Raw genomic sequence first — 115,343 nt, 5'->3', positions numbered from 1 at the left:
CAAAATTAGTAATACCTCCATGCAGCAAGGATTCCATTACCTTGAAATTTTCCTCATACTCGAGGCCCCGTAGTATTGCGACAATTTTTTTATCCAATATACTTTGCAGAACTTTTTCTTTCATATTTGTTTCATTCTCCTTTCAAAGGTATTTACCATACCTTTTCAATCAACTGACAAGTCGTTTCACATTATGATACGTCGTTCCCGTTTTTCGAGAATAGATTAGAAATAGCTTTGCTATTTCCCTTAAATATAGATGTTGTTTCATATTGCGAAACACCGTTCCCGTATTTTCGGTTTAAAAAAGAAATAAAAAATTATTTCTTAAAAGCATGATCGTATATCTATGAAAACGTTTTGCCTAATAATACTATTCTACCTTTTTTTCTAAAATCCTTCTTAATATTTAAATTTTTTTTAATTTTATCACAAACTATAACTTCCAATACGATTTTTATAAATTACAATCAACCTTTAGTTGACATAACCTAACTGATAGGAGATATCCTTTGCCGTTTTAGTAATTTGTTCAATAAGTTCCGGTAGCCGTTCCTTTGTTATATAAATGGTCGGTCCAGCGATACTTATAGACGCGATCACTTTGCTGTGTCTATCATAAATGGGTGCCGCCACACACCTTATGCCTTCTTCGTGCTCAATTTCATCAAATCCATAACCTCGTTCTCTTATTCTGTTTAATTCTATTTCAAAATCCTTGTAGTTGTCTATGGTATTAGGAGTGTACTTGGTCATATCTTCCTCTTTTACAAGTTCTTTAACTCGTCTAAAGTCCATGTCGCATAATAATGCCTTTCCAACTCCCGTACAGTGAAGTGGTACTCTTTTACCTATTTGGGAATACATTCTTATACTATAATTCCTTCCACTTTCAACCTTATCTATATAAACTGCCTCTTCACCATCTAATATAGCCAAATGAACAATCTCATTTGTTTTATTCGCAAGTTCTTGTATATAAGGCCTGGCAATTGTTCTTAAATCCAGTGTATCTAATAATGCACCCGCTAATAGAAGCAGTTTTGTACCTAATCTATAATTATCCGTCCCAATGTCTTTTTTTACATATCCTCTAAGCATTAAAGTGGTAAGCAGTCTATGGGTAGTACTCTTGTGAAGCCCTACTATGTTGGCCAGGGTCGTTACGCCACAACCATTTTTGAATTTCGCCAATTCCTCTAATATGGTTATCGTACGGTCGACAGATTGAACTGTACCTTCATTATTCTCCTTCATTTTCAGTCTCCCTTTCAAATGATTTCATCTACTGATTTCATTATATAGTTTGATACTCTATAGCGTCAAGACGAAGGAACATCTTTCTATACGGATCAATCTATCTTCTCCTCTCAGAAAACCCGGAAAAATTGTTCACTAAAACACATTATCATCATATTATTGTAATAAATTAACAGATGGTATCATATACATGTTTTGTTATGCTATTTTCGTTACCACAGGAGGTTGTACAATGAGAGGACGCAGGAGCATTATTATAAGTATCCTAGGAATTAGTCTATTGGAACTGATCCTTCAGTTTAAAAAGTAACTGGCGAGATTATTCTAGTCTATTCCCTATGAGATCTTAGAAATAAACAAACACATCTATTATTGAAAAAGAGACTGCTTCATTTTAGGCAGCCTCTTTTTCGTCACACTTTATTAAATTATACTACTGAGTGATTCCTTATAACTTCATTCTAATTCAGGATCTAAATTCTCCATGCTTTCTATCACTGTCTGAAAATGTCCATGCATTGCCTTTGCTGCTCTTTCTGGGTCCTTTGCAATAATTGCAGCGCAGATTTCCTGATGCTGCTGCAGCAATAAATTCCTTTCCTTTTGCCAATTGATAATTCTGACTCTTGCCTCTTTTATAAAAGATTCCATCAGCGTAGAAATAGCATTTAACACGCTTAGAATAAGATAGTTTCCTGTAATTTCTGCGATTTTATAATGTATCTCTTTATCAATGATCACACTTTCATTCTCATTCTTTGCATCTGCAAGTGCTTGTATCAATTGCTCTAAAATTACCATATCTTCTTTTTCAATTCTCCGGGCTGCCAATTTGACAGCTTCCGTTTCAATAATAATTCTAAGCTCTAAAATATCTTGAGAACTACCGTGATTGAGTTTAAACATCACTGATAAAGGTTCAAAAAGGCTTCGCTCCATACTGGTTGAAATAAAATTCCCTTCACCCTGTCTGCTTTCTATGGTCCCAATAATTTCCAATGCTCTTAATGCTTCTCTTACTGATGTTCTACTCACGCCTAATGTTTCTGCTAATTCTCTCTCTGCCGGCAATTGATCCCCCTTCTTTAAGGTTCCATCCATGACCATCTGTTGTATCTGTTCGATCACATGCTGATAAACTTTTTTATTTTTTATAGGTGTAAACATTCAAGTCACCTCTTTCGCTGTATATAAAATTACTTTTGAACACTTTGAACTGGTTTATATTTTATACTCTGGATTTGAGAAACTGAATTAACGGGGTGAAAAAACCCATAGGGTATATGCAGTAATCCCATAAGCAAATCCTATTGCCATTGAATCTCTCATCTTCTCATTATCATTCACCGTCTTATCACTCCATATCAGGGAATATAACAAATTTTTATTATGATTATACCATTTATTGTGAATAAAAATAAGACCCAATCCAAGATAGCTGCAAACAGTTTTGCTTTCTGTCATGCTATAGGCGAATTTTCACCAAAAGATTTTAAAAAGCAAAAAAGAACACCGAAATTTATGTCGATGTTCTCCCCTATGATTTCATGGGCTTCTGGTTATTGTCATGCTTGCGAACCGAATACAGATACAACCTGTTGAATTTGTGTAAACTGTCTTTTATCCCATTTTAATGTAGTTTCAACGTTTCCCAGAGAATCTGCATTATACCGGCCTGCAATTCTCTGATATGCAAGCAGCTCATAGACACCGTTCGAATCAAAATCTACTGGATAAAGTCCACTCAAGGGATTTACAAATCCTCTTATAGGCTGCTTCAATCTGCCATTCCTATTATAGATTTCACTCAAATATTCCCTACCCCGTTGAGAAATATCAATGATATATTTCTGCTGATTCGTACGGTCTATTACTTCTACTTTGTAATAATCTCTATAGATCACATCATACTGGTAGGTTTCGTTAAACACATTGTAATCAAATATCAGTTGCGGCTTGTTCATCATATAAGAATAGATATAATAATACATCATTCCTCCGCTTCCTCCAGAGGCAATACTGATCATTATATCCTGTACACCGTTACCCGTGAAATCTCCCAAAAATAGTGTCGGATTGTATCCCGCATCAGATGATAAAGGAATACGGGCAAACTGCCCTGTCCTACCATCTTGAATCACCAGTGTAATATTTTGTATAAATGGACTGTCCGGTGTCCTTATCCCCGTGAGATATACATTATCAGGGATTTTATCTCCATTTACATCGCCTCTAGCAGCGTATACGATTAATGGATTTGTCTGATTTAGATTATAATATAAATGATCCATTCCATTTCCCCCCTTAATCACCTTTAATCACCCTTAACGCTATAATATTATGATATGAGGGGGACGCTACTATTGTTACGCTTCCTATGCACTTTCGTTCTTTTACTCTGCTCTTGCGCCTGTAGCGCCTTGACTTTTCATTATTTTCTCCATACCATCTGTTGCCTCTACCGTTCCATCAGGCATAACCCATATAGCTTCAATGCCATCAAAACTGTCTACAAGCTTTCTACTCTGTTCATAAGGCAGTAAAAATACTTCTGTTGAAAAAAAATCCGCAAGACCTGAGTCCTCGGCTACTACCGTTACAGCACGATAATATTCTCCCGGCATAAGTGTCTGAGGGTCTATAAGATGGTGCACTGCTTTACCATCTACAATATAGTACCGCTGATAATCCCCACTGCTTACAACGGAGGCATTATTGATAAATATAGTATCCAGCATATTCTCTTCATCTGATACAATTAATTTATCGGGGTTTTGTATACCGATTCCCCAACGTTCGCGGACACCGTCGAGGGGTTTTCCAAGCACCCGTATATTGCCACCGGCACTAATGATCCCAGAGGTAAAACCCTCTGCCACAATCTCCTTTGCTACAATTTCTGTTGCATACCCCTTTGCAATCGCACCAACATTTAACCGCATCCGTTGATCTGCTAAAAATACGGTATTGTTTTCCGTATCCACAATAATTTTGTCTATGTCTGTGTGATTTGCAGCATCCTGCAGCACTTCCATAGGCGGCAGTTTGGCATTTTGAGGCTCGTCCATTCCCGCTTCCCGGTACTCATGCCATATTTCCAATACGGCACCCATAGCAATATTGGTCTTGCCATCCGTTCGTTTATACCACTCTTTGGCAAAGAGAATAAGGTCTATAATCTCCTGATCCACGTGAACTGGTTTGACTCCTGCATTGTCATTGATTGTTTTTACATTGTTGAGGCCTTCATAGGTATTATAGATGTCATAGTATCTATGGAGTTCTTGAAAACGAACACGGATTTTTTCAACATAGGTTTTAAACTCCTGCTCACTTTTAGTATATCCCACCACTTGGGTCAGCGTATCGAAGGTATCATAAAAACTCTCATTAAATTTGCTATATTCATCTTTTTGCGCGGTCTGGCAACCAGATAAAAATAACATCATCAGAAGGATTATCAAAAACTTGGTTGTGTTTTGTCTCATTTTCATCACCTTTATCTATCATAACAAAAGACCTATACATATACAAGAATTCTGTTTATATAAAACTCCCCCACCTTTGGTGGGGGAGCGCATAAACATTCTGCTTATTTTTACCTATTTTGCGTTATCAAAAGCCTCAGCAACTGCCTCAATGTAGTGTTCAACACTTACTGTTACAAGAGATGTAAGTTCAGGAACATCTGGTACTGCCGGATGTGAAGCATCCTTTTCTACAGTTTTCATGGCCTTGATCTCATCTACAGATTTACCTACCATCCACTTGCTTAATTCAGCAATCTGTTGGTACCACTCCTTTTTAATGCTGGAAGCATTGATCATGCCGTATGCATCGCCAAGCTCAACCTTTGTTTTGAACTCGCCTTTTCTATCAGTCGTTACTTTACCTTCTTTGTCAAAGTTTACCTTCGTTTGTGCATTGTCAATCAAAGTACCAACTACTTTTCCATCCTTATCGAATGCAGTAGCTGTCATTACTGTATCAACCTGTGCAAGCGGCAAAACTTCTTGACCATCTTTTGCACTATAACCTTTAGATTTGTCAATTGCTATGTTGTGTCCAAGACCTAGGCTTACAGCACCCGGTTGAACCTCAACAGCAGTTTTGAATGCTTCTTCAACAGCTGCAATATAGCCCTCAACACTTACTGTTACAAGAGATGTGAGTTCAGGAACATCTGGTACTGCCGGATGTGAAGCGTCCTTTTCTACCGTTTTCATTGCTTTGATTTCATCTACAGTCTTGCCGATCATCCATTTTTCAAGCTCAGCAATCTGTTGGTACCACTCTTTTTTAATGCTGGAAGCATTGATCATGCCGTATGCATCGCCAAGCTCAACCTTTGTTTTGTACTCAGCTTTTAAATCCGAAGTAACTTGAAGGTCTTTGTCAAAGTTTACCTTCGTCTGTGCGTTGTCAATAGTCACTTTAACTACTTTTCCATCTTTATCGAAAGCTACAGCAGCAATGATGGTATCTACCTGTCCTAACGGCAGAACATCTTTGCCATCTTTGTCTACGCCAAGATCTTTAGACTTATCAATTGTTGTGATATGTCCTAATCCAATCTTTACAATGCCAGTATCATCTGAAGGTGCTTCTGGTGCAGGTGCCGGCTCCGGCGTAGTTGCAGGTGCACTCGGTGAAGAACAACCCGCTAATAAAGCAAACGTTAACATAAGTACTAGAACTACTGATAAAGTTTTTTTCATGTTTCCCCCTCCATTTTTTGTTGAGATATAATCTAACCATTTATAGAATATCATATTGTCCATTAATTGACAATATTACAGGAAAAAAAATGCTATCCTAGTATTTATTGTAGATAATATACATTATCCACTATGTATTCTGTCTTTATTTGTTATAAAAAACACATAAAAGAAGTTCTTTACGTGCTTTCGCTGATCTAATTCCATCTCTATCAACCTTCATATAATTAAACCTAAATCCATACAATTTATCATTGTTCAGAATGATTTATTGCCAGTTCTGCCATTTTCGTCACACCTTTTAGGGTTTTGGCTACTGCGATAAATCTTTCTGTATGGCAAAACACTGCACCCCTAACCCCCGTAACTGCTGCAAGCTCTTTTTCTGTCTTGCCTGCCCAAGATTCAGGTAAAAGCTTTTTTTCTTTTCCACCTTTTCCTCTAACAGCTTGAAGGGCATAATTTTCTTTGTCAGGATAAATAACAAAGACTACCTCCTGTTTTTTATCTACAAGTTCTAATGCTTCTTCCCATGCACAATAGGTATCCAACGCTAAAATTTCCGCTGCATATCTGTCCTTATAGGCTTTCGATATAATCTCTTTTGACTTTAATACTGAAAAACTGTGTTCTATCGTATTCTTTAAAATAATTGATGCAATATTTACTGCCTCATCAAATGCTTTCTCCTCTGATTTTTCCGAATACCAAGGAGGATTAAATCCTGAAATGATTGATGCGATATTCATTACGGATATGCTTTTATTATTTATTCTAACGCCGTTATCAAGGGCATCAATCCCCTTGATTAAGAGGCTATCTACGCGATTGAAGCTATACTGAATTTCATCCTCGTCCAGCATTGGACAGATAAACCGGATCACATCTCTTCCGAATCTTCGCCATATCAATCCGCTGGCTGCGAAAGGGATCCCATCCTCCCTATACACTTTGTCAATCCCATGATGGTCAAACTCTCCGCCGCCTACATCATAGACAATGTCTAGCGTGTCGAGCACTTCTTGATCTCGTGTTCTAATCAATTGTATTTCAAAAATTTCCTTTAGAATCGCGGTTGCCATTACTTCGTCCGCATGAAATCTTCCGTGATGCGTGCCTACCTTTTTAAAAGGTTTCTGCATATTGATTATAGCACCCCCATTAAAAATAATTTTTTGAATATTCTTAAAGGCAGATGGTCATTTTCTTATACCAAATAGCCACAAAATTATTTATCTAATATAGTATCACTATTACTTTAATAGTATACTTATTACAGATACTTGAATTATTCTAGGAGGTCTGTTGATGAAACAGGTAGACGAAAGAGATACGATGTTTTCTAGGAGATATTTGGGCACCGACTGTGGCATGTGCATTTCCAGCTGTCCATTTAGTCAAAATATGGAGACTATAAAAAATATTGATACCTTTGCGGGTAATGAGTCTCTAATTGCCGCCGTACTTGGCGAGTTTAGGAAAAAGTATGGAAAAAGACCTTTCGTACCAGGAAATCCTGATTGGCTTCGTTAGGTTTTAAGATAAACAAAAAGGGGGAAGTTCAAATGAGATTATTTATTTGTGCAGACATTGAGGGAACAACGGGCATAGCCCATTGGGATGAGACGGATAAACCAAAATCCGATTATTATCCATTTGCCGACCAAATGACAAAAGAAGTAAATGCTGCCTGTGAAGGTGCACTGGATGCAGGTTTTGAGAAAATCACTGTTAAAGATGCCCATGATTCCGCAAGAAACATAGACTTCACTCAGCTTCCAGAAAAGGTTAGATTGATTCGTGACTGGACTAAAAATCCATTGAGTATGATGGCCGGAATTGACGAAGGCTTTGATGCCTGTGTATTTACCGGATTTCATGTTGGTGCCCATTCAAGCGGTAATCCACTGGCGCATACGATGAACACCACTATCTATTCAGTGAAAATTAATGGAATAGAAGCCAGCGAATTACATTTAAACGCCTATGCTGCAGCATATTACGGAGTTCCATTAGTGTGTGTTACAGGTGATGAAGCGGTATGTGAAGAAGCCAAACAATTAAACCCAAATATAAAAACGGTTCCTGTATTTGAAGGTATGGGGGACGCTACAAAATCTATTCATCCAAATCTAGCTCTCCGGAAAATAAGAGAGACTGTTACTGCTGCTTTGAAAGAAGATTTGAGCAAATACGTGATTCCCCTGCCTGAAAGCTTTGAGATTGAAATAAGCTTTAAACAGCATCACTTGGCTTATCATGCATCCTACTATCCAGGTGTTGAGAGAATCAATGCAACAACGGTAAAATATACAGCAAAGGACTATTATGAAGTGCTAAGAACCTTTTATTTTATTCATTAGGTCCAGCCTCCTTTCAACACCTATATCCTTATCTTTTTTTCTAAAGGTACATATCGGCTATCCGTTAAAAAAGTAGGGGAGTATCCTTTCAAATCCCCTACTTTTTAACAAGACAATCCTATCGCCTAAAGATTTGCCTTCAAATCCTTTAATCTCTCCAGTATCTCATGATACTCTTTATCCAGTGCAGCAGGATCATCCTTCTTAGATGACATGGAGAGTTTACCCAGGACTTCAGAGAGGCGGTTTTCCAGCAGGAAGACCTGTTTTTCAATATCCCCTCTGCCTTGATCCACACTCCTGTTTCTTTTTTCCAAATATTCTTCGTAGGTCCCCTCAAACATTTTTATTTGCTGATTTTCGATTGTCATAATATGATCTGCAATGGCACTTACAAATCTCCTGTCATGGGAAACAAACAACAAAGTTCTATCATACTCCCTGAGGGCTTCCTCAACAACTTCAAGTGCATCTATATCCATATAATTCGTCGGCTCATCCAATATTAAAAGATTAAAGTCCTGCAGTAATATTTTAGCGAAAGACACCTTGACCCGCTCTCCTCCGCTCAATATGCCGACTTTTTTTAATATATCCTCTCTTTTAAACAGAAGTCTTGCCAATAAAATCCTTGCAAAGGTTTCAGCATATATGCTGCTTTCCATAACGTTTTCTATAATGCTTTTGTTTTCATTCAATATGCGCATATCCTGGGTAAAATATCCAATTTTTGCACCTCGAGCGATTTTTATCCGATCGTCAAGCTCCATGATCATTTTGACCAACGTACTTTTTCCACATCCATTAGGTCCTATCAGTGCGACCTTGGAACCATTATAAATACTAAAAGAAGCATCTCGGAATATCATCTTCCGGTCAAATGCTTTATGAATATTGTCCCCTTCTATAATAATTTTGCTGTAGAGCTTATTGGAAGCTGTGACTTCCAGTTTTATACCCTCCGGTTCTTTAGGTCTTTCTTTCACCTCAAGATGCATAACCCTGGATTCAATACTTTTCACTGCCCTATCGAGGTTCGCCTTCGCCTTCTGGTTTCCCATCTTGTGCAGTCTGGCCTCGGAATTCCCCATGCGTTTAGGGGTTTTTCTCATGGTTTTTACCTTTTCTCTTGTCGCCTCCATCGCTGCTTCCAGCCGTTTCTTTTCCTTTATATATTGCTCATACTCAAATAATGCACGTTCCTTTTCTTTCGCCTTCTGCATACGATAATCGCTGTAGTTTCCATTATATATTTTTATCTTACCCTGCTCGATTTCCATAATCTTATTGCACAGCTTATCTAAGAAATTTCTATCATGGGATATAACAAGCAGTGCCCCTTTATAATCATCAAACATCTTTTCCATGAGCTCAATACCTTCCATATCTACATTGCTGGTAGGCTCATCAGCAAATATTATAGGACTGTTCTCGTCAAAGCTTTCCGCTAGTTTAAATCTAGTTTTCTCACCGCCGCTCATATTAACATTCCAAATACTTGGAATCCCAAATTTAGAAGCCATCTCACTGCTAATCTTTCTATTCTTTGAATCTTCCAGCTGTGTTATATATGCATATTTGCTATATAGCTCAATCCAACCTTCATCTGGTTCTGTCCTTTTACTTAAAATATTCATTAAAGTCGTTTTACCTACCCCATTCACACCCACAATGCCAATTCTATCTTCAGAGTAGACTTTTAAGTCTTCCACCTCTAGGATCATCCGATCACCGAAATATTTTTTAATCTTGCTGCATTCAATTAATAACATAAAAAAACCCCTCCTTGTAACCCGGAGAGGATAGCATCATAACCATATCGTAACCTTAATCCATTTTTACATAATCATCATATGAGACAAAAATATCCCAAACGCACAATGACATGAAATCGGCAATTAAAGTTAAAATATACCTTATCTACAAGCTATCAACAGTTACAAAAATACTATCCACTCGCAAGTTTAGATAAAATGCACGACAATAAAGCCTTTAGTCAGACTTTATTCAAATGCTCATTTTACATAAATTCTTGAAGTAAATTATATTTTCATTTCTACCAATACCTTGCCCTTTCATAATAATAAATTAATGCACATACAACATTATTATATTCGTTATGCATCCTGCTGTCAACTTAAGAATAATTATTCTCTTTTAATGACAGGATTATACTTGCTGCCGGTGATTCTTCCTCTTCCACCTTACGGGGACCTCCCTCTCTTTCTTTCAGCCTTTTAAGTAAATTCATGATAAATGCTGATTTCGCTATTTTGGAGATTTTCCTGGTTTGCTTTCGGTTCCTCCACCTTTCCGCATCGTGATACAGCAAATAAGCTTATCAATAGAAGTATGATGAGTCTTTTTATCATGACTTTTTTCTTCATTCATCATTACTAAAGAAAATCCGGCTTTTTTCTGGAGCAGATACTCCCTTTTCCGGTAAATATCGAATCAGACTCTACTATATATTCGTTTTCATTCCAACAGCAAAAACTTTTAATCCAAAATGTTCATAATAGGGTACCAATTTTTCTTCGCAAAATAGCTGCGGATGCAATTTGTTTTCTTCACATTTTTCTAATAGCCTGCGGGTTATTTCTCTCCCGATTCCCTGGCTTCTATAGGATGGATGGACACCTAATCCGCACAAATAGCCATTGATTACCCCATCTGAAATAACCCTGCCGGTACCAATCAGCATCCCGTCTAGATAGGCATATACTACATAAAAACTTTGCTTCATGGCTTTATTCAATTCATAGCTGCTTAATTGAAGATAATGATTCCACCCTGATATCTCATATAATTCATATAAATCTTCATTATGTAATAATTCAGTAGTATATTTAATGTTCATGAAAACTCCCACCCCTAAACTTTTTATTCATGTATAATCATCTTACCATATTGTCCGTCTGCTGTGATACTGGAAAATCGTTAGAAGAATCAATGCTAATTTGGTTAAACGTTGAAAAATTATTGATTTTTTTTAAAAACAGTATTTAAATAGTACTTATAGGAGAAATTTGTAATTGTTTCTTTTGATAATTTCACTCTACATTAATGAAGAAAATTATTTATCATTTTCCCAAAACCGATAGATTTATAAATTTTCTTTAGAGAAGCATTATCTTGAGATTTGATTTCTCTTTTGAGGTTACCAACCTTTATGGTCTTAATTCTGTTTACATGATATATTTCATCATACTACTTTTTATTTGTAGGAGGGATGTTCATGAAAATTACTCTTGGAAAGGGTGCTTTTTTCAGTTTTATTATATTTTTCATAATAGCATATTTTTTCATTTCTATCTTGCTTAAAACACCAGTAATTTTGCTAAAGTTGAGCAGTCATAGCGGCTTGATGAATTTTGCAATAAATATGTTTTGTTTTATGTTATTCACTTTTATAATATGCTACATCTTTTCTCTGTTTATTAATGGCAAAGAAAAATTTTTAAAAGAGTGTATTTGGGGTATATTGATTGCAGTCATTTTGTCGTACTTATTAGTGACTATAATTTTAGTCAAACAGTATAGATTGGTAAATCCTAAACATGTAATATAACCTGAATAAATTGCAAAATGATTAGGAAGTTATCTACTGTCAGATTTGTGATTAAAGAAATAACATATAAATTAATCAAAACTACCCGCGCAGCGGGTAGTTTGTTCAGCCCTAAAAGGGCATGTTACTCGCTTGAGCCTTAATTGAACGGGTTCGCCAACCGCTTTAATTTACAGGCTGCTGCTAAAGCAGCTTTTTATTTTACTAGAAACTAATGTTTGACCAATCTACAGGAATAGTGCGATCTAAAAATACTGTTACTATATCCCCATGATATAATTTTCCAACTATGGAGGTACTTGTCGACGGTTCAGATCTAAACTTCAGTTTTCTATTTTTATTTTCTAGACTTCTACTCCCTGGCCAGTTCGTTTTGCCCTACACTAGATAAGAAGAAAAAAAAGAAGAATCCACATGAATAATATCATAATGATTCTTCTCTTTTTTGAATATAAAATTTTGCTATCATTGGAATATCGGCTCTTCAGTAGCCTTACCTGTCCCCTTGTCTTAAATTTTTCTGGCGATATAATCAATAAATCCCTGGCGAATTCTGTTACCCTCATAGATTCTTTCTAAAACACGGTCTTCCTTGTATAATACCTCCATATCCGCAAAGAAAAAATCTGTCTCATGTTCTTCAAAGTATGAATGGATTACAGGAATATCATCGTCCATTTGCTCATATTCGTTTTGGCCGACAGTTTTGCCTTCTCCACACCGGAAATCTTTTGTAGTAAGAAAGTTGATGAATAATAGTCCATTTGGTTTTAAAACACGCTTCATTTCATGGATCGATTTGCGTACATCTGCCTTTTTCATATGAAAAACAGAGTTATAGGAATACACATAGCTGATTGAAGCACTATCTAAATCTAAATATCGCATATCCCCTTGAACAATGTTTAAATCCAGGCCTTTTTCCTTTCCATATTGATTTGCTTTTTCGACCTGCTGCATATCATATTCTATGCCTAAGGTTCTATATCCATATTCGGCAAATAATCCTAAAGGAGGCTGATCTCCTCCTGCGCCGCAGTCTAAAACCACCTTTTCTAAGTTTTCATTATTGCAAAACATTAGAAACCTATACAGTGATATTTGTCTAAATATCTCCTTCACAAAACCCTCTCCCCTTAACTTGTTTTTTACGTACAGCTTGTATAGATTTTATTTACAAGAAAGGATTCGATAAATTCTATTGGATTCCTTCTTAACGCCATCACCGCACAGAAATATACGGGCAGACACAAGGCCTGCCCCTAAGATTCCAGATGGATAAATAAGCTTTCCCAATCACATCTATAAAGAAATTTATATAAGCATTACTCTTCCATTGATTAAGAAGCTTTAACTCATTTTAATATATTTTTATGAAACGGACAGGCAAACAGAATTCTTTGCGGCAAGCATGGATTCAACCAAATCAATCAGGCTCTTCAATACCGCTAGATTCTCCGCCAGACTTAATCCATCAACGGTTAAGGTTCTTTTCTTGGTACATCCGTCTACAGCGCCTGATTGAACAATGCTTTTTAAGAGAGCCCTTTCCGTATTTAGGTCATGCAGCAGCATTCTTTGTGCCTCCAGAGAAAGGGCTGCGGCCAATGCATGACCACCCCAGTTGGACACGCCAGCGATGATCAGAATATCCGTTTCAAATGCAGCGCATATTTGATCCCCCTTGTGTACCGCATCTACTATATAGGGACGTATTTTTCCCATACCAATTTCATTTCCCCCATCCCCCACGGCAATCGTTATAATTCCTTGTTTCTTTGATTCTTCAAATAAAATATCTGTATTTGGAACCAAATCACTTAAGTCTTCCCCCCGCATCGAATAGATTCTTCCATCTATTGCTCTTCCAGGCCTTTCTATCGCAACTACATGGGAAGGGCGGTATTTTTCTATGAGTTTTTTAGAAAGTTCCAATTCTTTTTCATGATATATGATTTCTACAAGGGTGTTCATTCCTTTTGTCTTTAAACCCCGGTACAATAGATCGCCTGAATATTGGTCCGTAACCAGCACTACTTCTTTACCCATTTGTTCCAATGCACTGGCTAAAGAGATGGCACCGATGGGCCCATCAGTTTCCCCTGTAAGGGTCTGTTTTATCACAAACCCTGTAACAATGAAGATTCTATTCCCGTGGAAAAGTTCTCTCACTGCTTTTTCGAGCTGTCCATCCAGCTTTATTTTATCCATGCCTCTACGTTCTAAGTTTTTTCCTATAATATTTTCTATCTGTTGAAAGTACGTAGTTTCCATTTTGCCGCTCCTTGTCTGTATGATTTTTATCCGCGCTTTTCACTTCAAGTGGATATATAAGCCGCCACCCTACTCTGCTAATTGATGATTCCTTATATCGGTTATAAACATATGACCTGGAGAATGGGTGATGATTATTTCAGGTTTTGTTTTCATTGCTACAGCCTGTGGTGTAACCCCACATGCCCAAAATACCGGTACTTCATTTGGCCTGATCTCTACAGGATCTCCAAAGTCAGGCTTATGGATATCTTTTATTCCTATATCGCCGGGATTTCCTATGTGAATCGGGGCCCCATGAACGCTGGGATATTTCGATGTAATCTGTACAGCCTGAACGATTTTATCGTTCGAAATGGGTCTCATGCTTACTACTGTTGGCCCGGCAAATACGCCTGCCGGCCTGCACGCTATATTTGTGATATACATCGGAACATTGCTACCGGCTTGTATATGACGCACCTCAATTCCAGCTTCCATCAATGCAGATTCAAAAGTAAAACTACAGCCTAATAAGAAAGAAACAAAATCTTCCCTCCAAAAAGATTGAATCTCCCTGTACTCCCCTAAGAGCTCTCCTTTCTTATATACTCTATATTTTGGGATGTCCTTTGCAATATCAGATCCGGGGGCAACCTGTCTAAATTCTCTATCCCCCATGTCCGTAACTTCAAGTACCGGACATGCTTTTCTATTCCGATAGGTAAACAGCAAGAAATCATATGCCAGATTCTTAGGTAAAATAACCAGGTTGCCTTGTGCATATCCCCTGCACATTCCTGCTGTAGGTCTTTCCAGTTCGCCCTTTCTGATCATTTGTCTCACTTCATGCGGCTTCGTATAAGATAAGTCTTTCATACTACTTCTCTCCCTTCCTTTTGTTCGTATTAAGTTATAGCTATAGTGCATAAATTGAATACCTGTCGCTGCCAAAAACAAAAAAACCCAGCATAACAAATCGTTATCTGGGTCTTATTTACAGTTGTACGTAGAGGCAAATCCACATACGAGCAAACAAAACATGTATGTAATTTTTCACTGTCCCTAATCTTAGTATAAATGGTTACTCAGTTTTTTTCAATTACTTTTTTAGCATCATATATTTATTGCGGGCATCTTTTACTGCAGCAATTACTGCCTTTTGCGCAATTCCATGAAACCGGTCCTTAATTTCTTCAACAATTTGATCAATATCCTCAAGGAGATTATAGTCAATCAGCATAGATTTAATAAAATCCGCTGTTACAGCTCTGACCATATTGCATGTTAGATCAACAATTTTCCCACTATCTCTTTCTAAGATAATACCAATAAAAAACATATCAAACATAGCAGAGATCGGGTCATTGCTGCTGATTTTTGCTGTTCCTATCACATAAATCGTATTTTTAGGATAAATCAATCAAATTCCTCCTCTTCGATCATTTAGACTAACACAGCGTATTCGTTATTTAGGATCATATTTAACACGATTTCTCCTGTTTCAACCTGCAATTCTTCATTTATTGGCACAAATCCCATTTTCTCATAGAACGCTCTTGCGTTTATATTTTTAACATATACACCGACCGTCAGAACCCCTTTCTCAGTTTTTGCCATTTCTATCAAAGCGGTTCCAATACCATTTCCTTGGTATTGCAGGTTTATAAACAACCCTCCAACATAATGATCGATCAGTGAAATAAATCCGCATATTATTTTATTTTCCTCTGCTACCCAAGTTTCAGCAATTGGCAGATATTTATTCCGTATTTCCTTTTGCTGTTCCACAAGCATTTCCTCTGAAATAAATGAATGGGCTATTTTACTGGCATCATACCACACTTTTAAGATTTCTTCTGTATCTTTACAATCTGCTTTTCTTATAATCATATATTTATTCCCCCCTGTATCATAAACCAGATGATGGCAGACAAGAGAGAAAAATCCTGCTGCCCTATCCAAAATTCAAATATACACGCCTTTAGTACATCCCATTTAGATAAATAAGGTCTGCATGTGCATATAATTCATTCTAACATATTTTCCCAACCATTTGCCATTCTAAAATTACTCCGTAAAATACCCGATAGGAAACCCCCTCGTCGAGGGGGTCTTGAAATCCGTCATGTTATTCAAATTTTTTATATTACATCACTAATACTGAATAGATTACACCAGCGATGCCAATTGCACCTAATAGATATACAATCTTAGCAGGCATTTTTCCATCATTTTCAACGGCCTTACCAAACATACCAAAAACAAATGGGTGTATCAGGAAAGGCATTGCAAATATGAAGGCAATCATGTCAGCGGCTTGTGTTCCAAACATCCCACCTTGTACAGCTGCAAACAGCCCGAAGTGTGAAATGGCTGATGAAGTAGCCATAGCTGCATCGTTTATGGGCATGCCTCCCATACTCAACAGTAAAAAGCTTCCAAATACTGCAACCAACTGCCATCCAAAAGAAAACTGCATTAACCCTTTTACTTCAGCAGCTTCCTTCCCTTTTGCATTTCTTAGGGTTTTTAAGGCCCATAGAGTTAGTCCCATACCAATCAAAACAATCGGCAGCGCCCATCCAGTCATCAAAGAACCACGGGCAGCACTGGCTGCCAGTATAGAAAACACGAATACATGTCCAAAGAATGGAATATTGATCATAATCGGCGCTCTAGAGGCGGCATCAGAACCTAAGTCCCCTGCTGTACAAGCACCTGTCAATCCGGAGTGAGACAATGCCCCTGCCATTCCTGGTGCCAGATTTCTTACATGATTGGATGAACCGAATAATATCAATAGGGATAACCCGCCAAACATCCAAAACACTTGTCCAAAAAGACCATAGGTCATAACGGCTTTCATTTCCGTCAGCTTAAATGCTTCAAGAATTCTTGATCCTCCTACCATAAAATTCGCTGCCAAAACAACTGGAATCCCAGCAAACAACAAGGCTCTAACCGTTGGACCAAACTTCCATTCTGACAGCAATCCACCTAAAGCCGCAGATATAATCATAGCAAAGAAAATTTGAGGAAGTCCGATAATCGGCTTGATCCATTGTGCAATGTTCGCTGAGACAACGGATATTAGTAAAATGACAACGATTTCAAACAGACCTCGTCTGAGGTACTGGGGCTTATCCTTAATCGTTGCCTTGTGGTCGATTAAAATCAAGGCTCCAACAATTCCCAGATAAGCAATAATAGGATAAAACTTGCCAAGGGGGTCTCCTGATGGAAATCCTAAAACCAAGCGCTTAACCCCTTCAATACCAATTAATATAAAGAAAGATCTAATGATAAAAACAAGCTGTGTCCGCTTCGTTCCGAGGATGATTTCCTCCTCTGATGGCACAATTAAGTCTTCACTTTCCAGTTTCTGCCGCATGAGTATTTTTTTAATTTCCTGTCCTCCAACAAAGAAGGATACAATTAATGCCGTTACTGTTACTTTACTCATTAAATCGATAATTGGAAATTCAGGTAAACCTGGTGTAGCCACACTACTTTTTACGAGGATCAAGCCCATTGCCAATCCAAAGATTACAATGATCAGAATAGGTGAATATCTCGTTCCCGCTACAACTGTACGGGCAATTAGAATAATTGGAATGAGTAATAATAGCGTTAACCAAAACTGGTTCAATATTTGTACATTTGCTATTTGATCAATTAACTGTTCCATGGCGCCTCCTTTAAATAGAATTGTTGATATTTCCCGAGCAATATAAAAGTGCTTATAGAATTGGCTTTCCCTGCAAAAAATTCTTCTGGTACTACTGCCTTCTTTTTTGCAATAGTACTAATCATAATATCACAAAAAATGATTTTTGTCTAATTTTGTCGATATTTGTCTTTGCGTCAAGTGGAAATGCGGCTGCGCCAGTCTGGAATAAAGAATATATCCGATGTAAAAACTGCAACCATAGAGCCTAATGGACAACTGGGTTATGAGCTTATTGAAGATGCACAACCCCTTACCGTAGGCCAGTTTAGAAATATGATCAATGAATTGGCATGGTTGAATGTAAATAAGGTTAGCAGTGCCGACGAAAACAAACCCTCTGTGCAGGTCAGCGAGACAGATAATCTGTTTTCAGAGGTTGTAAATAACCAGCATCAGACTGAAATCCCCAAACAACTGCAAACATATAAATGGGCAGACACAAGGCCTGCCCCTAAAAAAGAAAATCTATTCTATTTTCATATATCTATATAATAAACAATCAAAATTTCTGCGTTCTCTATTTTCTAAATATTATACGGTTCCAACGTTCTAATATATTCTGCCGGTTCAAACCAGCCCACTCGTGATCGTATTCAACTACATTTAATTCTGAAAGCGGGAAGGCCTCTGCCGGAGAAACGGCTTCCCGATTGGTTAGCAAATGATAGTTTCCTACTTGTTTTCCTAACTCTTGTGCCTGCTTTGTCAATATCCAGTCGATAAATTTTTGAGCCTCTTCTGTTTCAGGCCCATTATGAATCATAGCTACGGCTCCGATTTCATAACCAGTTCCTTCTTTTGGAAATGAAATTACAATTTGATTAAAGCCTTCCTTAAAAAATTTCACAGCATCTTGGGCAAATAAAATAGCAACACCCATATCGCCCGCTCCTACCAATCGTCCAGATGTACTTCCGGAAGTGGTATACCAGCCAATCTGTTCATGTAGTTTTCTGAAATAATCAAAAGCCTCTTCTTCACCATAAAGCTGGATTAAAGTAGCTAAAATGGTATAACCTGTTCCTGAGGTGTTTGGATTTGGCATAGCAATCATCCATTTAAACTCAGACTGAAGCAGTTCTTCCCACGACTTTGGAACAGATAATCCATTTTGCTGTAACCACAATCGATTGCTTACAATTGCAAGAGGTCCTGCATAAATCCCTGTCCAATAACCCTCTTCATCTTTGAACATGTCATCAATTTTTTGTCGGTTTGGAGATAGATAGGGTGTCAACAATCCTTCTTGTTTTGCTTGGATAAATGTGTCTACAGGTCCGCCAAACCAAATACTTGCCCGGGGATTATCTTTTTCTTTTTGCAATCGCTGCAATATTTCACCTGCAGATAATCTCACATATTTTACTTTAATCCCTGTTTCTTTCTCAAATGCCTCTATGGCTTTAATAGCATGATCTTCATATAAACCTGCATAAATGTGAAGAACTTTGGATTCTTCTACAGAAGAACAGCCATTGATAGAACTAGTCATTAGCAAAACTGCGAAAACAATCAGGATATATTGTCTGCCCATCTCGTCTCCCCCCTTTTAATTCTATTCTAACGATTTTTTAAAATTATTCAAGAAATAAACCGCAAGAGCAATCGTCCATTTCACCTGCTCTTCATAAAGATAGAACTAAAAGCATCATTTGCTTTTATACACTATAGGCGATTCTGTCATCATTCCATATTACCTGTTCTACTCCATTAATCTTATTTATATCTTCAAAAAAATCATTTTTTCTAAAATCATTGCATAATTTAACAGCGAAATGTATCTCAATTAAATTTGCTGTATCAATTATATCCAGCAGTTCATCCTTTTCGCAATCATCGTCATCTGTATTTCTTAATATCTGAATATCTTTAATGATAATATTATATCTCCCAAATACCTGACCTATATCTCCAATCAAACCAAATCTTTCTTTGCATTGTACAACCAGCACTTTGTGTTTTTTAATAAATATTTTCTTCTCAAATACGCCAAGGCTCATTAAAGAGAAAAGAACGATTGCTGCAGTCGTTAGGCCTCCTACATAATATCCGCCGCCAATCGCAAGACCGATCCCACCGCATACCCATATACTTGCTGCCGTTGTTAATCCTCTGATACTATTCCCTGTTCTTAAAATTGTGCCGGCACCTAAAAAGCCAATTCCACTGACAACCTGTGCTGCCAATCGGGCAGGGTCACCTGTCGATGCTAAATTGTTAAATCCATGGGTTGATATTAGCATGATTAGAGCTGAGCCCAACGTTACCAATATGTGTGTCCGAAGTCCCGCTGGTCTGTTATTGGCTTCTCTTTCGATTCCAATCAATCCACCAATAATTGCTGAAAGTACTAATCTTAATATAAGTTCATAAGTACTGATCATCTCAAGCTCCCCCTTTCCCATACGCCCATATTCCAGTTTCATAATTTTTAAAAGTAAATTGAATGCAGCTAATTTCCTTATATGTCTTAATCCTCTCTAGGCAAAGCTCAATGAATAGCTCACATCTTTATTAAAGGATATGCAGCGCACGTTCCTCAAATCCGATCCCCATTTGCTCACCAATTCTATAGATGGTCTTACCTGTCGGATTGTTCTCGCTGATCTCTATATTCGTTCCAAAAAAGTCTACCCCATATTCATGGTTTTGCCCCATAAACACGCTTTTTTCAACTTTTACAGTAAAATCCTGCTTTCCTACAATAACCCCCTCCGGTCTGATCACCACATGAACCTTTTGGCCAGTTTCAAATCTTCTATTGGCTTTTGCCCTATACTTCACATCGTAAATATTTACTATAACATCACTTCCATCAAAACTTTCTATCTGACCATCCAATATATTTGCTCTTCCTATAAAATTAGCTACAAATTCATTAATCGGCCGTTGGTAAATTTCTTGAGGCGTTCCTTGCTGTTCAATCACGCCGTTATTCATAATAATTACCTTGTCAGACATGGCCATAGCTTCCTCTTGATCATGGGTAACATAAATAGAAGTAATTCCTACATTCTGCTGAATTTTTCGTATTTCATCTCTCATGTGAATTCTAAGTTTTGCATCTAGATTAGATAATGGTTCATCGAAAAGCAATACACCCGGCTCCATGACTAAGGCTCTTGCCAATGAAACCCGCTGCTGCTGTCCTCCAGACATTTGAGCAGGTACCCGTTCTGAGAAATCTTCCATTTTCATCATCTTTAGTATTCGTTCTACCCGTTCCTTGATCTCTGTTTTCGGCCGTTTAAGTATTTTTAGACCATAAGCAATATTGTCAAATACATTCATATGAGGGAACAGGGCATAATTTTGAAAAACCATGGCCGTATCTCTTTTATCTGGTGTTTTATTTGCAACATTTTCTTCTCCAATGAAAACATTGCCTTTGGTTGGCATTTCAAAACCTGCAATCATTCTCAAGGTAGTGGTTTTACCACAACCGGAAGGCCCCAGCATTGTCGCGAATTCACCGGGTTCAATTTTTAAATTAATATCATTCACAGCAACAACTTTATCCTTACCAGCGGTTATAAATGTCTTGTTTAAATCTTCAAGATAAACTTTCTTTGGTGATTTCATTCGATCATCTCCTATCCTTCTATATCACTCGTATCAATGCCTAGTTTAGATAATATAAACTGCATTGTCCATACAACAACTGCCACAATCAAGATCAGGATTGTTGAGTAAGCCGAAGCAACGCCGATTTTCCCTACATCGATTTGATTCATGATTGCAGCTGTCAACAGATTATACCTTGCTGAGACAAGGAAAATAACAGTACTGACCAATGTCATACTTCTGACAAAGGTATATACAAGACCGCTGAAAAATGCGGGTCGAATCATAGGTATTGTAACAGAAGTAAAAACTTTAGAACTGGATGCCCCTAGTACATTTGCTGCTTCTTCTATCGATGGGTCAATCTGCTGCAAAGCAGCAATCCCTGCCCGGATACCAATTGGCATACTTCTCATAACAAAAGCAATAATTAGAATTGTAGCTGTACCTGTTAACACTAATGGTTTTGTATTATATGAAAGTACATAGCCTAAACCTATAACTGTTCCGGGAATAGCCAATGCAAGCATAGTAGTCATCTCGACAAAGCTTTTTCCAATGAATTTTTTTCTCACAATTAAAAAAGCAATAATCATCGCTAAAATACCGCTTATTGGCGTTGCAATCATTGATAAGAACGTAGTATCTTTTATAGGTTTCATACCTAAATTGATGACATATTTAAAATGGTTGAGAGAGAAAGAATAATCTGCTCCCCATAATTTAATAAAGGCACCAATAGGTACTAAGATGTACATTAACCCTACAAAGACACTTAAAGCAAGTACAATTAAATAGATTGGTCTTGTTATCTCAGGACTATCAATCAGCTCTCTGCTACGAGAGGCTTTACCCGTAACAGTAATATAAGATTTCTTACCCACATAATATTTTTGTATCATAAATAGGGTTGTAGAGATCATCAACAAAATGATTGCTAGTGCTGTTCCGCCACCCATATCATAATTACCAATTCCCTGTAGGTAAATCTGTACTGCCAGCGTGGTATAATTCCCTCCAATAACCATCGGGTTACTAAAATCTGCGATGGATTGAATAAATACCAATAAGAAGGCATTAGCCAGGCCCGGTACCATTAATGGCAGCGTAATGGACCTAAAAACTTCGCCACGGGAAGCACCTAGATCTCTTGCGGCCTCTTCGACAGAAGGATCAATGCTTTTCAATAAACCTACTAAAAGAAGATAAGCTACCGGAAAAAAGGTCAATGTCTGAACCAAAATTAGACCATTCAGCCCATATACATTCGCTTCTCGCATACCCAAAATACCTCTTGTAATAAATCCATTCCGTCCAAACAACAGAATAGTAGATAGTGCAATCACAAAGGGTGGAGATACCATAGGCAAGATGGCTATCGCATTAAATATTTTTTTACTGCGTATTTTTAGATAGGCTGATGCATAAGCAAACAAAAATCCGATTGCTGTAGAAATAACACTAACAATAAATCCAAGATAAATGGTATTCCACAGAATTTCTTTGGTAGACGATAATCTGAATATCTCTTTATAATGATATAGAGATAATACGTTTTTATAATATAGACTTTCCTTTAATATGATGATTAAAGGATATAGAATAAATAAAAATACGATAGCTATAATCCCTAAAATTGTTATCATTAAAACAGGATCTCGCATGTTCTTTTTTATATTGTCAACTTCGGTTTTTATCTTCAGTTTATTATTGGATGTCTTTAAAACCATCTCTATCCTCCTTCTTCTATTCCGCTTGATTATTAAAGAATCCATGCAGAAACTACATGGATTCTTTAATACTTAATAGACGCATCTGTCCTATATTATTCTGTAGGTGGTTGTGTTTTCGTTATTTCATTGAATTTTTCAACTAACTCTTTTCTGTTTTTACCTGCCCAATCAAAATCATAATCAATCAATTTCGTATCTTTTAAGATCATTGCCTCTTCTGGCAGCACTGCATCTGGATTTGTTAAGAACTGGAATGAACCAACCGTACTTCCCAACTCTTGTGCTTCTTTTGTCAGTGCCCAATCTACAAACATTTGTGCTGCTTCTTGATCTGGGCCATTTGCCAATATAGCAACGCCACCAATCTCATAACCGGTACCTTCAGATGGGGCCGAAATCACGATATCTTTAAAGCCTTCCAGTCGATATTTAATTGCATCATGTAAGAAAGTAATCCCAATTGGAATCTCTTTTAATCCAACCATTCTGCCAGGTGCTGTACCAGACTTTGTATATTGACGAATTTGGCCATTCAGTTTTTGCATATACTCAAAACCGGCTTCTTCGCCCTTTAATTGCGTAATGGTTGCTAACATGGTATAAGCAGTTCCAGAAGAACCTGGATGCGCCGTTACGATTTGTCCTTTGAATTCCGGTTTTAATAAATCATCCCAAGATGTTGGGATCTCATAACCCTTTTCTTCAAACCATTCTTTATCACAAACAAACCCAAGATATCCGGAATAAATACCTGTCCAGTAGCCATCTGGATCTTTATACTTGTCAGGGAATTTTTCAGCATTCGGTGATTTATACGGTACAAGCAGACCTTCTTCCATCGAAGCGATATAGGCATCCACTGGACCACCAAACCATACACTGGCTGTCATGTTATCTTTCTCTGCACGAATTCTCGCCAGTGTTTCGCCGCTACTCATACGAACAAATTCTGTCTTTACTCCTGTTTGTTTTTCAAATTCTTTTGTTGCCATTATTGCATGGTCTTCCATTAAGCCTGCATAAATTGTTAATTTTAAATCTTTCTTTTCAGGAGCAGCACCGGTAGGATCAGCTGGGGGTTTAGCAGGACTGCATGCTGCCAGCATTAAAGTAATCACCAAAATGATTGAAAGTACCATGCTCATCTTTCTTGACATTTTCATTCCTCCTTGTTTTCTTACCATTCTTAATACTTGCTTAGGTTTTTTAATAATAACAACATTTTGCATTTTTATCTGCTTTAACATCATTCTACTTGAAGAAGTGTAAAAATACGATACCATCTATTTGCCACTTTAAACGGCAAAAAAAGAGTACCTCTTTATTCAAGAGATACTTGACTTGTTTCATATTTATAAAGTAAGGAAAAAGTTCAATATCCATTTCGTGAAAAAGCCCATAATTGCAAAATCAGAATCTCCAAAAGTTGCCCTCACATATCCTAGCCCCGATAGAATAGGGACTAAAAAATATGGTAAAAAAGTAATAACAAATCCATGAACAAAACAAGCTGTAACCAGTCCTCTTTTTCTCCCAATTCTATAGGCTATAACACCTGCTGCACCCCCTGAAAAAAAGTGGGTCACAATTCCTGGAATAATAATTGTATATTGATTCGACCGCATAATGAATAAAAGCATAGCGGCTACTCCGCCCATTAAACTAAATAGAAATCCAAAAATGGATGCAATGGGTGCATAGGGAAATAAGATAGGACAATCTAATGCAGGAATTCCATTAGGAACAATCTTCTCACTAATCCCTTGAAAGGCCGGTACAATCTCCGAAAGCAACATTCTTACCCCCATTAATATCACATAGGCTCCCGCTGCAAACCAAACTGCCTGCATAACAGCGATCACGATAGGAGGCCGGGAGAAAAACAGTTCTTCCATCGTTTCACGGCCTACAAAAAATCCGGCTAATAAAAATAATATAAACATAAAAAGTGTAGTGGATAAAATATGATCTTGAAAGAGTACTTGGAATCTCCTAAAGCCTGGAAGTGGTGTCTCCTTTTCCTCTTTGTGTTCAGATTTAAAACAGGATGCGATTAAACCTGCAATAACAAAGCCAATGCTATTAAAATGTCCTACAGCTATGGTATTATTGTTCGTTATCTTTCGTACAAAAGGTTGTATGACAGCAGGTCCAACGGACATAGCCATAGCTAGGAGTACAGCACCTAGAAGTATTACCTTCCATTTACTTAGAGATGATACTGCCAATACTGCTGCCAGCATTGAAGCCATAAACAGCATGTGATGCCCTGTCAAAAATACATATTTTAACGGACTCCATCTGGCAATCAGCAGATGTATAACCATTCCAAACAACATAATCCATGCAATATAATTTCCATAATTGATTTGTGCTAAAGCTACAATGATTTCATTGTGAGGAATGATCCCAATTACCTGAAAACCTCTTTGTATTAATAAGGATAAGTTTCCTAACGCTACTCCTGCAGCAGATGCGCCAATTTGAATTAAAATATATCCTAGAATTGTCTTTATTGTTCCTTGAATCACTCTCTCCATAGCTTCTTTTTGGACGATAAGACCTATACAAGCAATGATGCCGAGCACAAAAGCGGGCTCACCCAGCACACCTCTGCTTATTCCATCTAAAAAATTCATCGTATCCCCTCTTTTTCTACTAACCAGCTTTGCACCGTTGCACTGCTAAATAGCTGTTGCCTTATATACTGGCGGTTCACAATATCTTCTAATGGAATTACTTCAATGTGATCTTGTTCAGCTAAACATTCAATCACCTGTTTTGCTCCTAAAATCAAATCTGCTTCTATAAAACTTGCAGAACCAATATCCGTATGTTCCACCTTTACATTTAAATTATTTTCCTTTATGAATTTTTCCACATATAATCTCATGGCTAGGCTTGTTCCTAAACCACTTGTGCATACTACGAGTATCTTTTTCATAATCATAGTAACGATCCCTCTCTTTTTTCAAACCAGTCATAAATCTCCCCGGCATAATGTGCATTCTTTAGCAGGTTTAAAAAAGATTCATCATTCAAAGCATCAATCAATAATCCTAATGCATCTATATGTTTTTCATGATCTTCTGCTGCAAGCGTTATCATTAGCCAAATAGGCACCCCTACTTCCTTCAGCATAACAGATTGATTGAAGGTCATCAGGCTGAAGCCCGTACCCCATACCCCTGTTTCATTTGAAGCATGGGGAAAAACAACACCCGGTGTAATAACAAAATGATGATTGGGCTTTTCTATCATCTGGATAAGCTTATCTTCATATTCAATACCAATAATCCCCCTCTTTTTAAGCGGCGCTGTTCCTAATTGAATCATCTCTTTTATCGTCTTCGGGGTATCTAATTGCAGTTCAATGGAATCCTTGGGCAACAGCTGGGACAGATTCCATTTGTCAGGACTGCTGCAGGCGGATAAATGAGTACCTTTGAAGAATTGTACCAGTTCCTTTGTCAATTCCGTGCGGTCATGGATATTCGCATTTTTCTCTACAAGCTTAATAACTTCTTTTACAGTACGGCTCACATGCCATTCCTTGCCTTGGTTATGCTCTGTTAAACCCAGCAATGTAATGATTCGTTTCTCATCCTCTTGCGTCAAAAGTGGCGATACTTTGATCCAGGGTATGGGTAGATTAAAGTAAATGTCAATTGTAGAAATAATCAAATCTACATCTTCAACGGTTAGATCCTTTAGATCCTTATAAGAACATTTTTTTACAAGCTCTATCTGTGGGTAAATGTCCAAAAGTCTTCTTTGCAAAATATTAACAGTACCTAATCCTGAACTGCAGACGATAACCACACGTTTTTTTATTGATGCAGACAACTGTTGTTCTATCCCTGCACCAATATGCATGGCAATATAGCTGGCTTCCTGTTCATCAAACTGGATTCCTTTGGGTGATAAAATAGCATTGGTAATATTAATAATTGTCTCCAGCAATAGGCTATACTTTTTTTGCAATTCAGAAAACAACGGATTATAAATCTTAATGCCGTACTTTGAACGATATATCGCCGGTTTTAAATGCATTGCAAGACTTTCTATGATTTGTGCACTGGCTAAAAGCGGTTTTTCAAGGGTCTTTTCCGCTTCTATAACAATTTGTTTTGCAAGCTCTAAACATTCCTCGTCTTCCTTATCTTTTTGATACTCCTTTTGGGCAGTCAGAATATGCTGGGTGATATAGCCGATCTCTGATAAAGGAAGATGAATCTGAAAATAAGGTTCTATTCTTACCCTAACGATTCTTTCTGCTGTTTTAAACTCTTCTGTTTGCTGAAGTTCCTTTAGAAGACCTTCATCCATTGCAACAAAATGCGCTTTCCTTAATCTTTCCATAGACAAATACATATGCAAAATGAGCGCTACATAACCATTATCTGAGAAGGTAATTGACAAAGTCTGTTCCAGCTCTGAAACCACTTCAAATAAGTAATGCATATCCTTAGGTTGAAACCATTCTTTCCACTGCAATATATTCATTATTTTTGATTCTTCATTTAGGAGATAGTCTAATATTTTTTCTCCTGTTGCCTCTTCCTTCAGTAAATATAAGTATGCCTTTCTTTTATAAAGCTCTCTACCTAAAATCTTCACTTTACCTTTTTCCCGTAGAAGCTTCAAATGCTGCATGCCAAACCAAAGTTTTAATTCATTTAGATCTCCGGTCAATGTCTTATTACTTATCTTAAATATCTCTAAAAGTTCATCGAATTTAGTTTCTGACTTTTCCAGCAGTACCTTTGCAATCTCCTTGGAACGATTTTGCGGCGATAGATACTCTGCCTTTTGATATAAGAAATCTTGTAACTGCTGCCATTGGCAACTATCTAAGTCTATCTTCAAACCATATTTTCGGTGGCGTGTAAAAGTGATTTCTCTTCTCTTGAGGCTGGATTCAAGCATCAAAATATCATGGCGAATGGTTCTATGGGAAAGGTTATACTGTTTGGCCAATTGTTCAACGGTTATAAAATCCTGATACTGTACCAACTGTTCGAGGATTTTTTTTTGTCTGCTGGAAATCATATATACCACTCCTGTTAGAAAATTCATATTATAATTATAACACACTATTTCTTTATTCCTTTCTACTATTTATTTGCATGAAAAGACCGCCATCCTGCGGATGCCGGTTTTATTCGCCTCCTTGGTCTTTGTCTATCTGTTTAGTATCCATAAAGAAATGTTTAAGACAGCAGCAAATACCACCCAAAGAATATAGGGAATCATTAACCCTGCTCCAACCCAATCAATCCGCTTGAATTTTCGAGTTGTAAGGATTATAAATAAGAGTAGAAGAATAATTTCTATAAAAGCCAAAAATCTCATTTGAAATCTAAAGAACAATACGGGCCACCAGAAGTTTAGAATTAATTGTATTGTATAAAAGAACAAAGCATTATTAATTTGTATCCTGCTTTTTCTGGCTTTCCATATCTGATAAGACGCAATCCCCATCAGAATATATAAAATCGTCCATATTGGCCCAAATATCCAGTTTGGCGGTGCAAATACAGGTTTCACTAAATCTTTGTATATACTGATGGACTCTTCGATGAGTAATAAACTCAAGAAACCTATTCCGAGGGGTATTGCGAGGCTTATGATTAGCTCTACCATGGTTCTCTTTAACTTTTTCATAATAAGGCCCCCTTCAAATATTTGCTATATGTCTATTCTAAAGGAATTAGATATATACTATATATTCAAATTTGACGGGGAATAATCATTAATTGCTTCTTTCTGAAGAGAGTCCTACGAGACTGCCAATAAACCCCAAGCTTATACTCAATGTGATAACCAGCAGTGCCAATTTCCCTACAATCGTTTCAAGGGGAGGCAGTGGAATGAATGGCAGCGGCCCTGTCATTTGGGCATATACTTCTTTTAATGCAAAGTCTGACATCATGGATGCCAGCAGACCTCCACCTAAAGTTAATGTCATGCCTACCAGCATGAATGGACATGCAATAAAAATTTCAGGCGCACCTAATAATCTCAAGGTATTGATCTGTTCTCTATTATGATAAATCCCAAGCCTGATCATGTGAGATATGATCACAAGGGTAGAAATACCTACAGCCATTGCAGCTAAATATCCTACAAGCTTTAATATCCTCACAACACTGTGCAGCCGATCTAAAATCTCCCTGTTATCCCGAACATGTTCGATTCCTTTCATCGGGAGTATTTTTTCCAAAACAGGGTTCATTTGCTCAAGGTGAATTTTTACTTCAATGAAAGAGCTAAAAGGATTGTCATCAAAAAACTCTAAAACACGGGCTTCTTCTCCAAGGATTTCTACCATCCTGCTGTAAGCTTCCCCCTGATCAACAATTCGTGCCTCTCGTACTCCCTCAATACCTTTTATCGCTTTAACCAGATGCAAAACATCCATCGGGTTAAGACTTTCGTCAAAATAGACGCTAACCTCTGCCTCTTCCTGAATTACCTCAATTACTTCGCTACTGACCCACCATCCCGAAATTACCATAGCCAAAATAAAAAAAATAAGACCCGTACTAAGAAGAGATAATATATTTGTCAGCAAATTCAATCGAATGACCGTTTTTGCCTCTCTAAAGAAATATCCTATATTGCTAGAAATACTTGTCATTTTATGCTCTTCCCAGCCTTTCCCAGCGAATTCTTCCTGCTTCCATTTGAATTAGCTTACCCTCTGCACTGCTGTCAATCAGATGGGTTGCATGAGTAGTAATAACGATCGCTGTTTTTTTATCCGTTAGCGAAGTCAAGAGTTCTAGTATATTCAGTGCATTGCTTGTATCCAGGTTTCCTGTGGGTTCATCTGCCAGTATTAGTTCCGGTTTTCTGGCTACTGCTCTTGCAATAGCGACTCGCTGAGTTTCCCCCCATGACAGATTTTCAACCAATGAAAAAGACTTGTGTTCTAACCCCACTCTTTCCAATGCTTCACTGGCATTTTTCCTGATCTGCCCTATAGGGAAACCAAGAAATCGCATACCTAGCATAACATTTTCCATAGCAGTTCTTCCTTTTATTAATTTAAACTCTTGAAAAACCGGACCAACACGCATCCTCATTTTCCTGATTTTTGCAGTCTGCGCCCTCTCTATAGACTGTCCCAGTACCTGCAAAGAGCCGGCAGTAGGATATTCTACACCCATCAAAAGTTTTAATAGGCTAGTCTTTCCAGATCCGCTGGGCCCCGTCATATACACTAGTTCACCAGGCTCTATCTTCAAGTCAATACCTTCCAAAGCCCTTGTGCCGTCAAGATAGGTCAAGCAGACATCTTTTGCCTCAATCATTATTCGTCGCCTCCACGGTAATGTACTAAAATAAATTAGGTATAATTTTTAATTCTAAATATCCATCGAAAACTTCTATAGACTGTATAATATTTTTACCTACCAGCGGTTTCAAGTCTAATACCAGGTGGCTTTCCCGAAACAACCCTTCTATGGTTCCCTTTTCCAGAGGCATTCCATAGAAAGCACCTTCTTCCACCTGAAACTTCAGAGTTTTTCCATCGAGAATCACAAAATCCCCTATCAAAGTCAGATTTTTTTGCGGTATGCTCATCTCAATTTTTCCCGGTTGAAAACTGAATATCATTTCCGGAAGTCTAGGATTTTCTTTAATGATATTGTTAAAGGTTTTCTCCTCTATAGAACCCTTTATATGATATAACGTAATGCTTGTTTTCAGAGTATCAGACGGTAAATTCCCCTCCTCAATAATTCTGGAAAACTCTCCTGCAACTTCTGTAAAAAAAGTGCCCAGTTCATCCAATAGGTTTTGGAGACTGGTCAGATATTCTTGATAAAAAACTCTTTCCCCTGCTAGAGATGCAAGATACGCTTCTTGTGCCTCTACTAGTTGCAGCTTATTCACGAGGGATTCTCTTAACTCCTCTTGTTTCTCTTCTATCAGCACAAGCTTCTCAGTTAATTTTTTCTTTTCTTTTGATAACTTTTCTCTGCTATCCTCCAACAATAACAAAAGCTCTCCAGTGTTACGGGTGAGGTCCCGGAACGTATTTATCCGTCGCAGGAAAGTAGCCAGATTGTCTGAACTCAGTATGATTTCTAGATACGATCCTGCCCCTCTACGCTGGTAGCTTCTTAGGATCTGCCTGAGAACATCAAGTTTATTCTCATAGTCCATTTCCTCTAATGCAATGGCATTTTCTAAATACTTGACCTCCTGGTTTACGCTTTCTATCTCCTGCTCAATTTCCGCCTCCGCTCTCTCCATATCTTCTACCTCCCGTGCCAAGACAAAGAGTTTTTTGAGGATTTCCCTTTCTTCAATAGAAATTCCAGCAAGCTTTTCTTGTATTTCTGCAAAAGGGTCGCCTTCTCCCGTCACCATGATTGAGGAAAAAAGTATCAAAATGAAGGTAGCAGTAAAGCAGAAAATCAGAAGTCTTTTTATTTCTCTCATTTTCACCATTTAATCTTTCTCTCCTTGGCATCCATACGAAATATTTATGTATAGCAAATATTAAAATTTGAGTCACATTTATTCCTTTAATCCCCTTTCAGCAGCCGCCTGCTCAACTGCAAACAGTATAGGCTCATTTTTTATATATCCATTATAACGCTATTTGCTGTACCTTGTAATTAGATTTGTTAATAATTTCTATAATTATAGCAATGCAAATCTATACTAAAAGTACCTTCATCTGTCTTAACCTTATATTGAAATAAGCATAGGAAAACCGCTATTCTGTTTGATGTGTATAAGTTCATAGGAATTTTTCTTGAATTTTCCCTGGAAAATTTCTGCTTTAATAGAAAGGCAATTGACAGGGGAACAATAGAAGGATAAAATCTAGAAGGTTATACTTTAATTTTCAGGAGATAATTAATCAATAATTTATAATAAAGGAAGAGGAAAAAATGTCAAATGAAATGTTAAGCTTTATGGATGAAGTTCGAAGAAGAAGAACCTTTGCAATCATTTCCCATCCCGATGCGGGTAAAACAACGCTAACAGAAAAACTATTATTATACGGTGGCGCAATTCGTTTGGCTGGATCTGTTAAATCAAGAAGAGCGCAAAACCATGCAGTATCTGACTGGATGGAAATCGAAAAACAAAGAGGAATTTCTGTTACTTCCAGTGTGCTTCAATTTGACTATAATGGATTTTGTATTAACATTCTTGATACACCAGGTCACCAGGATTTCAGTGAAGACACCTACCGAACCTTGATGGCCGCTGATAGTGCTGTCATGGTGATCGACTGCTCAAAGGGGGTTGAAGATCAAACCAAGAAATTATTTCATGTTTGTAAAATGAGAGGAATTCCAATCTTCACCTTCATTAATAAGCTAGATCGTGCAGGAAAAGATCCATTTGAGCTTCTGGAAGACATTGAACAAGTTCTCGGGATTCGTTCTTATCCAATGAACTGGCCGATTGGCAGCGATAGAAACTTTAAAGGCGTTTTCAATCGCTATAAAAAGCAAATCGAACTTTTTAATGATGGCAACCATGGCCAAACTGTGGCAAAAGCAATTATAGGAGATATATCCGATGAAAAGTTTAGAGATTTACTAGGGGATGATCTTCACACCCATCTAATAAATGATATTAGTTTATTAGATATGGCAGGAGATGATTATGATCTAAATCAGATACTAAATGGCGAACTAACACCTGTCTTCTTTGGAAGTGCCTTGACGAACTTTGGTGTAGAGCCATTTCTAGAATCTTTTTTAAATATTACCACACCGCCAAAACCCCGCTCTAGTAATTTAGGCGAAATCAATCCTGAAACAGCAAACTTTTCAGGCTTTATCTTTAAGATTCAAGCAAACATGAATCCAACCCATAGAGATCGAATCGCTTTTTTAAGGATTTGTTCCGGAAAGTTTGAAAAAGGAATGACAGTGAATCATGTCCAAGAAAATAAAAAGGTAAGATTAGCGCAGCCACAGCAGTTTTTAGCACAAGAACGTGTTGTGGTAGAAACTGCTTATCCTGGAGACATTATCGGAATTCATGATCCAGGAATATTTAAAATTGGTGATACTTTATGTCAGGATCAATCTAAACTGCAATATGAAGGTATCCCAGTATTTGCACCTGAGCATTTTGCTAAAGTTTTTACGAAGAATTCCCTTAAGCGTAAACAGTTTATAAAAGGAATTACCCAGTTGGCAGAGGAAGGCACCATACAGGTCTACAAGCGGCCGAATATTGGTGTAGAGGAATTGATTGTGGGTGTAGTTGGAGCCCTTCAATTTGAGGTGTTAGAATATCGCCTTAAAAATGAATATGGTGTAGATGTAATTATGGAAAGACTTCCTTATCGTTATATTCGTTGGGTTGAACTGGATCATTTTGATCAAAATACCTTCAGTATCACAATGGATACCATGATTGTTGAGGATGAAGATAACCATCCTGTATTATTGTTTCAAAATGAATGGTCTATTAATCAGGTCAAAGATCGTAATAAGACTGCTATATTAAAGGAAATTTCCCTTAGAAAGTAAGTCCACCATGCAATAGCCTCTTAATAAAATTTACAGAAGGTTTTAAATGGTAAAAATTCCATCTCAATGAAATCTGTTCATTGTGATGGGATTTTTTATTTGGACAATATGTTAAGTTGCTAATATTCTGTGTAAAAATTACTAGTACGGAGTCATTTAGAGTCTTAATCCTTTCTTATTTTTCAAGTATAAACCCACCTGTTTCCTCAAATACACATTTAGCCACAATAAAAAGGAGAATAATCCTATCCCTTTGTTTTTAAGATTTCACAAAATAGATTTATCACTTCATCAAGTTCCTGACTTATGATTAATATTTTAGGATCTTTAAGTTCCGGGTCTTTAATGATTAGTTCATTCATAGCAGCTCTTAGGTTTTCAATTTTGCAGGAGATTTTCTCTAAATTATCCACAGTACACCCCCTCTGCCTCATAGAATTAAAAATATAATTGCTAGTAGTATTATATACCTGCTGTATTTTTGTTTCAATCACAAATCTACAAATTATTAGTCTAATTAACATTTTTTTCTAATAGAGGATAATTGCTCCTCGTATAGAATTAAAAACTTATAGCGAAGTATATTTATTAGCGTAGCGTATGGGTTTATTACCAAAATATTCTACAGAGATAGGAGTGGATACATGAGTATAAACATATTTAGTGTAGAAGATGATTTAAGACTACTCTGTATTCAAATGATTGAACTTCTTACAAAGATGAAGGACAATGGTATTTTAAGCGAAGATGAATATCAAGAACATATTAGATTAAAAAAAATGTTTATCGATGACCATTATAAAATATGTGTCTAAGAAATAAGGGTAGAATTTAATTCTGCCCTTATTTCTTTATGAAGTTTAGGTAATGTCGAGTAAAATATAAGCATAATTGATTAGATATAAAGCTTAAAGTCATGTTATAATCAAATATACATGCAATACAAAGGGGTAAAATCTTCTTTAGGAATTTAATGGAGGTGCAGCTTTATGAAAGCAGTTATATACCGCATTTTTAGATTGTTTATAGGACTTATATTTTATGCCGTCGGAATCGTAATGACAATTAACGCCAATCTTGGACTTGCACCCTGGGATGTTTTCCATCAAGGGCTTTCAAAAACAATGAATATTTCGATGGGGCAGGCTAGTATCGGTGTAGGATTGATGTTAATTATTAGCAATAGTTTTTTGGGAGAAAGATTAGGTTGGGGAACTATCTGTAATATGTTTTTCATTGGATTCTTTATGGACATATTGATGTTTAATCACTTAATTCCCATATTTGATAATTGGATCCTTCAACTCATGATGCTGTTATTAGGAATGTTCTTAATTGGAATCGCCAGCATCTTCTACATTGGTGCAAGCTTAGGTGCCGGACCGAGGGATGGGCTGATGATTGCTTTAACGAAAAAAACCGGTAAATCGGTACGGTTTATCCGTAATTCCATCGAACTCAGTGTCTTAAGTTTAGGATATATATTAGGCGGTTTTATAGGCGTAGGTACACTGATTACTGCATTAGCAATAGGCTATATTGTACAGTTTACATTTAAGCTATTCCATTTTGAAGTAAATAAAATCCAGCATCGATTTATAGATGATGATATAAAATTCTTAGGTAGAATGATTTCCAAAAAAGAAGACCATTCAGAAGTAGAATAAAAACAGATAAGAGTACCTATCCTCAGGATCGGTACTCTTATCTGTTTGCGCCAAAGCTATTTGCCCGTTATCTTTGGCATCTCAAAATATTTTACAACTGCATCGGCGATATTCTTAGCTAACCCCGTTTGCTCATTTTCATCAATTAACCACTCAAACTCATTAGGATTTGGAACAAACCCACTTTCAATCAATATAGAGGGCGTCCAGGTTCCTCTGGTAACATAAAAGTTTTTATTGTGTATCCCTTTGCTATTCCGGCCCAAATTGTCTATGACATGCTTAGATACTATTTCTGCAGGCAATTGCGCAAATTTTTCCCGATAAAATACTGAAAAACCATCCACCTTTGATATGTCTACATTATCGGCCATGCTATTGGCGTGAATGGATATAAACATATCCGGCCTTGCCTTTCTTGAAGCTGCAAGACGTGCTTCAAGGGATACATTCATATCGGTCGTTCTGGTCATCAGAACTGTGGCGCCAAGGTGTTCCAGCTCTGCTTGCAGTTTAAGCGCAGTATTTAGATTGATCGTTTTTTCAGAATTATCTAAGCCCAGGGGGCCAAGGGCTCCCGAATCACTCCCCCCATGTCCCGGGTCTAACATGATAACAATTCCGGAAAGCGGTTCATTGCCGTCCGCCGCAGCAATAGGCTTTTTAGTATTTAACACCAGTCCGTCAGGTGTTTTTTCAACAAAGTAACCCTCTATAGAATGATCATTCTTTAAAGCGAAAATATATTGCACATTTTGAGCGTTTTGTAAAATAGAAACAGAAGCAAATACTGAGTCCGGCGGTAAAACGGGTAAGACCCCTTTGGCAGCATTTGAAATCTCAAGTTTTACTACATTTCCGTCAAAGGATGAAAATGCAGGCACAGGAGAGGATAGTTCAAGCTGCAAGGTTTCCCACTTTTCTCCAATGTTATACTCAGCTTTTTTAATCGTTGCCTGTAATTGGGACCGGGTAGTATAGATATTAATTCCTTTTTTGTTTACCCATTGTCCCGAGGATATTCGGGCATAGTTTCCCGTCATTCCGGTCACATAATCTGTCATTCCTTTGTAGATCTCGTAAGCTGCACCATTGCTTGAGACGGGTGTCGCATAGGTATCTATCGTCTCCTCTATCACTTCTGCATAAAAAGGCGCATTTTTCATAATTATACCGATCTTAGCCGGTGCTTTGCTTGTTTTCACAAGACCGTTGTAATCCATTTTGTATTCCGGCACCCCTAAATCGACAACCCGGGGTGTTCCACTATGGTCTGGAACAGTATATACATAAGTGAATGTATCTGCGAGGATATCTTCTCCGCTAGCCGTCAAGCCAGATGCTTTCATCGTATAGCTTTTTCCGCCAATGCTTACAGTTACCTTTGATCCAGCAGGTGCCTGACAGGAAAGGGTAATTTTTTCACCTGGCATTCGATATTCCTGATCTTGTGGAAATACAGAAGCTATAGGAATTTCAGCTGTACTCATTTTCTTTCCTGCAGCAGAAGCTGGCTCTCTATAAATTATACGGGTAACAACGGAGTTTGCTTGAGAGAAAGTAAACAGGTTTTCCCCTTCTTCAATAGGCATGAGAATACCGAAGTATCCCCTTGGCGACCGGTTTTCCACCAGCTGCCCATTCAAATATAATGGCTTGTTAGGATCAGAGACTCCGTTAAAATAAAACTGATTTAAGCTCGTTTTCATATTGTCTGCAGGTCTCGAAACACTAATGGGTATATTTATATTAACCTCATTCTGCTGTTTATAAAATCCTTGAATCTCTTTACTTAGGGCCGGGTTTTTGTCGAAAGAATTGTAGCTGAAAAAAATACTTCCTTTTACCTCTGAATTTTTTAGATTCAGTTCAAGTTGTTTTTTTATTTCTGATACACCATGCCAAGGACTTTGGGGATCAGAATTTCCTGCACGATAGGCAGCCTGTCCAATATACAAATCAACACCGGTACCGTGTACAGTATCTGACCACCAGGACAGCAGTTTACTATAATCGGCTACCGCGAATCCTATATTCCAGTAGATCTGTGGCGCAATATAATCCAGCCATCCTTCTTTTACCCATTTTCTCGAATCAGCAAATTGGTCATAGTATGCCTGCATTCCCCGGGTGTCACTTCCGAGGGGATTTGTATTGTTATTTGCCCATATTCCTACAGGACTAATTCCAAACCGTACATCTTTGGAAGCAGCCTTGATCGCTTTGGACAAATCACGGATAAGCAGGTTTACATTTTCCCTACGCCAATCATTAATATTTGCAAAACCTTTCCCGTATTTCTCATAAGTAGCCTTATCATTAAAATCTTTTCCCGGATAGAAATAATCATCAAAATGAATACCGTCTACACCATAATTCTCGATAATCTCTAAAACTCCGTCAATCACTAGCTGCCGTACTTCTGGAAGTCCCGGATCATAGTATAGATTTCCGTCCGTATGTTTCACCATCCAGTTAGGATTCACTTTGGCCGGATTGGATGCATGTAGGGAGGCAAAATCGTGATTCGGCTCTGCTGCGGTTTTTTTCGTACCTCTATAGGGATTAATCCATGCATGCAGTTCAATGCCACGTTTGTGTGCTTCCTCAACCCAAAATTTCAAAGGATCAAAATCATCCTTTGGCGCCTGCCCCTGACTGCCCGTTAAATATTTCGACCAGGGAAAATATCGCGATTTATAGATTGCGTCTGAGGCAGGACGCACCTGCAGAAACACAGCATTTAATCCCATATCCGCAGCATGCTCTAAGATTCTTACCGCTTCAGCCTTCTGTATTTCCGGTTCTGTTGTTGGTTTTGACGGATAGTCAATGTTTAAAACTGTAGCTACCCACAACCCACGAAGCTCCTCTTTATGCTTAGCATCAGAGGAGGCATTGGGTGTCAGCATATGTAGGATTAGAGCAAATAAGACAATAGTAATACCAATTCTTGATATCTTTTTCATAGTCCACCCCTTAAAGTTATTTTACGAGCCAATTCTTATTAAAATAACACTTCTACACCCCTATGGAAAAGCCCTGCCCTTTTACTAATATTTAATAATAATGTAATATTTTATCTTTTTTTAGCAATCATTGCGTTTAGATAAGATTATCTACCAGGATCAAAAGGGAAAAGACAGCTAGCATAAATCTAGCTGTCCTTCCCCTTATAGGTCCCTTTTATCCAAAGATATATATCATCATAGATTTTTCGTACAAGGCCAATATTGCTTTTATTCGCATTCAATATGGATTTCGTGCCCATATAGTAGGCTTTTGTTGTCTTTTCATCTAAACCTAACTCTGAAGCTTTATCTAACTGTTGATAAAATAAATCATAATAGAAACGGTTATATAATGCTTTATCGTCAATTTCCAGTTCAACACCTAAATGGTGCTTTCTTGCCAGTGCTGCTACATTGTCCATTCTTTCTTTGGGTGGATCTTCCTTTGCATAAAAGTTGGGTTGTAGTAAAACATAATCAAATCCATAGTCCTTCCAATCTTCATATCCTTTAGAACCGAAAAAAGGAATCCAATAAAACTTGTGTCCTTTCCCACGAACAAGCTCAGCGGCATAACGGACGAGCTTGTCCTCATCCGGTACTGTTAAATCCATCGTTTCCTTATACCAATAAATCCCAGCTAGATCAATAGCTTCAAACTGGGCAGCCTCCCACGTTGACATCAATTGGTTAAGGTACCTTTCCACTGCTTCCTGACGATTTGACAAGGCCTTCTTACGGTCTACCTTCTCGGCTGAAAAAGATATATTTTCAGCAAACTCTTCCTGCTTTGAATCTGGATACGGGATCGTTAGAATCACCTTAGGACGTATATTAAGATCCGGATGCGTCTGTTGAATTTTTTTGCTTATCTGATTCAGGGCATCCAGCTGTTCTCCTTTTTTAAATAAATCCTGCAAATAGTGGGACCATGCCTCTTGGGTACTCTTCATCTCTGGAAAAGGCAAAAACAAGAAAGTATCAAACAACCGGTCTTTCACCTTGCCTTCTTGATCTACATAACTGACTAAGGGCAGAAAATCTTCCGCCTTCCAAACCCCCAGATCTCCATGATCACCGGAATAGATCAGTAAAATATCATCTATTTCCGGAATTTTCAAATATTTTTCCTGTGAATCTCTAAGTGATTCTGCGTGAGCCAGAATTGTAGGCTGCTGCTCTGTTACATTCTCATTGTCCTCTTTTATGGTCAGGTGTCTGGCAAAAACCCAAACATCTACCGGAAAACTTAATTTTACATATCGTGCTTCTACTGGCTTGAAGGATAGCTGCAGCTTACGGGTCTGTACATCTGTATCTGCTGCAGGCACAAGATGACCTGCTCTCCCCAACTGGTTCCATTGTTCTCCATCCAGAGACATAGCTGCTTCCATAAATTTAGGCAATACGATCCCTGATCCTTTGTTTTGTTGGAACTCTAGGGATATTTCTTTAATCCGTTTTCTTTCCCCTAAATCAATTGTAATGTCCCGGCCATCTTGCCGAAAGAAACCTACCCATGACTCGCTTTTAGATAATAAACCTTCTACGGCCCCAGGATAGGATTTATACTCCAATCTCTGAAATGCCGCATCCGGTGCATGCTGTTCAATCTTATAGCTGATTGGTTCTCCATAGCCTATGGTTGGTATTAATAAAACAAGAATCATAGCAAATAAAAGCTTATGTCTTATCCTCATCTCTGAATTTCCCCCTATTGATAAACGGTGACTACAACGTCATGATGTTTATTGCCAAGATTTACTGTAATCAGTCCTTTTCCCGGTTTAACAGCTGTAAAGATACCCTCCTGCGATATAGTACCAATCTCAGGGTTATCCAATCCAAATACGGGAGTATAGGCCAGCAGCTCTTTTTGACTTAAAAGTTTGATTTCTTTTTGTTCTCCTACTTTGATTTCTATAGTAGCTGGAGAGACTCCCCAGAAATAATCCCCTGCGAGATTTCCTCTTTCATAAAGCTTATGGGCTATAACAGCCGTCTCTGCTCTCGTCAAGGCGTTTTGTGGTAAAAACATGTTATTATTTCCCGTCATAAATCCTTTTTCAGTTACAAAATTTACCGCATCCTTCGCATAAGTAGAAATTCTCATTGAATCTTGATATGTGTGAACCTTGGAACTTACGTAGCTGTCATTGGCCAAAGCACGATATAGAACTACCGCAGTATCCTGACGCGTAATGAGATTTTCTCCCAAGAATTTTGATTCCCCGCCTCCGGCTAGAATCCCTAACTGAGCCAGTGCCTCCACATAACCATATTCCGGTTGTGATGCATCCAGATCTATAAAAGTAGGCGTTTCAGGAAATACAGGCTGAATACCTAAAGTTTTTGCTATCACAACAGCAAAATGGTTACGTTTGATCGCTTGTCCCGGTGCAAAGCGGTCAGCCGAAACCCCTTTCATAATTCCCTTTTCATAAAGCTTTACGATAACTGTCTTTGCATAGGAAGTGTCAATGTCAGAAAATCGTGGTTGCTCTGCAAAAACAACTGTAGAACTGGAAAGAACAGCAAAAGCCAGACAACCGGCTAGCCATTTCGATTTAATCAATGGTATAACCCTCCTCTTGATATGTCTCCATATCTTTTCAATATTCATTCCTTCGCTTACATTTTATGAAATTCGACAAAAATCTGGTAATCCCTCTGAAAAAAGTGTTACAAATTATGGAATTCAAAAAAAAATGATGAGTCTCAGATACAATCTATTCCTCATCATACTTGCCTTAACCTTTTTTGTGTGCAATCTGTTTACATTGATACGCTTATATCTAATGCCCTTAAAGCGCCATTTACAATTGCCTCTGCATTCAATCCGAATTTATCTTTCAAATAATCTTGGGTGCCTACTTCACCAAAATGGTCCTGTATAGCAACTCTTATTAGAGGGGCCTTGATAGGATTCTCAGCCAATACTTCTGCAACTGCAGATCCCAATCCCCCTATTTTGCTGTGATTTTCAGCTGTAATAACAACCTTTTTTCCTTTTGAAACAGTCTTCACCAAATCTTCATCCAACGGTTTTACCGTAAACATATCTATTACCGCAGTAGAAAGTCCATAGACTTTTAATATTTCTCTTGCCTTAATGGCTTCAGCAATCATTTCACCGATAGCAAAAATGGCAATATCTGATCCTTCATAAAGTACATTCCCTCTTCCGATCTCGAATACCGAAGCATCGCTATAGATATCCGGAACAGCTTTTCGTGCACAACGGAAATAATACATACCATACCAATTTACTGTATTGTTTAAAACCCATTTAAATTGAACTGCATCTGCCGGAGCTATTACTGTCAATTGAGGTATCGCTCTGGTTAAAGCCAAATCTTCAACCGAAGTATGGGTGCCTCCATTGTGTAATGCCCAAAACCCGGGGTCTGAGCCAAATATTCTTATGTTGGCTTGTTGATACCCCCCTGACAAATACAACTGGTCAAAGGCGCGGCGGGTAGCAAAAGGTGCAAAAGTATGGACAAACGGTATTTTCCCTGTTAATGACATACCGCAGCTTGCCCCAATCATATTGGCTTCGCTGATCCCCATATTGATGCACCGGTCAGGGTATGTTTCAAACAGCTTTGTAGTTCCGGAAGCATTTACTAAATCTGCGTCGCATACAACGACATTCACGTTCTCTTTCATCAGTTCCATTAGTGTTTCCTGATAAACTGCTCTAAGCTCTTTGGGTTGTTGTTTTTCAGCTAAAATAAATTGCATAATCTACCCTCGCTTTCTAGTTCCTGTTTCAGCTTTTCGATGGCTAAGTCAAGCTGGAATTCACTTTCACCGGAAAATCGTATATGATGGTTATCAGCAAGTGTTTCAAAATACTCAATTCCTTGCCCTTTAACGGTATCGAGAATAATGCAGCAAGCTTTGTCCTGCACTTCAAACATTTCAAGGACAGCTTTTTTTATCTCCGATTCATCATTCCCTTTTACTCTTTTAACTACAAAACCAAAAGCTTCTAATTTCTCTTTTATATCAAATGGATTTACAATATCCTTTGTTGGTCCATCCAGTTGTTTGTGGTTTTCATCAATAAAAATGATTAAATTTGACAGTCTATGATGGGCTGCAAATTGAAATGCTTCCCAAACCTGTCCTTCATTGCACTCTCCATCACCTACAATGCTGTACACCCGATTTGATTTTTGACTCATCCGAAAGGATTTTGCTATACCCACAGCCAATGAAATCCCTTGCCCTAGGGAACCTGTGGTTACATCAACTCCAGGAGTCTTCAGCCGGTCGGGATGGGAAGGAATCCTTGTGCTGTTATCGTTTAAAGTATTTAGCATTTCAACCGGAAAATATTCTTTAACTGCTAATGTGGCGTATAAAGCCGGACCCGCATGACCCTTAGATAGAACAAACCAGTCTCTTCCTTCCCAATTTGGATTTAGTGGGTTTATTTTCATCACATCACCATATAATACGGATAATGTTTCCACAATGGACAAAGAACCTCCCAAATGCCCAAATCCTCTATGCTTCAGCATCTTACAAACTTCTAACCGGATTTTTGCAGACAGTTTTTTCAAATCACCCATAATTGAATACACCTCCAATCAAAAGGTGCTATCCATTAGATAACACCTTTCTCCTTTAAGAATACACTGAGCTTTTCTTCAAGTTCGGGTAAGGAAATGATATTGGTAAGGGCAATGCAGGGACCAAATTTAGAAAGAACATCATACATATCCTTTCCACATACAAATAAATCGGCGCTTCCTTTAAATACATCGGTAGCTGCGCTATGTTCTACTTCAATATCTTTTACGCCCAATTTATTAAGCACCTTTTTAACATTCATCTCTACAAGGAATGAAGACCCTAAACCGCTTCCACATGCACACATTATTTTTTTTACAACCATGTTTTCCCTCCTTATGATATGGTTTTATTAGATTTTTAAATTTCAAAGTTGATCCTAAAATTAAAATAAAAGGAAGGGTGTTTTAAGCACCCTTATTTGCTGCTGAATTATCCGCTTTTAGAGGAGAAACAATATTATAAACAATTGGAATGAGCGGCAAGATAATGCATATAGCCAGCAGTCCATAACCTTGTATTGCTCTGGCAATATTTCCTAAGACGATTCCTACGGCCGTAAAATCAGCATCTGAAAAAGTTGTATTGGCAAACCCGAGGGACCCGAGCACTGGCATCAGAAATGCAGGCAGGAAAGTGATCAAAAGCCCATGGCCAAAAGCTCCAATAATCGCTCCTTTTCGTCCTCCGGTAGCATTTCCAAAAACACCTGCTGTTGCACCACAGAAGAAATGAGGAATTACACCGGGAAGAATCAGCGCCAAGGAACCACCAAGCAATATTAAAATGCTCAGTCCAACGAGACCGCCGGCAAAAGATACCAAGAAACCTAACAATACAGCATTTTCAGCAAATGGGAAAACAATCGGACAATCCAGCGCGGGCTTCGCGTCTGGTACAATTTTTTCAGAAATACCTTTAAATGCCGGTACGATTTCTGCAATTAATAAACGCACACCTGCTAATACGATATATACGCCGCCTGCAAAGGTTAACGATTGAATGATTGAGAATAAAAACCAGTTGTTTCCGCCAATCATTGCGGGGTCAAAATCAGCATGAGTAGTTGCTAAAAATGTAACAACCAAGAAAAATAAAAACATTGTCAAAGCAATCGCTACAGACGTATCTCTCATAAAAGATAACCTTTTCGGAAACTTGATATCTTCAGTAGATTTTGATTTATTTCCAAGTTTACTGCCTAACCAAGCTGAAAAAACATAGCCTAAGGTTCCGAAATGGGCGAATGCGATGGAATCATCCCCTGTAATCTTTTGCATTGTCTTTTGAGCAAGAGCCGGAAAAAACACCATGGTAAATCCTAAAACAGAAGATCCAGCTAATATAAGCTGCCATCCTTCAAGCCCTCCAACCGTTAGTACCACTGCAATTAGAGCTGCCATATACAAGGTGTGGTGACCTGTTAAGAAAATATACTTTAACCTGGAAAAACGTGCGATGATAATGTTTGCAAACATACCAAAGGCCATAATTAATGCGGTGGAAGAAGCATAATCATTTAAGGCCAAAGATACAATTGCCTCATTGTTCGGTACAACGCCTTGAACACCGAAAGCAAAATTAAATAATTCGCCAAAGTAATTCAACGCTCCCACAAGTATTCCAGCCCCTGAACCGACAACAATAAATCCAAGAATTGTCTTAATCGTACCTTTGATGACCTCTTCAATGGCTTTACCTTGGGATATTAATCCAATAAGTGCAATCGCTCCAACTAGCAAAGATGGTGTGGAAAGAATCTGCTGCATGAAATTTAAAATGTCTCCCATAAAACAACCTACCCCCTTTTTTTATTTTCTGAGCACAACGAAGCTGGTGCTCAATAGGATCAGATCTGGAAGAGATGATAGATCTCTTCTTCATTCTGCGCGCTGATTATTTTACTGACATAATCATCATTCTCTAGTAATCCTGACAAACTGCGAAGCGCTTCCAGATGTGATTCACTGTCAGTTGCAGCTAATGTAATAATAAGGCGGACCTCATACCCATCTTCTGAGAATTTAACGGGCTGCCGAAGTAGTAGGATTCCAATCTGTTTTTGGAGAACGCCTTGCTCAGGTCTGGCATGGGGCATAGCGATATTAGGGGCAAGTACATAATAGGGTCCATATTTTATCGTATTATCAATAATTCCTTGTATATATCGCTCCTCTACATAAGCGTTTGTAACCAATGGACGTACTGCTTTTTCGATTGCCTCACACCAATCCTTCACCCTGTCTACAATAACGATATTCTCGAGAGAAATTAAATCGTGCACGTTTAGTCCTCCGTTTCATTGTTTTTTCTTTGTCTTAGAAGGACGTTCTATTACTTTTATTTTAAGTAAAGTGCCCTTCATTGTGAAGAACAATGTTTACACTACAATATGTGCAAAAAAATACTATCGCTCTTCTTGTCGAATATCTGAAAATTTGATGTCAACAATGTTCTGTCATTGTCGAACATAATCCCCTTAATCTTCGTAAGGAATGATTACTTCTTCTTTGATACGGTCTTTTATAAAGGTTAAAATCTTATCTGGATCCTTTATTTTCAGCAATTGATTAATGTTTTCTTCATCACTGAATAACGTCATCATATCTCTCATAATTCCTAAATGACTGCTTTTATCTACAGGTGCCAAAATGAAAATAATATAAACAGGTATATGAAAAAATGATACGGGTTCCTCCAGACACAGCAAGGATAATCCCAGGGAGTTTACCCCATCTTGAGGTAATGCATGGCCTAGCGCCAACTTTGGAGCAATCACGATATAGGGACCATACTTCTCTACATTGGCGATCATGGCTTCAATATAATCCGGCTCAATTACCCCCTCAGTCAGTAAGGGATTAGATGCTTCCCTTATGGCCTCTTTCCAATCCTGCATTGTCTTCTTATATTGAATGCGGCTAGCCAGCGTAACATCCATTAACCGGATAGAGGCGGTTGTCTTTGCAGGCTGCAGTGGAACATTCTGAAATGCCTTGTACAAATCACTGCTTAATTTTTCATGGTCTCTCGGATGGACATATTCTCTTACAATCCTAAAAACTTTTTCTAATGTAATATTGTTATGGACATTTCTTGATATTTTTTGCACTACTTTAGAAAGAATCCGTACCCGGTCCTCTTCTGATATCACCGGATTTACTTTTATCACAGGAATCGGGCAATCCATATCCACCGTAGTAATAACAAGATCACTTTTTTCATAATAAGTCTCTATGTCCTTAACAGGTATCATTGCAGTGATTTCTATATCAGGGTGTAAGCTCTCTATTTCTCCCCTGAGCATATTTGCAGTAGATATTCCATTCGGACACACGATTAGTATTTTACATCTTGCATTTCCATAATTTTTTTTGCTCAAAAATCCGCCAAAATGCATGGTGATGTAAGCAATTTCACTGTCAGGAATAGGTGTTCCCAAGCTATGCCTTAACCCCTTGCATGCTTTACGCGTAATATCAAACAAATCCGGATAGCTGGATTGAATTTCACTCATTAGCGGATTTCCAATCTGTATTCCGTAGCGATACCTATATATAGACATATTTAAATGCTGTGACAACAAACTGATCAGCTGGTTCCTGTCTTCAAAGGCTACGCAGGCAAGTCTTTCAAAATCAAGTACTAATTCTTTAGCCAGATTGACGGTATCAATAGCTTGAGGCTTGGCAGTGGGTACCTGTACCCGGGACCCCAGCAAGTGTATTGCAACATATATCTGTTCTATTCGGGGCAGATCCTTCAAATACTGCGTGACAAATTGGAACTCCTTAGTAGATACGACTTCGTCCACTCCAATTTCTTCAAATGCAATATGGTCTTGTCTCATCAATAGGACATGAATCAAAACAGCTAAGGATAACAGCATCCCCTCCACATATGTAGTATTTAATTTTGATTCGATAACCTTTAACTTTTTAAGATATTCTTTTACAATCATCTCGTTATAAAATGACAGTTCATGAATACCGGAGATTTGTTTGTTTGTAATCAGGTCAATTAAAGGTTGGAAATAATATAAAAATAAAGCTCTCTGTTTAATCAGTGAACCTTCTACTTTATAACCTACATGGGGTTCAAAATTTAACTGTAATCCATATCGCTCCATTTTTTGACGAACGGCCTTCAAGTCATTGAAGGCCGTATTGCGGCTTATGTCACAGATCAGACATAATTGCTCAATAAACAGAGGCTTGGATGATCCCAACAGTGAGCATATCATCAAACGGGTTCTTTCTCTCGGCGACAATGTGTAGTACGATGATTGGCCTACATCATTGATTAATCCCCTGATTTTTTGACGTGTTATAGATGTGAGATAGATTCCTTTATTCCTTTCAATTTGTATTTCCGTTATATGCTGCATATTTAACCAGTCATTAATCTTATTCAAATCATAATAAACACTTCGTTTAGATATATTTAATATTTTCCCAATTTCCTGAATGGAAATATAGCCTTCCCGGCTTATTAATAATTCTAAAATCGTTTTACACCTTGTGTCCAATTGCCACTGAATCATACGTATCCCCCCTCAGTTTCATTTTATCAAAAACAGAAATGAAACAGCAGCGTAATCTTTGTAAGTAAACCGTGCAAATATTAAACTGAATGCCCTTTTGGCATTAGCAGGAAATAAGCACAGTCTTTCTATAGTAGTATGTAAGGAAAAATCTGTTGTCAAAATGAATCTGCTGAATAGGAAATTAGTTACCCAGATAATCATGATAATAATAAAAAAGATCTTTTTATTTTGTTTAAAAAGATCTTTTTTCTCATGCTATCGTTATGAAGACAATGACTTTTTAGCCCATCAGTTAAATAGAGCTTTCAATGAACAATCCTGGTAATAGTTGTTATAAAAAACTTTCCATTGTATTTACCATTGCCTGCTGTACAGCCTCCATTAGGGTTTCTAGCCGCACATCTACACCTGCTTTTTCTTCTAGTAATTCCCGGATTCTTCTTCCTCCAGTCAGTGCGATTTCTGTATTTACATTAATTTTGACAACTGCAATTTCAACGGCTTTTGAAATCTGTTCTTGATCTATTCCCGAACAGCCATGAAGCACGATGGGTACCCCTGCCTCCTGATATATTGCTTTAAGTCGCTCCAAATCAAGAACAGGTTTTTTAATATATACTCCATGAGCATTTCCAATAGCTACAGCTAAGGTATCTACCTTCGTCTGTTCGATATAAATCTTCGCCTGAAATGGACTGGTATATGTTTCTACTAGTATCCCTTCTGCTTCGCTTCCATCTTCGGGATTCATATATCCTAGTTCTCCTTCAACGCCAATTCCTCTATCGTGCGCATAGTTCACAACTTCTTTTGTGGTTTTGATATTCTCTTCAAACGTAAGATGAGAACCATCATACATCACCGAAGTAAAGCCTGCCTCAATAGCCATCTTAATATTATGAAAGCTTTTGCAGTGATCCAGATGCAATACAACGGGATACGGGTGGCTCATGTCTAAGGCTTTAACCATCGCTACAATTATTTCAAATGGAGTATACTTTAAATAGCCTTCTCCAAATGCCAATATTAAAGGTAATTGCTTATTTTTACTGGCAATAAAAGCAGCTTGAATGGTTTCTAAGTTATATACATTAAATGCAACAACCCTTTTTTTATTCTTCCTTGCCTCTTTTAGTAACTCGATACTGTTTATAAGCATTTTCTATCCCCCTTAGCCCATTAAGCTTTCAACGGTTTCCCTCAGGGTGCTTACTTCTCCTACATTTCCTGGGAAAATAATATAAGGCATACCAGGAAATTTACTCTCTTCACCAGTCATCCAAACGGGTATTCCCGGTTGGATTTGACCCATTACCAATGCTCTCTTTACTCTGAGTGCCTTTGTACCTACATCACTGGAAGTAATTCCTCCTTTTGCAATAATAAATCGAGGTTGTACTGTCAGATCTTCCACTACCCGTGTGATCGCTTCTGAAATTTCCACAGAAATCTTCAGTTGCTTATCTTTATCATCTGTGTCAAGATCAAGACGCTCACGCCTTGTATATACAGTTACTGTCCTACCATTGATAATCTCAGCTTCTGCTAAAGCGATTACCCTTTTTACTTCTTTCTCAAGTCCTCCAAGCTGCAATGCTAGATGTTGATTGAACTCAATAAACGCAATGGGATAGCTGCAATTTCTAAGCTCTTCCATCTGAAGCGTTGTTTTATTTACATAGGAACCAACAATGATTAAACCACCTCTATCGTAACCTTCAACTACTAGCTCCTCTTTTTTGAGGAGCGGCTTATCCAAAATACCTCCTAAAACCTTAGTAATGGCGGCAGCACCTCTAAATATGAATTCCTTTCCTCTCAAGACCGCTGATGCCCAAGCAATAGCAAAAACTTTTACATCGATATAATCCACCGCATTCACTATAATCTTATTAAAATTAGTAGCCTTGACTAATTTTTCAGTTATTTCATCAATTCTTACATCCCTTAGTTCTTCCAAAGTAATATAAATACAGTCCTGTCGTTTATATTGACCTTGGGTTTTTTCCTCTACAAAATCTCCTAAATGAGAACTGTAATAACCAAAGGATTTATCCTTTGCAAATTCTGTTTGCCCAGTCGGCACAAGTCTATCTCCTTCTTTTACATAGTGAATATTATCAATTGTAAATCTTCCTCCTTCTTTAAAGAAGGGAATGATAATCTCTCCATCATATACTTTTCCTGTAGCCACTGTAACTTCATCCCTTAGTATCTGTGTTTCCAACGGATAGTGTCCTCTTAATGTAGAATCCCCTCTACTGATAATAAGAAAGTCCTTCTCCATTTTTTTTGCTCCAAGGGATATATTTTGTGCAATTTCTCTATGGACTTTTGTGGTTTCGTCAATCGTAAAAGCTCTTGAGTTCGTTAAAATGAAAAACATTCTATTTTGCTCACCTAATCCTTGACATATTGTTTCAAAAGTCCAATCCGTATAAACTGAGATTCCATGTACTGTCTGTATTCCTGTAGGATCATCGTCTAAAACAATAATTTTTTTATCAATTTTATTTAGTTGGCTTTCAAGCATACTATGAATAAATGTCTCATCTATTATCTTAAAACAATCTAGTACCTTCAGACCAATTGGCATCATCTTTTCCATACTTATTCTCCTTATATAGATATGGTTGAACTTACTGACCTTACCTATCCTTGAAACAATGATTTATACTCAAGGAACATATCTCTTTGCTTAAATAATCTTTCTTTTGCTTCAGATAGATTTAATAAGTACGGAACTTGATCATAGGCCTTCTTAATTTCATCTGCATATTCAGGTTTTTCAGATACATTCTTAATAGCTTGGCTTAACTTTTCGATAATCGCTTGATCTGTTCCCTTAGGTAAAAACATGTTATACTCTAATCCAATAGTTATGTCAATTCCCTGTTCTACACAAGTTGGAATATCTGGATAAGCATCACTTCTTTGGTCAGAAGTTACAGCTAGGATTTTAAAGTCGCCTGATTCTACATATGGCATAACCGTCTGAACAGTATTTACGATGACATCCACATGTCCACCCTTTAATGCTGCAATACGATCATTTACGCCTCCTGCATCTACAATATTAAATTTACCGCCTAAATCATTTAGTCTGATAGCAAAATAATGCATGATTCCACCTGTTACAGAGGTAATTCGATATTTACCAGGGTTATCTTGAGATAACTTAATTAACTCTGGTACAGTATTTACAGGTAAATCAGAACGAACCACTATCGCTTCTCCAGCACTCTTTGCTACGATTCCTACTGTCTCAAACGCATCATCAAAAGTATAGTCGGAGATCCCTGTTATTTCATTTAATAAAAAGCCTGTATTCCCAAAGAATATCTTATATCCATCAGCCTTAGAGGTTTTTACTGATTCAGCAGCTAAAGATCCTCCGGCTCCCTCTGTATTAATTACGACAACAGTTTGACCTAATTCCTGCTCTAGATACTTTCCATAGGTTCTTGCATTAAAATCTGTATCTCCTCCGGCTTTAAATGGAACTACTATCTCAACAGTCTTAGTAGGCCAATTACTACCTGCCTGATTTTTTCCACCCTCAGGGGTTTCTGTGCTTACTCCACACGCAGCTAAAAACAAAACAAATACCAATAATAAGCATGTTAAAGCTATTCTTTTTTTCATAAATATTCCTCCCTTTATAGTTTAATTAATATGTATACTTTTCTAGCTTCTGCTTTTTTAATTTCCGCACAGAAAGCAACAATGATAACACAGTCAACAATATGAATATCAGAGATATAGGTTGTCTAAAAAATTCTAAAAAATCTCCATTAGAATACATAAGCCCTCTCCTTAAATTGATTTCCATCGTTCTTCCAAGAATGAAACCCAAAATAAGCGGCGGAAGTGGAAATCCAAATTTTAACAGAAGATAACCAATGATTCCAAAAATAAGTGTTGCCCATATATCAAATACACGACTGTTTAAACCAAATGCACCTACTGCACACAGAACAAAAATCAATGGCAGCAAAATATGCTTAGGCACGCGCAATATCTTAACAAAAATTCTTAATCCTAAAAACTCAGTGATTAGCATTGCAATACTAGCAACAATCATAGCTGCAAAAATTGCGTACACCATTTGTCCATTTTGTTGGAAAATCAATGGACCGGGAGTGATTCCATGGATGATAAGTCCGCCTAACATCATGGCTGTTACAGAGTCTCCTGGAATTCCCAAAGTTAAAAGAGGGATAATAGCTCCACCAACTGTAGCATTGTTTGCAGCTTCGGAGGCAACTACTCCATCCATAATCCCTGTCCCAAATTTTTCTGGTTCCCTAGACTGGTTTTTAGCCGCCGTATAGGCAAGTATGTTTGATGTCCCGCCTCCTATCCCGGGAAGAATCCCGATGGCTATCCCAATGGCAGTAGAACGGATCAAATTAACTATTTGACCTGTAAATTCTTTCATGGAAAAACCAAAACCTTTAATTTTGACATTCGATTCAATCTGCGAACGATTGAGAACAGTAGTATTGTTAGCGTTTTCAAAAATCTCAGATATGGCATATAAGCCCACCAGTACAGTCAAAATATCAAAGCCTGATTTGAATTGAATTATTCCAAAAGTATATCTGGCTACATTATCCACTGGGGCCAACCCCACTGTCGAAAGCATGATTCCAAATACGCCCATCATAAGCCCTTTTACAAGGGATTTTCCTGTTAATGTGATAATTAAAGATAGTGCAAAGATCGTAACAGAAAAATATTCAAAGGGTCCAAACTTAATTGCCATTTCCGCTAATGGTGGTGCAATGGTAACCAATGCAAAAATACTGATAATCGTTCCAAGAAATGAAAACACAATTCCCGTTCCTAATGCTTTTCCTGCCTCCCCTTTTAGTGCCATGGGACGACCGTCAAAGCAGGTAGCAATTGAGGAAGGGGTTCCCGGCATATTTAGAAGTATTGCTGATATTAAACCTCCCGAAATTCCGCCAATATACAGCCCTATCATTGCAGCAATCCCATTTATGCTACTCATACCATAAGTAATGGGCAGGCACATTGCAATAGCCATAGTAGCCGATAATCCAGGAATTGCTCCGAAAATAATGCCGATTACTACGGTACCAAAAATGATTGCCAAGGTAGCTGGTTGTGACAATATCATTAAAAATCCATCTGCTAACATTTAATTACCTCCTATCCTAAGATTCCCCGGGGTAAAATGAGTGTCAATACCTGAACAAACAGAAAATACACTACTATGGAAAAAATTGTTGATATTTCAAGCGCCAATAGATATTTTTTGTTATCAGGGGGCATAAGCAGGATAATTTGAAAGAATAAATATACTGCAGTCATGATTAAGAAACCAACAACAGGCATAAGCGCAACATATAATACAATGAACGCTACCGTAAGAATAACTTTTATGCTAATAATTTTTTCGGCCACTCTATCTCCTTCATATATTCTAACAAGTTTGATACCCTTTACGATCTGTATGGTACTTAAAATCATCAGGAAAATTCCCAACAGCTGTGGTAAAAAACGCGAGTCTACACCTGAATCGCCATAACTTTGATATATCTTAATATTAAAGCTTGCAGCATAATATGCAGCTGCGATAATGAAAAATACAATTCCATAAATGGCTTCTCTATACCTATTTAGCAATTCAAACCCTCCTTTTCTTAATCTATCGGTTCAAAGAATCTAGCTAACTGAGCTTAATTATAAAATACTTTCTTATTCTTCAACTTTTGCTTTTATATTGGGAAACCTTTTCCTTTCGGTGCTAGTATCACTCCTTTTGGGAGTAATACTATGCTTTCTTTCGCTCTATTCTCTATAGGTTTTTAACTTAGAAAATAGTCTTATTTATTCCATCTAGGATGGTCATAAACTTCCTTATTTGCTACATGGGGCCACTTTTCACCACGAATTACCGCTAAGGTTCCTTCAACTGTCAGTTGGGATGTCCTAGAAGCACTTTCCTTTGTTAATGCCGCCATATGGGGTGTAGCAATGAAGTTTTTCAATGTGAAAAGTTTATTGTTTGGATCCATGGGCTCTGCTTCCATCACATCCACAGCAGCACCTGCAACTTTTCCATTTGCCAAAGCTTCGTAAAGCGCATCCTCATCAACAATATCTCCTCGAGCACAATTTACGATGAATATACCTTCCTTCATAGCGTGAAATTCTTTGTTCCCAAACATTTTTTTTGTCTCAGGTGTAGATGGCATGTGCAATGAGATTACATCACAAATGGCTAAAATATCATGTAGATTCTGTATATAGGTATATCCTAAGGCTTCAGCTGTTTCCTTCTTCACAAAAGGATCGTAAATATAGACTTCCATTCCGTTCATGCTGCAAAGCTTAGCTGTTTCCTTGCCAATATTTCCAAAGCCAATGATGCCCATTTTATGTTCTGCCAGTTCAATGGCCATATATTTATTTCTAATAGGAAAATTTCCATTTTTTGTTTCTTCATGACTTTCTACTACATTTTTTGTAATTGTATACATCAAAGCTATAGCATGTTCAGCCACTGAACGTAGATTCGCACCTGGAGCAATGACTACTGGAATCCCTAGGGCTGTGGCTGCATCGACGTCTACAGTATCTACCCCTACTCCAGGCCTCGAAATTACCTTTAGATTAGGACATTCTTCCATAATTTCTCTATCGATTCTTCCTACTCTTAAAATCAAACCATCTGCTTTCTTTAAATCTTCAATGATTGCTCTCATATTACTGTTATTAGCAATAATTATATCAATACCTTTTTTCAAAATTTCCATTCCATCTTTATAAAGTTCATGGGACAATAAAACTGTAGCCATAGTGTTCTCCTCCATTTAAAACTACATATATTCTTTAAGTTCTTCAATTTTAGCATCAATTCTTCTTTCTTCATCTACGGTAATAGGCTCCGTTGGTCTGATTACTCTTTTAGCAAGGAAGCCTAATTTGCTAATTGCGTATTTTGTTGATGCTGTCTGACTTTTTGCCATAGGATATATTTTACAAATGTCGTCAACAATTGCTCCCCATTTTTTGACAGCTTCAATATCTCCTGATTTTCCAGCCTCATAAAGTTTAATGTGCGGCATTGGAAAAAGTGGTGCAAGTGATGGGATATAACCATCCGCTCCTAGAAGCATACTTGCCATTGCAAGATTTGTAGCGCCCTGATGAAGAATGAAATCTGTCCCCTCAAAATATCTTAAGCATTTGATGAACTCAGGAAGTTGACCTGATGTATCTTTATATCCTATAACTTTATCAATTTCAGCTATCTTGAAAATGGTTTCAGCCTTAAGTGTTTGTCCTGTAAATGGTGGAATATTATAGATCATTAAATCTGCCTCTGTTGCATTTGCTATTGCCTCAAAATGTTTAACTGACTCATCCTGTGTAGCGTGTCTTGCATAAAAAACAGGCGTTACAACTGCTGTTTTTCCACCCATGTCTTCAAATCTTTTGATGTTTTCAATAACTCTTATTGTGCTTGAATCCATAACTCCTGCGATTACAGGAACTCTTCCGGCTACTTCGTCAAGAGTAATTTTGATCGCTCTGTCCCTTTCCTTCTGTGTAAGAGCTAAACATTCTCCATTTGAGCCCGCAACGAATATTCCATGAATTCCATTTTTGATACAATGATTTATAAGAAGTCTAAGTGCTTTTTCATCCACTTTTTCATTTTCATCTACTGGTGTAATAATTGGCGGTATAACTCCGATAATTTTTTTTACCATAATTTCATTCTCCTTATCTAATGTATTCTAGAGAGAGTTACTTCTCCGATCTATTTATTTTGTAGCATTTCCTCTGGTCTGATATTATCCACCTGACCATAAATGAACATAATATCCACATAACCATCTTCTTCATACTCAAATACATGCCATTCAAGCTCATCAAAATGCAATACAGTTCCTTTTTTCAATATAAATCTTTCGTCTAATTTATCTTTCGAAGGGCCTCTGCGCACCCAACCCTTTTCACAATCTAAAATTACCACTGTTTCCTCTGCATGGTTATGTGGATCCATAGGGCCACTTTCAACAGAATAGGTAGCGAATCCTACGGTCATCTTCTCACTAGATATAGCGGACGCCTTTCCAACAGCATTTTGAATAATTCTTCCCGGCAACTTTACCCTGGGTAAATCTGCTCTATTAACCAGTTCCATATTCTTCCTCCTTTATAATTGATTTTGGTTATTGTTAATACCCTCTCAAATATTCCTATTCTGCCTAGTTCAAAGTTTCTGGCAAAGTAGAAGTTTATATTGTTAGATGAATACAAACCTTTTTACAAATCTAGAAATAACCTAAGGGTATAACGTAACTCCATTATAATTTAATATACTTTTAATGTATTTGCGCAAATAATGGCTTTATTTGCATTTTTTTAAGAATTTCCACAAAAAAAAAAGCATATTAGAAATATGCCTAAGACTGATTACAAACCCCTCACAAGATCCTCCCAACTCCATGACAAGACCACTTTTATTGAATAAAACTGTTGAAAAAAGTGGCATTAGTCAAGTCACGAATTGGAAGCTTATGAGGGGTTTGTTCAAAAATATGACTTTGTTAACAAGCTGAAGCATGCTGGAAATAAGCCTTTCTTGTTTACTTATTTTATGATTCTTTATAATTAATTACTTTTATAGGAATTTCATACTGCCCTGCTGGAGTAAATGTACTATCTTTTATTACATTAATGCTCATATTGATATTTGTTCTCTTGTGATAAGTTATGGGTGGCATTCCCACTATCTTTTTGAATACCTTGCTGAAATAGTGGACACTTTCAAAACCCAAAGCCTCTGATACCTGGGTAACATTTAAATTTGTGGACATCATCATAGTTTTTGCTAATTCTACCTTTTTTAGGTTGATGTATCTGCTAGGTGTACATCCCACACATTCTCTAAAATAAGTTGAAAAATAGCTTCCGCTATAGCCGCATAAATTCGCCAAATCGGTAATCTTAATAGGCTGCGTTATATTATTTTCGATGTAGTTGATGATTTCTCTCATTTTACCTATAGTTTTGTTATTGTTATCACCTAAAAAATTATCTATGAATTGTTTATTTGATGTCATATGAATACCTTCTTTATTGCGTCTCATAATTCGAAAAACTAATTCAAGAATTCTAATATTAATAATATCTTCAAATAAAGGATCAGAACATACCGCTTCATCAAAGACATCTTTAATAAGCTTGTCCTCATAATCACTAACTTCATTTATGCAATAACCTATTTTACTTAGCTTTTCTGTCAATATGCTGTCACAGGAAAACTTAATATCAAAACTAGAAAAATCATCAATTCCATATATTGCGTGTTCTGTGCCTGGAGGAATCATAATAAGGCTGTACTTTTGGGCGAGTACTGATTGTGAATCGATGATGATCTTTCCTGTTCCACCAAGTCCATAAATATAGTGAAAAAATTTATGAGAATGTTTTTCAATATATTCATTGGCACCTTTCTTTTGTTTAACGATACGATGGACCTTTATACTGTATTGCATGTAATAATCCCCCTCTTAAATATAATCATAATACTTAATTTCACCCATATTTTATAAAGGAAATTCTTCTTTTGAGCTATATTTATGGATACAGCTTATTCCTTTTTTACAAATGAATATTTTAATTATGACTATAGTTTAAAATAAGTTCATTCCTACGATAATATATCTTATTTAACTATACTTTTTTTAGCTGACTATGACAACTATATTAATTCAGAAAATTATTGTAATTTCTAGCAAATATAGAGTAACTACTATAAACATATAAGCATATTCGGCATCTTCTTCCTTTTTTAAGTTAAAGCATATATACTGTAAAAGTCCTGAAGTTTAAAAAGAAAACTGTATAGTAACATTTTTTGTAAACAAATGAACCTACCTTCCAAGACTAGTATACTTATTACATTCTACACAACCTAACCAATTCTGTTTTGTCTTCTGTATAAATTTAAAAATGTTTTTGGTAAATTATGTATTTACCAAAAGCTTGAGGCGACCCCAAAGGGCCGCCTCTCAAATTAAATATACAATACAGAATCATTTATTTACTGCTGCTTTATTCATTTGCTCATTGTCCATACACTTTCATCCCTTAGTATCTGCCATCTTCTTTGGCCCTTTAAAGGTTTTGGCTTTCAGCAAGTCTGCTATTGGACAATTCTCCTGTACTGTCCCTTTGTAATCAAGTAAAATACCCCGTATACCACCGCATAGGCACCATACATAACCGCTGAAAAAGCCAGCACTGTAAAATAAGAATTGTCAACAGGTATCATATTGGAAAATACCATGGTATCCGCCGCTTTCATGGCAAACATGCTATGGATAATGCCCAATATAAGGGGAATCAGGAAAACCGGAAGCAATCGCTTTGAAATGATCCTTCTTTCAACTTGGCTATCCATCCCGATCTTTCTAAGCATCCTATACTGGTGCCGCTCCTCCTCTGCTGCCATTATCTGCTTAAAGTATAGCAGACTTGCTGTCATCAACATAAATACACCACTCATAAAGAAGCCGATAAAGCATACCAAACCAAAGGTCTCTAAAGACTCAATATAATGATTATATGCAGTTCTGTAGCTTCCTACATTGCCTGAGAGTATTTGCACCAGATCACGATTTAGCTCCCCTGATTGCAAGGCATTTTCATAGTTGAATACCGTTACTTTGTCATAAGGTACCCCGCTTTCATCTATCCCTAAGATATCTCCCTTTTGCAAAAGAGCATTAAAATCATTGTCATTCAAAACAAGTGTATGAAGTGCCCCAAAGGATAGAATACCTGATCTTAAGATAGAGGTTATCCGAATCGTCTGATTCGGAAAAGTGAGTAGTTGGCCAATAATGGCCGTTTCTGCGTCTCCGCGCAGGTATGAATGCATGTACATTGCTTCACCAGGATGAATACGGACAGGCTTTAAATCGGCTTTGGATAGGGATATGAGTTGATTATATACAGATTGGGAATACACCCTGAAATAATCCTGCCCGCCAGATATATACTCCCTGTCACCAACCTTGACGGTGTTCATCTGTGGAACCGATTTATACCGCTCCGCTGTATAGCTTTCTATTCTTCTTGTATGATGTTTTTCAAAGGCGTCATGTACCTTATCCAGCAATTCTTCCTGCCCACCATAAAAATACATATCGTAACCAATGATATCATAAGTGTTGTTTTCTATATTCCTATAAAGTGTAAATCCTGTGGCAATGGCCGTTGTAGCAACTGCAGACAACACCGCAATGGTAGCCATAACGGAGCCTATAGACTTCATCCTGTGAGAGAAGGCTGATACTGATATTAAATTAACCCCTTTATAATAGTTGTTCTTGTTTCTTTTTATTATATTTAAAACCTTAGGCAGCCCTCCCCAGAAAAACAGATAGGTTCCAAGAATTACAAGAATTAACACGGGGATGGCGGCAGCAACGACCCTCTGCGGCTCTTTACTTGCAGCCAGATAGTATCCGCTTCCCATTAACATAAGTGATACGATTAGGGTGATTATTGATCCTTTAGACCTTCCTTCCGATACTTTATCCGCCTTAAACAAATCTACCAACTCAAATTTGCCGATAACCCTTAAGCCCGATAACCCCATAATGCCAAATATGGATAGGAATAGGACAGCGGTTATATAAACAGACTTTGGGTCTATGGTGAAGGCAATATTGCCGGTAAAAGATGCCAATGAAATATCCAATAAAATCATTGCCGTCAGTTTGGAAAAGAATATCCCGAAACCTATGCCGATAACAAGCGCCGCAAAACCAACAATCATGGTTTCCAGAAAAAGCAATTTACCGATCTTCCTGTTTGTCATACCAAACAAGGCATAGGTGGAAATTTCTTTCTTCCTTGCTTTTATGAAGCTGTTATTGGAGCTGATTAAAAAGAACATCACAAATACCATGATGATAACGCCAAATGTCATCAGCATCGACCGATAGCGCGCATCATAGGTAAAGGCCATTATTACATATTCATTTTGCATAAGGGCCAGAAATGAATAGGCGGTGAAAACACTGAAACTTAAAGAGAAAAAATACATGATATACTTGGAGAAATTCTGTTTGATGTTACGAAGGGCCAGTGTGGTAAGCTTCATTTTTCACCACCTCCAAGCACACTCATAACCTCTATAATGGAGTCAAAAAATTTCTTTTTACTGTCACCGGCATATAACTCATTGTATATCTCCCCGTCACGGATAAACATTATTTTCTGGCAGTGGCTTGCCGCAAATACATCATGGGTTACCATTAAAATGGTTGCTTTATATTCTTTGTTGATGAAGGTTAAAAGATCCAGCAGATCCTTCCCTGATTTTGAATCAAGGTTGCCTGTAGGTTCATCGGCAAGGATCATTTTGGGATTCGTAATGAGTGCACGGCATGCGGCTGCCCGCTGCTGCTGGCCTCCGGAAACTTCATAGGGGTATTTATCAAGAATTTCTACAATATTTAAATCCTTTGCAATATGAAAAAGCTTGTCCTCCATAACCCTTGCCTTCTCTCCTCTTAAGGCTAAGGGCAGTAGGATATTTTCCTGCAGTGTCATGGTTTCCAGCAGGTTATAATCCTGAAAAATAAACCCGATATTGTTGATTCTGTGTTCAGCAAGCTCATTTTTATTCAGTGCTGCAATGTCCCTGCCGTTCATAATATATCTGCCTGTTGTAGGTTTATCAATGCTGCCTAGTATATTGAGAAGTGTCGTCTTCCCTGAACCTGATGCACCCATGACACCGATAAATTCCCCCTCCTTTACTTCAAAGCTAATCTTCTTCAGTGCCATATACTGCTTGGAGCCTTTTTTGCTTCCGTATGTTTTACTAATATTTTCTACTTTTAGTATCTGCATTGGTTTTCCCTCCATATAATTATTCTTAGATAATTATATTCTGATTACAGAATTGGCAAAATCGAATTAGCTTACATTATTAAATCTTTATCTTACATTTTTGTCACATGGTGCATGGTCCGGTTTTCAATAAAGGTTAAATGAAACACAGCGTATTCGCCATGTTTAGATTCAGCCGTCAGCCGGTGTCCCAGCATGTCACTTAGTTTTTTGGAAAGATATAATCCATAACCGGTGGCCTTCATGCCGTTTCTATTCTCAGAGGATGTATAGCCCTTATGAAAAATTTGTCCAATATCCTTTTGTAAAATTCCTTTTCCACTGTTTTTAACAGATATAGTAGTTTCATCCCCTTGTTTTTTGGTGCCTATGATGATGCTGCCTTCGGCAGGTGTATGTTTTACAGCATTGGATAGGATTTGAGACAATATATATCCACTCCATTTTTCGTCTGTTAAAACATTGTAATCCTCACCAGAGAGGGAGATTTTGATCTTTTTATAGCTAAAAAAGTTTGAGTACCCTTTGAGGGTTTGTGCAATTAATCGTTTCGTACTTACTGTTGTTATTTTATAATCTTCAGAAAGACTGTTGGATTTCATCTCATATAAAATTCTTTGCACCGACTCCTCTATTGCAAATATCTCTTTATCAATGCTTTGATAAAAACTGCCTGGAATATCATTTTCATGGTTTTCTAAAATCAGTCTCGCAGCCGCAATCGGCACCTTGACATCGTGTACCCATTTGGTGATAAACTCCAATTCCTCTGCAGATTTGGCATAGATGTCGGCTTTGTATTTTTCATATGCTGCTGCTATGTTATATACCAACTGGGCATACTCTTTATCTACAGGATAAGTAAATTGATCCGTATCTTCCGAAGAAGCATTCAATCTGCAATATTTTTTAAACTTTTCTACACGATAATTGAAAATTCCATAATCAACGGCTGCAAAAATAGCAAACAGCAGCAGCCATCCCGCCACCACATAACTGGCATTTGACGGGCTTATATTAAAGCTTTTATCTAATTGATATACTGCAGCGGAAAACAGAAAAGCAGCTGCAATAAATACGTAAGTTAACCATCTTTCCTTTACATATTCTACAAACTTCATAGCAACCGGTACCCTTCCCCTTTGATTGTTTTAACGTACCCTTCCAATCCAATGGTTTCTAATTTCCTGCGCAGGCGGTTCACATTAACGGTGAGGGTATTATCATCTACAAAACTCTCATCATCCCATAATGCTTTCATCAGCCGTGCCCGGTTTACAACCTTGTCATGATTTCTAATCAGCATAGATAGGATCTTACACTCATTCCGCGTAAGCTCTATTTCCTTCTCGCCGCAAAGAACATGCAGGTGCTCTATATCTAATACCATATCCCTGTGCTGCAATATATTTAATGTCTGATCGCTGTAGGAATAGGCCCTGCGCAATATGGCCTGTACTTTTGCAGTAAGCAGATCCATTGAAAAGGGTTTTTCTATATAATCGTCCCCCCCTTGTGTTATGGCCCGTATTTTATCGCCCTCCGTATCTCTTGAAGATATAAATATAATGGGAATATGAGACAGTTGGCGAATTTTAGCACACCAATAAAAACCGTCATAATAGGGCAAGTTAATGTCCATAAGTACCAGATGGGGCTCGAAGGAAATATAGCTTGAAAGTATATCGCTAAAGTCTGAAACCCTTGAAGTCTTATATTCCCATTTGCCTAGTCTTTCTTCAATAATTGAAGCTATTGTATGATCGTCTTCTACAATTAATATTTTATACATGTATCCTCACTCCTCGCTGAAGTTTTGACGCTATATAAATTGCAATAAGTATGCTACTTCCGCTACGCCATGGGGCCAGTTCCTCAAGCACATAAAAAAACATATGTACCTGACGAACCGTCCCTATGACTCCACGTAATCCTATTATAATACAATTGACAAAAAAGTTGAAAATTAACGCTGCAACATGCTCTATTTCCCAAAGAAATAAGAAACAGATTTTATGGGAAATCCCTATAAAATCTGCTCTGCTTTTCATCTGCCTGTGAATTTGATTTCATATATATCGCTGGGGCGTCCTAAATTTCCAGTGACTTTCTTCCCCACTATTCTTGCAATCCGGGAATCTTCCAATTTTCGCAGCATTCTGCTGGCACTTCTTTGAGACACATTTAGTTTTTGAGATAGCTCCAAAGAAGTAAAAGTATTCTTTTTATACTTCTCTATTAAAACATATATTTTATATATTACAGATTGTGATACCCCGCTTTCTCTTGACAGCTCCAGAAAAACTTTGTCTTCAATATCCATTTCATTTTCCTTTTTATCGATTACTAAAAAATCTAAAGGTCCAACCACCGAGTTTGTACTGGGTACAATATAGGTAATATTCTTATCATTTATATCTGCTTTTTCAATGGCCAGATTCGCATTAAACTTTGCTTCACTTGGATTAAAGCCGTAGCCGATACCGATATTGACATCACAATTCGTATTATTGTATATTGAATTCAATAAATAAAAGTCCTGCAGGCTATTGGTGTATTCAATTAAATCCTTCTTGTTCATCAAAATCACAAACTTATCGATGGATTCATTTACTACAGCAGCATTTGTATTTTTCGCAAAATAATATACTTCCTCAGCCACCTTAATCTTTTCATGCATGTATAAATATTCATCTTTTCTAATGTAAGAATATTCTTTTTTCGGTATGATTTTGATAATGATAATGGCGATGTTTCTAGTTTTTCCCATGTTTATATGATATTGTTCTTCAATATAATGGATCGTCTTCCTGATTACATCGGTTGTAGGCTTTGCATAAACACAGGGAATATTGTCTTTTAACAGTTGTTCATATACAGGAAATATAGCAGTAATGCAACCCTTTACCTCCTTATTGAAATACATTTTTTTATGTTGCTGGTATAGATTTTCTGAATATGTTTTGTCAAAATTTCTTCTTTCTATAATTTTAATATGGCAATTATCATTTTGCACCCCTAAATCTTTCATTAAATTACTAATTAATGAAGAGGAGTAGCTGTCAATGCTAACATTTGTAAACGCTATACCTTTTAGTGTGATGCTCAGAAAAGAATTCTGCAAAGACGACCAGTCTTTTCTAATATAGTCACATGGAATATCGGGAAAAAAGATATTGTTATAAAAATGGTATTGTAATTCGCCTGCAAATATAAAACCATTCATATCTTTTTTCAATTCCTTTAATTTTGCCTCTGTATCTATATTATAGAAATCCTTCCCATCCACAATATATACGGGCTCAATATCTGTGAAAAAAGTATTTACAACTTTTTTTATGAGATCTAATCTAATTTCTGTGCCTAAAAATCCTATTTTCATTCGATCACCTATTTCAGACATTTTTTAGTCAATATTCAGACAATTGCATATTTGTTATAATCATACACAAGTTAGTAATCATACGCAAGTAAATCTTAAATTGAAGAGGGGGTTTTTTATGAGTGAACTTGTTAAAGCCAGAAAAAAATTTCAGATTCCGGACACCTATGTATTACTGGTCTACTTTATTTTATTTGCTGCAATTTTGACCTATATACTGCCTGCAGGTGTTTATGACAAATTTCCGGATTCAACAGTAATTGATCCAAATTCCTTTCATTTTGTGGACAATACACCGGTCAATCTTTACAAAGCGATTATGGCCATTTCAAAGGGCATGATCCAAGGTGCGTCCATTATATTTTCTGTTTTCATCGTTTCAGGCGCATTTAAAATTATAAACGACACCGGGGCTATTGAAAGATCTATCGATTTTTTATCTCTTCGGCTAAAAGGTAAGATTATATTATTAATCCCTATCATCATGATCGTAATGTCTATTCTAGGGTACTTGGAGATTATTGTGAACCAAACAATCGTATTTATTCCTATCGGTCTAATTATAGCACGAAAATTAAAAATGGACCCGATCGTTGGGTTGTCTATGATGTATTTGGCCACATATGCAGGATTTATTGGTTCTGGCATGGGACCATTTACAGTGGTAGTTGCTCAAACTATCGCTGGTGTTCCAGTATTATCAGGAATAGTGTTTAGAACCATCGTGTATATTTTCTTATTGGTAGCTTCGATTTTATATTTGATGAGATATGCAAAAAAAGTATTGGATAATCCAGCTGATTCTGTTTTAGGAACTGGGAATTATGATTGGGCAGTTGATGTATCTGAGGATGCAAATAACGAGTTTACCAATGGACATAAATTAATCCTACTGTCTATATTTGTTACATTTGGTATTTATATTTATGGCGCATTAAAGTTTAAATGGGGCATGAATGAGCTAAATACCGTATGCATACTGTTAGCAATTGTGAGCGGTTTCATTAGAAAAATGTCCCCTGACAAAATGAGCAAATCCTTCGTTGAAGGATGTAAAATGGCTGTATACTCAGCAATACTCATAGGCTTTGCAACAGCAATATCTGTAGTTTTAACTGAAGGAAATATCATCTCTACAATCATCTACTATTCTGCACTTCCTTTAGATAAAGTTCCATCTGTTTTATCCGCCGTATTCATGTTTATATTTAACTGGGTATTTAATTTCTTTGTTCCTTCGGGAAGCGGTCAAGCAGCTGTTGTTATGCCTATCCTGGCTCCATTAAGCGATGTTATAGGTTTGTCAAAACAAGTCGTGGTTTCAGCCTATAAATATGGTGATGGGATTACGAACTTAATTATTCCTACTTCTGGCACCTTAATGGGTTTCATCGGATTAGCCAAAGTTCCATATGATAAATGGTTGAAGTTTATTATGCCTCTCATATGGATATGGACTGCCATTTCAATCATAGCGATCGTTGTCGGTGTACTGATTGGATGGTAATCAGAAATTATATGCGTAAAGGAGAATGAAAAATGCGTATAGATCGTATTGATGTTATTCGGGTAAAAAATCCCTTTCTACATCCCTTTGAAACAAGTTTTGCCCGATTCGTCGAAAGAGATGCTCTCATTGTAAAAATCTATTCTGAAGGTCTAGTTGGCTATGGGGAATGCAAAGCGTTCCATGCACCCTTATACAATGCCGAAGATAATGTTACCTGCCATCATATTATTAAAGACTTACTGGTTCCTATCCTCTTGCATAAAGACATCGAAGGCCCAGAGGAATTTATGAGGAAAATATCCTTCATCCGGGGCAACCGACTGGCCATTGCCAGTGTAGAAAACGCCCTATGGGACTTGAAAACGCAGCGAGAAGGAAAATCTCTAAAAACATTAATCGGTGGAACCTATAATGAAATCAAGGTGGGTGTCAGTCTAGGGATTGAGCCCACCATTACAGCCTTACTACAAAAGATTGAAAAATATCTATTAGAAGGGTATCACCGAACAAAGATCAAAATTAAGCCCGGCTGGGACATCGAAGTATTGAAGGAAGTGCGAAAAAACTTTCCAGACATCACATTAACCATAGATGCCAATTCAGCCTATAGTCTTGATGATATAGAGCTTTTCAAAGCAATGGATGATTTTAACCTTTCGTATATCGAACAGCCTCTGGCAGAAAATGATATTGTTGACCACGCAGTGTTGCAAAAAGCAATAAAAACCCCTATTTGCCTCGATGAAAGCATCACCTCCGTTGAAGATGCCAGAAGAGCCATCGCTTTGGGAAGCTGTAAGATTATCAACATTAAGTCCAGTCGTGTGGGAGGCATTTATGAATCCGTCAAAATTCATGACCTTTGTATGAAGCACGATATTCCTGTTTGGTGCGGCGGGATGCTTGAACTCGGTATTGGACGAGTACAAAATATCTCTTTAGCAAGTCTTCCAAACTTCACCCTTGCTCATGACATTGCTGCCAGTAAGCGCTACTATACTGAAGATGTTACGATTCCATATGTTGATATTACCAAAGACTGCACCATTATCGTTCCTGATGAAACAAATGGCGTCTGTTACACTGTTGATGAGGCGTCCCTCGATCGGCTCATGGTCAGCAGAGATGTATTTAAGTAAATTTTGTAGCGATTCAAAAATTATCGTCTAGGAGAGGATTAAAATGAAAATCGAAAAAATTGTTTTGCGTAAAATGAAAATGACATTTAAAACCCCTTTTCAAGTCAGCTTTGCTACGATGAGGGAAAAACATTTTATCGCAGCCGAGATCCATACAAAAGATCATATAGGATATGGTGATTGCTCTGCCTTTGACCATCCTTATTATAACGAAGAAACAACGACTACCGCTTGGCATATCCTGCAGGACTTTCTGATCCCTTTACTTTTCAGCAAGGATGAAATTTCCCACCCTGAGGAGCTCTATTCACTGTTCTCCCACATCCGCCGCAATAAAATGGCAAAATCCGCCTTGGATTGTGCTGTTTGGGATTTATATGCAAAGGAAAGAAATATTCCATTATCCAAAGCATTAGGCGGAACAAGAAGCAAAATTGAAACCGGAGTCAGTATTGGGATTCAAAATAGTCCCGATGATCTGCTGCGGGTCGTTGAAAAGTATATGGAAGAAGGCTACCGTCGCGTCAAAATAAAAATAAAGCCTGGCAAAGACATAAAGTATCTAGAAGCGATACGTAAGCGTTTCGGCGATATTATGCTTATGGCTGACGCTAACTCCGCCTATACGCTGAAGGATATTGAACTTTTCAAGGAGATGGATCCGCTAAACCTCATCATGATTGAACAGCCTTTAGCCCATGATGACATTGTGGATCATGCAAAGCTGCAGGCTGTTCTAAAAACAAGAATATGTCTGGATGAAAGCATCCATTCTGTGGAGGATGCGAGAAAAGCAATTGAACTGGGAAGTACAAAAACCATTAACATCAAGGTAGCACGGGTCGGTGGATTAACTGCAGCCAAAAAGATTCATGACCTTTGCCAAGCTCATGATATCCCTGTTTGGTGCGGCGGAATGCTGGATACAGGGATTGCACGGGCCCATAATGTGGCTATCGCTTCTCTGCCGAACTACAGATTTCCTGGTGATATTCCTGCTTCAAACCGTTATTGGAACCAGGACGTTATTTCACCAGAGGTTACGATCGACGAAAAAGCCATGGTTGCAGTTCCCGAAAAAGCAGGTATTGGTTTCGAGCCGATACCGGAATTAATGGAGCGCTTTACCTATGAGAAAAAACAGATTTTGAGATAATACATAAAAGATATTGCCTATGTAAGGGCTTTTACCTGTTATATAAATATTACTGTTCATGCAAAAAAATTTGCTGGAATTAAACTCAAAGGGGAGACGAAAAATGAACCAGAGGATATTAGATGCAATGGAAAGTTGTGGGATCAACCAGGCTGCCATCATCGAAACATGGAAACAAATGGTGGAAATAGAGAGCTATACCCATAACCCGGAAGGCGTATACAATATTTGCAGATATATTAAAGATAAATTGGAAGAACTGGGTTTAAAAACAACAATATGTGATTTTGAAGGTGTAGGCCCCTCATTGATCGGTACGTGCGGCGAAGGAGACATTGGTGAAGGCATTATTCTAGCCGGGCATATGGACACTGTTTTTAAAGACGGTTTTGCATTGCATAATCCTTTCAGAATTGAAAAGAACCTGGTCTTCGGACCAGGTGTACTGGATATGAAGGGTGGCATCAACTTAATATTCTATATCCTAAAGGTTTTAAAAGCACTGGATTATAACAAGCCTATAAAGGTAATCATCAGCGGAGACGAAGAGCATGGTCATGCAAAATCCCGTTGTGGTGACTTTATCACACGAGAAGCAAAAGGCTATAAAGCTGCTTTCAATATGGAAACAGGCCTTATAGACAATGGAATTGTAACCGCAAGAAAAGGAATGATTTTCTGTACCATAAAAACAAAAGGGTTGTCTGCTCACGCTGGCAATAATTTTTCCGAAGGGATTAGCGCAATTTATGAAATCGCAAATAAAATCCTCGAGATTCAAAAGCTTAATGAAAAATATGAGAATACCACCTTCAATGTAGGTCTGATCCATGGAGGAACTATGGTTAATGCAGTTCCAGAATATGCAGAGCTGAAGCTGGATATTCGATTCGTTGATGATAAAATCATAGAAGCTGTAAAGACAGATTTAAATAAAATTGCCGCATCCAATAGGATTGAAGGGGCCACATCTGAATTAGTTATCGAAAACATTTTTCCTGCCTTTGGAAATCAGTACAATAAAGAATTTTATGAACTTGTTAAATCCATTTCAATAAACAATGGACTTGGAGAGCCTAAATGCGTTTTATTGGGAGGCGCTTCAGATGCCGCCTATATTTCAAAAGCCGGGGTACCTTGTCTTTGTGGTATGGGCGTTAAGGGTAAATGGAATCACACAGATAGAGAATATGCTATCATTGACTCTGTTATGGAAAGAATCCTATTGATTGTAAATAGTATACTGGAATTGGAAAACAGAGAATTGATAAGTATCGGGAAGAATTAATAAATCAAAAACAAACAGACCAGCAGGAGCCATTCCCTGTTGGTCTGTCCGCTTTTGCCTGCTGGTGTCATTTTATGTGCATTATGTACCGAACGTTGCGGTTGTTGAATCCCCTATATCCAAGGTTTCCTTACAACACAATCAGGTCTTTGGAGGCTTTTGTTAATATTTCTGCTCCAAGGTCATTCACAACCACGGTATCTTCGATTCTCACACCCCCCCAATCGGGTATGTAAATTCCCGGTTCCACAGTAACTACACAACCGGTTTGAAGCACATCCTTACTTTGTATTCCCATAAATGGTGCTTCATGAATATCCAGTCCGACGCCGTGTCCCAGTCCGGGATAATAGTAATCTAAATATCCGGCTTGACAAATCACCTCCCGTACCTCCTGGTCCGGAATATTTCCACAGACTTCATTTTTCAACGCATGAACACCTCTATACTGTGCTTCCTTTATAACCTCATATACTTTTTTCTGTTCCTCATCTACCTTTCCCACCGCAATAGTTCTTGTCATATCTGACCGGTATCCCTTATACAAGCCTCCAAAATCCATAGTGATAAAATCTCCATATTCAATCTTTTTCTCAGATGGAATACCATGGGGCATAGAGGTTTTTTTACCAGAAATCAGTATGGTTTGAAATCCAACCCCTTCTGAACCTGCCTTTTTTAGATAATATTCAAGTTCAAGAACGATTTCATTTTCACTAAGGCCGGGCTTTATAATTCCAAGTATTTTTTCAAATGCAGTATCGGCAAAGGATGCAGCTTTTCTTATACAATCGATCTCCTCTTCCCTTTTAATATATCTAAAGGATTCAATTATATTTTGCGTAGGAATAAGTTCCACAGATGGCATTTCATTCGTAAGCCTGTCATAAAGATCATAGCTTATATAATTTCTTTCAAAGCCCAGCTTCCCAATCCCCAGTTTATTCACTGCACCTGCAATAAAGGCTTCCAGTGGCTCCACTGTTTTTTTCCACTCTAAAACAGCAAAATCTTTACATTCCATTTGAGCCTGCTCCGTATAGCGGGCATCGGTTATAAATGTTTTTTGATCCGGTGTTATTAAAACATAGGCATCTGAACCTGTATAACCACTAATATACCGGATATTAGAATCATTGATTAAAAGCAGTCCGTCTATTCCAAATTCCTTCATTTTTTCAAGAACTTTAAAAGCAACCATTCTCTACTATCCTCCTGTTTATATTTTTACCACTGCATCTATTCTTAGGGTGCTATACTCCGGATTTAAAGAACAATGATATTTTTTTCAAAACAATTCATTACTTCTGGTCCATCTTCCCCCACCACAATAATATCTTCAACTCTAATTCCAAATTTCCCGGGCAAATATATGCCTGGTTCGATGCTAAATGCCATTCCCTTTTTTATTATTTGAGAATTACCTTCCCTTATGTAGGGTGCCTCATGAACACTGAATCCAATACCATGCCCCACTCTGTTAAAAAAGTAATCTCCATACCCTGCCTTATGAATAATATTCCTCGCCTGCCGATCGATGTACGCTGCAGTTACCCCTTCTTTTACCGCCTCTTTTCCTGCCTGATTTGCCTCTAGGACAATCTGGTAAATCTGCTTCTCTTCTTCCGTAGCTTCCCCAATAAAAAAGGTCCTGCTAATATCCGAACAACAGCCCTTGTACCTGCACCCTAAATCTAATATAATCACATCCTTTTCCTGTATCCTTCGATCATCCTGATTATAGTGAGGCTTAGAACTGTTAGGACCTGAAGCGACAATAGGTTCAAAAGCTATTTCACTCCCTTTTTCTAAAAATAATTCAATGATTTTTTTCTTGATATCCTTTTCTTTCATACCCGGCTTTATAAAAGAAGTAAGTACTTCCATCACTTCATCTGCCATCTGACCAGCTTTTTTGAGATGGGCAATCTCTTCCTTGGTTTTTATAATGCGGGAATCCTCTATGATCTGTACACCATTCATAAATTCTCCGCTGAATATTTTTGTCATATCCAAAAGATCGGTGCCTCTTATGCCCGAATTAACAGCGATCTTCTTTTTTGATAAATCATTTTCTGCCAGCGCATATTTTACAATACTTTCAAATCCTTCCTCATCACCCCAAGCGTATATCTTCGTATTTTTTCCGAGTATGTGCTCCATTTCTTCTGCATTCAGTTTGGGGGAGATATAAAAATACCGTCCGTCCCTTAGTATAAAAAGACCCTGAAAGCGCTCATCTTCCTGTGACAAAAAACCGGTTACATACGCTAAATCTTTTGAAGGTCCGATAAGAATTGCATCGATGCCAAGCTGGTCTATCTCTTTTGACAATCTTTCCAAGTATTTTTCATTCACCATTTTCTACACCTTCCTTAAATATTAATAGAGGAGGCACGCAACATAATGCCGGTCCGATATCTCTTTTAAAACCGGCCTGCTCTCAAAGCATGCCGGCTTCGCATATTTGCACCGTTCTACGAACTTGCAGCAATCAGGAGGATTCACCGGACTGGGAACATCCCCTTCAATGATTATCCTTCTTCTAGATGCCTGCAGATTCGGATCTGCAATAGGAATTGAAGAAAGCAGCGCTTTTGTATAGGGATGGACCGGATTTCTATATAGTTCTGAGGAATCCGTATATTCTACGATACTTCCCAGATACATAACAGCGATATGATGAGAGACATATTTTACCATGCTTAGATCATGGGCAATAAACAAATAGGTAAGACCCATATCTCTTTGAAACCTCAGCAGCATATTGACAACCTGTGCTTGAATAGAAACATCCAAGGCTGAAATAGGTTCATCACAAACGATAAATTCCGGTTTTACCGACAATGCACGGGCAATACCGATCCTTTGCCTTTGTCCGCCGCTAAACTCATGGGGAAACCGGTTTACATGCTCCTTATTCAATCCAACCAATTCCAGCAGGCTATAGACCTGCTCCTTTAGTTCTTTGTCAGATATTGTATGATGTTCCTTGATCCCCTCTCCTATGATCTCCGATATGGTCATCCGTGGATTCAGAGAAGCATAGGGATTTTGAAAAATCATCTGCACCTTTTTACAAAATTTGCTTTTATCTTTTTTGTCAAAAAGACGAATGTCGTTTCCTTCCAGAAAAATTTTTCCATCTGTTGGTTCATAGAGCTTCACCAGACATCTTCCCGTTGTCGACTTACCGCACCCGCTTTCACCCACAAGGCCTACGGTTTCTCCCTTATTGATAATAAAAGAAACATCGTCCACTGCTTTAAGGGTTTCTTTTCTGGACAACTTAAAATATTTTTTTAGGTTTTTCACTTCTATATAAGGCTTTTCTGCACGCATATTCTACACCCCTTTAAGATCTTTTCCATCCTCTACACGCTCTCACCCATAATAGCTGCCCTCGTTTCTTCCCATAAGACTTTAGGCGCATAAGGATGCTGAAGCCAGCACACTGCACTATGCTTATCATTTATCCCATATTCCGGCGGCAGTTCTTCATAACAAATTTCCATTGCGTGCTCGCAGCGGGCCGCAAAGGGACATCCTTTAGGCGGTGAAAATAAGTCTGGAGGTGTTCCATCTATGGGTATCAATTGTTCACTTTTGTCCATATTCAAAGTAGGCACTGATTTAAGGAGCCCCCAAGTATATGGATGCTTTGGGTTATAGAATATCTCGTGTAGATTGCCCTGTTCAACGACCATTCCCCCATACATGACGATAATTCTGTGGCACAAGTTGGCAATCACACCTAAATCATGGGTGATCATAATAATTGAGGTATTCATTTTTGATTGCAATTCTTTCATTAAGTCAAGAATTTGCGCTTCAATCGTAACATCTAACGATGTAGTCGGCTCATCTGCAATCAAAAGACTGGGGTTACACGCCATGGCGATGGCGATCATGGCCCTTTGCTTCATTCCTCCGCTGAATTCATGAGGATACTGAGAATATCGCTTCCCGGCATCGGATATCCCTACCAATTTAAGCATTTCAATAGCCCTTCTCCTTGCTTCTGTCCTGGAAACAGACATATTGTTCATTACGGATTCTTCAATTTGCTTGCCTATTTTCATTGTCGGGTTTAACGAAGTCATAGGGTCCTGAAAGATCATGCCGATTTCTGAACCACGAAGCCTTTTTATCCCTTGTTTTGACAGCTTCGTTATTTCTATTCCCTTATATTGAATGGATCCCTGTTTGAAATAACCTGGCGGTTCCGGATTCAGTCTCATAATACATTGGGCAGTAACACTTTTCCCACAGCCCGATTCTCCGACAATGCCTATAATTTCCCCTTCATTTACATAAAAGGATACCCCTCTTACGGCTTTCACTTCTCCTCCATAGGTCTTGAAGGAAAAGTGAAGATTTTCTACTTCTAAAAGTCTTTTCATTTTTATTCACCTCAACTTTTCCCCAATTACTTTTCCTGCCCTCGCAGCTTCGGATCCAGCGCATCCCTCAATCCATCACCGAGCAGATTCAGGGCCAACATCGTTGTAGATACAAAAAAAGCAGGAATAAACAATTGGTATGGATAAAGCCTAAAGGATTGCGCACCGATCTTTGCCAATGATCCCCAGCTGCAATCGGGGGGTTGGATACCCAAACCGATGTAGCTTAAAAAAGCTTCTGAGAAAATATAACCGGGAACAGCCATAGTCAAAGTAGTAATCATTAAACCGACGACATTGGGAATCATATGCCTATAAATAATTTTAAATTCCGACACTCCTAACAATTTTGCAGCAAGAACAAAGTCCTGCTCCTTCAGCCTTAACACTTCTCCCCTGATAAATCTAGCCATTCCAATCCAGCCCACGATAACCATGGCAATAATTAGTGCTTTCATACCGGAACCTAAAACCATCATAACCAATATAGCTACAATGATGTAGGGAATGCCATATAATACATCAATCATCCGCATGATCAGCATGTCGACAATCCCTCCATAATAACCGGATATCCCTCCAATCAAAACACCAATAAAACCGTTGATAATAGCTGCGGTAAATCCGATTGTCAGAGAAACCCTCGCCCCCATCCATACTCTAACCCACATATCTCTTCCCAATTTATCTGTACCAAACCAATGCTTGGAGGACATCCCCAGATTTGTAGCTGATGCATTGGTCGTTGTATAGTCATAGGCAACCATTTTAGGTCCAACAATTGCAAGAACAATATACATGCCAATAATAATCAACCCTGCAAAAGCAACTCTGTTTTGCTTTAGCCGCCTCCACCCGTCTTGCCAGTAGTTCAGACTAGGCCTGGAAATAACCTCCATCTTTTCTTTGTTTTTTCCCACATGTTTGAATTTCTCTTTCGCAACATCCGTATATATACTCTCCACCTGAAACACCTCTACTTTTTATAGACTCTTATTCTGGGATCAATGATACCATAGGCTATGTCTACCACCGTATTTGCAATGACCAGCAAAACCCCATAAAAGATGGTAGACCCCAGTATCAAGGTATAGTCCAAGGTCTGAACACCGGAAACATAATATTTACCCATTCCCGGTATGGTATAAATAGACTCTATTACAAAGGTTCCTGTCAGAATTGCAGCGATGATTGGGCCTAGTACAGTAATTACAGGTAAGATTGCATTTCTTATCTGATGACCAAATATAACTTGTATTTGTGACAATCCTTTAGAATTGGCTGTTTTAATATAGTCCTGATTCACCACTTCCAGCATGCTGGCTCTCATAACTCTGGATACATATGCCAATGTATAGAAGCCCAATGCAACAGAAGGCAGAATCGTATACTTAAAGCCTTGCCATTGGGCCACTGGCAGAAGCTTTAGTTTTACACCAAATACATATTGTAATAATGAACCGATAATAAAATCCGGAACGGAGCAGCCTATGATCGCTATGATAATACAAAAATAATCCAAAAATCTGCTTCTGTTTAAAGCAGCAACGATTCCTAGGAACAACCCGGTAAGGACTGCAAATAGTAAAGCCCGCACGCCCAAATCAGCTGAATAAGGGAATGAATCTTTTAGTATTCTCGTAACGGTTAAATTTTTATAATTTAAGGAGTATCCCAAATCACCGCGAAGCAAATTTTTCAAATAAGTTATATATTGCGTGATTAGTGGTTTATCAAATCCATAGTATCGCATTATATTTTCTTTTATTTCCGGCGATAGCTTATCACTAGTGAAAGGATCTCCCGGTAAAAGCCTTACAAGAATCCAAACCGCAGTAATCAACACAAGTATTGTTAACGTAGATATGAACAATCTTCTTAGCAGGTATTTAGCCATAAATATCACCCTTTCGTATTAAGGAAGGCAGCAAAAAACTGCCTTCCCTATAGTACTTCCATAATTAAATTTTAATGGCTATTCTTCAATATCTGCATAAATATAATCTTCTCTCGGTCCTACATATGACTTAACCAATCCTTTAACCTTTGGATGCATCAGCCAAGCTACTCTTCTCATCTGCAACGGTACAATCGCCCCATCCTCTAATAGTACTTTTTCTGCTGCAAATAAAGCATCCATGCGTTCCCTTGGATCTCTGCATGTAGAAGAGAAATCCAGCAATTCATCATATTTTGCATTGCTATAGGATATCTGATTGTATGGGGAATGGGTAGTCCATAGACATAGGTATGTATGCGGGTCATCATAATCCGGTGCCCAACCGCTGAAAACCATTTGGAATTCCCGATTGGTTTCCATTTGCAGTCTTTGTTTATAGGGTACTTGCTTGATATTCACAATGATCCCAAGATTTCTTTGAATCTGGTCCTGTAGAACTTCTGCTTGTATTCTTGAAACATCCGTATCGGTAGTCAATAATTCCAGCTTGATTTCTTGCGGATTACTAACACCAAGCTCTTTTATCGCTTTATCCAAATAATCCTTCGCAGTATTTGTATCAGCCTTTAATGGGAAGGCTTCATAGGGATATTCTTCACCATACTTCTTATCTACCCCTGCGACAACAGGAAGGACATATCTCGTCCCTGCATCAAATAATCCACTTGTTGTAATATTAATATAATCCTCTCTATCAATTGCATAGTTTACAGCTAATCTTAAGTTTTTATTTTTAAGAGGATTCTTGCCATCCATATTTAGTTTTAGAAAATCATCGGCACCATTATAGTAAAGCTGTGCTTTATCTAAGTATTGCTCTACTAAATTTGGAGGCACATCAACAAAATCCAGATCTCCGTTTTCAAACATGCTCAATGCTGTATTCGGGTCTGGAACCACGATTACATTTACCTTATCCAGATTTACTTTGTCTTTATCCCAATAGCTCTGATTTTTCACAAGCATTAACCGGTCTTCATGCTTCCACTCTTCTAATACAAAGGGGCCGCTATAGACATTTTTATCCGGGTCAGCGGCAAAATCCTGTCCGAATTTTTCTACCAGGTCCTTTCTGACTCCGTGAAAGTGCGGCATGTTCAGTATTCCTAAAAAATAGGGCGCCGGTATTTCTAAAGTGATTTCCAGTGTCTTTTCATCCAGTGCCTTCACACCGGTCTCTTCTACTCCCAACTCACCAGCATTCACCTTCATCGCATTTTTAATAGGCTCTGCAATAAAAGAATAAGGACTGGCAGTGGCAGGATCAACTAACCGCTTTACGGCGTACTCGAAATCATAGGCCGTGATATTCACACCATCACTCCATTTTACATCTCTAAGGTGGAATGTATATACCAAACCATCTTCAGATACTTCCCATTCCTTTGCAATTCCAGGAATTACTTTGCCGTCATGGAGTCTTACTAATCCTTCCTGTATTTGGCTTATCAGTGTCATGGAATCCGCAGAGTTCGCCAGTGATTGATCCAATGTGGGCATATCAATCAAAACGGAATATGTTAGAATCTTTTCTGTTGAGGTAGTTTCATCTTGATCTGAGTTATCAGCAGGTGTCTGGCTGCCCCCACATCCTATAAGTGATAGAATCATCATAACGACCAATAATAACACAAGCACAGTTTTTCTTTTCATTTTAACTCCCCCTTAAAAACTTTGGTAATACAGCATTTCCAATTCTAACAAGTCTTTGCACTGCTTACTTATCGCCTACATCCAAGTCCTCCCTTCATTTTATTTTTTGTGTATCGTCGTAGAGATCATGATATGTACATTTACTGCTGAAAAATTCAAGAAGTTATCTATATAAGTCACACTAAGTGCATTACATCCGCTTCGCCAGGGGGACAGTTCCATCGTCTTCCCTCCGGACCTTCGCTATGCTTCGGTGACGCTCGAGACGTCCCCCTGACTCCGCTACTTTGTGACTGACTGTAATATACTTTAGTGTTATTTATCTAGGTTTTTTGATTTCAAAAATCTTTGGCGTATTTACAGAAAGTATTTTAACTACTTTATTTGTGAAATTCGCCCAATTGTGTGGAACTGAAGAATCTATATGCAAACTGTCTCCTGGATATAAATCATACTTCTCATTCTCCAGATAAAGAGTTAAGATTCCCTCCAGCACATAAATAAATTCTTCTCCCTCATGAGCGTAAGGAATCACTTGATCCTGTCCCCGTTCCGGATAGATGGTAACTAAAAACGGTGTCAGTGCCTTTCCTTCTGCATCGTTTGCTAAATTATAGTATATAAACTTAGAGTTCTCTATATGGAATATCTCCTGCTCATAGCTTCTGATTACTCTCTTTGAATTTTCAAAGGGAGGAGCAAAAAAGTATGAGATGTCTACTTCCAATGCTTCTGCTATATTTTTCAGAGACATGATAGCGGCAGAAGTCAAGCCTCTTTCTAGCTGTGACAGAAAAGCAATGGACAGACGTGTTTTTTTACTTAAATCCTTTAAAGTTATTTTTTTTGAAACTCTCAGTTCCTTAATTTTTTGTCCGATATTCTCTTCCATTTTTAGCACCTCATCAATGATTATTTGATTAAACTGAAATAGTTTTGATATTTGTAAATATTATTCTACATATACTTAAATTATCCTTCGGATTTTTTTAAATGTTTTAAAATATTTTAAATAGTTTAAACTTTTTGATTTTTATCATAATAAAGGACTCTCTGTAACACAGAGAGTCCCCAGGCCTACTTGTATTCTGATTTATTATTTCACATCTCATCAAAAGCGTCTAAAGCAATTGGAAGTCCTTTAACAACCTTGTTTCCAACTGCCGGCAGCCCTATCAGAATAGCACTTTTAATCTCTTCCCTTGTAGCACCTAATTCTTTTGCCCTTTTCACATGAAATGGTATACCGCTTTCCAGTCCAACGGCAGCAAGAACTGCAACATATGCTATTTCTCCTGTTTTTTCATCCAGATTATTTGCTGCATCAAGTTTTTGAACTAACTCCATCCATGCTTTTGAATATGCCGGTGCTTCTTTCATAAACACCTGAAACGAATTGCTTACATTTTTGTTATTCATACCCTTCACCACCACTCTATTTTATTTAATATTGACGTACCAAACCCTCTATATTCCTTTCCATGCTGGGAGCTTCGCCATCATTCCCTTTGCGGCATGCTGCGCTGCTTCTTCATCTAAGCCCTGTGTCTTAACAATGAATCCAGTCATAGATTTTAGCTTTTCCTCATAGGACTGCATGGACCCGTCAGGTCTTGCACAATGAATGCAATAATCTTTGTTCTCATCCCCCATGGCAAAATCCGCTTGAGTTTCCATTGGCATTCCGCAAGCAATACACCTTTTCATCTTAATGATCCCCCTCCTTTATTTTAATTAGATTTATATAGTGTTCTATCCATTGCACCCCATATCTTTTCAAAACCGACTCTCCAGGCGCGAACAAATCCCTATTGACCAAATAGTAATGAATTAACCCAACCCATGTATTAAATAACAGCTCAACAGGTATGGACCGAACTTTGCAATCCTCTATCTCACGTTCTGCAACCTGAATAATATGATATGAAACAGCCGATTGAATCATAACAAAAGCATTCCGAGCGCTTTCGTGTAATAAATGCCCTTCTGAAGCCAATCGCGTGTAAAAGTCCTCATATTCACTAATTCCCTTTAGATGAGCCTCTAGCACTTCTTTCATATCACCATGGTTATTAACCAATTCGTGAAGCCGACGGGTAATGCGGGTACCAAACTCTTCGATCACTGCATCCAAGAGAATCTCCCGCGTTGGAAAATGTGCAAATACCGTACCATGAGATACCTTCGCCGCACTTGCGATATCGGAGGTCCGCGTTGTCATGAGTCCGTCTTTTGCAAATTGATCCAAGGCTCTATCAATAAGATGCTTCCTTGTTTGTATCTTTTGATTCTGTCTCTGTGACTTAGACATTTTATTGACTCCTAACTCATTGATTTTAAACTCATTATATAGTATTTTTCATCTGATCGCAACTATAACTTTATATAAATTTCCAAAACCTATATAAAAAGTAAGCCGAGAGAGTTCAATGCACACCTTCCTCTCTCGGCTTACTTTTTGTTTTATTCAATTTTCCATTGTACTTTAAATCCATTAAAAAACTATACTCTGTTGTGCATGATATTTTCCATAATTATCTGAAACTCGTATTCAAAGCGCTTAACAAAGTGCGAATATCATAATGATGGGGTGTGACAGGACAGATTTTCTTATCCAAGCCCATCAGTGTATACACTGCAGTCCGTGCGGCACGAACCGAGTATTCTTCTGTGAATACCATGTCTTCCGGAATTTCAACAAACTGGCTGATCATTGCAAAATTTGTTGACCCTTCAGGTACAACCTTCGGTCTGTCTTTCATTGCCCTCGGTTGAAACTGTGCATCAATGTACGGCATCATACACGGGATAACATTGATCACATCCTTCATGATTTCATCGATATCTTCTTCAAAATGGAGATGATGCAGCAACTCAATGAGCATTTCTTTACCAGTGCAATCACACATAGGCTTCTTTACATAATCACCAATATTGTCAGTATATAGGCCGTATCCCCAGAATATGGTTTCCCCGGCACTTTGTGCCTTAAAGTGTGGCTGTGCTGCCACAACAATGGACATCAGCCAGCTTGAATCCTTAAAGGTCATCAGTGCGCCGCTGCCGGGAACATTGCGGGAATATTTCTCAATCTTTTTGAGCAGTTTGTTTCCCTTCATGGTTACAGTAAAGGATTCCCAATTAGTTTCTTTCGTATTTTCAAAAAAAGGTTTTGGGTTTCCCAGGCCCTCTTTCTTTCTCGCGATATTCGCCCACAGGTCTCCGGAAACTGGATGCTCAGGCTTAAAGGGGGCCGGAGTATTTAAATCGCCCAATGTTGCACAGTCGGTCATGCAGCCGTTTGTGACAATACAAAGGTCTTCTTCGTGAAGTTGAATGATGCCATCACCTTTTTCACTCTTATAATGGATAGCGGTCACAGTGATATCATCGCTTTCTTCAAAGTCAAGATCCGTTACTGTGCATTTAATCGTAAAATCAACACCATGATCTTCCAAATATGCTTTCAATGGCAGAATAACAGAATCATATTGGTTATATGGTGTTCTGGTAACGCCTTCTAAAGTTTGAATACGTGAAAATTCGAACATCATACGGAACATATAACGTCGGAACTCAAACAAACTGGACCATTTCTGGAATGCAAAGGTAGTTTGCCACATATACCAAAAATTAGTGTCAAAGAAATGGGGACCGAACCAATCGGATATTTTCAAGTAATCCAATTTTTCTTCCGGTGTTATAAGCAATTTTCCCATTGCCATACGGTCAGCATTGTCAAAGCCCATGCTCATAACATCCAGAACTTCACCGGCTTTATTGATAAGTCTGGCGTTAGAATGAGTAGGATGGGCATGGTCAAAAGCAAGTATTTCATCGGTTACACTCATAGCCTCGTGTTCAATGGAAGGAATTGAAGAGAAAAGCTCCCAGAAATTTTCATAGGTTTCCTCATTCAGCATCCGTCCGCCACGGCATATGAAGCCTTCTTTCGGCGTACCAATTCCGTCATTTGAGCCACCCAAAATATGCATGCTTTCCAATACGTGAATATTTTCACCTTTAAAGTCACAGTCGAGAACGAGGTAGGCTGCTCCCGCCAATGAAGCAAGTCCGCCTCCTATGAAATAAACTTGTTTACTGCCATAATCTTTCTTCATAGTTATTCCCTCCGATTCAATTATTTTTTAAAGTTTTTTCCTCGTGTTCCTATTGTAATCCATGATCAAAAAAACAACTATAGACAATAAAGGCACAGTGTTGAAAATTTCAACACTGTGCCTTTATTGTAAAAATTTTTGACATTTGAAGTTATTTGTCTAGAATTATTTCAGTAAAAATCTATATTTTTATTGTTCATATTTAAGCAGCGCCCTATGAATATCTCCGGTTATCAGTTTGCTTAGCTTATCGATAATATCCTCCGGACGCTCCTTCATGCCCGTTCGAATCCACTCTAACATCAGTCCTACAAAGGCATACTTATAAAAATCAGCAATAAACTGCTTATCTTCTTCAGCCACATGCAATCCTTCTGCTTTCTCATTTACTACATCCATCAGTAGTTTTTGTGCCACGCTGTATAAATACCGGTCTAGATGCTCACGACCGATGGAATGATATGCGTTGACCACCAGTGTTTTATTTTGTTCCACATATAAAAATGCCTGCAAATAACCCTGCTGCCATGTATCATAGGTTTTATTGTTTGCAATAACTTTCGCAGCTTCGGTTAAGAATATCCATTCCAGCAGGGCATAGACGTCCTGAAAATGATAATAAAAGGTCTGACGGTTTACCTCACAGTCGTTCGCAATATCTTTGACCGTAATTTTATCGAGCGTTGTTTTTTCTAAAAGCTTTTTAAGGGATGCTGCCAGCGCCTTTTTTGTTGTTTGTGCCACTGTTACGCACCTCCAATTTTACATTTGGCGTATGCATCTTCAGTTTATTCCATATCAGACCTCCTGTCAACGGCTCATGCAAGTTTTGACTCCATTTGCAAAGAGCATCATAGAACCTAAATTAAATTTCCCCATCACACATCTATATCTGAAACACCTCATAAAAAAATAGCATAAATCTATTGACATTGACGTAACGTAAAGGTGTATAGTTAATTTATCAGGAGGTGAAACCATGGAGTATACAGTGCAAAAGCTCGGTCAGATAGCTGGTGTCAGTACCAGGACATTGAGATATTACGACGAAATTGGCATTCTTAAGCCGGCAAGAATCAATTCGTCGGGGTATCGGATTTATGGCCAAAAAGAAGTAGACCGGTTGCAACAGATCCTCTTTTATAGAGAACTGGGTGTCAGCTTAGAAAATATTAAAGAAATCATAACTGCACCATCTTTTGATAGAGAGGTGGCATTGAAAGAACACCGGGAAAAGCTTCTTGAAAAAAGAAAACAGCTGGATTTATTGATTGAAAATATTGATAAAACGATAGCTGAAACTGAGGGGAGGATTACAATGAGTGATAAGGAAAAATTCGAAGGCTTTAAACAGAAGTTAATTGATGATAATGAAAAGAAATATGGTAAGGAAATCCGTGAAAAATATGGGAATGACGCTGTAAGCAGGTCAAATAAAAAGTTGAAAAATATGACACAAGAGCAATATGAGGAAATTACTAATTTAGGTAATGAGGTTCTTGAAACACTTCATGAGGCATTTCAAACAGGGGATCCTGCAGGAGAACTCGCCCAAAAAACAGCGGATCTGCACCGCCAGTGGCTGAGCTTTTACTGGGATGACTATTCAAAGGAAGCCCATGCAGGAGTTGCCCAGATGTATGTGGATGATGAAAGATTCAGAGCATATTATGATAAGAAACAGCCTGGAACAGCTGAATTCTTAAGGGATGCCATCCTAATTTATACAGGGATGAAGAAGTAAACTAGGATAAAAATTAAATATAATAAGTTGCAATAAAGCTATTACAACTCTGTGTGAGATAGCGGAGTCATGGGGACAGTTCGTCAGGCACATATGTTTTTTATGTGCCTGACGAACTGTCCCCGTGGCGTAGCGAATGTATAAAACTACAGCATAGGGATTGTCAATAGCTATGAAAATTTGCTATCTCTTACCTCATTATAAGGATTGCTGAACGAACTCTTTGCTACTAATAACAGAGAGATAAAGCACAGTCAATATTTAGACTGTGCCGACTGAAGCATATTTTTATTTCTCTAATTATCTATTTAATACTTGATCTTGTTCTTACATAAGTAATCATATCTTCATTTATTTCATTAGCCGCAACAGTCACAGCATTTTCAGAACTGCAATCAGTAAGCTTATGGGCGCCGTCTATCAACTGTCTTGCTCTTTTACCCGTGACAATACATAGTGTAAATCTGCTATTCACTTTTTCCAATAACGAATTTACTGACGGATCTGTCATCATATTCCTTCTCGTATAGCCCTTATTCCCTTTTGTAAGTAGTTCATGTTTTCTAATATCAAACACCCCCTGAATATTTTTTACATAAATTCCAATATTATACTTTTAAGAGTAATATAAAAGTGGCTCTCAAATATAGTCCACTTCTATCGCTGTCTTATCTCGTTTCTCTGTTCTATTTCCTGCACCGTATTAATAATCTACTGATTATTCTCTGTCTTATTAAAAAAGGAGAGTCCATACTCTCCTACTTAATTACCACTTATTTCCGCCACCAAAACCTTTATTTCCGTTTCTATTTCCTCTTTGCTGCTGCTTTCTGGCCGCTCTGCAACTTGGACATCTTTGTGGTTCGTTTTCGAACCCTTTCTCTTTGTAAAATGCCTGTTCGCTTTCATTAAAAATAAAAGTTGAATCACAATCCTTGCACGTAATCGTTTTATCTGCCATATCCATATACCTCCTTAAATTATTTGGATTTAAAAATTCCTGAGGAAAGCTCACTCCAAATTAATCAAAGAGAGTTTTATCAAAAATAAATTAACCCGTTAGTAATATATTATTAGCTTATTAAGCTTAACACATTCCTTCTCAATATACAAGGTCAGAATCAGAATATTTCTTAATATTGTCATTATAGCATTTCAATTGACTCTGACCGTTATATCCGGACTTATAATTTGCTTCTCTAAATTAGGGTTGTAATTCTTCATTCCATTTTGCTAGCTCTGACCGATCCCCACTAACATTCTTGATCGTAAGCAGATTTTTAAATTTAGTCAATTCTTCTCTGACAACGCTTGACATTTTTAAAACATCTTTATTTTTTGTTTTAGTTGTTCCCCTAATTTGCTCCTTTAAAGCCGCATCATTCACAATAATGATGATCTCTGTTCCAATATATTGTTCTAATTCCTTTAGAAGTGTTAGCAGCGCAACTTGACCTACAATTGCCGGTTTTCTATATGCTTGAAAAACTGATTTTTTAGATATTAAAGATTGATTCTCATAAATATGATATCTAATTTCTATGTCTTCACCCTCATAATGCGTTGAAATTCCTGCTAAATATGCTCTAATCATTATGCTCCTCCATATCTATTTTCTTATTTATCCGATGTTCCGCCCCGCTTCATCGTTTTAAAGGCTTTCTGATGTCTTCCTATGATTTTGTTCGGTCTTTCTTCAGCAAATCCTTGTTTCGAGGCTGTTTTCTTTTTTTCTTCCAGTAATTTTTTCATTCGTTCAATATTATTGTTTGACATAAGCTGCACTCCTCTAAAATTCCTTATTTTATTTTTACAGTGTCATATAATGTCCAAGCCTCATTAAAAGCTCTTGTCTTTTCTTATAATCTGGCAGAATGCTCCCAACACGTCTCCAAAATGACCTGTCATGATTCATGTGAATCAGGTGGCATAATTCATGAACAATTACATAGTCAATCACTTCTACTGGAGCCATGGATAACCTATAATTAAAAGTTATTTTTTTATTTGAATTACAGCTACCCCACTGGGTTTTAGATTCTACTACTTCAATGGCTTTGGGTTTTACGCCCAGCTGCTGTTCATAGTTCTTGATTCGCTCTCCCACAATCTGTTTGCATCTGGAAATATAGAATTTCTTTAAACTATTTTTTAATTCTTCCTCTCCTAAATTATTCGTCTCTATTAATTCATGAAGAGAATACTCTTTCCCAAGATATAAAAATTTCTCCTGATCATGATATTCCTTTGCCTTAGGCATTTTTCGCAACTCTGATATTGTATATAATTTTTCTAAAATCCATTTGCTATTTTGCTCTACAGCTCTTATGACAGTGTCTTCCGTTGTTTTTTTTGGTGCTTTAACCGTAACAAGTCCTGTTGAATCTATCTGAATGGACAATTTTTCACGATTTCCATATTGAACATCAAATACGATTATGTTATTCCCAATTTCAACTTTCATATTCACCATCATTTCTTTCAATTGTTTATTTCTAATTCACCTGAAGCGCCCCAATGATTATTTTAGCATAAATTTAATACTTTGTATCTTATCCAGCCGTCAATCAAAAGAAAATAATCTGTCATTGGCTAGATATACACCACAAAAAAAATCCTATCGTCATAGGATTTTTTTGTATTCTATATTATAACAATAGCATTTTTGCTGCTTCACATTCCTTTAGCATATCCTGTGGCCATATAGAGGCCTGAACTTCACCGATATGTGCCTTTTGAAGGAAAAACATGCAAATTCTTGATTGGCCGATTCCTCCGCCTACTGTATATGGCAGTTTCTTATCCAGTAACATCCTATGAAAGGTAAATTCTTTTCTATCCTCGCAGTTTGCCAGTTTGAGCTGTCTCTCTAATGCATCCTCATCTACACGAATCCCCATAGAGGATAATTCTAAAGCTATTTCCAAAACAGGATACCAGAATATAATGTCTCCGTTTAACGCCCAGTCATCATAGTCTGGAGCTCTACCATCGTGCCTCATTCCTGACGCTAATTCACCACCGATTTGCATAATAAATACAGCACCCTTTTCCTTAGCAATGGCATCTTCTCTTTCCTTCGGAGAAAGTAATGGAAATCGATCCTCGAGCTCTTGTGTTGTAATAAAAGTAATCTCTTCCGGCAAAAACTTTTTAAAGCTTGGATACAGTTTACTAACATAGTTTTCTGTTTCTTTAAATACTTTATAAATTTTGTTTACAATCTCCTTTAATGTATCTACGGTTCGTTCTTCCTTTAAAAGTACACGCTCCCAATCCCATTGATCTACATAAATAGAGTGCAGATTATCTAAATCTTCATCTCTGCGGATGGCATTCATATCTGTATAAAGACCTTCTCCATGACCAAAACCATATCGGTGGAGAGCCATACGCTTCCACTTGGCTAGGGAATGAACAATTTCCACTTCTTTTCCCCCAACACCTTTTACATCAAAGGCTACAGGTCTCTCAACACCGTTTAAATTATCATTGGTACCCGTTTCCGGCTGTACAAATAGGGGAGCAGAAACTCTCGTCAATTTCAGTTCTCTCGCTAAAGATGCTTCAAAGAAATCCTTTAACTGTTTAATGGCAATTTCTGTTTCACGAATGCCAAGAACTGGCTTATAATCTCTAGGTATCATCAATGTCTTTTTAAAGTTTGTCATATTATTTCCTCCCAAAATTTGTTTTAAGCTTTACGATTTATACCATGGCCATGGAGTTTTCTTACGTAACAGCTGTTTAAAAATAAATATAAAAAAACCTTTCATCCCTATAGCAAGGGACGAAAGGTTTAACTTCCGCGGTACCACCCAAATTAGTATCATACTCACTTTAATCCGTACAGAAGCATACTTGCACTTCGATACTTACCAATGTATAACGGTTTGGTTCCGTCTAAGTCTACTCTCCTCACAGGATTTCGGTTAGCAACTCCGAGATGTTCTTCAAAATAGGCTTCGTGCTGGTCTCTCACTATCACCAACTCGCTGAAACTACATCCTAAATCTACTCTTCTCTTCTTCGTCTTTTATATCATATTTATTTGATGTTGTTAATTATATGATACACTGCTAAAGATGTCAATACCTTATTTATCATTTTACAGGTTCATAAGGCATTTACTTAAGAAGCAACTAACACTAAAGCATAGGAGTTATTTTTATCAAATTCACTTCCTTTGAAATCTCCATATAGCTGAACTTTATTATATCCCGCATTACTTAATAGTGCTACAATATTATCGGCTAATATAGGGTATAATGGAATTTCATTCTCTATTACATTTCCGCCAACTTCGAGAATAGTTTTAAAAAATATTTTATTTATCGCAGGGTCATGGCGATAAATACGCTTAAATTTTAAGCCTATCTCTTCATTCTCTATCGTAGGCAAGGAACGGACATTATTTGCCAGCACTCTATCGTAATTAATGACTTGAATGACCAGACTGCCTTCTGTATTTAGTGAACTTTTCATTTCTTTTAAAAATATTTCTATTTCTTTTTCTTCATCAAGGTGGACCAGAGAATTTCCTATACAAAAGGCCAAATCATATTTGGTATTTAACTGATTGCTTAGTTCCAGCATATTTCCTTGCAGCGCATTTATAGTTAGGCTATGCGATAAAATCTTAGTTCTCAACGCCTCAATCATTTTAGAATCTAAATCAATCGCTGTCACAGCATAACCTTGCTTTGCAAATTCTATAGCATATCCTCCGGTCCCGCAGGCAACATCCAATAGAGCCTTTGGTGGTTTTCCAACAACTTTCATAATAAAATTAACCTGTTCTTTTCCGACAGGAAAAATATAATCATAGTATTTAGAAATTTCCTCATAAAAACCCATAGGAACACGCTCCTCCATATTTCTCTGAACTGTATATAATAAATCCCTATTTAGACTATACCCTTTGACGTTTTTTTCAATCTTTCCTCCTACATATTCTACCCATCTCTGCAGTCCTTAAAAGCGAATAAACATCTTAATTCTTATGACAGACTTGTTTATCTTTTATGAATTATTATCATAATAATATCATATCATACTGCACGTATCCTAAAGAAGGTTTCCAGTGCATTCGTCTAATCTGCTCGCATATATTTTTAAGGGTGATAAAATGAGAAAAAAAAGATATTTTCAAAAGCTCTATAAGTATGACGAATTAAAGAAAACCTACTTAATTGAAGTGTCTCTTGATAATTATGATGATGTCTATGATGATTGGGATGCTTCTCCTTTCAAAAAAAGAGATATTGAAGACGAATTTAATGATTTTGTTTTAAACTCCTCACAGGATATTCCCTTAAATTACGATATCAGCATTGTTCTCTATTTGCCTGCATCTAAAAAGGATTATCAGAAGGAAGCAACTTTAGTATCTGCTTATCTAAATTACTACGGCTATGCAATAGAAAGACTTAATAAAGTTAAATCAAACTTACATCAAAAAATTATATCTTATCTGTTGCTCTCTACTTTTCTCCTAAGTATCGGTTACTTTTTCTTTAGAGGCGATCAGAACATATTTACCAATGTTCTTCATGAAGGTATCTTCATAGGCGGATGGGTATTTTTATGGGAATTTTTCACCAGTATTTTTATTACAAAAAGAGAATTACAAGAGGAATACAGATTGTATAGAAGATTATATCAATCTGAAGTTAAGTTCATCTATTATGATGAATGATTTTGATGTCTATCGATTCATTTGTCCTGTTTCACTTTTTATTAAAGGGCTCTTCTTCCAATATTTGTAAGAAGAGCCCTTTGTGTCATACTACCTAGAAAGGTCCGTAATTCATCATAACAGCTATCATTAAAAGTATTATTGCAACACCCCATGCAAGCACCATAAACGGCATGATAAACTTTAACCATTTATTAAAAGAAACTTTTGAATACATTAAGAACGCTACCAGGCCCCCAACAGTAGGATAGCAAAGATTAGACAACCCATCCCCAAATTGATATGCCAAGATAGCAATCTGTCTGTTTAATCCAATAATATCGGCAGCTGGAATCATTATCGGCAGTGTTACCATAGCTTGACCGCTTCCAGATGGAATGAAAAAGTTGATAATGGTCTGAACCATAAACATGGCAACTGAGGTAATATACGCAGGAAGACCCTTTAGTGGATAGGATATGCCGTACACGATCGTATCAGCAATATTGCCTTGTTCCATGACAACTTGTATTGCTCTGGCTAAACCAACCGCCATTGCCCCAATAAATATTGCTTTACCACCCTCTAACAGTTCATCAGCAATTTTACCACTGTCGTATCCAGCTATAATTCCTGCTATAATCGCACCTATAATATATGTGGCAGACATATGCGGTATTCCCCATTTCCATTGAATGGTTCCATATACAATAAATCCAATCGTTGTGGCAAGCGTAATCAATATGAGTTTATGTCTTGATGTAAACTCCATATCCTCTTGTTCGATATTAACCAGATGGTCCGTGTTCATTCCATAAACAACACTTGCGGAAGGATCTTTTCTAATCTTTGAAGCATAGCGTAGTACATAACCAATGGACACTGCCATTAATATGACAAAAATGAAAAGTCTAAAGCCTAGTCCTGAGAACATAGGTAGTTCACTTATACTTTGACCGATTCCCACGTTCCATGGATTGGACGGCCCAGCAGTCCAACCCATAACAATAGCGATCAACGCAATGGATATACCCACAAGAGCATCATAACCCAACGCTAGTGCGATTCCTATACATAAAGGGGCAAATGGGATCGCAGCTTCCAGCATTCCTGGAAAAGCTCCCAAACATCCAAAGAATAGCATAATTGCAGCCAATACCCAGTGACTTCTTTCTTCTCCGATTATTTTTGTTAATCTGAATATAGCCGCTTTAATAGCCCCTGTTCCATCAAAGACTCTAATAGCGCCTCCTATTAATAAGATCATAATAATGAGTGCAGAAGCTGCTTGTATCCCTTGGGGGATAGCCATAAAGATGTCAAAAACTCCTACTGGCGTTGGATCAATATAATGAAAGCTCGTTGCATCTACCACTTGTCTTCCATTCACGTCGATACGGTCAAATGCTCCAGCGGGTATAATATACGTTAAAATTCCTACTATCGCAATGATACTAAAGAGTAAAACAAATGCATGGGGAAACTTCATTTTCTTTTTCTCTTTTTTCTTCACAGACACTGAATTGTTCATCATAACATGCCTCCTCTTTTTATAGTATGAAATACTAAAATGGTAAAATCTTTTCACCTCCTAGAAGCATAGAAGTTTGTATTACTGAATATACAGAGATTTCATAATATAATAATAGATAAAAAAAATGACACAGTAAGACATCAACTGTGTCATTTTAGTGACAAATAGGAAGATATAATGTAAAAGTGCTTCCCTCGCCGGGTTCCGATTCAACGATAATTTTACCCCCATGGGCCTCCATAATAACTTTTGATATTGCCAACCCTAATCCATACCCTTTTATATCAATTTCTTTCCCTCTATAAAACATATCAAATATCTTATCCATTTCCTCTTTCTCTATACCAATGCCTTCATCCTTCATAGAACAGATTAAGTATTTTTCACTTTGTCTAATGAAAACAGTAATCTTACTATATGTCTCAGAGTATTTAATCGCATTGCTTATAACATTATTCCATACTCGGACAATTTTTATCTCATCTATATGGATCATTCCGCCTTCGATAAAGATTTGCCCCTCAAAAACTCTTTCTGAAGATTCAACTTGCTGTTTTGCACAATCATATAACAGGAATGCCAGTTCTTGCAAAACAAAATACTCTTTTTTTAAGATAAGTGATTTTTTTATTTCATAAGCACAATCTAATATATCGGCAGAGATATTTTCTATCTGTTCAGCTCTCAAAACAATACCATCTACATATTCTTTCATTTTATCAGGATCTCTAACAATACCAAGCTGTATTCCCCTAGCGTATCCTTTGATTAGGGTTAGCGGAGTTCTAATATCATGGGACAGTACGGATATAAAATCCAACATCCCATCAGATATTTCCTCAATAGATTGAGTTAGTTTTCTGGAATGTTGATGCAGCAGATCACTTTCGTTTTTTATTTGTTGAAGCATTTCGCTAAGGTTTTTTCTCATTTTGTTTAATGCAATACTCAAAGCATTCAGCTCATCACGCGTTTTAATATGAATTTCCTGCGTAAGATCGCCTTCTGCTAGTTTTAGTATCCCTTCAATCATTTCTTCGATAGGTTTTGATACACGCATACCCAGCTTATATCCTAAAGGAATCATGAACAAAAGCAATATCGCAAAGATAACAAGCAAGTACATCAATAGCGTTCTGGCTGGTCCTTGAAATTCTGATTGAGGAGCAAATAAAAGCAACTCCCAACCATAAGACGGAACAGGTGCATATACCAGCAAATACTTTTCACCTTGGAGCAGAACTGTTTCTACCCCATTTTTTCCACTTTCAACCTTATGAATAATATCTTTGTAGCCGGAAGAAAATATCTGCTCGATTGGCTGCAGTATATACTCTGGTCTTGGATGACTGATGATTCTCCCCATCTGGTCAACCAAAACGCCGTAGCCGGTTTTTCCATATTTTATTTCCTTAACCTGGTTTAATATTTTATCTATAGGAATGTTTCCTGCCAATACGCCAGAAATTTCTTTTACTTTAATAGGAATAGCGATAGAAGTAACCATTGTATTCATATTTGTATCAATATATACCGGAGTAAAAACAGCTTTTTCTGCCTCTTTCGCTGCTGTAAACCATGGCCGCTGACGAGCATCATAGGTCTCACCGGGTCTCCAACCCTTCCCATCAATAAATCTACCGTCATCTAAAGCAATAAATACACTAAAAAACGAGGAATCTGCTTCCGCTGCCGCCAAAAGCATTTGTTCTATCTCTTCATTATTTACACGACTAAGGTTAGCAATATGTATACCTGTTCGTTCCAAAGATGCGACCTTTTCTTTTCCCCATACCTCTACTCTTTCCGCATTGTATTTGGCAGATTCTAATCCAAGTTCCCCTCCTTGGGCATTCATAATCTTTATGGCTATATAGTAAGTAGTTAAGCTCATAAGAGATGCTGTTACGATGGTTATTAATAGTAAAATAGACGTTATTTTTGTCCGCAATCTGATTAATCCCATTTTATCGTAAACCTTTTCCAACACTTAGTTTTTGCTTTCCCTCAAATACGTAACCAACGCCCCAAACCGTTTTTATAAGAGAAGGCTCTTCTGGATTATCTTCTATCTTTTTTCTCAGTCTCTTAATATTTGTTGTAACCACATTATAATCATAGATGCTATTTCCCCAAACCTGGTCTAATATCTGTTCTCTGCTTAATACAATAAATGGATTTCTTACCATATACATCAATAATTCAAATTCTTTGTTGGTAAGCTGCAGCTCCTGGTTATTCTTTAATACACGGTGTTGTTTCGGATAAATAACCACATTTTCCAATGTTATACTATCATGCTCTTGGCGTTCACTTGCAAAACAATAAGTATTATATCTGCGAATATTTGCCTGTACACGAGCGACTAATTCGATGGGATCAAAAGGTTTTACGATATAGTCATCAGCGCCAATTCCAAGTCCCAGTATCTTATCTGCTTGAGAAACTCTTGCTGTTAAGAATAGAATGGGCACATGGCTCATATCTCTTATCTTTTTACATACTTCAATTCCAGATAATCCATCCATATTAATATCCAATATGACCAATTTAATTGTACTGTCAAATTCTTCTAGTGCTTCTATACCGTTGGTTGCTCCCACTACTTCTATATCATAGATTTGCATAAAATCCTTTATCATGTAAATAATATCTTTTTCATCATCTACCACTAAAATTCTATTCACTAGAATCTCTCCCTTTCAAGCATGGTATAACATCAAACTATATTTTAAACGATCGTATTCCTTTTTCTAATCGATCGGCAATATTATTAATTTGTTCTGCAATGGCGTACACTTCCTCCGTACCTGCAATTTTTTTCGTTCTGTTTTCCTCCATTTCCGTTTCTTGCAAATAACTCTGTTTAGCCGCTATTTGTTCTTTCGTCATTGTATTAGCTGGGCCTGCCTTATCCTTCTCCATCATATTAACATCTGACCCTTCACCGCTTTTATACTGTTCATCATGCCTTTCTTCTATGGACCTTAGTAGACTGCCTGTTTTTCTGAAAAGCAGTATACTTTCATTCTGAATATCTTGCAGCATAGCTTTCATATTTTTACGCATTTGATTTAGTTCATCGCTTAGTAGACCAAATTCATCTTTAGACCCTATTTCAATATTGTTTCTCAGATCTCCGTTTGCCAATTTAGCAACCTCTGCTATAATGCGTTCTAGAGGCTTTGCCATGGATCTGCCTATAACCACTCCAAAACCAATCATCAACAGCAAACAGATTCCCAGGGTAATCATGAGATACTTCAACATCTGCTTTGTAGGATCCTGAAACTCTAGCAAAGGTGCAATTAACAAGAGCTCCCAACTGCATGTTTTTATAGGAACACGTACTACCAAATTCTTTATTTCATCTATAATTACTGTTTCTACGATGATATTATCTCTATAGGTCTTATCTAAATGAATTACTTCATAATTGCCAAAAACATCTGCAATATTATGCATTATATAGGATTGGCTGGGGTGGCTTATAATCAGTCCGTGCTTATCTGCAAGGATTCCGTAACCTGTTTTTCCGTAGATTATTTCACCAGCCCTGCCCAATATATAATCTATAGGTATATTGGCTGCCAGTACTCCGTTTACTCCCTGAATGACTATAGGCACTGCAATAGATGCAACCATATTTTTTTTATTTTGATCAATATATAAATGGGTAATAACCAGGCCTTTTTCTTCTTGTGCAGCTTTATACCAGGGTCTGAGAGAAGCATTATATGTCTCGGGCGGAACCCAGCCTTTTCCGTCTATCAGACTTCCATCTTCAAACCCTATAAAAACACTATAAAATGAATCGTCCGCTTCAGCTGCATCTTTGAGCATCGTAGAAATCATTCTTTCATCAAAGTAATCCAGTCTTTCTATATGTGTTGCAGTCCTCTGAAAAGAAGCAATCTTTTCTTTAAACCATGTCTCTATAATCTCAGCATTGTATTGTGCAGAAACAATTCCCGATGCGGCTGCCTGTTCCTTTACAATTCCTGAAACGGTTGTATAGCTAATTAGGATTGTAGTGATAGCTAAAACGCAAGATATTCCCAATAATGGAATTATGAATTTCATACTAATTTTTTTCATAAAATCTACCATTCCCTCTCACTGGAAAATGCCTGTATTTGCTTGCTTAAATCCATAAATTCTATCTTGCTTTTGTGTATCCTATATTTTTATCCTGCTTGAACTGCCACTATATAAAAGTTCAATTCAACATACCTCAATTCCTCTTTTCGTTAATATTTCTTTCGACAAATAAATCTATTAAATGACAAAAACATCCTATTGGATGCCTTTGCTATTTATAACGGTTTATTGTGCTTAATATTGAAATGGCTCTATTCCTAAAGGATTACTTCTACCTTGTTTTTTCCACCCTTCTTGGCTTTGTATAGTGCTTTGTCTGCTATATCATATATTTCTCTTACGGATTTAGTATTATTATTGATTTGGGCAACTCCTAGGCTTATTGTAATATTGATATCCCTGTCCTCTTCAATTTTAACCGGCTTCATACATACATTGGTTCTGATTTTTTCAGCAACCTTTACTGCATTCTCTAAAGGTGTTCCTGGCAATACTAATGAAAACTCTTCTCCTCCATATCTTCCGAATATATCTGTTGACCTTAATACTTCGTTGCATCTTGAAACCACTTCAATAATCACACTATCTCCTATCGCATGTCCATAGGTATCATTAATTCTCTTGAAATTATCAATATCCAACATAATAATAGAAAAAACCTTATTTTCTTTTCTATGTTCATGGAAAATCAGTTCAGCAAGCTCAAACATATACTTTCTGTTGAAAATACCGGTTAATGGATCTATTGCAGACTGCTTCACTGCGTTTTTCATTGTTATGAGTGTTTTAATCCTTGCCAAAAGTTCCTGTTTTTCAAAGGGTTTTATGATATAATCATTGGTACCGCATTCAAAGCCAAGGCAAATATTATTTAACTGACTATTTGCCGTAAGCATCAACACAGGCAATTCTATCAAAGAGTATTTTTCTCTAATTTTCTTACAAACTTCGTAACCAGACATCTTTGGCATCATCACATCAAGAATAACCAAGTCAAAATCTACTTCATCAATAAGCCTAAGCGCCTCTTCTCCGCTGAGCGCTGTTACAATGTAATAATTACATAAGGTCAATTGTTTTATGAGAACCTTAATATTTATTGACTCGTCATCAACAATAAGGATTTTGTGCTTGTTCTTATCATCTTGGCAGTCTAAGCTAATGGCGGCCTCATCCAATAAGAATTCCCGTTTCAATACTGCTTTTACCCCAGCACCTTCTTTTACCGGCTGAATACTCACCGGTAAAGTAAAAATAAATTTCGAACCTTTCCCCAATGTAGATTCACAGCTGATGCTGCCTCCATGAAGTTCTACAAGTTTTTTTGTTATACTTAATCCTAAACCAGTCCCACTATATTGTCTTGCGGCTGAAGTGTCTATTTGCTCAAAGGATTGAAATATTTTCTCAAGCCTGTCTTCCGGAATACCAATCCCTGTGTCTTCTACAGTTATTTGTATAAAATGCTGTTTTGTCAGGGCTTTTACAGTAATTCTACCCCTTTCGGTAAATTTAATGGCATTACCGATTAAATTATAAAATATTTGTTGTAAACGACCTTCATCTGCGTAAACATTTTGCATGTTTTCTGGAATTTCATTTATGAGTAAAATAGTTTCTTCTTTTTTTGTCATTTCAAAGACGGTCATAATGCTGTCTACAAGGGCATACAGACTTATGGGTTTAAGGATTAGCTGGATCTCACTATGCTTCAGCTTGGAATAATCCAGTATATCATTTACAAGATTACTCAATCGCTTTCCGCTGGCCGAAATAATCGAAAGATTTTCCCTCACCTCGCAGGATAGTTCTCCTGCAGCCCCTTCTATCAGTGACTCTGTTATGCCTATTAATCCATTTAATGGTGTTCTCAGTTCATGGGAGGTGTTTGCCAAAAACTCGTCCTTTAATTTATCTAATGATAAAAGCTTTTTAGAAAGATTATCCACGGACATAAATGCATCCGCAAACATCTTTGAAAGGATTAATGCCAGTATGAAAGCTAAGGACATGATGGCAAGGGTACTGGTCCCATAAAAAGGCATGAATGAATTCATGTTATTAACATATAATATATCATTCATCAGCGCCATGAGTGCAAATACCATACCGATTAACATAATCACGGCGCCTTCTTTTTTCATTCTTGCGGCTTTTAGCAAAACATAGGCACAATAAACAGAAGTCATCAATATTAGAATATTTGAAACATTCTTAAAGAAACCGAATATATTGTAAGGAAGCAATATAAAAACAATAAACTGTATTAAAGAATATCCCTTTATCAGTTTCAAAATTTTCTTCGAAAATTCATCTGGAAAAAGTGAATGAAAAAAATTACTTAAATAGATTACACCAAAAACAGATCCTATATAGTTAATATGTTGATACAAGTTAAAACTTATATTCATGAAGCTGCCTATAACGATAGAATTTACAACAACAGTTCTTGCTGCAACAACAACACATAAAAGGCCAAAAAATAACGCATATTTTTTCTGCGGTAAAAAAAGATAGAGCATCGTATGATAGATTCCTAAAATCATCAACCCACTAAAAAGAAACATATCCCGCAAAAGATTATTTGTATTTTTATCTAATAAGCTGTAATAGTCTCCCAAATATATAGGATAATTCGTTTGATGGTATTCTTGATTAGATACATTTAAAATAATTTCAAATTCATCTGACATAGGGCCTATATGCAGAACCTTGTTTTTAATCCCCTCGGACCTATTTTTCAATTTGACAAATTCCCCATTCTCACTTATGATTTTATTATTTATACTGAGTCTATGAGAAGTTAGTGTATAGGGAATAAAGATACCTAGATCTAAATCACGGATATTTTCTGATCTAACAATCAGCCGGTAAGTGCTATAGCCTTCGCCCTTCAGAGATTGAATCGGATAATCTTTTTTCTCGCCTGGAATTTTAAAATAACCTGTCATTTTAAAATCACTGGATGCTTTTTTGAAATCCTCACTGCTTATCAATTGACCGGAGTAATACTCCCATTCGCCTTTTATGTTGACAGAACCCTGTTGTTTATGATCCCAATTGTCCAAATCAAGGACACCTTTTTCAGCGGCGAATGTGTCTGCATCGCTGTTTATAGCTTCTATTTTAGTAAACATCATAATCAGTCCGGTAAAGCAAAGAATTAATGCCAAATAAGCGATAGGTTTACCGTATACGTCATATAATTGATCCCATTTGCCTTTTATGCTCAACATCTTCACCTTCTAAATTGATCAAAATATTAAAATTGCAATCTCCCCAGTTTCTGCAAGTTAGGAGAATTTTCAAGATCCCTTGGTGTAACACATGCTGAGGCCGGATCTGCAGGCAGTCCATCCACTGTATATTCCTCCTCTTTGAGTCTGCTCCATGCGTCAATAAATTTTTGTTTTGAATCCATTAGCGCTTTGTCCAATTCCATATCTGCTTCACTGGAATTTGATATACTCAGGAAATCCCGCGCTAAGTTATCTTTCAAACTTTGCAAGGTCAATCCTTCAATACTTAACTGATATTTTTTTCCCGGATCAGCTTCGTCAAAGCATCTATATACCAGTTCTGAGCATACCATAGGTATTGTACCCTTATCTAATAACCTAAAACTATATGCAGCAGCATTATCCAGAATGCTCCTGATTATTTTTTTACTTGTACTATCCAATGGTATTTCCCTGGTAATACCTAAAATTGCAAGAAGTACCAAGTGATCAAAAGCATATTTTGTTTTTTCATCTACATACTGCTGCCCCACGTTGATTACAGATTTATAAGGATACCCATCATCTCCAAGCTTATGATTATTTTTATTGAATCTAAAAGCATCTGCAAAGATTTCGCAGCTTAGTACTTCTAATGGCATCTTCAACATGCCTTTTCGAGTTGCATGAATAATGCAGTGCGTACCCTCTTCTTTTCCTGCATAGATTGCTGCATGGCTATAGGTTCCTCCATCAAAAAGAACGATTAAGTCGGATAACCATCCTTCACCTCTGCACAGCAGCACATCTCCAGGAATTAAACCGTCAAAGTTTATAGCTTTCATTTCGATTCCCTCCTTTTTTAGAAGCTATTTTATCTGCCACTAACGAACAGGTCCGATAGATTTTTAAATTTTAAAAATCTATCATATATTCGGAATATATCGCTTTGTTACTTTCAACACAATTTCTTTTTTTCCTCCCAAAAACTAAAATCTTTGCTAATAATCCAATGTATTTTTCGACAATTTAGTGGCGATAGATTTATTTAACCGACCTTAGCATATTATGAAAAAATGGATTAAACCAATAGACTTGACACAAAAACTAAAAATTTAAGTTATTTTAAGTTATAATGAATTATGATATAGATGTGTGACTGAGAAGCCTATTAGAATTTTTCAACTTTCATAAGGAGGATTATCCTATGTATGCAACATTCCATGTTTCTGTCGGTGAAGATAGCCTACATTTAAAAAGCTCTATTGTAAGGACGCAAGATGGCATTAATATTTATGTTGGCGGAGGCGGAAAAACACATATCGGTACTACTGTTATTAGCCAGCCTAGACCTAGTTTAACAGGAGATGGCAGTAGAAGCTGTACGACCTCTGTATTCAACATTTTAGGACACAAAGATGATGAAATTGCGGTTCCAATAGCAGAAGAGATCTGTAAGCATTTCAATGAAGTAACAGTAGTCACAGCAGGGATACATATAGAAAAAGCTACTGTGATAGACATAGAAAAACTAAAAGGGTATGGGATTCAGATGATTTCTCTAATCATAGCAGCCATTGAAAGATAAATACAGTATAATTCCTGTCTCTGCCGTTATAAATTCCTAAACACCTTCTTCTAGTAATCATTAGAAAAAAAGCATCTATCAAAGGATAGGTGCTTTTTTTACAGGCCGTTCCAGCGCTTCAGTGTATCTAGTTCTATATGAAAATTATCCAATATCCGTCCTACTGTCTGATTGATTAGATCATCCAGTGAGTTGGGTTTTGTATAGAAAGCGGGTACTGGTGGAGCAATAATTACACCCATATTGCACAGTTTCAACATGTTTTCTAAATGAATCGCATTCAGTGGTGTTTCGCGCACCATTAATATTAGTTTTCTCTTTTCTTTTATCGTTACATCTGCTGCACGAATAATTAAATCCTCTGTATAACCATTAGCTATGCCAGCTAATGTTTTCATTGTGCATGGCGCCACGATCATTCCATCACATTTAAAAGAACCACTTGATATGGCAGCAGCAAGATTGTCCTCACTGTAATAGCAATCAGCCATTAGGATTAAGCTATCTACAGTGTACGTTGTTTCAGTTTCTATCGTTACTTTTCCCCATTTACTTATAATTAGGTGGGTTTCAATCTCTTTTTTGTCCTTTAAAGCCTCTAAAATTCTTATACCAAAAATTGCGCCTGTTGCACCAGTTATCGCTATAATTAATTTCATAAATAGGATCTCCTTTAGTTTAACTTTCAACATTAATAAAAATCATCTATTCTCGGTGACTAGAAACATATTTATCCTGTGCTGCTTAGAAATATTTTTTTCTATACAAGAATACACTACCGCTTATACAATTTGAAGAAATATTAATCCGCAAAAATAAATCACTAAAAATCCAAAAGCGAAGTAATCTGCTGAAGAGAAGGAAATACTGCTCAGGAAAGTACGGGCAGAAAAACGGTTGTATCCCTTTAACTCCATGGATAGAGCTATTTCCTGTGACCTTTTTAGTGATCGTAGAATTAATGGAAGTATGATTGGCACTAAACCCTTGGCCTTCTGCCAGGTAGTTTCCAGCTCTAAGCCTCTTGCCTGCTGACTTTCATAAATCATCTGCAAATCTTTTTCCATAATGGGCAAAAAGTGTAGTGCTAACCCAAGCAAAACCGCATATTTTTGCGGCAATCCTAACTTTACGCATAATAGGGTAAGCTCATTGGGAGAGGTCCACATCACAAATTGAAGAAATAATAAAACCAATGTTATTAAAAGCGCGATCCCTTGTATACCGATTAAAACGCCGCCAAGGTAGAAATTTAAGTTCCCCAACTGAAATAAAATTACACCTTCAGGTCTTAGTAGTCCCTGAAATAAAATAAACTGTATGCCTATAATCGACATTACTTTTACCAAGGGTAAAAAAACAGTTAAGGATATCCCCGCCAGGATCGTCGTTATTAAAACCAATCCCAGGCTTGGAATTAATACTGTCAATTCTTGAAAGGATAGGATTAATATTAAATTGCCTATCAGCCATAGCAGCTTAACCCGAGGGTCTAATTTATGAATATAGGAGCTGTTTTCACTATACTCCAGCAATAGCTTCATATCGCATTTCTCCTTCAGCATATACTTCCCTTATATCAAGGCCTAACCCGCGCAGCTTTTCTTCATGATTAAAGCAATGAGCAGTTGGAATGTCCAGTGTTATTTGACCTTGATTCATAATGATCATTCTGCTGGTGAAATTGAGTGCTAGATTTAAATCATGGGAAATCATTATTACGGTAACACCACTGCGGTTGTATTGGGAAATTAACTCCATTGTCTCCCAACTCTGAGCAGCACTCATTTGTGAGGTAGGCTCATCAACGATTAATATCTGAGGTTCGTTTATTAGGCAAGAAGCAAGTGCAAGCCTTTGCACATCGCTTTTTGCTAGTTTGTAAGGGTGCTCCTGTGCAAATTTGATTAGTCCCATTTTATCCATAAGTTGAGAAACCTTCCCTTCAATTTCTCTTTTAGGTATTTTTTTTGCCTTTAAAGCAAAGGCCACTTCTGCCTGAACAGAATGGGTGCAAATTTGTATTTGAGGATTTTGAAATAAATACCCCACTTGGCTCGCCAGCTGAGCCGTTGAATATTCTTTTGTATTCATATGATTGATGACCACATCTCCACTTCCAGGTTTATGTAGTCCATTAAAATGCTTGGCTAAGGTTGTTTTACCCGCCCCATTTCTGCCCATAAGGGCTACAAATTCTCCTGGATAAATATCTAAGGAAATATTTTTTAACGCAAATTTTCTATTGGGATATTGAAAAGTTAGATGATTGACAGATATCCTTGGTCTCTCCTTATCAGCAGCATTGTCTACAGGTACCTTTTCAGGAAAATTCCAAGGCTTTTTAACATCGAAAAGTACTTCTTTCTTGGGATATCCATCATAGAGAACAGTTCCCTGATCTAAACAGATTAACCGATGTGCCAAATACAAATATTGATAGGCTTTCTCCTCTACGATAATCACTATTTTCTTTTCTTGTTGGGCAAGTGTGTGCAATTTCTCGTAAATTTCTCTTCTGCTTTGAGGATCGAGCTGCGTAACAGCTCCGTCTAAAATAATGACTTTCGGCTCTAGGGTTAACATAGAAGCAAGGGCTATCCGCTGAGCTTCCCCTCCCGAAAGAGTTTCAGGCTTTCGATTTTCAAAGCCCTCTAATCCTACAAAATGAAGGGCTTTTTTAATTTTCCGCTTTACTTCCTCCGGCTCTAGCAAGAGATTACAGGGCCCAAAGGCCAGATCCTCTTCAACAGTTGTACAAAATAACTGATTTTGAGGTTCATCCCTAACTAAGCCGATTTTTCCTGTTACCTCAGGAAGGGGTTTACCTATGATATTTTCACCCTCAAAGTTGATTTCACCCCTCAAAACGCCCTCTTTAAAAGAAGGAATAACGCCAGCTAAAGCTTGGCACAAGGAGGATTTGCCAGAACGTGGAGGGCCGGCTAAGAAAATGAACTGACCAGGCCGAAAACTAAGAGAAATATCTTTCAACACCGGATTCATCTGTTCCGGATAATAAAGACCCTCAATCCTTGCAGTAAACAGCTGTTTCATGGCAATTCCTCCTTGTTTTTTACAACTTCATCCTTCTTAAGATTTCTTGGGCTTTTTTCTTCGCCTCAGGGTGAAAGGCAATACTGCTGGCAAAATTCCCAAGTGGTTTTGTCGCATTAATACCCATTTTGGCACTTCTGCTTAATTCATCTGTAGAAGGATCTAAAGTACAGCCCATTCCCATATGCTGTGGAATGATATGAACATCCCGGTCTGCTTGGACTCTGGTGGCAATTGCCCATAATACCTGACTTTCATCAAAGACGTCCACGTCTTCGTCTACTACGACTACGTGTTTTAAGTTATGGTCTACCGAAAGGGCTGTCAGGATTGCCTGCATCGGCTGTCCCTCGGCTATTTTCTTCATAGAAATATAACAGTGGAAAAGTCCGCAGGCAGATAACGGCGCGTGAACAGCTATAATATTCGGTAGGTTCTCCTTTAGCGCTTTCAACACGTCTCCTTCACGCTGGACCGCCACAATGGTGTTGTGTTCTGCACACATTCCCGGTGTAATGCACTGGTAGATGGCATTGGTACGATAGTAAATGGCCTTAGGAATGAAAATATTCTCCGTACTTCTATAGCATGCATAATTGGTAAATTCAGCAAAGGGACCTTCGGGCTCTCGTTCTCCTGTCAAAATCTCACCTTCAATAACAATTTCTGCCCAAGCCGGAACTTCAACATCAACGGTGGTACAGCGTGCAATTTGTAAAGGTTCACCGATTAGACCCCCCATACGGGCAAACTTGCCCTGATCATAGGGAACTAATGCCATCGAGCCTAAAGAAATAGCTGGATGTACCCCTAGCACTACCGCTGCCTCTAAATTCTTCCCAATTGCTTCAGCTCTACGGTGGTATTCCCAAAGCCGCTGCCGTGAATGCAGGCTTACGCCCAGCTTATTGGTTCCTTTGAGCTGCATCCTGTGATAGCCACAGGTGTCGGCACCGGAGATTGGATCCTTAGCGGTGACCAATCCAGCCGTAACATAGGGCCCTGCATCAATTGGAAAATGTGTCAAAATCGGCAATTTGGTCAGGTCTAAATCAGGACCTGATAAACAGTTTTCTTTAAATTCTGGTTTTTCAACTACTTCAGGTTCAATTGCCCGCTTAACGCGCTCCGCATAAGCGGTAGGCAAATCCCTTTCGCTAACACCAATGGCCATGGCCATACGCTGACGAGTGGCAATTGTATTGGCTACAACACTAAAGGCTGATCCGGAAATTTTCTCGAAGTGAACAAGCGGATAACGCCTTTGACGCTCTAACTCCATAATGATTGCAGTGGGTTCATAGGCTCTGTCTAGTTCCTCTTTAATCCGCAAAACTTCTCTAGGAAACTGTTCCTCAAAACAATGTAAAAAAACTCTCCAGTCCTGATTCATAAAATAACACTCCTTATCTTAATACACCAGATTTTACAATATTGTCGTAGATTACTTTCGTAAGGATCGTTCCGCCAACAACACCTGCCAGGGTAGTAATGCCAGAAGCCACTATGATTACGGGTATAGGTAGTTTCAGAATCACATACAGTCCGATTGAAACACAGATGTTGCCAAGCACATTTGTCACAATTTGAGCCAATAGGTGGTGTGACCACTTATCCATTGACAATTTCCAAGAAACCAGGGAGTAGGCTAAAGAACCCAAACCATTCGCCGGTATAAAGAAGGGAGCTAAAGGTGAAAGGCCTGTAGCTAAAGCAATAAAAGCTTGAATTTCAGCTGTAATGATTCCGGCAGGCTGCCTAAAAAGCAGCACAACCAAACCTGTAAACGTGGCCCAGGTAACACCACCAACAATTACAGAAGCAGGGTTAATCACTGCATCAATGCGGTGCGCTATTTGCTGTACCAGAACAAAAACAACACCTAAGAGAACCGCACCCACCAATGCTTTTGTATCAAACCGGGTAATTTTTTTACTCATTTCCAGCTCTACATCTTTACACATTGTATCTTGACTCATAATCAATCCCCCTATATTTTTTTGTTTCATTCCAATCAATCCCTTTAGTGGTTAGTACCACACCATATTCCTTTAAAGCACTCTCTCGGCTTATATATCCATTCTTATAGTCTTCGTAAACCAGTTGTGGGTTTCTTTTAAAAGGATTTCCCCAGCCACCGCCACCTGAAGAGAAGAGGGTTAAGATATCGCCTGGCTGCAAACTACGAGGTGCTGTCTTGCTTTTAAGCCATTCATTCCCACTTTCTTTTGTAAACAATTGATTTCTGTTCAGGCTGCCTTCCTTACCTCCCCCTAAGCCATAAGGTGCTATTTTCATCCCATCACCAAACATAACAATGCTCGGATCAGGACCATAAAATTGAACCTGGTATTTTATCCCGGGGGCTCCCCTGTACTCACCTGCTCCCGCTGTATCCACCTCTAAGTGATGGTTTAATGTGAGCAGGGGATATTGAACCTCATTCGCTTCATTATTCGGAGCACGAACGCCACCATAGTTTGAGATAGGTGCCATATAAGGAAATCCATCTTGCTCTTTTTTCCCTCCCCCTGAACCTAAGCAGCAAAAAGCAAAGCCTACATAAAATTTTTGATTTCTCGGATCTATACCATAAAAGGAAGGCCCGCAATAACGGCCAAATCCTGCTGGTATCTTTTCAGGTACTGCTTTAGCGCAGGCTTTAAAAATAGCAGAAATGATTTCACTGGCACAATGGAGCGTAGACAAAGTCACCGGTGCAGATTCAGCTGGGTTTACTACTGTTCCTGGTGGCGCAATAATTTTAATCGGCCTAAATGCTCCGCTGTTCCTAGGAATCTCTGGCGACAACGTCCACAATAGTGCTATGTAAGCTGCACTTTTAGTCGTCACAAGGGAGCTGTTGACAAATCCGGTTACTTGTTTATCACTCCCTGTAAAATCAATAGTCACTTGGTTAACTTCATAGGTAACTTCAGCTTTTATTTTTACGGGCGTTTCTTGAAAACCGTCATCATCCAGCCATTCCTCACCGGTATAACTACCTGCAGGAAATTTAGAGATTTCTGCCTTGGTTAAATCTTCTGCCTGCTGAAGCAGTTGTATTATCGATTCCTTTACTTTTTTTAATCCATATTTATCCAGCAGTGTCCTTAATCTGTCCTGACCAATTTTATTGGCTCCTATTTGAGCATAGAGATCACTTTTTAGCATCTGTGGATTTCTGGTGTTATAGGTTATCAGATCAAGCACTTCATCGATGATGCTGTTCTTGACCGCTAACTTAATAGGCGGAATTCTAATCCCCTCCTGAAATATTTCAGTAGCTCTTGTGTTATAGCTGCCTGCCACAGAACCTCCGATATCTCCGTGATGAGCACGACTTACTGTAAAAAATACTAATTCACCTTGATGAAAAACAGGCGTTATGATACCAATGTCAGGCAGATGATTTCCACCTCTGTAAGGATCATTGACAATGAATACGTCACCCTCCTGAATATTGCCTGTATACTTCTCTAGCACAGCCTGAACGCTAAAAGAGCCAGCAGCAGCTAGAATGGGAATGCCATTCAACTGCGAAACGAGTTCTCCTTTATGGTCGCAGACACCACAGGCAAAATCACAGGCTTCTGCAAAAATAGGAGAGCGTGATGACCGCTCAAGTGCAGCACCCATCTCTTGAGCAATTGTGTCTAAGCGATGGGCAATCACAGATTGAAGAATAATCTGGTCTACATTCAATTCGAATTCACCTCCTTTTTCGTCAGGATAATATTCAAGTTGCTGTCGATATGGGCCTTGAAGTTAGGAGTAACAAAGATTGTAGTATACGCTTTTTCAATGAGTGCCGGGCCTATAATCTCAGATCCTGATTTTATGTTTAAAGACTGATACACAGGAACTTCCTTAAAGGTTAAATTACGATTCCAGCAGATTTTCCGGTGCTCTATTGGCGTAGATGCCAGTTTAATTGCTGCACTACTATTCACCCAAAAAAAGGAAGACAATTCCTTTTCCCAAGCTTCCAGACGTATATTAATGAGAGAACATTCTTGGCTTGGCTCAGCATATCCATAATGTTTTTCATGAAGCAGATGGAACTTACATATTAGATAGTCAATACTTTTTCTATCAAGTTCCCCACCTGTAAAAGAAACGGATAACTGATGATGTTGATCGGTATATCTCATTTCAAAGGAAAATCTATAGTCGATGTTTTCTGAAGTTACTCCCTGTTTGATCAGTTGTTCTTGTGCATGATAGGTTAGTTGCTTTAAAACTTCATTGATTTCATAAATATCCACATTCGTTAGACTGCATAAATAGCTTTGTACCATGTCTAATTTAAGGCGAGATTGCAGCATTCCCTGTGCACAGAATACTTCACCATAGGCAGGAATGACTACTTTCTTCACCCCTAGGTCTTGGGCTATTTTAGCAGCGAAAAGAGGGGATGCACCTCCAGCTGCCCCGAGTACAAATTCTCTAGGATCATATCCTTTTTGTACAGTCATTAAATGTACTGCATCTGCCATTTTGGCCTCAGCAATCTGATAAATGGCAAGAGCTGCTTCTTCAACACGAATATTAAGCGGAACGGCTACTTTCTCCTTAATTGCCTGAAAAGCAATTTCTCTCTTCAATTCCATACTTCCGCCACCGAAACGATTTGGCTTAATAAATCCTAGTATCAGAGCAGCATCGGTAATGGTTGGTTCTTTCCCACCCCTATCATAGCAAGCTGGCCCAGGAAATGCTTCAGCTGAATCAGGTCCAACGCCCAGTCTTCCGCTGGCATCTACAGAAGCAATACTGCCGCCGCCAATCCCTACTGAGTTGATATCTATAAGTGGCAGGTTGACTGGATAACCAGACACCTCTGCCTCAGGGATCACTTTGATCCTATGGTCTTTAATTAAACTTACATCAAAGCTCGTCCCCCCCATATCTACTAAAACTAAATTAGGCTCACTTAATTCTCTCGCTAAAGCTTGGGCACCGCTGCTCCCTGCTGCCGGCCCTGATAAAAGACCCTTAACACCAAACTGTTTCGCTACAGAACTATCTGTTAAACCACCGCTATTTTGTACTAGCTGGATATTGCAGAATAGTCCTTTCGCTTGAAGAATTAATTTTAGCTCACTCAAATAATCTGATACAAGAGGCGTAAGATATGCATTGAGTACAGTCGTCGAGGCTCTCTCATATTCTCCAAGCTTTGGTGCTACTTCACTGGAAAGAGACACAAATACGTGAGGCAAACTCTTTTCTATGAAAGCTTTTACAAATTTTTCATGGGCATCATTTAAAAAGGAGAATAGCAAGCAAACAGCCACGGATTCTACCTTTTCAGTATGCAGCGCAGCTACTATTTCTTCCAGATTGTTTTGATCCAGTTCCTGAATGATCTTGCCGCTATAATCAACTCTTTCCTTTAAGTTATAGCGCAGGTAGCGAGGAACCAGCACAGGGGGAATTGGGGCAAAAAAATCCCATTGGTTGTCTAATTTAGAACGCCTTATTTCTAAAGCATCACGAAATCCATCGGTAGCAATAAGTGCTGTTTTTACTCCTTCCCTTTGAATAAGGGCATTAATGGCTACTGTATTGCCATGAACAAAACGGTTTATTTGGGGCAAAAACTCCTCTAAAGTTAAATCATAACTGTCTGCAATCTGCTTTAACCCATTGATCACCGTAACAATGGGCCGTTTCTTATCCGATGGAATTTTGACTGTTCTAACATCTCCTTCATGGGTAACAATAAAATCGGTAAATGTACCTCCCATATCTATCCCTATCTGAAACACACCACCACTCCTTTGCAATTTAATAGAGTAGAGATTACACCATTTAAAGACAAATAAAAAAGTCCTCAGCCTTAATAGACTGAGAACTTTGCCATCATTCTCAAATGATTACTCTTTCCTAGAGAGTCAACAATCTGTACCAACAAGCAGGTTTCCTGACTCGCGGATCAATGCTCCTTATCTCCTTCCCATCTTCTTATTCCTCCAAGAACAGAAAACAGTGGTTAAATGATAAGTCGCTCCTCGCTTACAGTGGCGGGACCGTTCAGGAATTACACCCGATTCCCTATTATCCTCAAAAGTAGAGGCACTTATTGGAAATATTCACTTAACATGATTATAATTGGATGGATTAGAAAAATCAAGCACAATTTATGAAATGCGTAATCTGCAGCAAAAGTCGTTTATCACAAGGATGCACTTTAGTCTGCCTCCTTTTACAGCGATTATTTCATATATATCATTGCTTTAAATACCTTTGTTCCTTGTTCAATCCATTCTTTAAAAGCTTGTTCTGCTTCGCTAAAATTTGCTCTATGTGTTATAAACTTTTCAGGTTTAATTTTTTTATCTTCAATACATTTTAATACATATTGAAAGTCTTCATAAGTAGCTGCTCTACTGCCTAAAAGTTCAGTTTCTCTTTTGTGGAAAGCCACATCATCTATCTGCAGACTCCCTTTGTAAATCCCTACATAAACCATTCTACCACCAAAAGCCAACATATGAATATTATTTTCCATAGAATGATTATTTCCTGATGTATCAATAATCCGTCTAAAATACTGTCCTTTTGTTAAATCTTTTATCTGCTCGCGGTAATCTTCACTCATTGGATTTAGAGTATGTTCATATTCAAAGTTTTCCCTTACAAAACATAGTCTATCTTCACTTGTATCCGCTATTACCACCTCTGCACCGTATGTTTTTGCTATTTCAGCAACACCTAAACCTATAGGTCCTGCTCCTGCTACTAGAATCTTATCCCCATAGCCGATTTGTGCTCTTTTTACAGCATGTGCACTAATGGCAAAAGGCTCAATCAAAGCAGCTGTCTCTGCATCTATTTTTTCAGGTACTTTAAGAATATAGTCTTTTGGCACAGATAAATATTCAGCCAATCCGCCTTCTATGTGTACTCCATATACGCGAAGATTTTCGCAGCAATTGCCTTTGCCGTGTCTGCAGGCTGCACATTCACGACATGATAAATATGGCATTACAATAACTTTATCCCCTTTTGAAAAGGTGTTCGTTTTATCAGCCGCTACTTTGGCACATATTTCATGGCCAGGTATTTTAGGATAGGTATACAGCGCCTGTTTTCCTAAATAAGCATGAATATCCGAGCCACAAATACTTATTGTTTCAATTTCCAGTAATACATCATTTTTTTCCATTACAGGCGTTGGTACTTCTTTACAAACCAACCGGAAAGGTTTTTCTAAAACCAGAGCTTTCATCCTATTAGTATCCATAACATAACGCCCCTCCATCTACTGCAAAATCTTGTCCAGTAATGTACTTTCCTGCGTTGCTTACGAGGTATAGCACCATGGTTCCAATGTCTTCCGGCTCTCCAAATTTATGAAGCGCCATTCTACTAAGAATTTTTTCTTTTCTGTTATCATCCATAACGCCGATACTCATTTGCGAAGGAATCCAGCCGGGAGCTACTGAGTTCACTAAAATGTTGTCATTTACCCACTCCACTGCCAATCCACGTGTAATGCCTAGTACACCTGCTTTCGTCGAACAATAGGGTACAACTTCTTCAAAACCTAAATGTGCTGCCATTGACGAAATATTAACAATGCGTCCGATATATGAAGATTTTTTTAAATAAGGATACGAAAATTGGCTCATATGGAAAACAGCATCCAAATTCAGGTTATGTATTTTATCCCAATATTCTTTGCTTACATCTCCTGCGCGCCACCGTTTTGTGATCCCTGCATTATTAATTAAAAAATCCAGGCCTTCTTTTTCGCCTATCTCATCTACGATCTTTTTAACCCTTTCATTATCTGTAATATCTACGGGTATTCTTACTATATTAGTGTGCTCTATATCACCTTTCCCTCTTCGGCTCAAATCATAAACTTTAGCTCCGGCATTTGCCAAAACTTGTGCTATACCTTCTCCAATGCCGCTTGAGGCTCCTGTAACAATACCTACCCTTCTTTCCAGTGAAAATAATCTTTCTAATGTATTTGCTGTAGTATTTCTCATTACTTCACCTCATTTAAAAACTCTTCTTTAAATTTAAAACCCCAACCATTTCCTCCTCTCAGATATGCATAGCCGTTTTCGATAATCATGCGATTATCAATGATTTCATCGATCCAGTCAAAGGATTCTGCTCCATAGGCATTAGAAATCGTTGCAAGCAATGGCACATCATAATCCTTATAATAGTGTGGAAGAACCGGAATATTGTTAAGAATGGCTAGTGCAGCAGAATTTCTCCATTCTTCAACACCACCTATTCGTATGATGTCTGGCTGCCATAAGTCTATGGCATTTCTTCGAATAAGCTCTTTTAAGGCTGTACAGTCATATTCTCTTTCTCCCATGGCAAGTGCAACACTTGTTTTGTTTCGGATAATTTCGTAACCCGCAAAATCATCATGAGCAATAGGCTCTTCAAACCAATGAATACCCATATCCGTTGCCCACCTAGAAAGTTTAATGGCAGAAGGTATATCCATTCCTTGATTAGCATCCATCATGATCTTAACATTTGTTCCTACTGCTTCTCTTACTTTCGAAATACGTTGTATATCTCTTTCGATATCTTTTGATCCTACTTTTATCTTCACTGCTTTAAACCCACGCTGTTTATAATCTAATACTTCATTTAGTAATTCTTCATCTGTGTAAGACAACCATCCGCCACTTCCGTATACAGGTATTTTAGTATTGCTCCCCCCAATAATCTTCCATATAGGTTGATTCAGTTCATGTCCCCAAGCATCCCACATTGCAACGTTAAAAGTTGCTGCTGCCCATCTTTGGAGTCCGATGTTTCCAAAGTATTCTGTTTCAATCTCGTAGTTTTGTTTCATCTTTACCGTTTCGTAAATATGATATTGTCTTTCTAACATAAAAGCCTTCAAGTCTTTTAGGGCACCTTCTATCGCCTTAGGAGAATAGTGAAAAGATAGTAAATATCCTTGCCCTTTGATGTCTTTATTGGTTATGAGCTCTACTATATAAAAAGAAATTTCAGAAATATTATGTGTTGCATCTGCGATCGCCCTTGATATCTGAGAAGTTGCCTTATAGATTTTTACATCTTTGATTCTTGTCATATCGAACACCACTTTCCTTTTTCATTTAATAATTTACTTTTATTTGTAAGCTACATTCCTAACAGGCCCGGCAGCATAAGCACAATTTCCGGTACAAAGGTAATAATCATTAATACGATAGATAAAACGATAATGTAGGGCCATATAGCCTTTACAATCTTTTCAAAGGGTACATTGGATACGGCTGAAAGCACATAAAGCACCATCCCTACAGGTGGAGTAAGCAATCCTATCATTAAGTTAAGGATCATAATAATTCCAAAGTGTATGGGATCTATTCCGAATGTTATAACAACAGGCAATAAAACAGGTGTTAATATGGTAATTGCAGATATGGTTTCCATAAACATTCCTACCATTAACAGTAATAAATTGATAAATAACAGTGCTACCACTTGGTTATCAATATTATTAATAAATAAATATGTAATTTTCTGAGGTACTTGCTCAATCGTCAAAATCCATCCAAAAATAGAAGCCCCTGCAACGATAAGCATAACTGATACCGTATTATTTCCCGTTTCTTTTAAAAGTCTTGGAATGTCTTTTAATTTTATTTCCTTGTAAACAAAGCTAAGGACCAACGCATAGGCTACAGCTATAACTGCAGCTTCTGTTGGCGTAAACATTCCTCCTAACATACCCCCAATAATAATTGCTGGTGTAAGAATCGCAAAGAAGGATTTTCTAAATGCCTGTAATATCTCTTTTACCCTAGCTCTTTCAGTCTTTTTATAACCCTTTCTTTTACTTTGAATATACACAAACGCTGACATCATGAGACCCATAAAAAGGCCTGGTACGATTCCTGCTATAAATAATTTACCTACAGATACTCCTGCAATAACTCCAAATAATACAGCAGGTACACTTGGTGGAATAATGGGCCCTATAATAGAGGAAGCCCCTGTTACAGCCAAACTGAAATCTTCGTCATATCCGGCATCCTTCATCGCTTTAAGTTCTATCGCCCCTAGTCCTCCTGTATCGGCAATAGCTGTACCGGACATTCCTGAGAATATGATACTTGCTAATATATTCGCGTGCCCTAGTCCCCCGGTAATATGTCCTACTAATTTATTTGCAAAGCCAAATATTCTTTCAGTAATGCCTCCGCTGTTCATAATACAGCCAGCTAATACAAACAATGGTACCGATAATAGAGTAAATGAATCTCCTATGCTCATTGCAACTCTCTGTATTGCAATAATTGGAGATATGTCATTTATGGTAAGGTAAAACAGTGAACTTATAACCAAACAAAAGGAAACTGGCATACCAGCAACTAACATCAGTGCAAATGAACCTAATAATTCAAGCATTATGCCTCTACTCCCCTCATTTTGCGAAAACTTCTAATATCATTGATAATCATCAATATCATTCTCAAACATCCTATAGAGAAACCTACCGGAACAGCTATAAATACATATCCCATAGGAATAGCCATAGCTGATGATACTACTGCTTGCTGTTGAATCGTTAATTCAATTCCTGAAGGTATCAAATACATAAAAGCTCCGCAGGCTATTATGTTCATGAATATATTCAATATGTCTTTCATTTTTTTAGGCAGCTTGTTTTGAACAATTTCCATGCGAATATGACAATTTTGACGTATGCCATATCCCATTCCAATGAAAGAAACCCACACAAAGGTATATCTTGCTAATTCTTCACTCCATATAAAAGGATAATTAAATATATAGCGCATGAAAACTTGTAATAATAAAATAATGGCAATCAATGCTAAACCACTTATGATAACAAAATCTTCTATCCTATTTAATATTTTTGTCACAACCCATCTCCTCACTTTATTCTATAGATTGAAGGTCATGGCTCCGGTGGAAAGCGATGTGCTCCCATTTTCAACAACCATGACCAGAATTAAATACAAAGATAAATATAAACTGCTTAAAAAGTTACATTATAGAATCAATGCACTTTTTAAAAACTTCTACTGCTGTCTTATTGTCTATAATAAAATACTTCATATTTTTGTAAAATTCTAATTTTCATTATATTGTCCTACTTAGCCAGTTGCATTTTTTCATAGAGTCCTGGAGTCCAATCTTTCTCCAAAACTTCTATAGCTTGCTTAGCTTTTTCTCTAAAACTTTGTATGTCTGACTTTATTATTTTTACGCCGCTGGATTCCATTTCCAATAATTTCTCCTCTTCATATTTAAGTGTGATTTCATCTATCATTGGTAAAATTTCTTTTACCGTATCAATTAAAACCGTTTGATATTCTTCTGGTAATGAACTTAACATCTTCTCTGAAGTAATAAGCGGTGTAAAGCATACAATATGACCTGTCAGATTGATGTATTGCTGCACTTCGTAGAATTTCTGACTATAGATTGTACTTACCGGATTTTCTTGTCCATCCACAACCCCCTGCTGAAGGCCCAAGTAAACTTCTGAAAGTGCCATAGGCGTAGGACGCGCACCTAGCGCTTTAAAGGTTTCTACATAGAGAGGCATGTCAGGAGTTCTCAATTTTTTACCGGTTAAATCACTTGGCGTATTAACTGGAAAGTTGGAAGTAACGTGCCGTGTTCCATAATAGCTTGCTCCAAGTACTCTAATCCCTGTTTCTTTGGATAGTTCATCCCATACTTCTTCTCCAACCTTACCATTAATTACTCTCTTCCCATGTTCATAACCATCAAATAAGAAAGGTGCGTCAAAAACGGAAACAGGTGAATAACGTTTACCCAATTCTCCGGGTCCAACAAAAGCTAAATGGACAAGGCCATTAACAACTGCATCCCCTAGATCTTTTTCATTTCCTAGCTGACCTGCAGGGAAAACCTGGATTTCAAAGTTACCATTTGTTTTTTCGCTGATTCTTTTTGCTAATTCATCAGCACCTATAGCAAAAGGGTGCTCCGGCGATAGTGTATGTCCTAATTTCCATACCACTTTCTGATTGCTTGCCTTTGTACCTTGATCATCAGTTTGCGTATCCGCCGGCGCCTTGGAAGAGCATCCAACAATATTCATAAGCATTATACTCATCAAAGTGACCGCCATTCCCCGCATTATCTTTTGTCTCCATTTTTTTGTTTTCACAGAAATGCCTCCTCTTTATTTATTATTTAAATACATCATTTTCTTCTCTTTTGAATATCCGATTGAAAAGCGAAACCTATCCTTCCAATTTCCTATATGATGCACATTGTCTTTCGATCAGTTCCCAATCTAGTTCTCCACCAACCCCCGGTTTTTCAGGAACCGTAATCATTCCCTGTTCATCAATGGGCAGCTTCCCCTTCATAGGAAGTTGAAAATTAGATTCTGGAACAAAGTATTCAAAATACTCGCAATTTCTGATGGCACATGAGACATGCAAATTCACTAGATCCATATAATTCATGGTGGTAGTATGTATCTCGCATCTTAATCCAAACGCTTCGGCAAGGTGGGCAATTTTCAATGTTCCGGTAATGCCATTTTTCCATGATACATCGGCTCTTACAATATCTGCAGCATTTTGGGCAATAGACTGAGCTACACCCCAATGGCAGCCTCTTGTGGTTTCAGTAGCTGCGATAGGAATATCCACTGCCCTGCACAACTCTTTGTATTTATATAATTCGAAATCTCTAAAGGGCTCTTCCAGCCATAGATAATCTAGCCTCTCAAGCTGTCTTGCTATTTTTATTGCCTCATCTAAACTGTACTCTGCCACTGGATCACTCAGCAAAATATAATCATCCCCTACTGCATCCCGTAATGCTTGGTGCACCTCCATATCCCTTCTCATTGGTCCAGGCGGATGCGCTTTATACGCTCTAATTCCTTTAGATTTATAATATAGTGCTTCCTTTACATATTCTTCTATAGTGTCATGAAAAAGACCACTCGCATACACAGGCAGCTGGTTCCTGTAGGCTCCCAGATACTTATACAATGGCAATCCTGCCGCTTTTGCGGCGATATCCCACAATGCCACATCTACAGGCCCTGTCAGGTATACAGGAAAAAAGCATAGATGCCTATCGATATTCCAAAGTTCCTGCCAAATGGCTTCCCGCTCATAAGGATCTCTTCCTATCAAGATAGGTGCAATATTGTCTTGTAAATATCCCTCGGTTACTACTCCTGACCTGGCAGCTAAAGCTGTAGCGATTCCCTCTATTCCATTATCTGTAGTAATCTTTATAACAACAATATCCCACGGCATTTTACTCCTACCTTGCCGTTTTTCATCAAAAAAACATTGCTCTCTTTTTACCCACCAGGTTTCAAATTTAACGATTCTCATATGTGCCTCC

Annotated in this window: 106 protein-coding genes, 1 riboswitch and 1 other annotated feature (2 of these 108 cut by a window edge); of the genes, 14 read left to right on the top strand and 92 right to left on the bottom strand. The window is 37.7% G+C overall.

Going from position 1 to position 115,343, the window contains the following annotated elements; all coding sequences use genetic code 11:
- The 7 genes from Gferi_RS22835 to Gferi_RS22800 form a co-directional block, all read right to left on the bottom strand.
- Nucleotides 1-124 carry the start of a bifunctional 4-hydroxy-2-oxoglutarate aldolase/2-dehydro-3-deoxy-phosphogluconate aldolase gene (locus tag Gferi_RS22835; RefSeq protein ID WP_069980436.1) on the bottom strand. It extends 506 nt beyond the left edge of the window, so the window shows 124 of its 630 coding nt (coding positions 1-124); its start codon is at nucleotides 122-124; its stop codon lies off the left edge, out of view.
- Nucleotides 125-477: 353 nt separating this feature from the next.
- Nucleotides 478-1,257 carry an IclR family transcriptional regulator gene (locus tag Gferi_RS22830; RefSeq protein WP_069980435.1) on the bottom strand — a complete coding sequence of 260 codons (780 nt, stop codon included), beginning with the start codon at nucleotides 1,255-1,257 and terminating at the stop codon, nucleotides 478-480.
- 459 nt (nucleotides 1,258-1,716) lie between these two features.
- On the bottom strand, nucleotides 1,717-2,427 hold the full coding sequence (locus tag Gferi_RS22825) for a FadR/GntR family transcriptional regulator (RefSeq protein WP_069980434.1): 711 nt from the start codon (nucleotides 2,425-2,427) through the stop codon (nucleotides 1,717-1,719).
- Between the two features lie 398 nt (nucleotides 2,428-2,825).
- On the bottom strand, nucleotides 2,826-3,551 hold the full coding sequence (locus Gferi_RS22815) for a spore coat protein (RefSeq protein ID WP_069980432.1): 726 nt from the start codon (nucleotides 3,549-3,551) through the stop codon (nucleotides 2,826-2,828).
- 102 nt (nucleotides 3,552-3,653) lie between these two features.
- A complete protein-coding gene (locus Gferi_RS22810; protein WP_179948112.1) occupies nucleotides 3,654-4,748 on the bottom strand; it encodes an FAD:protein FMN transferase in 1,095 nt (364 codons plus the stop codon).
- A gap of 114 nt (nucleotides 4,749-4,862) precedes the next feature.
- Complete coding sequence (locus Gferi_RS22805; protein ID WP_069980431.1) at nucleotides 4,863-5,978, bottom strand: hypothetical protein; 1,116 nt, start codon at nucleotides 5,976-5,978, stop codon at nucleotides 4,863-4,865.
- Between the two features lie 251 nt (nucleotides 5,979-6,229).
- Nucleotides 6,230-7,120 carry an MYG1 family protein gene (locus tag Gferi_RS22800; protein WP_083273728.1) on the bottom strand — a complete coding sequence of 297 codons (891 nt, stop codon included), beginning with the start codon at nucleotides 7,118-7,120 and terminating at the stop codon, nucleotides 6,230-6,232.
- Between the two features lie 166 nt (nucleotides 7,121-7,286).
- On the opposite strand from Gferi_RS22800, the gene Gferi_RS22795 reads away from it, so the two are divergent.
- Together Gferi_RS22795 and Gferi_RS22790 are read left to right on the top strand one after the other, a co-directional pair.
- A complete protein-coding gene (locus Gferi_RS22795) occupies nucleotides 7,287-7,511 on the top strand; it encodes a hypothetical protein (protein WP_069980429.1) in 225 nt (74 codons plus the stop codon).
- Between the two features lie 32 nt (nucleotides 7,512-7,543).
- Entirely contained in the window at nucleotides 7,544-8,341 is a 798-nt protein-coding gene (locus Gferi_RS22790; RefSeq protein WP_069980428.1) for a M55 family metallopeptidase, read from the top strand.
- Between the two features lie 125 nt (nucleotides 8,342-8,466).
- On the opposite strand, the gene abc-f is transcribed toward Gferi_RS22790, so the two are convergent.
- Entirely contained in the window at nucleotides 8,467-10,113 is a 1,647-nt protein-coding gene (abc-f, locus tag Gferi_RS22785; protein ID WP_069980427.1) for a ribosomal protection-like ABC-F family protein, read from the bottom strand.
- Between the two features lie 692 nt (nucleotides 10,114-10,805).
- On the bottom strand, nucleotides 10,806-11,201 hold the full coding sequence (locus tag Gferi_RS22780; RefSeq protein WP_069980426.1) for a GNAT family N-acetyltransferase: 396 nt from the start codon (nucleotides 11,199-11,201) through the stop codon (nucleotides 10,806-10,808).
- A 378-nt stretch (nucleotides 11,202-11,579) separates the two neighbouring features.
- Between Gferi_RS22780 and Gferi_RS28555 the strand changes: the two genes are divergently transcribed.
- Nucleotides 11,580-11,912 (top strand): hypothetical protein, encoded by a 333-nt coding sequence (locus Gferi_RS28555; RefSeq protein WP_069980425.1) that lies wholly within the window; start codon nucleotides 11,580-11,582, stop codon nucleotides 11,910-11,912.
- Nucleotides 11,913-12,422: 510 nt separating this feature from the next.
- Here the strand turns inward: Gferi_RS28555 and Gferi_RS22770 are convergent.
- From Gferi_RS22770 to Gferi_RS22745, 6 genes are all read right to left on the bottom strand, one after another.
- Nucleotides 12,423-13,034, bottom strand: coding sequence for a class I SAM-dependent methyltransferase (locus Gferi_RS22770; protein WP_069980424.1), 612 nt, complete (start codon nucleotides 13,032-13,034; stop codon nucleotides 12,423-12,425).
- Between the two features lie 249 nt (nucleotides 13,035-13,283).
- Nucleotides 13,284-14,186: a DUF4392 domain-containing protein gene (locus Gferi_RS22765; protein ID WP_069980423.1), complete on the bottom strand. Its 903-nt coding sequence runs from the start codon at nucleotides 14,184-14,186 to the stop codon at nucleotides 13,284-13,286.
- A 69-nt stretch (nucleotides 14,187-14,255) separates the two neighbouring features.
- Entirely contained in the window at nucleotides 14,256-15,044 is a 789-nt protein-coding gene (locus tag Gferi_RS22760; RefSeq protein WP_069980422.1) for a putative hydro-lyase, read from the bottom strand.
- A 223-nt stretch (nucleotides 15,045-15,267) separates the two neighbouring features.
- A complete protein-coding gene (locus Gferi_RS22755) occupies nucleotides 15,268-15,588 on the bottom strand; it encodes a DUF3870 domain-containing protein (protein WP_083273727.1) in 321 nt (106 codons plus the stop codon).
- Between the two features lie 23 nt (nucleotides 15,589-15,611).
- The gene (locus Gferi_RS22750) at nucleotides 15,612-16,058 is read right to left on the bottom strand and encodes a GNAT family N-acetyltransferase (RefSeq protein ID WP_069980421.1); all 447 of its coding nucleotides are present in this window, start codon (nucleotides 16,056-16,058) and stop codon (nucleotides 15,612-15,614) included.
- Nucleotides 16,059-16,314: 256 nt separating this feature from the next.
- Complete coding sequence (locus tag Gferi_RS22745; protein WP_069980420.1) at nucleotides 16,315-17,856, bottom strand: hypothetical protein; 1,542 nt, start codon at nucleotides 17,854-17,856, stop codon at nucleotides 16,315-16,317.
- A gap of 180 nt (nucleotides 17,857-18,036) precedes the next feature.
- Between Gferi_RS22745 and Gferi_RS22740 the strand changes: the two genes are divergently transcribed.
- Nucleotides 18,037-18,390 carry a YetF domain-containing protein gene (locus Gferi_RS22740; protein ID WP_236932771.1) on the top strand — a complete coding sequence of 118 codons (354 nt, stop codon included), beginning with the start codon at nucleotides 18,037-18,039 and terminating at the stop codon, nucleotides 18,388-18,390.
- Nucleotides 18,391-18,415: 25 nt separating this feature from the next.
- On the opposite strand, the gene Gferi_RS22735 is transcribed toward Gferi_RS22740, so the two are convergent.
- The 12 genes from Gferi_RS22735 to Gferi_RS22680 all read right to left on the bottom strand — a co-directional run bounded on the left by Gferi_RS22735 (nucleotide 18,416) and on the right by Gferi_RS22680 (nucleotide 31,661).
- The gene (locus Gferi_RS22735) at nucleotides 18,416-19,432 is read right to left on the bottom strand and encodes an ABC transporter substrate-binding protein (protein ID WP_069980418.1); all 1,017 of its coding nucleotides are present in this window, start codon (nucleotides 19,430-19,432) and stop codon (nucleotides 18,416-18,418) included.
- A 124-nt stretch (nucleotides 19,433-19,556) separates the two neighbouring features.
- A complete protein-coding gene (locus Gferi_RS22730; RefSeq protein WP_069980417.1) occupies nucleotides 19,557-20,282 on the bottom strand; it encodes an MgtC/SapB family protein in 726 nt (241 codons plus the stop codon).
- A 130-nt stretch (nucleotides 20,283-20,412) separates the two neighbouring features.
- Entirely contained in the window at nucleotides 20,413-21,480 is a 1,068-nt protein-coding gene (locus tag Gferi_RS22725) for an ABC transporter ATP-binding protein (RefSeq protein ID WP_069980416.1), read from the bottom strand.
- Nucleotides 21,481-21,491: 11 nt separating this feature from the next.
- The gene (locus Gferi_RS22720; RefSeq protein ID WP_069980415.1) at nucleotides 21,492-23,192 is read right to left on the bottom strand and encodes an ABC transporter permease; all 1,701 of its coding nucleotides are present in this window, start codon (nucleotides 23,190-23,192) and stop codon (nucleotides 21,492-21,494) included.
- A gap of 95 nt (nucleotides 23,193-23,287) precedes the next feature.
- Nucleotides 23,288-24,352, bottom strand: a complete 1,065-nt coding sequence (locus Gferi_RS22715; protein WP_083273881.1) for an ABC transporter substrate-binding protein — start codon at nucleotides 24,350-24,352, stop codon at nucleotides 23,288-23,290.
- A 195-nt stretch (nucleotides 24,353-24,547) separates the two neighbouring features.
- Nucleotides 24,548-25,834 carry a PTS ascorbate transporter subunit IIC gene (locus Gferi_RS22710; protein ID WP_069980414.1) on the bottom strand — a complete coding sequence of 429 codons (1,287 nt, stop codon included), beginning with the start codon at nucleotides 25,832-25,834 and terminating at the stop codon, nucleotides 24,548-24,550.
- Complete coding sequence (locus Gferi_RS22705) at nucleotides 25,831-26,145, bottom strand: PTS sugar transporter subunit IIB (RefSeq protein ID WP_083273726.1); 315 nt, start codon at nucleotides 26,143-26,145, stop codon at nucleotides 25,831-25,833. Before Gferi_RS22705 ends, Gferi_RS22710 begins: the two co-directional genes overlap by 4 nt.
- Complete coding sequence (locus Gferi_RS22700; protein ID WP_069980413.1) at nucleotides 26,142-28,247, bottom strand: BglG family transcription antiterminator; 2,106 nt, start codon at nucleotides 28,245-28,247, stop codon at nucleotides 26,142-26,144. The genes Gferi_RS22705 and Gferi_RS22700 overlap by 4 nt, the downstream gene beginning before the upstream one ends.
- A 132-nt stretch (nucleotides 28,248-28,379) precedes the next feature.
- Entirely contained in the window at nucleotides 28,380-28,862 is a 483-nt protein-coding gene (locus Gferi_RS22695) for a TspO/MBR family protein (protein ID WP_069980412.1), read from the bottom strand.
- An 88-nt stretch (nucleotides 28,863-28,950) separates the two neighbouring features.
- Nucleotides 28,951-29,838 carry a cell division protein FtsX gene (locus Gferi_RS22690; RefSeq protein ID WP_069980411.1) on the bottom strand — a complete coding sequence of 296 codons (888 nt, stop codon included), beginning with the start codon at nucleotides 29,836-29,838 and terminating at the stop codon, nucleotides 28,951-28,953.
- A gap of 1 nt (nucleotide 29,839) precedes the next feature.
- Nucleotides 29,840-30,514, bottom strand: coding sequence for a cell division ATP-binding protein FtsE (locus Gferi_RS22685; RefSeq protein ID WP_069980410.1), 675 nt, complete (start codon nucleotides 30,512-30,514; stop codon nucleotides 29,840-29,842).
- Between the two features lie 25 nt (nucleotides 30,515-30,539).
- Nucleotides 30,540-31,661 (bottom strand): coiled-coil domain-containing protein, encoded by a 1,122-nt coding sequence (locus tag Gferi_RS22680; RefSeq protein ID WP_069980409.1) that lies wholly within the window; start codon nucleotides 31,659-31,661, stop codon nucleotides 30,540-30,542.
- A 449-nt stretch (nucleotides 31,662-32,110) separates the two neighbouring features.
- Here Gferi_RS22680 and Gferi_RS22675 point away from each other — a divergent pair, with 449 nt between their 5' ends.
- Complete coding sequence (locus Gferi_RS22675; protein WP_156782468.1) at nucleotides 32,111-33,715, top strand: peptide chain release factor 3; 1,605 nt, start codon at nucleotides 32,111-32,113, stop codon at nucleotides 33,713-33,715.
- 245 nt (nucleotides 33,716-33,960) lie between these two features.
- On the opposite strand, the gene Gferi_RS28550 is transcribed toward Gferi_RS22675, so the two are convergent.
- Nucleotides 33,961-34,128 carry an aspartyl-phosphate phosphatase Spo0E family protein gene (locus Gferi_RS28550; RefSeq protein ID WP_169833028.1) on the bottom strand — a complete coding sequence of 56 codons (168 nt, stop codon included), beginning with the start codon at nucleotides 34,126-34,128 and terminating at the stop codon, nucleotides 33,961-33,963.
- 231 nt (nucleotides 34,129-34,359) lie between these two features.
- Here Gferi_RS28550 and Gferi_RS28340 point away from each other — a divergent pair, with 231 nt between their 5' ends.
- The gene (locus Gferi_RS28340) at nucleotides 34,360-34,530 is read left to right on the top strand and encodes a hypothetical protein (protein ID WP_156782467.1); all 171 of its coding nucleotides are present in this window, start codon (nucleotides 34,360-34,362) and stop codon (nucleotides 34,528-34,530) included.
- Between the two features lie 174 nt (nucleotides 34,531-34,704).
- Entirely contained in the window at nucleotides 34,705-35,382 is a 678-nt protein-coding gene (locus Gferi_RS22670) for a YczE/YyaS/YitT family protein (protein WP_069980408.1), read from the top strand.
- 56 nt (nucleotides 35,383-35,438) lie between these two features.
- Here Gferi_RS22670 and Gferi_RS22665 read toward each other — a convergent pair whose 3' ends face one another.
- The 23 genes from Gferi_RS22665 to Gferi_RS22550 all read right to left on the bottom strand — a co-directional run bounded on the left by Gferi_RS22665 (nucleotide 35,439) and on the right by Gferi_RS22550 (nucleotide 63,820).
- Nucleotides 35,439-38,351, bottom strand: coding sequence for a family 10 glycosylhydrolase (locus Gferi_RS22665; protein ID WP_069980407.1), 2,913 nt, complete (start codon nucleotides 38,349-38,351; stop codon nucleotides 35,439-35,441).
- A 188-nt stretch (nucleotides 38,352-38,539) separates the two neighbouring features.
- A complete protein-coding gene (locus Gferi_RS22660; RefSeq protein WP_069980406.1) occupies nucleotides 38,540-40,093 on the bottom strand; it encodes a DUF4855 domain-containing protein in 1,554 nt (517 codons plus the stop codon).
- Nucleotides 40,094-40,107: 14 nt separating this feature from the next.
- Nucleotides 40,108-40,968: an S-layer homology domain-containing protein gene (locus tag Gferi_RS22655; protein ID WP_069980405.1), complete on the bottom strand. Its 861-nt coding sequence runs from the start codon at nucleotides 40,966-40,968 to the stop codon at nucleotides 40,108-40,110.
- 200 nt (nucleotides 40,969-41,168) lie between these two features.
- Entirely contained in the window at nucleotides 41,169-42,140 is a 972-nt protein-coding gene (locus Gferi_RS22650) for a transketolase family protein (protein ID WP_069980404.1), read from the bottom strand.
- Nucleotides 42,125-42,976 carry a transketolase gene (locus tag Gferi_RS22645; protein ID WP_069980403.1) on the bottom strand — a complete coding sequence of 284 codons (852 nt, stop codon included), beginning with the start codon at nucleotides 42,974-42,976 and terminating at the stop codon, nucleotides 42,125-42,127. Before Gferi_RS22645 ends, Gferi_RS22650 begins: the two co-directional genes overlap by 16 nt.
- 35 nt (nucleotides 42,977-43,011) lie before the next feature.
- Nucleotides 43,012-43,302, bottom strand: a complete 291-nt coding sequence (locus tag Gferi_RS22640) for a PTS sugar transporter subunit IIB (protein WP_069980402.1) — start codon at nucleotides 43,300-43,302, stop codon at nucleotides 43,012-43,014.
- A gap of 82 nt (nucleotides 43,303-43,384) precedes the next feature.
- A complete protein-coding gene (locus Gferi_RS22635) occupies nucleotides 43,385-44,767 on the bottom strand; it encodes a PTS ascorbate transporter subunit IIC (RefSeq protein ID WP_069980401.1) in 1,383 nt (460 codons plus the stop codon).
- Nucleotides 44,768-44,826: 59 nt separating this feature from the next.
- Nucleotides 44,827-45,261 (bottom strand): PTS sugar transporter subunit IIA, encoded by a 435-nt coding sequence (locus Gferi_RS22630; protein ID WP_069980400.1) that lies wholly within the window; start codon nucleotides 45,259-45,261, stop codon nucleotides 44,827-44,829.
- Between the two features lie 195 nt (nucleotides 45,262-45,456).
- Entirely contained in the window at nucleotides 45,457-47,520 is a 2,064-nt protein-coding gene (locus tag Gferi_RS22625; RefSeq protein ID WP_069980399.1) for a BglG family transcription antiterminator, read from the bottom strand.
- A gap of 334 nt (nucleotides 47,521-47,854) precedes the next feature.
- Nucleotides 47,855-48,682, bottom strand: coding sequence for a class II fructose-bisphosphate aldolase (locus Gferi_RS22620; protein ID WP_069980398.1), 828 nt, complete (start codon nucleotides 48,680-48,682; stop codon nucleotides 47,855-47,857).
- Between the two features lie 12 nt (nucleotides 48,683-48,694).
- Nucleotides 48,695-50,131 carry a four-carbon acid sugar kinase family protein gene (locus Gferi_RS22615; protein WP_069980397.1) on the bottom strand — a complete coding sequence of 479 codons (1,437 nt, stop codon included), beginning with the start codon at nucleotides 50,129-50,131 and terminating at the stop codon, nucleotides 48,695-48,697.
- A gap of 44 nt (nucleotides 50,132-50,175) precedes the next feature.
- Nucleotides 50,176-51,168 carry a tripartite tricarboxylate transporter substrate binding protein gene (locus Gferi_RS22610; protein WP_083273722.1) on the bottom strand — a complete coding sequence of 331 codons (993 nt, stop codon included), beginning with the start codon at nucleotides 51,166-51,168 and terminating at the stop codon, nucleotides 50,176-50,178.
- A gap of 25 nt (nucleotides 51,169-51,193) precedes the next feature.
- Nucleotides 51,194-52,690, bottom strand: coding sequence for a tripartite tricarboxylate transporter permease (locus tag Gferi_RS22605; protein ID WP_069980395.1), 1,497 nt, complete (start codon nucleotides 52,688-52,690; stop codon nucleotides 51,194-51,196).
- An 11-nt stretch (nucleotides 52,691-52,701) separates the two neighbouring features.
- A complete protein-coding gene (locus Gferi_RS22600; protein ID WP_069980394.1) occupies nucleotides 52,702-53,178 on the bottom strand; it encodes a tripartite tricarboxylate transporter TctB family protein in 477 nt (158 codons plus the stop codon).
- Between the two features lie 200 nt (nucleotides 53,179-53,378).
- The gene (locus Gferi_RS22595; protein WP_069980393.1) at nucleotides 53,379-54,353 is read right to left on the bottom strand and encodes a hydroxyacid dehydrogenase; all 975 of its coding nucleotides are present in this window, start codon (nucleotides 54,351-54,353) and stop codon (nucleotides 53,379-53,381) included.
- 21 nt (nucleotides 54,354-54,374) lie between these two features.
- On the bottom strand, nucleotides 54,375-55,271 hold the full coding sequence (locus Gferi_RS22590; RefSeq protein WP_069980392.1) for a dihydrodipicolinate synthase family protein: 897 nt from the start codon (nucleotides 55,269-55,271) through the stop codon (nucleotides 54,375-54,377).
- Between the two features lie 50 nt (nucleotides 55,272-55,321).
- Entirely contained in the window at nucleotides 55,322-55,708 is a 387-nt protein-coding gene (locus Gferi_RS22585) for a hypothetical protein (RefSeq protein ID WP_069980391.1), read from the bottom strand.
- Between the two features lie 454 nt (nucleotides 55,709-56,162).
- Entirely contained in the window at nucleotides 56,163-57,065 is a 903-nt protein-coding gene (locus Gferi_RS22580) for an AraC family transcriptional regulator (protein ID WP_069980390.1), read from the bottom strand.
- Between the two features lie 650 nt (nucleotides 57,066-57,715).
- On the bottom strand, nucleotides 57,716-59,683 hold the full coding sequence (locus Gferi_RS22575) for an ABC transporter permease (protein ID WP_069980389.1): 1,968 nt from the start codon (nucleotides 59,681-59,683) through the stop codon (nucleotides 57,716-57,718).
- Nucleotides 59,680-60,438: an ABC transporter ATP-binding protein gene (locus Gferi_RS22570; protein ID WP_069980388.1), complete on the bottom strand. Its 759-nt coding sequence runs from the start codon at nucleotides 60,436-60,438 to the stop codon at nucleotides 59,680-59,682. Before Gferi_RS22570 ends, Gferi_RS22575 begins: the two co-directional genes overlap by 4 nt.
- Nucleotides 60,439-60,530: 92 nt before the next feature.
- On the bottom strand, nucleotides 60,531-61,559 hold the full coding sequence (locus Gferi_RS22565; RefSeq protein ID WP_069980387.1) for a sensor histidine kinase: 1,029 nt from the start codon (nucleotides 61,557-61,559) through the stop codon (nucleotides 60,531-60,533).
- Nucleotides 61,556-62,230 carry a response regulator transcription factor gene (locus Gferi_RS22560; RefSeq protein ID WP_069980386.1) on the bottom strand — a complete coding sequence of 225 codons (675 nt, stop codon included), beginning with the start codon at nucleotides 62,228-62,230 and terminating at the stop codon, nucleotides 61,556-61,558. Before Gferi_RS22560 ends, Gferi_RS22565 begins: the two co-directional genes overlap by 4 nt.
- 255 nt (nucleotides 62,231-62,485) lie before the next feature.
- Nucleotides 62,486-63,820: a helix-turn-helix domain-containing protein gene (locus Gferi_RS22550; protein ID WP_069980384.1), complete on the bottom strand. Its 1,335-nt coding sequence runs from the start codon at nucleotides 63,818-63,820 to the stop codon at nucleotides 62,486-62,488.
- Nucleotides 63,821-63,938: 118 nt separating this feature from the next.
- On the opposite strand from Gferi_RS22550, the gene Gferi_RS22545 reads away from it, so the two are divergent.
- The 4 genes from Gferi_RS22545 to Gferi_RS22530 all read left to right on the top strand — a co-directional run bounded on the left by Gferi_RS22545 (nucleotide 63,939) and on the right by Gferi_RS22530 (nucleotide 68,913).
- The gene (locus tag Gferi_RS22545; protein WP_069980383.1) at nucleotides 63,939-65,327 is read left to right on the top strand and encodes a YfcC family protein; all 1,389 of its coding nucleotides are present in this window, start codon (nucleotides 63,939-63,941) and stop codon (nucleotides 65,325-65,327) included.
- 32 nt (nucleotides 65,328-65,359) lie between these two features.
- On the top strand, nucleotides 65,360-66,469 hold the full coding sequence (gene menC, locus Gferi_RS22540; protein WP_069980382.1) for an o-succinylbenzoate synthase: 1,110 nt from the start codon (nucleotides 65,360-65,362) through the stop codon (nucleotides 66,467-66,469).
- A gap of 43 nt (nucleotides 66,470-66,512) precedes the next feature.
- Entirely contained in the window at nucleotides 66,513-67,625 is a 1,113-nt protein-coding gene (menC, locus tag Gferi_RS22535) for an o-succinylbenzoate synthase (RefSeq protein WP_069980381.1), read from the top strand.
- A 103-nt stretch (nucleotides 67,626-67,728) separates the two neighbouring features.
- Nucleotides 67,729-68,913: a M20 family metallopeptidase gene (locus Gferi_RS22530; RefSeq protein ID WP_069980380.1), complete on the top strand. Its 1,185-nt coding sequence runs from the start codon at nucleotides 67,729-67,731 to the stop codon at nucleotides 68,911-68,913.
- 130 nt (nucleotides 68,914-69,043) lie between these two features.
- Here the strand turns inward: Gferi_RS22530 and Gferi_RS22525 are convergent, their stop codons facing one another.
- The 13 genes from Gferi_RS22525 to Gferi_RS22465 all read right to left on the bottom strand — a co-directional run bounded on the left by Gferi_RS22525 (nucleotide 69,044) and on the right by Gferi_RS22465 (nucleotide 81,794).
- Nucleotides 69,044-70,114 (bottom strand): M24 family metallopeptidase, encoded by a 1,071-nt coding sequence (locus Gferi_RS22525; RefSeq protein ID WP_069980379.1) that lies wholly within the window; start codon nucleotides 70,112-70,114, stop codon nucleotides 69,044-69,046.
- 65 nt (nucleotides 70,115-70,179) lie between these two features.
- Complete coding sequence (locus tag Gferi_RS22520) at nucleotides 70,180-71,274, bottom strand: M24 family metallopeptidase (RefSeq protein WP_069980378.1); 1,095 nt, start codon at nucleotides 71,272-71,274, stop codon at nucleotides 70,180-70,182.
- Nucleotides 71,275-71,295: 21 nt separating this feature from the next.
- Nucleotides 71,296-72,255 (bottom strand): ABC transporter ATP-binding protein, encoded by a 960-nt coding sequence (locus Gferi_RS22515; protein WP_069980377.1) that lies wholly within the window; start codon nucleotides 72,253-72,255, stop codon nucleotides 71,296-71,298.
- Between the two features lie 32 nt (nucleotides 72,256-72,287).
- Nucleotides 72,288-73,316 carry an ABC transporter ATP-binding protein gene (locus Gferi_RS22510; protein ID WP_069980376.1) on the bottom strand — a complete coding sequence of 343 codons (1,029 nt, stop codon included), beginning with the start codon at nucleotides 73,314-73,316 and terminating at the stop codon, nucleotides 72,288-72,290.
- 26 nt (nucleotides 73,317-73,342) lie between these two features.
- Nucleotides 73,343-74,281 (bottom strand): ABC transporter permease, encoded by a 939-nt coding sequence (locus Gferi_RS22505; RefSeq protein ID WP_330389477.1) that lies wholly within the window; start codon nucleotides 74,279-74,281, stop codon nucleotides 73,343-73,345.
- Between the two features lie 11 nt (nucleotides 74,282-74,292).
- Complete coding sequence (locus Gferi_RS22500) at nucleotides 74,293-75,213, bottom strand: ABC transporter permease (RefSeq protein ID WP_069980375.1); 921 nt, start codon at nucleotides 75,211-75,213, stop codon at nucleotides 74,293-74,295.
- A gap of 78 nt (nucleotides 75,214-75,291) precedes the next feature.
- On the bottom strand, nucleotides 75,292-76,929 hold the full coding sequence (locus Gferi_RS22495; protein WP_069980374.1) for a peptide ABC transporter substrate-binding protein: 1,638 nt from the start codon (nucleotides 76,927-76,929) through the stop codon (nucleotides 75,292-75,294).
- A 319-nt stretch (nucleotides 76,930-77,248) separates the two neighbouring features.
- Nucleotides 77,249-77,821 carry a helix-turn-helix domain-containing protein gene (locus Gferi_RS22490; protein ID WP_069980373.1) on the bottom strand — a complete coding sequence of 191 codons (573 nt, stop codon included), beginning with the start codon at nucleotides 77,819-77,821 and terminating at the stop codon, nucleotides 77,249-77,251.
- A 209-nt stretch (nucleotides 77,822-78,030) separates the two neighbouring features.
- Nucleotides 78,031-78,348, bottom strand: coding sequence for a carboxymuconolactone decarboxylase family protein (locus Gferi_RS22485; RefSeq protein ID WP_069980372.1), 318 nt, complete (start codon nucleotides 78,346-78,348; stop codon nucleotides 78,031-78,033).
- Between the two features lie 48 nt (nucleotides 78,349-78,396).
- Nucleotides 78,397-78,636, bottom strand: a complete 240-nt coding sequence (locus Gferi_RS22480) for a zinc ribbon domain-containing protein (protein WP_069980371.1) — start codon at nucleotides 78,634-78,636, stop codon at nucleotides 78,397-78,399.
- Nucleotide 78,637: 1 nt separating this feature from the next.
- Nucleotides 78,638-79,240, bottom strand: a complete 603-nt coding sequence (locus tag Gferi_RS22475; protein WP_069980370.1) for a TetR/AcrR family transcriptional regulator — start codon at nucleotides 79,238-79,240, stop codon at nucleotides 78,638-78,640.
- A 223-nt stretch (nucleotides 79,241-79,463) separates the two neighbouring features.
- Complete coding sequence (locus Gferi_RS22470) at nucleotides 79,464-81,050, bottom strand: oleate hydratase (protein ID WP_069980369.1); 1,587 nt, start codon at nucleotides 81,048-81,050, stop codon at nucleotides 79,464-79,466.
- A 189-nt stretch (nucleotides 81,051-81,239) separates the two neighbouring features.
- Nucleotides 81,240-81,794, bottom strand: a complete 555-nt coding sequence (locus Gferi_RS22465) for a TetR/AcrR family transcriptional regulator (protein WP_069980368.1) — start codon at nucleotides 81,792-81,794, stop codon at nucleotides 81,240-81,242.
- Between the two features lie 235 nt (nucleotides 81,795-82,029).
- Between Gferi_RS22465 and Gferi_RS22460 the strand changes: the two genes are divergently transcribed.
- On the top strand, nucleotides 82,030-82,794 hold the full coding sequence (locus Gferi_RS22460) for a MerR family transcriptional regulator (protein WP_069980367.1): 765 nt from the start codon (nucleotides 82,030-82,032) through the stop codon (nucleotides 82,792-82,794).
- A 304-nt stretch (nucleotides 82,795-83,098) separates the two neighbouring features.
- Here Gferi_RS22460 and rpoZ read toward each other — a convergent pair whose 3' ends face one another.
- From rpoZ to Gferi_RS22430, 7 genes are all read right to left on the bottom strand, one after another.
- Nucleotides 83,099-83,308, bottom strand: coding sequence for a DNA-directed RNA polymerase subunit omega (gene rpoZ / locus Gferi_RS22455; RefSeq protein ID WP_330389476.1), 210 nt, complete (start codon nucleotides 83,306-83,308; stop codon nucleotides 83,099-83,101).
- A 252-nt stretch (nucleotides 83,309-83,560) separates the two neighbouring features.
- On the bottom strand, nucleotides 83,561-83,755 hold the full coding sequence (locus tag Gferi_RS22450; protein ID WP_069980365.1) for a zinc-ribbon domain-containing protein: 195 nt from the start codon (nucleotides 83,753-83,755) through the stop codon (nucleotides 83,561-83,563).
- A 243-nt stretch (nucleotides 83,756-83,998) separates the two neighbouring features.
- Complete coding sequence (locus Gferi_RS22445) at nucleotides 83,999-84,388, bottom strand: hypothetical protein (RefSeq protein WP_069980364.1); 390 nt, start codon at nucleotides 84,386-84,388, stop codon at nucleotides 83,999-84,001.
- Nucleotides 84,389-84,411: 23 nt separating this feature from the next.
- Nucleotides 84,412-84,570 carry a hypothetical protein gene (locus tag Gferi_RS28545; RefSeq protein ID WP_169833027.1) on the bottom strand — a complete coding sequence of 53 codons (159 nt, stop codon included), beginning with the start codon at nucleotides 84,568-84,570 and terminating at the stop codon, nucleotides 84,412-84,414.
- A gap of 34 nt (nucleotides 84,571-84,604) precedes the next feature.
- Complete coding sequence (locus tag Gferi_RS22440) at nucleotides 84,605-85,258, bottom strand: M48 family metallopeptidase (RefSeq protein WP_069981571.1); 654 nt, start codon at nucleotides 85,256-85,258, stop codon at nucleotides 84,605-84,607.
- 184 nt (nucleotides 85,259-85,442) lie between these two features.
- A complete protein-coding gene (asnA, locus tag Gferi_RS22435; RefSeq protein WP_069980363.1) occupies nucleotides 85,443-86,465 on the bottom strand; it encodes an aspartate--ammonia ligase in 1,023 nt (340 codons plus the stop codon).
- A 112-nt stretch (nucleotides 86,466-86,577) separates the two neighbouring features.
- Nucleotides 86,578-86,833, bottom strand: a binding site (T-box leader).
- A 92-nt stretch (nucleotides 86,834-86,925) separates the two neighbouring features.
- Nucleotides 86,926-87,651 carry a class I SAM-dependent methyltransferase gene (locus Gferi_RS22430; RefSeq protein ID WP_069980362.1) on the bottom strand — a complete coding sequence of 242 codons (726 nt, stop codon included), beginning with the start codon at nucleotides 87,649-87,651 and terminating at the stop codon, nucleotides 86,926-86,928.
- Between the two features lie 271 nt (nucleotides 87,652-87,922).
- Between Gferi_RS22430 and Gferi_RS22425 the strand changes: the two genes are divergently transcribed.
- Nucleotides 87,923-88,492, top strand: a complete 570-nt coding sequence (locus Gferi_RS22425; RefSeq protein WP_069980361.1) for a hypothetical protein — start codon at nucleotides 87,923-87,925, stop codon at nucleotides 88,490-88,492.
- A gap of 94 nt (nucleotides 88,493-88,586) precedes the next feature.
- On the opposite strand, the gene Gferi_RS22420 is transcribed toward Gferi_RS22425, so the two are convergent.
- From Gferi_RS22420 to Gferi_RS22395, 6 genes are all read right to left on the bottom strand, one after another.
- On the bottom strand, nucleotides 88,587-90,005 hold the full coding sequence (locus Gferi_RS22420) for a YfcC family protein (RefSeq protein WP_083273720.1): 1,419 nt from the start codon (nucleotides 90,003-90,005) through the stop codon (nucleotides 88,587-88,589).
- 154 nt (nucleotides 90,006-90,159) lie between these two features.
- A complete protein-coding gene (locus tag Gferi_RS22415; RefSeq protein WP_069980360.1) occupies nucleotides 90,160-91,971 on the bottom strand; it encodes a HAMP domain-containing histidine kinase in 1,812 nt (603 codons plus the stop codon).
- A 1-nt stretch (nucleotide 91,972) separates the two neighbouring features.
- A complete protein-coding gene (locus tag Gferi_RS22410; protein ID WP_069980359.1) occupies nucleotides 91,973-92,692 on the bottom strand; it encodes a response regulator transcription factor in 720 nt (239 codons plus the stop codon).
- A gap of 37 nt (nucleotides 92,693-92,729) precedes the next feature.
- Entirely contained in the window at nucleotides 92,730-94,103 is a 1,374-nt protein-coding gene (locus tag Gferi_RS22405) for a cache domain-containing protein (protein ID WP_169833026.1), read from the bottom strand.
- 260 nt (nucleotides 94,104-94,363) lie between these two features.
- Nucleotides 94,364-97,342 carry a diguanylate cyclase gene (locus tag Gferi_RS22400; RefSeq protein ID WP_069980357.1) on the bottom strand — a complete coding sequence of 993 codons (2,979 nt, stop codon included), beginning with the start codon at nucleotides 97,340-97,342 and terminating at the stop codon, nucleotides 94,364-94,366.
- 26 nt (nucleotides 97,343-97,368) lie between these two features.
- Nucleotides 97,369-98,169, bottom strand: coding sequence for a C40 family peptidase (locus Gferi_RS22395; protein WP_069980356.1), 801 nt, complete (start codon nucleotides 98,167-98,169; stop codon nucleotides 97,369-97,371).
- 362 nt (nucleotides 98,170-98,531) lie between these two features.
- Here Gferi_RS22395 and lpdD point away from each other — a divergent pair, with 362 nt between their 5' ends.
- Nucleotides 98,532-98,912 carry a prenylated flavin chaperone LpdD gene (lpdD, locus tag Gferi_RS22390; protein ID WP_069980355.1) on the top strand — a complete coding sequence of 127 codons (381 nt, stop codon included), beginning with the start codon at nucleotides 98,532-98,534 and terminating at the stop codon, nucleotides 98,910-98,912.
- Nucleotides 98,913-99,010: 98 nt separating this feature from the next.
- On the opposite strand, the gene Gferi_RS22385 is transcribed toward lpdD, so the two are convergent.
- The 15 genes from Gferi_RS22385 to Gferi_RS22315 all read right to left on the bottom strand — a co-directional run.
- A complete protein-coding gene (locus Gferi_RS22385; RefSeq protein WP_069980354.1) occupies nucleotides 99,011-99,571 on the bottom strand; it encodes a UbiX family flavin prenyltransferase in 561 nt (186 codons plus the stop codon).
- A gap of 123 nt (nucleotides 99,572-99,694) precedes the next feature.
- Nucleotides 99,695-100,456 carry an energy-coupling factor transporter transmembrane component T family protein gene (locus Gferi_RS22380; RefSeq protein WP_069980353.1) on the bottom strand — a complete coding sequence of 254 codons (762 nt, stop codon included), beginning with the start codon at nucleotides 100,454-100,456 and terminating at the stop codon, nucleotides 99,695-99,697.
- Nucleotides 100,434-101,969 carry an ABC transporter ATP-binding protein gene (locus Gferi_RS22375; RefSeq protein ID WP_069980352.1) on the bottom strand — a complete coding sequence of 512 codons (1,536 nt, stop codon included), beginning with the start codon at nucleotides 101,967-101,969 and terminating at the stop codon, nucleotides 100,434-100,436. Before Gferi_RS22375 ends, Gferi_RS22380 begins: the two co-directional genes overlap by 23 nt.
- 19 nt (nucleotides 101,970-101,988) lie before the next feature.
- A complete protein-coding gene (locus tag Gferi_RS22370) occupies nucleotides 101,989-103,362 on the bottom strand; it encodes a UbiD family decarboxylase (RefSeq protein ID WP_069980351.1) in 1,374 nt (457 codons plus the stop codon).
- 13 nt (nucleotides 103,363-103,375) lie between these two features.
- Nucleotides 103,376-103,948: a hypothetical protein gene (locus Gferi_RS22365; protein WP_083273718.1), complete on the bottom strand. Its 573-nt coding sequence runs from the start codon at nucleotides 103,946-103,948 to the stop codon at nucleotides 103,376-103,378.
- A complete protein-coding gene (locus Gferi_RS22360) occupies nucleotides 103,926-105,674 on the bottom strand; it encodes a hydantoinase B/oxoprolinase family protein (RefSeq protein ID WP_069980350.1) in 1,749 nt (582 codons plus the stop codon). The genes Gferi_RS22365 and Gferi_RS22360 overlap by 23 nt, the downstream gene beginning before the upstream one ends.
- Nucleotides 105,671-107,743, bottom strand: a complete 2,073-nt coding sequence (locus Gferi_RS22355) for a hydantoinase/oxoprolinase family protein (protein ID WP_069980349.1) — start codon at nucleotides 107,741-107,743, stop codon at nucleotides 105,671-105,673. Before Gferi_RS22355 ends, Gferi_RS22360 begins: the two co-directional genes overlap by 4 nt.
- 128 nt (nucleotides 107,744-107,871) lie before the next feature.
- Nucleotides 107,872-108,073: riboswitch (cobalamin riboswitch) on the bottom strand.
- Nucleotides 108,074-108,189: 116 nt separating this feature from the next.
- Complete coding sequence (locus Gferi_RS22350) at nucleotides 108,190-109,221, bottom strand: zinc-binding alcohol dehydrogenase family protein (protein WP_169833025.1); 1,032 nt, start codon at nucleotides 109,219-109,221, stop codon at nucleotides 108,190-108,192.
- Nucleotides 109,211-109,975, bottom strand: a complete 765-nt coding sequence (locus tag Gferi_RS22345) for an SDR family NAD(P)-dependent oxidoreductase (RefSeq protein WP_069980348.1) — start codon at nucleotides 109,973-109,975, stop codon at nucleotides 109,211-109,213. Before Gferi_RS22345 ends, Gferi_RS22350 begins: the two co-directional genes overlap by 11 nt.
- Nucleotides 109,975-111,057, bottom strand: coding sequence for a mandelate racemase/muconate lactonizing enzyme family protein (locus Gferi_RS22340; RefSeq protein WP_069980347.1), 1,083 nt, complete (start codon nucleotides 111,055-111,057; stop codon nucleotides 109,975-109,977). The genes Gferi_RS22345 and Gferi_RS22340 overlap by 1 nt, the downstream gene beginning before the upstream one ends.
- A gap of 50 nt (nucleotides 111,058-111,107) precedes the next feature.
- Complete coding sequence (locus Gferi_RS22335) at nucleotides 111,108-112,379, bottom strand: TRAP transporter large permease (RefSeq protein ID WP_069980346.1); 1,272 nt, start codon at nucleotides 112,377-112,379, stop codon at nucleotides 111,108-111,110.
- Entirely contained in the window at nucleotides 112,379-112,858 is a 480-nt protein-coding gene (locus Gferi_RS22330) for a TRAP transporter small permease (protein ID WP_069980345.1), read from the bottom strand. Before Gferi_RS22330 ends, Gferi_RS22335 begins: the two co-directional genes overlap by 1 nt.
- A gap of 230 nt (nucleotides 112,859-113,088) precedes the next feature.
- A complete protein-coding gene (locus Gferi_RS22325) occupies nucleotides 113,089-114,138 on the bottom strand; it encodes a sialic acid TRAP transporter substrate-binding protein SiaP (protein ID WP_069980344.1) in 1,050 nt (349 codons plus the stop codon).
- 76 nt (nucleotides 114,139-114,214) lie between these two features.
- Entirely contained in the window at nucleotides 114,215-115,333 is a 1,119-nt protein-coding gene (locus Gferi_RS22320) for an enolase C-terminal domain-like protein (RefSeq protein WP_069980343.1), read from the bottom strand.
- A 9-nt stretch (nucleotides 115,334-115,342) separates the two neighbouring features.
- Nucleotide 115,343, bottom strand: a 1-nt sliver of a protein-coding gene (locus Gferi_RS22315) for an RraA family protein (protein WP_069980342.1). 665 nt of this gene lie beyond the right edge of the window; just 1 of its 666 coding nucleotides falls inside the window; its start codon lies beyond the right edge, outside the window; only part of the stop codon is in view: it crosses the right edge, with 1 base visible at nucleotide 115,343.

It is taken from the genome of Geosporobacter ferrireducens (assembly GCF_001750685.1).
GTDB lineage: Bacteria > Bacillota > Clostridia > Peptostreptococcales > Thermotaleaceae > Geosporobacter > Geosporobacter ferrireducens.
This window is presented reverse-complemented; position numbering and strand designations above follow the sequence as displayed.

Excerpts from the sequence above, each read along its gene's own strand:
- Gferi_RS22830 (WP_069980435.1), bottom strand. The coding sequence starts at position 1,257 with ATGAAGGAGAATAATGAAGGTACAGTTCAATCTGTCGACCGTACGATA.
- Gferi_RS22825 (WP_069980434.1), bottom strand. The coding sequence starts at position 2,427 with ATGTTTACACCTATAAAAAATAAAAAAGTTTATCAGCATGTGATCGAA.
- Gferi_RS22815 (WP_069980432.1), bottom strand. The coding sequence starts at position 3,551 with ATGGATCATTTATATTATAATCTAAATCAGACAAATCCATTAATCGTA.
- Gferi_RS22810 (WP_179948112.1), bottom strand. The coding sequence starts at position 4,748 with ATGAGACAAAACACAACCAAGTTTTTGATAATCCTTCTGATGATGTTA.
- Gferi_RS22805 (WP_069980431.1), bottom strand. The coding sequence starts at position 5,978 with ATGAAAAAAACTTTATCAGTAGTTCTAGTACTTATGTTAACGTTTGCT.
- Gferi_RS22800 (WP_083273728.1), bottom strand. The coding sequence starts at position 7,120 with ATGCAGAAACCTTTTAAAAAGGTAGGCACGCATCACGGAAGATTTCAT.
- Gferi_RS22795 (WP_069980429.1), top strand. The coding sequence starts at position 7,287 with ATGAAACAGGTAGACGAAAGAGATACGATGTTTTCTAGGAGATATTTG.
- Gferi_RS22790 (WP_069980428.1), top strand. The coding sequence starts at position 7,544 with ATGAGATTATTTATTTGTGCAGACATTGAGGGAACAACGGGCATAGCC.
- abc-f (WP_069980427.1), bottom strand. The coding sequence starts at position 10,113 with ATGTTATTAATTGAATGCAGCAAGATTAAAAAATATTTCGGTGATCGG.
- Gferi_RS22780 (WP_069980426.1), bottom strand. The coding sequence starts at position 11,201 with ATGAACATTAAATATACTACTGAATTATTACATAATGAAGATTTATAT.
- Gferi_RS28555 (WP_069980425.1), top strand. The coding sequence starts at position 11,580 with ATGAAAATTACTCTTGGAAAGGGTGCTTTTTTCAGTTTTATTATATTT.
- Gferi_RS22765 (WP_069980423.1), bottom strand. The coding sequence starts at position 14,186 with ATGGAAACTACGTACTTTCAACAGATAGAAAATATTATAGGAAAAAAC.
- Gferi_RS22760 (WP_069980422.1), bottom strand. The coding sequence starts at position 15,044 with ATGAAAGACTTATCTTATACGAAGCCGCATGAAGTGAGACAAATGATC.
- Gferi_RS22750 (WP_069980421.1), bottom strand. The coding sequence starts at position 16,058 with ATGATTATAAGAAAAGCAGATTGTAAAGATACAGAAGAAATCTTAAAA.
- Gferi_RS22745 (WP_069980420.1), bottom strand. The coding sequence starts at position 17,856 with ATGGAACAGTTAATTGATCAAATAGCAAATGTACAAATATTGAACCAG.
- Gferi_RS22735 (WP_069980418.1), bottom strand. The coding sequence starts at position 19,432 with ATGGGCAGACAATATATCCTGATTGTTTTCGCAGTTTTGCTAATGACT.
- Gferi_RS22730 (WP_069980417.1), bottom strand. The coding sequence starts at position 20,282 with ATGATCAGTACTTATGAACTTATATTAAGATTAGTACTTTCAGCAATT.
- Gferi_RS22725 (WP_069980416.1), bottom strand. The coding sequence starts at position 21,480 with ATGAAATCACCAAAGAAAGTTTATCTTGAAGATTTAAACAAGACATTT.
- Gferi_RS22720 (WP_069980415.1), bottom strand. The coding sequence starts at position 23,192 with ATGGTTTTAAAGACATCCAATAATAAACTGAAGATAAAAACCGAAGTT.
- Gferi_RS22715 (WP_083273881.1), bottom strand. The coding sequence starts at position 24,352 with ATGTCAAGAAAGATGAGCATGGTACTTTCAATCATTTTGGTGATTACT.
- Gferi_RS22710 (WP_069980414.1), bottom strand. The coding sequence starts at position 25,834 with ATGAATTTTTTAGATGGAATAAGCAGAGGTGTGCTGGGTGAGCCCGCT.
- Gferi_RS22705 (WP_083273726.1), bottom strand. The coding sequence starts at position 26,145 with ATGATTATGAAAAAGATACTCGTAGTATGCACAAGTGGTTTAGGAACA.
- Gferi_RS22700 (WP_069980413.1), bottom strand. The coding sequence starts at position 28,247 with ATGATTTCCAGCAGACAAAAAAAAATCCTCGAACAGTTGGTACAGTAT.
- Gferi_RS22695 (WP_069980412.1), bottom strand. The coding sequence starts at position 28,862 with ATGAAAAAGTTAAAGAGAACCATGGTAGAGCTAATCATAAGCCTCGCA.
- Gferi_RS22690 (WP_069980411.1), bottom strand. The coding sequence starts at position 29,838 with ATGACAAGTATTTCTAGCAATATAGGATATTTCTTTAGAGAGGCAAAA.
- Gferi_RS22685 (WP_069980410.1), bottom strand. The coding sequence starts at position 30,514 with ATGATTGAGGCAAAAGATGTCTGCTTGACCTATCTTGACGGCACAAGG.
- Gferi_RS22680 (WP_069980409.1), bottom strand. The coding sequence starts at position 31,661 with ATGGTGAAAATGAGAGAAATAAAAAGACTTCTGATTTTCTGCTTTACT.
- Gferi_RS22675 (WP_156782468.1), top strand. The coding sequence starts at position 32,111 with ATGTCAAATGAAATGTTAAGCTTTATGGATGAAGTTCGAAGAAGAAGA.
- Gferi_RS28340 (WP_156782467.1), top strand. The coding sequence starts at position 34,360 with ATGAGTATAAACATATTTAGTGTAGAAGATGATTTAAGACTACTCTGT.
- Gferi_RS22670 (WP_069980408.1), top strand. The coding sequence starts at position 34,705 with ATGAAAGCAGTTATATACCGCATTTTTAGATTGTTTATAGGACTTATA.
- Gferi_RS22665 (WP_069980407.1), bottom strand. The coding sequence starts at position 38,351 with ATGAAAAAGATATCAAGAATTGGTATTACTATTGTCTTATTTGCTCTA.
- Gferi_RS22660 (WP_069980406.1), bottom strand. The coding sequence starts at position 40,093 with ATGAGGATAAGACATAAGCTTTTATTTGCTATGATTCTTGTTTTATTA.
- Gferi_RS22650 (WP_069980404.1), bottom strand. The coding sequence starts at position 42,140 with ATGCAATTTATTTTAGCTGAAAAACAACAACCCAAAGAGCTTAGAGCA.
- Gferi_RS22645 (WP_069980403.1), bottom strand. The coding sequence starts at position 42,976 with ATGGGTGATTTGAAAAAACTGTCTGCAAAAATCCGGTTAGAAGTTTGT.
- Gferi_RS22640 (WP_069980402.1), bottom strand. The coding sequence starts at position 43,302 with ATGGTTGTAAAAAAAATAATGTGTGCATGTGGAAGCGGTTTAGGGTCT.
- Gferi_RS22635 (WP_069980401.1), bottom strand. The coding sequence starts at position 44,767 with ATGGGAGACATTTTAAATTTCATGCAGCAGATTCTTTCCACACCATCT.
- Gferi_RS22625 (WP_069980399.1), bottom strand. The coding sequence starts at position 47,520 with ATGATTCAGTGGCAATTGGACACAAGGTGTAAAACGATTTTAGAATTA.
- Gferi_RS22620 (WP_069980398.1), bottom strand. The coding sequence starts at position 48,682 with ATGCTTATAAACAGTATCGAGTTACTAAAAGAGGCAAGGAAGAATAAA.
- Gferi_RS22615 (WP_069980397.1), bottom strand. The coding sequence starts at position 50,131 with ATGGAAAAGATGATGCCAATTGGTCTGAAGGTACTAGATTGTTTTAAG.
- Gferi_RS22610 (WP_083273722.1), bottom strand. The coding sequence starts at position 51,168 with ATGAAAAAAAGAATAGCTTTAACATGCTTATTATTGGTATTTGTTTTG.
- Gferi_RS22605 (WP_069980395.1), bottom strand. The coding sequence starts at position 52,690 with ATGTTAGCAGATGGATTTTTAATGATATTGTCACAACCAGCTACCTTG.
- Gferi_RS22595 (WP_069980393.1), bottom strand. The coding sequence starts at position 54,353 with ATGGCTACAGTTTTATTGTCCCATGAACTTTATAAAGATGGAATGGAA.
- Gferi_RS22590 (WP_069980392.1), bottom strand. The coding sequence starts at position 55,271 with ATGGTAAAAAAAATTATCGGAGTTATACCGCCAATTATTACACCAGTA.
- Gferi_RS22585 (WP_069980391.1), bottom strand. The coding sequence starts at position 55,708 with ATGGAACTGGTTAATAGAGCAGATTTACCCAGGGTAAAGTTGCCGGGA.
- Gferi_RS22580 (WP_069980390.1), bottom strand. The coding sequence starts at position 57,065 with ATGCAATACAGTATAAAGGTCCATCGTATCGTTAAACAAAAGAAAGGT.
- Gferi_RS22575 (WP_069980389.1), bottom strand. The coding sequence starts at position 59,683 with ATGAAGCTTACCACACTGGCCCTTCGTAACATCAAACAGAATTTCTCC.
- Gferi_RS22570 (WP_069980388.1), bottom strand. The coding sequence starts at position 60,438 with ATGCAGATACTAAAAGTAGAAAATATTAGTAAAACATACGGAAGCAAA.
- Gferi_RS22565 (WP_069980387.1), bottom strand. The coding sequence starts at position 61,559 with ATGAAGTTTGTAGAATATGTAAAGGAAAGATGGTTAACTTACGTATTT.
- Gferi_RS22560 (WP_069980386.1), bottom strand. The coding sequence starts at position 62,230 with ATGTATAAAATATTAATTGTAGAAGACGATCATACAATAGCTTCAATT.
- Gferi_RS22550 (WP_069980384.1), bottom strand. The coding sequence starts at position 63,820 with ATGAAAATAGGATTTTTAGGCACAGAAATTAGATTAGATCTCATAAAA.
- Gferi_RS22545 (WP_069980383.1), top strand. The coding sequence starts at position 63,939 with ATGAGTGAACTTGTTAAAGCCAGAAAAAAATTTCAGATTCCGGACACC.
- menC (WP_069980382.1), top strand. The coding sequence starts at position 65,360 with ATGCGTATAGATCGTATTGATGTTATTCGGGTAAAAAATCCCTTTCTA.
- menC (WP_069980381.1), top strand. The coding sequence starts at position 66,513 with ATGAAAATCGAAAAAATTGTTTTGCGTAAAATGAAAATGACATTTAAA.
- Gferi_RS22530 (WP_069980380.1), top strand. The coding sequence starts at position 67,729 with ATGAACCAGAGGATATTAGATGCAATGGAAAGTTGTGGGATCAACCAG.
- Gferi_RS22525 (WP_069980379.1), bottom strand. The coding sequence starts at position 70,114 with ATGGTTGCTTTTAAAGTTCTTGAAAAAATGAAGGAATTTGGAATAGAC.
- Gferi_RS22520 (WP_069980378.1), bottom strand. The coding sequence starts at position 71,274 with ATGGTGAATGAAAAATACTTGGAAAGATTGTCAAAAGAGATAGACCAG.
- Gferi_RS22515 (WP_069980377.1), bottom strand. The coding sequence starts at position 72,255 with ATGCGTGCAGAAAAGCCTTATATAGAAGTGAAAAACCTAAAAAAATAT.
- Gferi_RS22510 (WP_069980376.1), bottom strand. The coding sequence starts at position 73,316 with ATGAAAAGACTTTTAGAAGTAGAAAATCTTCACTTTTCCTTCAAGACC.
- Gferi_RS22500 (WP_069980375.1), bottom strand. The coding sequence starts at position 75,213 with ATGGCTAAATACCTGCTAAGAAGATTGTTCATATCTACGTTAACAATA.
- Gferi_RS22495 (WP_069980374.1), bottom strand. The coding sequence starts at position 76,929 with ATGAAAAGAAAAACTGTGCTTGTGTTATTATTGGTCGTTATGATGATT.
- Gferi_RS22490 (WP_069980373.1), bottom strand. The coding sequence starts at position 77,821 with ATGGAAGAGAATATCGGACAAAAAATTAAGGAACTGAGAGTTTCAAAA.
- Gferi_RS22485 (WP_069980372.1), bottom strand. The coding sequence starts at position 78,348 with ATGAATAACAAAAATGTAAGCAATTCGTTTCAGGTGTTTATGAAAGAA.
- Gferi_RS22480 (WP_069980371.1), bottom strand. The coding sequence starts at position 78,636 with ATGAAAAGGTGTATTGCTTGCGGAATGCCAATGGAAACTCAAGCGGAT.
- Gferi_RS22475 (WP_069980370.1), bottom strand. The coding sequence starts at position 79,240 with ATGTCTAAGTCACAGAGACAGAATCAAAAGATACAAACAAGGAAGCAT.
- Gferi_RS22470 (WP_069980369.1), bottom strand. The coding sequence starts at position 81,050 with ATGAAGAAAGATTATGGCAGTAAACAAGTTTATTTCATAGGAGGCGGA.
- Gferi_RS22460 (WP_069980367.1), top strand. The coding sequence starts at position 82,030 with ATGGAGTATACAGTGCAAAAGCTCGGTCAGATAGCTGGTGTCAGTACC.
- rpoZ (WP_330389476.1), bottom strand. The coding sequence starts at position 83,308 with ATGATGACAGATCCGTCAGTAAATTCGTTATTGGAAAAAGTGAATAGC.
- Gferi_RS22450 (WP_069980365.1), bottom strand. The coding sequence starts at position 83,755 with ATGGCAGATAAAACGATTACGTGCAAGGATTGTGATTCAACTTTTATT.
- Gferi_RS22445 (WP_069980364.1), bottom strand. The coding sequence starts at position 84,388 with ATGATTAGAGCATATTTAGCAGGAATTTCAACGCATTATGAGGGTGAA.
- Gferi_RS28545 (WP_169833027.1), bottom strand. The coding sequence starts at position 84,570 with ATGTCAAACAATAATATTGAACGAATGAAAAAATTACTGGAAGAAAAA.
- Gferi_RS22440 (WP_069981571.1), bottom strand. The coding sequence starts at position 85,258 with ATGAAAGTTGAAATTGGGAATAACATAATCGTATTTGATGTTCAATAT.
- asnA (WP_069980363.1), bottom strand. The coding sequence starts at position 86,465 with ATGACAAACTTTAAAAAGACATTGATGATACCTAGAGATTATAAGCCA.
- Gferi_RS22430 (WP_069980362.1), bottom strand. The coding sequence starts at position 87,651 with ATGGGTTTTTATGAGGAAATTTCTAAATACTATGATTATATTTTTCCT.
- Gferi_RS22425 (WP_069980361.1), top strand. The coding sequence starts at position 87,923 with ATGAGAAAAAAAAGATATTTTCAAAAGCTCTATAAGTATGACGAATTA.
- Gferi_RS22420 (WP_083273720.1), bottom strand. The coding sequence starts at position 90,005 with ATGATGAACAATTCAGTGTCTGTGAAGAAAAAAGAGAAAAAGAAAATG.
- Gferi_RS22415 (WP_069980360.1), bottom strand. The coding sequence starts at position 91,971 with ATGGGATTAATCAGATTGCGGACAAAAATAACGTCTATTTTACTATTA.
- Gferi_RS22405 (WP_169833026.1), bottom strand. The coding sequence starts at position 94,103 with ATGAAAAAAATTAGTATGAAATTCATAATTCCATTATTGGGAATATCT.
- Gferi_RS22400 (WP_069980357.1), bottom strand. The coding sequence starts at position 97,342 with ATGTTGAGCATAAAAGGCAAATGGGATCAATTATATGACGTATACGGT.
- Gferi_RS22395 (WP_069980356.1), bottom strand. The coding sequence starts at position 98,169 with ATGAAAGCTATAAACTTTGACGGTTTAATTCCTGGAGATGTGCTGCTG.
- lpdD (WP_069980355.1), top strand. The coding sequence starts at position 98,532 with ATGTATGCAACATTCCATGTTTCTGTCGGTGAAGATAGCCTACATTTA.
- Gferi_RS22385 (WP_069980354.1), bottom strand. The coding sequence starts at position 99,571 with ATGAAATTAATTATAGCGATAACTGGTGCAACAGGCGCAATTTTTGGT.
- Gferi_RS22380 (WP_069980353.1), bottom strand. The coding sequence starts at position 100,456 with ATGAAGCTATTGCTGGAGTATAGTGAAAACAGCTCCTATATTCATAAA.
- Gferi_RS22375 (WP_069980352.1), bottom strand. The coding sequence starts at position 101,969 with ATGAAACAGCTGTTTACTGCAAGGATTGAGGGTCTTTATTATCCGGAA.
- Gferi_RS22370 (WP_069980351.1), bottom strand. The coding sequence starts at position 103,362 with ATGAATCAGGACTGGAGAGTTTTTTTACATTGTTTTGAGGAACAGTTT.
- Gferi_RS22365 (WP_083273718.1), bottom strand. The coding sequence starts at position 103,948 with ATGAGTCAAGATACAATGTGTAAAGATGTAGAGCTGGAAATGAGTAAA.
- Gferi_RS22350 (WP_169833025.1), bottom strand. The coding sequence starts at position 109,221 with ATGGATACTAATAGGATGAAAGCTCTGGTTTTAGAAAAACCTTTCCGG.
- Gferi_RS22345 (WP_069980348.1), bottom strand. The coding sequence starts at position 109,975 with ATGAGAAATACTACAGCAAATACATTAGAAAGATTATTTTCACTGGAA.
- Gferi_RS22340 (WP_069980347.1), bottom strand. The coding sequence starts at position 111,057 with ATGACAAGAATCAAAGATGTAAAAATCTATAAGGCAACTTCTCAGATA.
- Gferi_RS22335 (WP_069980346.1), bottom strand. The coding sequence starts at position 112,379 with ATGCTTGAATTATTAGGTTCATTTGCACTGATGTTAGTTGCTGGTATG.
- Gferi_RS22320 (WP_069980343.1), bottom strand. The coding sequence starts at position 115,333 with ATGAGAATCGTTAAATTTGAAACCTGGTGGGTAAAAAGAGAGCAATGT.